Annotated in this window: 88 protein-coding genes and 1 pseudogene; 43 read left to right on the top strand and 46 right to left on the bottom strand. The window is 60.3% G+C overall.

Going from position 1 to position 99879, the window contains the following annotated elements:
• Positions 1-122: 122 nt before the first annotated feature.
• From C7378_RS05110 to C7378_RS05100, 3 genes are all read right to left on the bottom strand, one after another.
• On the bottom strand, positions 123-1226 hold the full coding sequence (locus C7378_RS05110) for an acyltransferase family protein (RefSeq protein ID WP_131992574.1): 1104 nt from the start codon (positions 1224-1226) through the stop codon (positions 123-125).
• 385 nt (positions 1227-1611) lie between these two features.
• A complete protein-coding gene (locus C7378_RS05105) occupies positions 1612-1767 on the bottom strand; it encodes a DUF3309 domain-containing protein (protein WP_131992572.1) in 156 nt (51 codons plus the stop codon).
• A 73-nt stretch (positions 1768-1840) separates the two neighbouring features.
• Complete coding sequence (locus tag C7378_RS05100; protein ID WP_424221158.1) at positions 1841-2545, bottom strand: uracil-DNA glycosylase; 705 nt, start codon at positions 2543-2545, stop codon at positions 1841-1843.
• Between the two features lie 104 nt (positions 2546-2649).
• On the opposite strand from C7378_RS05100, the gene C7378_RS05095 reads away from it, so the two are divergent.
• A complete protein-coding gene (locus tag C7378_RS05095; RefSeq protein ID WP_243648075.1) occupies positions 2650-3855 on the top strand; it encodes an aldose 1-epimerase in 1206 nt (401 codons plus the stop codon).
• 50 nt (positions 3856-3905) lie between these two features.
• Here C7378_RS05095 and C7378_RS05090 read toward each other — a convergent pair whose 3' ends face one another.
• Positions 3906-6476 carry a glucosidase family protein gene (locus tag C7378_RS05090; RefSeq protein WP_131992566.1) on the bottom strand — a complete coding sequence of 857 codons (2571 nt, stop codon included), beginning with the start codon at positions 6474-6476 and terminating at the stop codon, positions 3906-3908.
• 106 nt (positions 6477-6582) lie between these two features.
• Between C7378_RS05090 and C7378_RS05085 the strand changes: the two genes are divergently transcribed.
• From C7378_RS05085 to C7378_RS05075, 3 genes are all read left to right on the top strand, one after another.
• On the top strand, positions 6583-8622 hold the full coding sequence (locus C7378_RS05085; RefSeq protein WP_131992563.1) for a RecQ family ATP-dependent DNA helicase: 2040 nt from the start codon (positions 6583-6585) through the stop codon (positions 8620-8622).
• A 115-nt stretch (positions 8623-8737) separates the two neighbouring features.
• Positions 8738-9358 carry a nitroreductase family protein gene (locus tag C7378_RS05080; RefSeq protein ID WP_207901343.1) on the top strand — a complete coding sequence of 207 codons (621 nt, stop codon included), beginning with the start codon at positions 8738-8740 and terminating at the stop codon, positions 9356-9358.
• A 186-nt stretch (positions 9359-9544) separates the two neighbouring features.
• On the top strand, positions 9545-10975 hold the full coding sequence (locus C7378_RS05075) for a glutamine synthetase family protein (RefSeq protein ID WP_131992557.1): 1431 nt from the start codon (positions 9545-9547) through the stop codon (positions 10973-10975).
• Positions 10976-11016: 41 nt separating this feature from the next.
• On the opposite strand, the gene C7378_RS05070 is transcribed toward C7378_RS05075, so the two are convergent.
• Positions 11017-11895, bottom strand: a complete 879-nt coding sequence (locus C7378_RS05070; RefSeq protein ID WP_131992554.1) for a LysR family transcriptional regulator — start codon at positions 11893-11895, stop codon at positions 11017-11019.
• Between the two features lie 106 nt (positions 11896-12001).
• Between C7378_RS05070 and C7378_RS05065 the strand changes: the two genes are divergently transcribed.
• On the top strand, positions 12002-13474 hold the full coding sequence (locus tag C7378_RS05065) for a catalase (protein ID WP_131992551.1): 1473 nt from the start codon (positions 12002-12004) through the stop codon (positions 13472-13474).
• Positions 13475-13543: 69 nt separating this feature from the next.
• Here the strand turns inward: C7378_RS05065 and C7378_RS05060 are convergent, their stop codons facing one another.
• From C7378_RS05060 to C7378_RS05035, 6 genes are all read right to left on the bottom strand, one after another.
• Positions 13544-14521, bottom strand: coding sequence for an aldo/keto reductase (locus C7378_RS05060; protein ID WP_131992548.1), 978 nt, complete (start codon positions 14519-14521; stop codon positions 13544-13546).
• Positions 14522-14557: 36 nt separating this feature from the next.
• Positions 14558-15604 carry an aminopeptidase gene (locus C7378_RS05055; RefSeq protein WP_131992545.1) on the bottom strand — a complete coding sequence of 349 codons (1047 nt, stop codon included), beginning with the start codon at positions 15602-15604 and terminating at the stop codon, positions 14558-14560.
• 85 nt (positions 15605-15689) lie between these two features.
• The gene (trxA, locus tag C7378_RS05050) at positions 15690-16022 is read right to left on the bottom strand and encodes a thioredoxin (RefSeq protein WP_131992542.1); all 333 of its coding nucleotides are present in this window, start codon (positions 16020-16022) and stop codon (positions 15690-15692) included.
• A gap of 288 nt (positions 16023-16310) precedes the next feature.
• Entirely contained in the window at positions 16311-16889 is a 579-nt protein-coding gene (locus C7378_RS05045; RefSeq protein WP_131992540.1) for a LemA family protein, read from the bottom strand.
• A gap of 33 nt (positions 16890-16922) precedes the next feature.
• On the bottom strand, positions 16923-17714 hold the full coding sequence (locus C7378_RS05040) for a TPM domain-containing protein (protein ID WP_131992538.1): 792 nt from the start codon (positions 17712-17714) through the stop codon (positions 16923-16925).
• 82 nt (positions 17715-17796) lie between these two features.
• Positions 17797-18489, bottom strand: a complete 693-nt coding sequence (locus C7378_RS05035) for a DUF4142 domain-containing protein (protein WP_131992536.1) — start codon at positions 18487-18489, stop codon at positions 17797-17799.
• A gap of 84 nt (positions 18490-18573) precedes the next feature.
• On the opposite strand from C7378_RS05035, the gene C7378_RS05030 reads away from it, so the two are divergent.
• From C7378_RS05030 to C7378_RS05020, 3 genes are all read left to right on the top strand, one after another.
• Entirely contained in the window at positions 18574-19257 is a 684-nt protein-coding gene (locus C7378_RS05030) for an ABC transporter ATP-binding protein (RefSeq protein ID WP_243648074.1), read from the top strand.
• Between the two features lie 145 nt (positions 19258-19402).
• Positions 19403-20464: a 3-deoxy-7-phosphoheptulonate synthase gene (gene aroF, locus C7378_RS05025; RefSeq protein WP_131992532.1), complete on the top strand. Its 1062-nt coding sequence runs from the start codon at positions 19403-19405 to the stop codon at positions 20462-20464.
• Positions 20465-20613: 149 nt separating this feature from the next.
• Positions 20614-21840 carry a YncE family protein gene (locus C7378_RS05020; RefSeq protein ID WP_243648073.1) on the top strand — a complete coding sequence of 409 codons (1227 nt, stop codon included), beginning with the start codon at positions 20614-20616 and terminating at the stop codon, positions 21838-21840.
• A 23-nt stretch (positions 21841-21863) separates the two neighbouring features.
• Here the strand turns inward: C7378_RS05020 and C7378_RS05015 are convergent, their stop codons facing one another.
• Complete coding sequence (locus tag C7378_RS05015) at positions 21864-22634, bottom strand: CAP domain-containing protein (protein ID WP_131992529.1); 771 nt, start codon at positions 22632-22634, stop codon at positions 21864-21866.
• A 115-nt stretch (positions 22635-22749) separates the two neighbouring features.
• Here C7378_RS05015 and C7378_RS05010 point away from each other — a divergent pair, with 115 nt between their 5' ends.
• Positions 22750-23055 carry a putative quinol monooxygenase gene (locus tag C7378_RS05010; RefSeq protein ID WP_131992526.1) on the top strand — a complete coding sequence of 102 codons (306 nt, stop codon included), beginning with the start codon at positions 22750-22752 and terminating at the stop codon, positions 23053-23055.
• 46 nt (positions 23056-23101) lie between these two features.
• Here C7378_RS05010 and C7378_RS05005 read toward each other — a convergent pair whose 3' ends face one another.
• The 5 genes from C7378_RS05005 to C7378_RS04985 all read right to left on the bottom strand — a co-directional run bounded on the left by C7378_RS05005 (position 23102) and on the right by C7378_RS04985 (position 28587).
• Positions 23102-23518, bottom strand: a complete 417-nt coding sequence (locus C7378_RS05005; RefSeq protein ID WP_131992523.1) for an RNA-binding protein — start codon at positions 23516-23518, stop codon at positions 23102-23104.
• The gene (hpnH, locus tag C7378_RS05000; RefSeq protein WP_131992520.1) at positions 23515-24642 is read right to left on the bottom strand and encodes an adenosyl-hopene transferase HpnH; all 1128 of its coding nucleotides are present in this window, start codon (positions 24640-24642) and stop codon (positions 23515-23517) included. Before hpnH ends, C7378_RS05005 begins: the two co-directional genes overlap by 4 nt.
• A 58-nt stretch (positions 24643-24700) precedes the next feature.
• A complete protein-coding gene (shc, locus tag C7378_RS04995; protein ID WP_131992517.1) occupies positions 24701-26704 on the bottom strand; it encodes a squalene--hopene cyclase in 2004 nt (667 codons plus the stop codon).
• Positions 26705-26719: 15 nt separating this feature from the next.
• Positions 26720-27745 (bottom strand): 4-hydroxy-3-methylbut-2-enyl diphosphate reductase, encoded by a 1026-nt coding sequence (locus C7378_RS04990; RefSeq protein WP_424221153.1) that lies wholly within the window; start codon positions 27743-27745, stop codon positions 26720-26722.
• Positions 27746-27849: 104 nt separating this feature from the next.
• Positions 27850-28587 (bottom strand): HAD family hydrolase, encoded by a 738-nt coding sequence (locus C7378_RS04985; RefSeq protein ID WP_243648072.1) that lies wholly within the window; start codon positions 28585-28587, stop codon positions 27850-27852.
• A 164-nt stretch (positions 28588-28751) separates the two neighbouring features.
• Between C7378_RS04985 and C7378_RS04980 the strand changes: the two genes are divergently transcribed.
• Together C7378_RS04980 and C7378_RS04975 are read left to right on the top strand one after the other, a co-directional pair.
• Positions 28752-29657 (top strand): tyrosine recombinase, encoded by a 906-nt coding sequence (locus tag C7378_RS04980; protein ID WP_131992508.1) that lies wholly within the window; start codon positions 28752-28754, stop codon positions 29655-29657.
• Positions 29654-30565, top strand: a complete 912-nt coding sequence (locus tag C7378_RS04975; protein ID WP_131992505.1) for a tyrosine recombinase XerC — start codon at positions 29654-29656, stop codon at positions 30563-30565. Before C7378_RS04980 ends, C7378_RS04975 begins: the two co-directional genes overlap by 4 nt.
• 32 nt (positions 30566-30597) lie before the next feature.
• Here the strand turns inward: C7378_RS04975 and C7378_RS04970 are convergent, their stop codons facing one another.
• Entirely contained in the window at positions 30598-31584 is a 987-nt protein-coding gene (locus C7378_RS04970; RefSeq protein ID WP_131992891.1) for a glycosyltransferase family 2 protein, read from the bottom strand.
• Between the two features lie 286 nt (positions 31585-31870).
• Between C7378_RS04970 and C7378_RS04965 the strand changes: the two genes are divergently transcribed.
• The gene (locus C7378_RS04965; RefSeq protein WP_243648071.1) at positions 31871-33322 is read left to right on the top strand and encodes a carbohydrate porin; all 1452 of its coding nucleotides are present in this window, start codon (positions 31871-31873) and stop codon (positions 33320-33322) included.
• On the opposite strand, the gene C7378_RS04960 is transcribed toward C7378_RS04965, so the two are convergent.
• The 3 genes from C7378_RS04960 to C7378_RS04950 form a co-directional block, all read right to left on the bottom strand.
• On the bottom strand, positions 33319-33795 hold the full coding sequence (locus C7378_RS04960; RefSeq protein ID WP_131992499.1) for a MarR family winged helix-turn-helix transcriptional regulator: 477 nt from the start codon (positions 33793-33795) through the stop codon (positions 33319-33321). The two genes, C7378_RS04965 and C7378_RS04960, sit on opposite strands and share 4 nt — an antisense overlap.
• A gap of 11 nt (positions 33796-33806) precedes the next feature.
• The gene (locus tag C7378_RS04955; RefSeq protein ID WP_131992496.1) at positions 33807-34415 is read right to left on the bottom strand and encodes a YceI family protein; all 609 of its coding nucleotides are present in this window, start codon (positions 34413-34415) and stop codon (positions 33807-33809) included.
• A gap of 187 nt (positions 34416-34602) precedes the next feature.
• Positions 34603-35826, bottom strand: a complete 1224-nt coding sequence (locus C7378_RS04950; protein ID WP_131992493.1) for a tetratricopeptide repeat protein — start codon at positions 35824-35826, stop codon at positions 34603-34605.
• Positions 35827-36009: 183 nt separating this feature from the next.
• Between C7378_RS04950 and C7378_RS04945 the strand changes: the two genes are divergently transcribed.
• The 15 genes from C7378_RS04945 (at position 36010) to C7378_RS04875 (ending at position 49383) form a co-directional block, all read left to right on the top strand.
• Entirely contained in the window at positions 36010-36408 is a 399-nt protein-coding gene (locus C7378_RS04945; RefSeq protein ID WP_243648070.1) for a hypothetical protein, read from the top strand.
• Between the two features lie 198 nt (positions 36409-36606).
• The gene (locus C7378_RS04940; RefSeq protein ID WP_131992490.1) at positions 36607-37875 is read left to right on the top strand and encodes a hypothetical protein; all 1269 of its coding nucleotides are present in this window, start codon (positions 36607-36609) and stop codon (positions 37873-37875) included.
• 101 nt (positions 37876-37976) lie between these two features.
• Positions 37977-38498 (top strand): type IV pilin protein, encoded by a 522-nt coding sequence (locus C7378_RS04935; RefSeq protein ID WP_131992487.1) that lies wholly within the window; start codon positions 37977-37979, stop codon positions 38496-38498.
• Positions 38495-39145: a LolA family protein gene (locus C7378_RS04930; protein ID WP_243648069.1), complete on the top strand. Its 651-nt coding sequence runs from the start codon at positions 38495-38497 to the stop codon at positions 39143-39145. Before C7378_RS04935 ends, C7378_RS04930 begins: the two co-directional genes overlap by 4 nt.
• A gap of 50 nt (positions 39146-39195) precedes the next feature.
• Positions 39196-40257 (top strand): beta propeller repeat protein, encoded by a 1062-nt coding sequence (locus tag C7378_RS04925; RefSeq protein WP_131992484.1) that lies wholly within the window; start codon positions 39196-39198, stop codon positions 40255-40257.
• Between the two features lie 85 nt (positions 40258-40342).
• A complete protein-coding gene (locus tag C7378_RS04920; RefSeq protein WP_131992481.1) occupies positions 40343-41539 on the top strand; it encodes a type II secretion system F family protein in 1197 nt (398 codons plus the stop codon).
• A gap of 18 nt (positions 41540-41557) precedes the next feature.
• Entirely contained in the window at positions 41558-43186 is a 1629-nt protein-coding gene (locus C7378_RS04915) for a GspE/PulE family protein (protein ID WP_131992478.1), read from the top strand.
• Positions 43186-44073: a type IV pilus biogenesis protein PilM gene (locus C7378_RS04910; RefSeq protein ID WP_131992475.1), complete on the top strand. Its 888-nt coding sequence runs from the start codon at positions 43186-43188 to the stop codon at positions 44071-44073. The genes C7378_RS04915 and C7378_RS04910 overlap by 1 nt, the downstream gene beginning before the upstream one ends.
• Entirely contained in the window at positions 44073-44780 is a 708-nt protein-coding gene (locus C7378_RS04905) for a fimbrial assembly protein (RefSeq protein WP_131992472.1), read from the top strand. Before C7378_RS04910 ends, C7378_RS04905 begins: the two co-directional genes overlap by 1 nt.
• Complete coding sequence (locus C7378_RS04900; RefSeq protein WP_131992469.1) at positions 44777-45385, top strand: hypothetical protein; 609 nt, start codon at positions 44777-44779, stop codon at positions 45383-45385. Before C7378_RS04905 ends, C7378_RS04900 begins: the two co-directional genes overlap by 4 nt.
• Positions 45385-45981, top strand: coding sequence for a hypothetical protein (locus tag C7378_RS04895; protein ID WP_131992466.1), 597 nt, complete (start codon positions 45385-45387; stop codon positions 45979-45981). The genes C7378_RS04900 and C7378_RS04895 overlap by 1 nt, the downstream gene beginning before the upstream one ends.
• Positions 45982-47181, top strand: a complete 1200-nt coding sequence (locus C7378_RS04890; protein WP_131992463.1) for a hypothetical protein — start codon at positions 45982-45984, stop codon at positions 47179-47181.
• A 53-nt stretch (positions 47182-47234) separates the two neighbouring features.
• The gene (locus C7378_RS04885; protein ID WP_165876663.1) at positions 47235-47573 is read left to right on the top strand and encodes a PadR family transcriptional regulator; all 339 of its coding nucleotides are present in this window, start codon (positions 47235-47237) and stop codon (positions 47571-47573) included.
• A 14-nt stretch (positions 47574-47587) separates the two neighbouring features.
• Complete coding sequence (locus C7378_RS04880) at positions 47588-49138, top strand: ABC transporter permease (RefSeq protein WP_131992460.1); 1551 nt, start codon at positions 47588-47590, stop codon at positions 49136-49138.
• Positions 49123-49383 (top strand): hypothetical protein, encoded by a 261-nt coding sequence (locus C7378_RS04875; protein ID WP_131992457.1) that lies wholly within the window; start codon positions 49123-49125, stop codon positions 49381-49383. The genes C7378_RS04880 and C7378_RS04875 overlap by 16 nt, the downstream gene beginning before the upstream one ends.
• Before the next feature lie 7 nt (positions 49384-49390).
• On the opposite strand, the gene C7378_RS04870 is transcribed toward C7378_RS04875, so the two are convergent.
• From C7378_RS04870 to C7378_RS04860, 4 genes and pseudogenes are all read right to left on the bottom strand, one after another.
• Positions 49391-49663, bottom strand: coding sequence for a hypothetical protein (locus C7378_RS04870; protein WP_131992454.1), 273 nt, complete (start codon positions 49661-49663; stop codon positions 49391-49393).
• 433 nt (positions 49664-50096) lie between these two features.
• A complete protein-coding gene (locus C7378_RS04865) occupies positions 50097-50891 on the bottom strand; it encodes a DDE-type integrase/transposase/recombinase (protein ID WP_207901342.1) in 795 nt (264 codons plus the stop codon).
• 60 nt (positions 50892-50951) lie between these two features.
• Positions 50952-51041: pseudogene (locus C7378_RS18180) on the bottom strand (transposase-like zinc-binding domain-containing protein); the annotation flags it as partial.
• A gap of 133 nt (positions 51042-51174) precedes the next feature.
• Entirely contained in the window at positions 51175-51654 is a 480-nt protein-coding gene (locus C7378_RS04860) for a hypothetical protein (protein ID WP_131992448.1), read from the bottom strand.
• A gap of 367 nt (positions 51655-52021) precedes the next feature.
• On the opposite strand from C7378_RS04860, the gene C7378_RS04855 reads away from it, so the two are divergent.
• A complete protein-coding gene (locus C7378_RS04855; protein WP_207901341.1) occupies positions 52022-52891 on the top strand; it encodes an FtsX-like permease family protein in 870 nt (289 codons plus the stop codon).
• 72 nt (positions 52892-52963) lie between these two features.
• On the opposite strand, the gene C7378_RS04850 is transcribed toward C7378_RS04855, so the two are convergent.
• Both C7378_RS04850 and C7378_RS04845 read right to left on the bottom strand, forming a co-directional pair.
• Positions 52964-53359: a HesB/IscA family protein gene (locus tag C7378_RS04850; RefSeq protein ID WP_243648068.1), complete on the bottom strand. Its 396-nt coding sequence runs from the start codon at positions 53357-53359 to the stop codon at positions 52964-52966.
• A gap of 80 nt (positions 53360-53439) precedes the next feature.
• On the bottom strand, positions 53440-53928 hold the full coding sequence (locus C7378_RS04845) for a ComEA family DNA-binding protein (RefSeq protein WP_131992442.1): 489 nt from the start codon (positions 53926-53928) through the stop codon (positions 53440-53442).
• Positions 53929-54120: 192 nt separating this feature from the next.
• Between C7378_RS04845 and C7378_RS04840 the strand changes: the two genes are divergently transcribed.
• Positions 54121-54396, top strand: coding sequence for a hypothetical protein (locus C7378_RS04840; RefSeq protein ID WP_131992439.1), 276 nt, complete (start codon positions 54121-54123; stop codon positions 54394-54396).
• A gap of 77 nt (positions 54397-54473) precedes the next feature.
• Here C7378_RS04840 and C7378_RS04835 read toward each other — a convergent pair whose 3' ends face one another.
• The 9 genes from C7378_RS04835 to C7378_RS04795 all read right to left on the bottom strand — a co-directional run bounded on the left by C7378_RS04835 (position 54474) and on the right by C7378_RS04795 (position 65481).
• The gene (locus C7378_RS04835; RefSeq protein ID WP_131992436.1) at positions 54474-55076 is read right to left on the bottom strand and encodes a YceI family protein; all 603 of its coding nucleotides are present in this window, start codon (positions 55074-55076) and stop codon (positions 54474-54476) included.
• Between the two features lie 23 nt (positions 55077-55099).
• Entirely contained in the window at positions 55100-56227 is a 1128-nt protein-coding gene (locus tag C7378_RS04830; RefSeq protein ID WP_165876661.1) for an NAD(P)/FAD-dependent oxidoreductase, read from the bottom strand.
• A gap of 2 nt (positions 56228-56229) precedes the next feature.
• A complete protein-coding gene (locus C7378_RS04825) occupies positions 56230-57279 on the bottom strand; it encodes a type III polyketide synthase (protein WP_131992430.1) in 1050 nt (349 codons plus the stop codon).
• 104 nt (positions 57280-57383) lie between these two features.
• Complete coding sequence (locus C7378_RS04820; protein ID WP_131992427.1) at positions 57384-58856, bottom strand: ATP-binding protein; 1473 nt, start codon at positions 58854-58856, stop codon at positions 57384-57386.
• Complete coding sequence (locus tag C7378_RS04815; protein ID WP_131992424.1) at positions 58840-59514, bottom strand: winged helix-turn-helix domain-containing protein; 675 nt, start codon at positions 59512-59514, stop codon at positions 58840-58842. The genes C7378_RS04820 and C7378_RS04815 overlap by 17 nt, the downstream gene beginning before the upstream one ends.
• Positions 59515-59528: 14 nt before the next feature.
• Entirely contained in the window at positions 59529-60902 is a 1374-nt protein-coding gene (locus tag C7378_RS04810; protein WP_131992421.1) for an aspartate aminotransferase family protein, read from the bottom strand.
• A gap of 283 nt (positions 60903-61185) precedes the next feature.
• Positions 61186-62556, bottom strand: coding sequence for an APC family permease (locus C7378_RS04805; RefSeq protein WP_243648067.1), 1371 nt, complete (start codon positions 62554-62556; stop codon positions 61186-61188).
• A 116-nt stretch (positions 62557-62672) separates the two neighbouring features.
• Positions 62673-64259: an ArnT family glycosyltransferase gene (locus C7378_RS04800; RefSeq protein ID WP_131992415.1), complete on the bottom strand. Its 1587-nt coding sequence runs from the start codon at positions 64257-64259 to the stop codon at positions 62673-62675.
• Positions 64260-64320: 61 nt separating this feature from the next.
• Positions 64321-65481 (bottom strand): pyridoxal phosphate-dependent aminotransferase, encoded by a 1161-nt coding sequence (locus C7378_RS04795; protein ID WP_131992412.1) that lies wholly within the window; start codon positions 65479-65481, stop codon positions 64321-64323.
• A 61-nt stretch (positions 65482-65542) separates the two neighbouring features.
• Here C7378_RS04795 and C7378_RS04790 point away from each other — a divergent pair, with 61 nt between their 5' ends.
• The 4 genes from C7378_RS04790 (at position 65543) to C7378_RS04775 (ending at position 69959) form a co-directional block, all read left to right on the top strand.
• The gene (locus C7378_RS04790) at positions 65543-66229 is read left to right on the top strand and encodes an HAD family hydrolase (RefSeq protein WP_243648066.1); all 687 of its coding nucleotides are present in this window, start codon (positions 65543-65545) and stop codon (positions 66227-66229) included.
• 5 nt (positions 66230-66234) lie between these two features.
• Complete coding sequence (locus tag C7378_RS04785; RefSeq protein WP_131992409.1) at positions 66235-67014, top strand: ABC transporter permease; 780 nt, start codon at positions 66235-66237, stop codon at positions 67012-67014.
• Between the two features lie 84 nt (positions 67015-67098).
• Entirely contained in the window at positions 67099-69156 is a 2058-nt protein-coding gene (locus tag C7378_RS04780) for a S9 family peptidase (protein ID WP_341539121.1), read from the top strand.
• A 347-nt stretch (positions 69157-69503) separates the two neighbouring features.
• Positions 69504-69959 carry a VOC family protein gene (locus C7378_RS04775; RefSeq protein WP_131992403.1) on the top strand — a complete coding sequence of 152 codons (456 nt, stop codon included), beginning with the start codon at positions 69504-69506 and terminating at the stop codon, positions 69957-69959.
• 13 nt (positions 69960-69972) lie between these two features.
• Here the strand turns inward: C7378_RS04775 and C7378_RS04770 are convergent, their stop codons facing one another.
• The 5 genes from C7378_RS04770 to C7378_RS04750 form a co-directional block, all read right to left on the bottom strand.
• Positions 69973-72441, bottom strand: a complete 2469-nt coding sequence (locus tag C7378_RS04770) for a serine/threonine-protein kinase (protein WP_131992400.1) — start codon at positions 72439-72441, stop codon at positions 69973-69975.
• 367 nt (positions 72442-72808) lie between these two features.
• Entirely contained in the window at positions 72809-73069 is a 261-nt protein-coding gene (locus C7378_RS04765) for a hypothetical protein (RefSeq protein WP_131992398.1), read from the bottom strand.
• Between the two features lie 12 nt (positions 73070-73081).
• Positions 73082-74899 (bottom strand): sodium:solute symporter family protein, encoded by a 1818-nt coding sequence (locus tag C7378_RS04760; protein ID WP_207901340.1) that lies wholly within the window; start codon positions 74897-74899, stop codon positions 73082-73084.
• A gap of 170 nt (positions 74900-75069) precedes the next feature.
• Positions 75070-76512, bottom strand: a complete 1443-nt coding sequence (locus tag C7378_RS04755) for a sigma-54-dependent transcriptional regulator (protein ID WP_131992395.1) — start codon at positions 76510-76512, stop codon at positions 75070-75072.
• Positions 76505-79345 (bottom strand): ATP-binding protein, encoded by a 2841-nt coding sequence (locus C7378_RS04750; protein ID WP_131992392.1) that lies wholly within the window; start codon positions 79343-79345, stop codon positions 76505-76507. The genes C7378_RS04755 and C7378_RS04750 overlap by 8 nt, the downstream gene beginning before the upstream one ends.
• A gap of 461 nt (positions 79346-79806) precedes the next feature.
• Here C7378_RS04750 and dnaX point away from each other — a divergent pair, with 461 nt between their 5' ends.
• The 7 genes from dnaX to C7378_RS04720 all read left to right on the top strand — a co-directional run bounded on the left by dnaX (position 79807) and on the right by C7378_RS04720 (position 87284).
• A complete protein-coding gene (gene dnaX / locus C7378_RS04745; protein WP_131992389.1) occupies positions 79807-81810 on the top strand; it encodes a DNA polymerase III subunit gamma/tau in 2004 nt (667 codons plus the stop codon).
• Positions 81811-81833: 23 nt separating this feature from the next.
• Positions 81834-82103 carry a YbaB/EbfC family nucleoid-associated protein gene (locus tag C7378_RS04740; RefSeq protein ID WP_341539118.1) on the top strand — a complete coding sequence of 90 codons (270 nt, stop codon included), beginning with the start codon at positions 81834-81836 and terminating at the stop codon, positions 82101-82103.
• 25 nt (positions 82104-82128) lie between these two features.
• Positions 82129-82188, top strand: a complete 60-nt coding sequence (locus C7378_RS18175) for a hypothetical protein (RefSeq protein WP_424221170.1) — start codon at positions 82129-82131, stop codon at positions 82186-82188.
• Between the two features lie 30 nt (positions 82189-82218).
• The gene (locus C7378_RS04735) at positions 82219-83265 is read left to right on the top strand and encodes an MBL fold metallo-hydrolase (RefSeq protein ID WP_165876660.1); all 1047 of its coding nucleotides are present in this window, start codon (positions 82219-82221) and stop codon (positions 83263-83265) included.
• A gap of 200 nt (positions 83266-83465) precedes the next feature.
• Positions 83466-83777, top strand: a complete 312-nt coding sequence (locus C7378_RS04730) for a co-chaperone GroES (protein ID WP_131992383.1) — start codon at positions 83466-83468, stop codon at positions 83775-83777.
• 87 nt (positions 83778-83864) lie between these two features.
• Positions 83865-85532, top strand: coding sequence for a chaperonin GroEL (gene groL / locus C7378_RS04725; RefSeq protein ID WP_131992380.1), 1668 nt, complete (start codon positions 83865-83867; stop codon positions 85530-85532).
• 312 nt (positions 85533-85844) lie between these two features.
• Positions 85845-87284, top strand: coding sequence for a PAS domain-containing protein (locus tag C7378_RS04720; RefSeq protein ID WP_131992377.1), 1440 nt, complete (start codon positions 85845-85847; stop codon positions 87282-87284).
• An 18-nt stretch (positions 87285-87302) separates the two neighbouring features.
• On the opposite strand, the gene C7378_RS04715 is transcribed toward C7378_RS04720, so the two are convergent.
• The gene (locus C7378_RS04715; RefSeq protein ID WP_131992374.1) at positions 87303-87683 is read right to left on the bottom strand and encodes a DUF302 domain-containing protein; all 381 of its coding nucleotides are present in this window, start codon (positions 87681-87683) and stop codon (positions 87303-87305) included.
• 120 nt (positions 87684-87803) lie between these two features.
• Between C7378_RS04715 and lptG the strand changes: the two genes are divergently transcribed.
• Positions 87804-90125: an LPS export ABC transporter permease LptG gene (gene lptG / locus C7378_RS04710; protein WP_131992371.1), complete on the top strand. Its 2322-nt coding sequence runs from the start codon at positions 87804-87806 to the stop codon at positions 90123-90125.
• Between the two features lie 27 nt (positions 90126-90152).
• Here the strand turns inward: lptG and smc are convergent, their stop codons facing one another.
• Together smc and C7378_RS04700 are read right to left on the bottom strand one after the other, a co-directional pair.
• Positions 90153-93983 (bottom strand): chromosome segregation protein SMC, encoded by a 3831-nt coding sequence (smc, locus tag C7378_RS04705; protein WP_131992368.1) that lies wholly within the window; start codon positions 93981-93983, stop codon positions 90153-90155.
• Between the two features lie 289 nt (positions 93984-94272).
• Positions 94273-94755 carry an AI-2E family transporter gene (locus C7378_RS04700; RefSeq protein ID WP_131992365.1) on the bottom strand — a complete coding sequence of 161 codons (483 nt, stop codon included), beginning with the start codon at positions 94753-94755 and terminating at the stop codon, positions 94273-94275.
• 296 nt (positions 94756-95051) lie between these two features.
• Between C7378_RS04700 and C7378_RS04695 the strand changes: the two genes are divergently transcribed.
• Both C7378_RS04695 and C7378_RS04690 read left to right on the top strand, forming a co-directional pair.
• Complete coding sequence (locus C7378_RS04695) at positions 95052-95834, top strand: ABC transporter ATP-binding protein (protein WP_243648065.1); 783 nt, start codon at positions 95052-95054, stop codon at positions 95832-95834.
• Positions 95835-96103: 269 nt separating this feature from the next.
• On the top strand, positions 96104-98563 hold the full coding sequence (locus C7378_RS04690; RefSeq protein ID WP_131992359.1) for an ATP-dependent Clp protease ATP-binding subunit: 2460 nt from the start codon (positions 96104-96106) through the stop codon (positions 98561-98563).
• A gap of 94 nt (positions 98564-98657) precedes the next feature.
• On the opposite strand, the gene C7378_RS04685 is transcribed toward C7378_RS04690, so the two are convergent.
• Together C7378_RS04685 and C7378_RS04680 are read right to left on the bottom strand one after the other, a co-directional pair.
• Positions 98658-98924, bottom strand: a complete 267-nt coding sequence (locus tag C7378_RS04685) for a YtxH domain-containing protein (protein ID WP_131992356.1) — start codon at positions 98922-98924, stop codon at positions 98658-98660.
• A gap of 128 nt (positions 98925-99052) precedes the next feature.
• Complete coding sequence (locus tag C7378_RS04680; RefSeq protein WP_131992353.1) at positions 99053-99871, bottom strand: hypothetical protein; 819 nt, start codon at positions 99869-99871, stop codon at positions 99053-99055.
• Positions 99872-99879: the final 8 nt, after the last annotated feature.

The following is a 99879-nucleotide window of genomic DNA, read 5'->3' as shown; positions in this document are numbered from 1 at the left end:
GAGAGAGGATCTCCACTCAAAGGCCGAATACATTGCCGCAGACTTGTCTTCTCGCCCACGCTTTCCCCTTGCAGTCGCGCGGCGGACCATACATTATCTTTTAGATCGCAAAGATTCTAGCTTCAGGTAGTTACTGTACATCCCGTATATGTGCCTACATCTAAAGCCTTCTTGGCTTTGCCTTTAAATGCTAGACACGGTTTCTCTATGAAATGCCATGAAAGAATGGCGAGAAATAACGCGGATGGATAGGCTACAGCGAAAAGACTAAGCGCGCTGCTCGTATGTAACACTAAGACTTGCTGTAGTGGCCATCCGGTGATGTATAGCCCGTAGGAATAGTCCCCGAAGTGATGAAAACTGCGAACATGGACTGCCGGATGGTAGCCAAAAGTTATTATCAAATAACAGAGCGCCAAGGGAAATAGTTCCGCTCCCAAATGGCGAGAAAAATGTCTGATAATTAAGAGATCCGCACCCATTATTCCCAAGGCCACCGGCAACGACAATAGAACCTTCTTCCGTGCCAGATAACAGATTGCACCTACAAAAAAGCACGCGATCCACCTCCATGCGGATGCCCACGGAAGTGTCTGCATTTGAACAGTCAACAACAGCGCAGCAATGAGAAATAACCAGGAGCTAAGACTAAAGCTTCCAGCTAACGACTTCCTTCTTGCGACAAGACACGCCAGAAGAGTCACAATGTATAGAGTCCATTCGGCTGGAAGTGTCCATATAGAAACATTGACGATATTTTGGACCGGATGGTTACGAAATACTCCGGGCAAAGAATCTTGGGTATGATGAAGGATTGCATCACCTAAGAAAGCCCAGGTACCTGAACTGCTGAAGTACTGGCCGATATAGTCGGTGGATACAATTGGGCCGAGTACAAACGCGCAAAGCATAATCGTCACCGCGAGGGCAGGAAAAATCCTCAGTGCTCGCGCTGCGAGGTACGACTCAGCCGTCTCAGCGCGAAGAGCACTTTTAAGAATGAGAAAGCCGCTAATAAAGAAGAAGCCAAAAACAGCAGTGCCGCCAAGATCACCCCAGTTCAGAAGAAGATGCATCGGATCATGGGAAAATTCTCGTCGAACAGCATAGGAGTGAGACAGAATCACTGAGGTTGCAAAAAGAAAACGAATGAGATTGAGGTTATTCTCTCTGCCCTTTTCAACCGTACTCAGACGCACCGTATGTAAAATTTTGATGATTTGCATGCGAACCCCGATCGAACCCTTTCTGCACCTAAACCCAGTTGGAGGCAATATTCAAAACGGCAACAGAAAATCGAACGTCCGTTCGTCAATCTGGTCTTAATCTCTATTTGTAGGCTGAGCTTACTCGAAGGATACCATGAGAATAATCACGGGCTGTATCAGATCATCAGAACCCAGTAGCCTTGAGAAGGCTAAACAGAAACTGGTCCGAGCGAAAAGGCTATAAGCGGAAAATTAAATCCGGAGAACTAAAGCAACAATATAGAGACGCTAAGGCGACTTGCGACACATACCACATTGTCCTGTGGATGGCCCTTCCAGCTTCTAAGCACATCAAAGCTGGAAGGGATGGATCAAATTTCCTTTCCAATGCAACCCGCCCACCTCAAAAGACCCGTAGTAGCAGCAATATCACCACGATTATCAGCACCAGCCCAATCCCTCCGCTAGGGTAATAGCCCCAATTGCGGCTATGCGGCCATGCGGGAAAAGCTCCGATCAACATCAACAACAGAATTACGACGATCACATCGACTAGCATTGGCCTTCCTCCTCAATACACTTGCCAGAGATGCGCCACATCGATTGCCGAGATGCCCGCCGCCTCAAACGCCTCAGTCGCTTAGCCCAGCCAGTTCCCTGGCGCGAGTGAAAACCCGCAGCATCATCGGCGCCGTTAACTTGCCGGTATTCGTATTCTGCAGCGATGGGTGATAGCAGCCCAGCAACCAGCGACCGTCAGATAACTGATATTCCACGCCATGTCCGAAGAGTAGCTCCCTGCGTTTCGTTATCTGCCCCGTTCGCACCAGGTGAGCGACGAAACCGTCAAAGGCCACTCGACCCAGGCAGACAATGACCCGTAGCCGTCTCATGGCCGCGACCTCCGCGTCCAGATAAGGAGCGCAGTTTGCCAACTCATCCAGCAGCGGCTTGTTGCCCGGCGGAGCGCAGCGTACTACTGAGGTGATCCGTACATCGACCAGCCGCATACCATCTTCTCGCGATACAGCGGCAGGCTGCGATGCGAATCCCGCCTCGTAGAGCAATGGGTAGAGAAACCCGCCCGACCCATCGCCGGTAAACGGCCGTCCTGTTCGGTTGGAGCCATGTGCGCCCGGCGCAAGGCCAAGCAGCAAAACACGTGCGCCGGCAGGACCAAACGATGGCACCGGCTTCGCCCAGTACTCCCAGCCAAGGTAAGCGCGGCGCTTCTTTTCGCCGATCTCTCGGCAATACTCGCGCAGCCTGGCACAGCGCTCGCACGAGACAACCTGCTCGTTGAGCACCGCCAACTCTGACTCTGACAAATCCTTCACACCCACGCAGCGATTTTACAGCGTAGAATGGGCTCGCCCGCATCCTAGCGATGCAGGCGCGAAACCGTTTTCTACCATTTCCAGCGCATGAGGTTCGATAGTCAATGATGTCTCACTCTTCAAGAAGCCTGCTGCTGGCTGCAGCTGCTGCAACACTTGTCGCCACTGGCTGCGGCAAGCACGCGCCGACCCCGGCTAACGTACCACCGCAACCCAGCGCACACACCGCGCAAATTGGCGGTGAAGATGTTGTGCGCCTCGAGCGTACGCCCGGCACGGATAGCACCAAGCCGGAATTCGTCTCCGCGACTGTGCTCCCGGGAAGAGGCATGAACGTCTTCCAGATCACGGCCAACATCCCCGGCAAGGGTGAAGTGCAGCTTCTCGCATCGCCTACATTGGAGCAGGCGGCAACCAAGCTCAACGGCGGCCCTGATGACCTGAATGGCAATGCCAGCTTCTCCTTCGGCGGCGCGTTCCTCGTGCCTTATCCGAACCGTATCCTTGGCAAGCTCTCGCCTGACGGCAAAACCATCACTACGCAGTGGCATGGCAAAACTCTGACTCTGCCGGCCAACTGGAAGGGCAAGAAGCCAGGCGCTCCGCCTCATGCCATGCACGGTCTGATTCTCGCAGACCAGACGCAGGATGTTCACACTGAAAAGACTGCTGACGGAGAAACGGTCACCGGCGTCATTCACGCTGGCAACTTCGGCGGACATTGGCTCTCACAGACAGATCTGAACTTTTCCATCGCGTTGACTGGCAGTGCAGTTGAAGCCACCATCACAGCCAAAAACGTCGGTACTGAAGACGAACCGCTCTCCATCGGTTGGCATCCGTACTTCGCCATCCCCAGCGGAGATCGCCATCAGGCCATGATCCACATTCCCGCCGCGCAAATGGCGCAAGTCAATAACTACGATGACGTCTTCCCCACTGGCAAACTGCTGCCTGTCAAGGGAACAAAGTTTGACTTCAATGCACCCGAGGGCAAACCACTCGGTGACATGTTCCTCGACGATAATTTCTCAAAGCTTAACCGCACCGACGGCTCCGTCGTAGTCAATCTCACGGACCCCGCTTTTGGTTATGGTCTACACATCGAGGGTGAATCGCCCGAGATCAAGACAGTGCAAGTTTACGCTCCACCCGAGAAGTCCTTCACCGCCATTGAGGAGCAGTTCAACTTCGGCGATCCTTTCGGCAAAGAGTGGCACGGCATGGATACGGGAATGGTCACCCTCAAACCCGGCCAGTCCGTTACCTGGAAGTGCAAGCTGGCCCTCTTTACCCCAACCAAAAAGTAGCCTCTTTCAGCTGGCCCCATATCTATCACGGGATATGGGACCAGCTGAAATCATCGCAGCAGCTCCAGCCGGGCATGCACTCTCGCATATCCCAGTGCATCCACCGCTTGCTCTTTTCCCTGCAGGATCAGTTCATATCTACCGCTTGAAACCGATCTCAGCTCTCCACCTTCCACCCTGCCGATCCGCAACTTCGTATCGATCTCAAGAGAAGAATTCGCTGGCGCTGCGGAAGGGACATCGGCATCGATAGTCAGTACATTGCCGCTTTCTTTGACCCCAACAATCTTCACGCCGTGGCTCGCCTCACCCACCAGCGTCCGAACAGGAGCAGCCATCACATCCACGCCGCCACGGTATCGCAGGTGAATCACTTCAGTTCCGTGCTGCATCGTGAACTCCATACGCGCATGCTCATCCTGCTCATTCCGCTGCGGTGTCACCTCGACTGATCGATTTCCTGCTTTCGCACCCAGCACCTGCGCTCCGATCGGGATTGTAGGATCGAAAACAAGGTCCACAGCGCTACCATCGTTTACAACTGCCAGATCCATGCCGTTCGCTGATCGCGTCATCTTGAGAGAGAGGCGGCCATGGGGCAGCATTATGTTTTTCACCGTCACCCCATTCCAGCTTCCTGGCAGGTGTGGAGCAAAGAGGATGCGGTTCGACATCGACTCCACCTGCAAGCCGAGCAGCCCATGTACAGCCGCATCGAGAAAGCCAGCAGAGGACCACGTCTGCTCCGGCACGGATTCCGTCTGTTGGTGAAAATAGTCTCCCGCGAGCACCTCGTGCATATGTCCTGGCGCATCCAGTGAATTCCACGACAGTAGCGCGCTCCATATCTGAAAGGCTGTAGCCGGACGATGTTCCTGCCAGAACGCCATCGCAAGCGATGCCGTACCCAGCGCAGACACACTCCCCGACGAGTACGAGTCCGGGTCGTAGTGGTCCGAGGCTGCGGACATGCCACGCGATCCCCAATCCGTCTGGTAAGCGTCCGAGGCCAACTGATCCAGCAGTTCATCGTCCTGCTGAGCTGTGAAAACATGCCGGTGGATCAACTCCGCAGGGCGGCTTCGCAGGTCGACTACTTCCCTACCGGAGACAGCGTGGCCGCCAATCCAGAAGCGCTGCGCATTATCCCAGTACCGTGCCGCCATCTCCTTACCGGCCTTCTCGCTCACGGCCTCTGCGCGCTCCGCCTCCTGCGGATGTCCCGTCCACTGCGCCAGCTGCGAATAGGCTGAGGAGGCGCCAAGCCATGCGGCGGACAGATCGATATCATCCTTCATCCGATTCTGCTCATCGCTTCCCTCCTTGCCTTCCGGAATCTGCGGCAGCCCAGTAGAAGCACTGACCGTCGACAGGCAATATTGATAGGCCTTCTCAATCGCAGGCCAGTGATGCCGTGCAAAATCGACATCCCTGCTCGCCGCTACATAATTAGCAAGAGAACTCAGAAATTGAAACGTAATATCCACGTGGACATACATGTATGGATATTTGCTCCAATCCATGAGCCCTGCGCTCTGCGAAAGCTCATGCCAGATCATCCCTGTCTTCAGTTCCCGATACTGCAGGATGAACGCCAGCTCCCGTTGTGCGCGCGCATACTCCCCTGCCGCCACAAGCGCATCCGTCGCCACCAGGCCGTCTCCTGCAAAAAACCACGCGTACTGCGGACGCCGCGCGTCCCGCGAAGGCCCATATCCGGCAACGATGCCACATCCCAGCTGCGGATTGCAGACCCATGCCTGCTCCAGTGCCACCTCAGCCCATGCCAGGGCACGATTCACATCCGCGTCCAGAGTCTCAATCTGTAGCGCATCGGCAGCCACCTTCGCATAGCGCCCTTCCGCCTGCGCCTCCAGTGTTCCCATGTCGCTCTTCAACATCTTCTCCGCCGTTGCTGGATTGGAAGCCACCAGCACAACAGCCCTCATTGGCGCCCCTGGATTCGACCGTGGTCGAAGAGTGAACGATAAGCCGCTCCTGGCGCGCACCGTACTATTCACCGTCTCATCGTGAGCAATAATCTGCGGCGAAGCTATCACCGCTGAAAATCTGCCTGTAGGTTCGGAAATCAAATAACCCGAGACAGCATCGCTCCACTGCGTATTCTGGCCCCCTATCGCTCCGGGCCACATCAGGTTCAGCACTGGCTTGAAGTGAACGTTGATGTCAACAGCCCCGCGCCCTTCGACCTCGTAGCTCACCAGGGCGCCCTCAGCATCAAGCGGGATGAACAGCTTTTCTCTCACCACGAAATCAGGCCCGACATAGATCCGCGTCACCTCATGCGGCCGATACTCGATGCGCCTTAACAGCAGTGTTCCATCGACATCGCTGGTCGCTCCTCTTGGCTTGAAACTGACGCGATACTCGCTCACGAGCTGCAGCGGATACGCCCAGAACTCCAGCCCAGTTGCCGGATACCCCATCACCAGCGCATGTTGCCCATGCACAGCAACAAAGCGCGCTGCTACTGCGTCGGTACTCACGGTCAAAGAAGCGGGGCTGCTTACCTCATTCGTCTGTGCCTGAGCCAGTCGCACAAAGCCAGTGACCAGGCAGAACAGCAAGCCCATAAGGATGTTCTTGAAACAAAGCTTCATAAGGAAATCTTCACCACTCAGCTGCTTTGCAAAGTGTATCGTTCGCTCGCCGCATCAAGCTGGAGCGCCACAACAGGCACATAGTCGATAATGAACCATATCCACCATGGGCCTTCTTGATACTCCCGCCGCCAGTCTGGCTGACCTGTTGCACCGCGTCTTTGGCCATCGCGACTTCCGCGCCAACCAGGAGGAGGTCTGCCGCGCCGCAGTCTCCGGGCGAGACGTACTGCTTGTGATGCCAACGGGCGCCGGAAAGTCCCTCTGCTACCAGCTGCCCGCCATCGCTCGTGGCGGCACCGCGCTCGTCATCAGCCCACTCATTGCGCTCATGGAGGATCAGGCCTCGAAGCTGACGCAGCTTGGCCTTCGCGTAGCTCGCGTCCACTCCGGCCTCAGCCGCGAAGAGTCGCGCCAGGCCTGCCGCGAATATCTCGACGGCGCGCTGCAATTTCTTTTCATTGCCCCCGAGCGACTGCGCGTTCCCGGCTTTGCCGAGATGCTTGCCAGGCGTAAGCCCTCAATGGTCGCTATTGACGAAGCCCATTGCATCTCGCAATGGGGCCATGACTTCCGTCCCGACTACCGCATGCTTGGCCAGCAACTGCCCATGCTGCGGCCAGCCGCGGTCATCGCGCTCACCGCCACCGCCACGCCGCGCGTCCAGCGCGACATCGCTGAGCAGCTCAACCTCAATCAGGCCGAGTGCTTCATCCATGGCTTTCGCCGGGACAATCTCGCTATCGAAGTTGTGGAAATCTCTAAGCCGCGACGCCCGGCTCTTGTGTGCGAGCTGCTGAAGGACCCGGCGCGCCGTCCCGCCATCGTCTACGCGCCGTCCCGCAAAGAGGCCGAATCACTCGCTAATGACCTCGGCACGCTTTTCCCCGCCGAGGCTTATCATGCTGGCCTGGAGCCGGCTCGCCGTGGCCGCGTCCAACGGGCCTTCCTCAACGGTGAACTTGAAGCCGTCGTTGCCACCATTGCCTTCGGCATGGGCATCGACAAAGCGGATGTACGTACCGTCATTCACACAGCGCTCCCCGCCAGCCTTGAGGCCTATTATCAGGAGATTGGACGCGCTGGCCGCGACGGCATGCTCAGCCGAACCGTGCTCCTGCATTCTTTCGCCGATATGCGGATGCACGAATTCTTCACCGACCGCGACTATCCCCCCATTGCCGATCTGGACCCCATCTTCAAGAAGCTGACCCGCCAGCCGCAGCCACGCGAAAGCATCCGCCTTTCACTGCAGATGCCGCAGGACATCTTCGACAAGGCCCTCGACAAGCTCATGACCTACGGCGGAGCGGTCCTCGATTACGAGGGCAATGCCACGGCAGGCCAGCAGACTTGGCGCAAGGCCTACATGGCGCAGGCAAGCCAGCGCCGTGAACAGGTTGCGCTCGCCGTACGCTATGCCGCCTCGACCGAGTGCCGCATGGCCGCCCTCGTGCGCCATTTCGGCGATACGGCTGACGGCGAACGCATGTGCGGCCAGTGCGACTTCTGCTCGCCCGAGCGAGCCATCGCCGTCCAGACCCGCCCCGCCACCCGCGCCGAAGAGCGCATCGCCCACACCCTGCTGCGTCAGCTTCGCTCCATGTCAGGGCGCTCCCTAGGCCGTCTCTGGCACGAACTTTGTCCCACAGGCGACCTCGACCGCAACCAGTTTGAGGAGCTGGCTGCAGCCATGGCGCGTGCCGGCCTGCTATCCCTGGAAGACGACGCCTTTGAGAAGGATGGCCGTACCATCTCCTATCGCAAAGCTTCTCTCACCGAATATGGAGAGTCGATCAGCCAGCACAGCACCCTCGACCTTCAGCTCCGCGGCGAACCCGCGTCAGAGCCCAGAGGCAGAACCACAACTCGCTCCTCATCCCCCAGACCGAAGCCATCGCCAGCCGATCCGCCTCCGCTCACCGCAGGCCAGAGCGCCCTCGCCGACCGCCTCCGCACCTGGCGTGCCACTGAGGCGAAGAAGATGGGCAAGCCTGCCTTCGTCATCTTCAGCGACCGAACCCTTCACCTGCTGGCCGCAGAGCAACCGGTCACGATAGAAGACCTGCTTGCCATACCCGGCTTCGGCGAGGCAAAAGCGACTAAATTCGGGGAGGCTATCTGCAGCATCTGCGCAAGTATGTAACCATGAACAGGTTACAATTGTCATTCAGGGTAACCTAGACAAGTAATCATTCATGGCCAGCTCCGCTCTCTCATTTCGATCTATCAATTACCCGGTGCTCGACGAGCAGGAGAGATTGCAGCGCATAGTTCAGTTTGCACGCGTCATCGCCACTCGGCGCTCGGTTCGCGAATTCTCTGCTGAGCCGGTTCCTTTTGAACTCATCGATCAAGCCATCGCCATTGCCAATACTGCGCCCTCGGGCGCCAACAAGCAGCCGTGGCGTTTCGTCGTGGTCGAGAATGTTGAACTCAAGCGCCGTCTTCGTATCGCAGCCGAGAAGGAAGAGTGGGAGTTCTACCACAACAGGGCTACTCCCGAGTGGCTGGCTGATATTCTGCCGCTCGGCACCAGCTGGCAGAAGCCCTACATGGAGTCTGCACCCTATCTCATCATTGTCTTTCGTCAGGACTATGAACTGCGGCTTGGTCCCGACGGCACGCCGTGCCAGCACAGCAATTACCAAGTCAACGAATCGGTCGGCATCGCCGTAGGCTTTCTGCTCGCAGCGCTCCATGTGGCGGGTCTGGCAACGCTCGTTCACACGCCCAGCCCGATGGGCTTTCTCGTCAAAGAACTGGGGCGGCCTGCCAATGAACGTCCCTTTGCCATCATTCCTGTTGGCTATCCTGCGGAAAATGCACAGGCTCCTGACCTGGTAAAGAAGTCACTCGAGGATGTTCGGCTACGGCTTTGAGAATGGCTATCGTATCCGTGGCCGACAATAAGTTTTTTCTATTTACAGGATCACTTTTTTTGATATCTCGTCTTCTTTACAGTCACCGCGATAGGCTTAAAGTCAGGTAAATCAGCCATCCTCTGACACGCCCGCAAGCGGGCTGGCTACGGCTTAGATTCCCTACCCCAATCTTTGAGGAGATTCATGTCGAACGAACTTCGCAATTTCCTGTCGCTTTCCTACGGAGAGCTGGAAGAGTACAACCTGAAAGCCAAGGAACAGCGCACGAAGCGCGTCGCTCCCGACAAGATTCAGGAAGAACGTCTCAAGTACCTGACGGACGAAAAAGGCATCAAGGCCGTCACCGTCCTCTTCAGCGACCTTGAAGGCCGCCTGCACATGTTGGACTACGACAAGAAGTTCCTGATCAAGAGCTACGACAACCTCACCTTCGATGGCTCCTCGATTCGCGGCTTTACCGCGCAGCGCGAGAGCGATCTTCGCCTCGGCATCGACTGGAGCGCCTTCTACTGGGCGCCGTCCGATGTCTTCGGCACAGGCAAAGTGCTGGTCTTCGGAGAAGTCATCGACAAGCAGGGTACCCCTTACAGCGGCGATATGCGCGGCGTGCTCAAGGCCTATGCCAACGAGCTTTACGCAAAGGAGGGATACACCCTCAACGCAGCGAACGAGATTGAAGGCTTTCTCTTTGCAGGCATGGATGCAGAGCGCCGCTTCCCCGAGACAGGCCGCTTCGATTATGTAAATACTGGCGGCTACTACCACTCCCTGCCCGGCGACCCTCTGCGCAGCTTCATCGATACCGCCGCTGAAGTGCAGCGCGCAATGGGCTTTGAAAATGAGAAGGACCACCCAGAGGTTGCCCCTTCACAATTCGAGATCAACTACAGCTACGGCGAGGTCGTCGCTGCTGCAGATCAGATCCAGATCTACAAGCTCATCTGCCGCCAGGTCGCGACCCGCATGGGCATGACCGCATCGTTCCTGCCCAAGCCCGTTGTGGGCGTCAATGGCAGCGGCATGCACACCAACATCTCCATCACCAAGGGCGGCAAGAATCTTTTCTGGGATCCCGCCGGCGAAGAGAAGCTGGCTGCTTTCGGATGGGATTTCGTCGACCGTATCCTGACGCACGGCAACGACATCTGTCTGCTGCTCAACTCCAGCGTGAACGCCTACCGCCGTCTCGATCCGCACTTTGAAGCCCCGAACCAGATCAAGGCCTCGGCTGTCGATCGCGGCTCCATGGTCCGCATCCCCATCGGCAATGAGAAGTCTTCGCGGGTTGAGGTTCGCTCCGTCGCACCCGACGCAAATCCTTACCTCGTGCTCTACTCCCTCTTTAAGTCTGGCCTCGACGGCGAGACCGCAAAGATTGCCAATCTCCGTCAGGCAGAGCGCTATCTGCCCGACAACATCTATACCGCGCTTGAGAACTTCCGGAACTCCACCTGGACGACCAAGCTGCTTGGCGAGGACGTCAAGGCACGCTTCGGAGACCTCAAGCAGGCCTCAGCAGATCGCTGCCCGCGCCTGCTCGGGAGCTTCGTCAAGGCTCCGGAGGTTCAGTTCCATCACGAGGTTTATAACCAGTTCCTCTGGAACCAGTTCTAGCCTCATCTCAACACCAGACAGAAACCCCAGCCTGGCTTCTACTAGGCTGGGGTTTTTCTTTGCAGGTGCGTCAGAAACTCCCTCTGCACCCGGTTCAGGGTCCGCCCGCGCATCACTGCGCAGGCCACCGTTCGCGATGCCTTCTGATCCGCGATCTTCACAAACGTACATCCTGAGCTCTTCTCGACCGCCATCGCAGGCACCACTGAAACTCCTATCCCCGCCGCCACCATCCCCAGCAGACTGCTGAACTGACCGCTTTCAAATGCCACCTGCGGGTTCACCTTTGCCCGATGGCACGCCTCTACTGAGATTTCGTGGAAGCAATGACTGTCGCGCAGCAGCACAAAGGGCTCATGACGCAGATCACCCAGAGAGAGCGATGTGCGCTTCGCCAGTGAATGATCCTTCGGCAGTGCCGCATAGAGATGCTCCTTGTGTAAGGGAAAAACATCGAACTCCCGGTGCCGCAACGGCAGCGACATCACCGCCATATCGACGGTGAGCGAGCGCAGCGCCTCCACCAGCACAGGCGTAGTATCCTCCACAATCTTCAGCGTCGCATCGGGAAACTGCCGGGTAAACGCCGCTACCCGCGACGGCATGTAATACGGCGCAATCGTAGGAATGACCCCTACGGCGACGCTGCCACGTCCATCGCTGCGTCTGGTGTCCACCTCGTTGCGTGCCGCTTCCAGCTCCTGCAGCACCAGTCTTGCTCGCGGCAGAAATGTTTTGCCTGCATCGGTCAGTCTGATTTTGCGGCCCATCCGGTCAAAGAGGCGTGAGCCCAGTTCCTCCTCAAGCTTTGAAACCTGTTGCGAAAGGGACGGTTGCGCCACATGACACAACTCCGCCGCCCGGCTGAAGCTGCCTGATTCTGCGACAGCGCATACATACCGCAGCTGGTTCACTTCCATAGTCACCGCCTATCCCAAGTATACGAATTAGATATTGGCCCTATCTGCAGCTCCGGGTGTACTGTTCTCCTGTGTGGCGGGTAACTCCTGCTACCGGAGGATTTCTATGCCAGAAGAAACTCACAAGACGATGACCACCGACGCAGGTCGTCCGGTAGGGGACAATCAGAACTCACTCACCGTTGGTCCACGCGGCCCAATTGTGTACGAAGATTTCCTGCTGTTTGAAAAGATGGCCCACTTTAACCGTGAACGAATCCCGGAGCGTGTTGTCCACGCCAAGGGGTCGGGAGCCCATGGACATTTCGTCTGCAACAACCCAGAGATGGCAAAGTGGACGTCTGCCAAAATGTTTGAGAAGGTCGGCAAGTCCACTCCCATGTTCATCCGTTGCTCGACCGTGGGTGGTGAAAAGGGCTCCGCGGATACGGAGCGTGACCCGCGCGGCTTCGCCGTCAAGTTCTATACCGAAGAGGGCAACTGGGACATGACCGGCAACAACACCCCAGTCTTCTTCATCCGTGATCCGCTGAAGTTTGGTGACTTCATTCACACGCAGAAGCGCGACCCGCAGACCAACCTCAAATCTCCCACTATGATGTGGGACTTCTGGTCGCTTTCTCCCGAGTCGCTCCACCAGGTCACCATCCTCTTCAGCGACCGCGGCACTCCCGATGGTTATCGCCACATGAATGGCTACTCCAGCCACACCTTCTCGCTCATCAATGCCAAAAACGAACTCTTCTATGTAAAGTGGCACTTCAAGACCAAGCAGGGCATCAAGAATCTCCATGGCGATCAGGCGAGCGAGATGCGCGGCATCGATCCCGATTATGCGCAGCGCGATCTCTTCACTGCCATAGAAAAAGGTGACTTCCCCAAATGGCGCGTCTGCATCCAGATCATGCCTGAGCATGAAGCCGAAACCTACCACATCAACCCGTTCGACCTCACCAAGGTCTGGCCCCACAAGGACTATCCGCTGGTTGACGTAGGGGAGATGACTCTCGATCGGAACCCCGAGAACTACTTTGCCGAGGTCGAGCAAGCCGCATTCGAGCCCCGCAACGTACCGCCCGGCATGGGGTACTCACCGGACAAGATGTTGCAGGCACGCCTGATTTCTTATCCTGATGCGCATCGCTATCGCATCGGCGCCAACTACGACTCGCTGCCCATCAACAAGCCGCAGTGCCCCTTCGCCACCTACAACCGCGATGGTGCAATGCGCTTCGATGGCAACGGCGGCAGTTCGCCTAACTATGAGCCGAACAGTTTTGGCGGCCCGACTGAGAATCCTGCCTACAAGGAACGCCCGAAACAGGTCAGCGGCACGGTAGCTCGACACAACCACCGCGATGACAGCGACTACTACAGCCAGCCCGGCAACCTCTTCCGCCTGATGCCTGCAGATGAGAAGCAGCGGCTGATCGAGAACATCGTCGGCAGCCTCGGCCAGACGCCTCGCAACATTCAGGAGCGCCAGGTGGAGCACTTCTACAAAGCGGATCCTGCCTACGGAGAAGGCGTCGCCAAGGGCCTGGGGTTGAGCGTAGGAGAAGCAGTCGGAGCAAAGTAAAGCCAACCAGCACTAAAAAAGCCTGCGAGGAATTGCTCCTCGCAGGCTTTCCTTTTTCTCTTCTCAATCCTACTGATTCGCCTGCAGGAACTGGCCGATCCGGTTGAACTCCTCTTCGCTTAACCGGAAAGTTGCCGCGGGCATGATTCCGTCCACCTGATCCGGCCGCCGTGCGCCGACAATCGCCGCTGTGACAGCAGGATGATGGAGTGTCCACGCAATCGCAACAACTCCCGGCTGCACATCGTGCTCCTTGCCGATTTCCTTCAGCAACTCCACCAGCTTCAGATTGCGCGAAAGTTTCGGCTCCTTGAAATTAGGTGACCGCTTCCGCCAATCGTCTTCTGGCATCTGGGCAATTCGCTCTGCAGACATCTTGCCCGTCAACAGACCGGAAGCCATTGGTGAGTAGTTGATAACACCTATATTGTTTTCTTTGCAGAAGGGCAGAATCTCATTTTCGACTGCCGGGTTCACCAGCGAATACGGGGGCTGCAGAGAAGTGATCGGAGCAATTTTCTGCACGCGCTTCATCTGCTCTACATTGAAGTTCGATACGCCAATGTAGCGTACCTTCCCTGCCTCCTTAAGCTTCGCCAGCGCCTCCCATCCTTCTTCGATCTCACCTTCAGGGTTAGGCCAGTGAATCTGGTAGAGATCGATCGTATCGACATGCAGCCGCTTCAGTGAATTTTCGATCTCTTCCTGCACGGAGGAAGCCTTCAGTGAGCGATAGATCGTGCGATCCGAATGCCACCGCATCGAGCACTTCGTGAAGATGTAGGGCTTCTTGCCGGAGTTCTTCAGCGCCCGCGCAACCACTTCTTCCGAATGACCGAGGCCATAGATAGCCGCCGTATCGATCCAGTTGATGCCTTCCTCCAGCGCGCGTTCAATCGTCTTCACTGACTCGTCATCGTCCTGGCTGCCCCAGGCAAATTCCCAGTTGCCGCCGCCAATAGCCCAGGCGCCGTAGCCGATCGGCGTCAGATGAAGGTCAGAGTTGCCAAGCTGCTTGGTTTCAAAAGAAGTCGCAAAAGTATTCATTGTCACCATCTTTCCTGAGTGTTGCTGTTTGCTCGCTTAGGGCTCAATCAGAAACTGCCCATCGCGCATCACCTGTTCGTCTTCGACCCAGATATTGAAGCGCAGTCCAACCACATCGATATGTGTGCCCGAGGTCCACTGCGCCCCCGTGTGCTCTCCATACGGATTCCCAAACGCAATATGAATCCCTGGAAACTTCTCGTCCTGCAGAATATTGCCGATTACATGCTTCACGCCGATATTCGTACCGATCGCAAACTCACCTACCCGGTCCGAGTTTTCGTCTGTGTGCGTGTACTCCCAGAAGTCGTCGCGCAGCCTTTTGTTCTCTGACTCGCAGCTCACAATCCGATTGCCCGCTATCTTGATCGTCAGCGGGGTGGCATTCAGCAAGCCATACCGCGCGCAAAGATAGTCCCCGACCACACCATCCACAACAAAGGTGCCGTTCACCTCAAGCGGCGTCGTAAAAATCTCCCCGCCCGGCAGGTTTCCCCACTTTTCCGGCGAAATAATCCCCGAAGTCTTCAGCCATTTCAGCTCCGTGCTGAACTCCGCTCGAATATCGGTTCCGGCCTCCGTCGTAGCCTTTATGTACTTCGCCTTACGCACCTTCTCGATCAGCTTTTGCGACAACCTGTCCACCGCGTAAAAATCAGCGCGCATCCCTTCGCACATAATCTGCGGAGTGATATTGACCATGTGGGCATGGCGCATCCGCCTGCGGTTGACCACATCCGTCATCTGCATGCGCGAGCGCAGTTCATGCTGCTGCACCTGCACCGCAAAGATGCTCACATCTGAGGTGGACATATCTTCGAGCACGGCCGCCGGCATCTCCGTGAGCGGCCGAGTGGACAGATCCTCGAGCACAAACGAGTTCCAGCTGCAGCCATTCGCCGCCAGTTCGGCGGCCAGCGACGCAGCGATCTCGCGCGTCGCAGCATCGGTGATCAGCGTGACCTTTTCCGACGGCCGAATCCGCAGGCACGTCTCGATGGCTGTCTTTGCTCCCTGTTCATAGGCGGCAGGAAAAGCTGTTTGCAGCAGCAACTGGGATTGCGGCGTTAGGGTGTGAGTCATCGTTCCTGGTCAACTCTCCGTCCCGCTAAGACTACACAACAATGAAAAAGCCTGGCCGAAGCCAGGCCCTTCACTCAACAGAAACTTAGGCAATCACCTTCGAGAGGCTGCGCGTGATCGTCTCTTTGGGCACATAGCCAACAATCTGATCCGCTACCTTGCCGCCCTTGAAAATCAGCAGCGCGGGGATTCCCCGTATTCCGTAGCGCATAGGGGTCGCGGAGTTGCGATCCACATCCATCTTCATCACCTTCAGCTTGCCGGTGAACTCTGCCGCAACTTCATCGACAATCGGTCCCAGCGCCTTGCACGGCCCACACCAGGCAGCCCAGAAATCTACGAGAACGGGCTCGTTCGACTGCAGCACCTCCGATTCGAAGGTTGCATCATTCACTTCCAATACTGCCTGACCTGCCATGTTCCTCCTTCAGCTTAATCGCTTTTTTACCACCTCAATTTTATATGAGGGGTCACTATAGAAGATGCTGGATCACCAGGAAAGGTCGCAGTACCGTGCCCCGGAATAGCTGATTGCGAACCTAAAAAAGCGCCTGGACTACAAAGAGTCACAGGCGCTAGAGCAGCCCTCCCCCAGAACTGCCCACATGCTGAAAGTAGAGCCTTTATAGCATTTCTGTAAACAAAACTTAAGTAACACCACAGTAACATCCGTCCCAATTCCGGACTGTACCCAGGTAACTTTCGCTTAGAACTTCACCTGTGGAGCGTTTCGCGAGCCCGGACTGGCTTCAAAATAGGCATTATTCGGCTGGAAGCCTGCCATATTGGCCCAGATACTGTTGGGAAATTGCCGGATGAAGGTGTTGTAGTCACGGAGCGTCTCGTTGTAGCGGCGCCGCTCCACGGCGATCCGGTTTTCAGAGCCTTCAAGCTGGTCCTGCAGCGCCAGGAAGTTCTGGTTCGACTTCAGGTCAGGATAGTTTTCCGTCAGCATCAACAGGCGGCCCAGTGCCGAATCCAGCTGTCCGTTCGCCTGAATCTTGCTTTGCGGATCGCGGGCATTCAGCAGCCCGGCGCGCGCATTGGCAATGTCCCCAAAGACCGTCTCTTCGTGCTTGGCGTAGCCCTTCACCGTGGCAACCAGGTTTGGGATCAGGTCAGCGCGCCGCTGTAGAACTATGTCCACCTGAGACCATGACTCATGCACCGCCTCCTGCTTGGCGACCATCTGGTTTTTCGCGCTGATATAGCTGCCAAAGACCAGCAGTCCGGCAAGCGCGATGACCACTAGAAAACCGACCGCTACCCACAATCCCTTTTTCATAAATCTGCGTTCTCCTTCTTCGCCGTTGCCATACTACCAATCGCCGCCAGCTCCACCGCCGCCGGTCGAGCCGCCACCGAATCCGCCAAAGCCACCGCCACCACCATCACCGCCGCCACCACCCCATCCGCCGCGGCCACCACGACCCCCACCGCCGAGAAACATCCCCAGCAGGAAGCCCAGCAGGCCACCGCCCCCCGCTCTCATCAGGAAGATAATTACGAGGAAGGCGCCCAGCGCGAGAAAAATTATCTGTCCAAGGCTTAACTGCACCGCCTGGGGCGGAGCCCGTCTCTGCATGGACCGCAGCGATACATTCGCATCCGTCGCAATCGTCTGGGCGATCTGGTTCACCGCCAGACTCACCGCAGAGTCATAGTCGGCCTTCTGCAGATAGGGCACCATCTGCCGTCCGATCACGCCGACCTTGCTATCCGGCAGAATGCCCTCAAGTCCATAGCCGGTGGAAATAAACCGCTTTCGGTCTTTCACCGCAAGCAGCACAATCACGCCACGATCGCTGCCCTTGGGCCCGACCTTCCATGCATCTTCGAGCTGCACTGCATAGTCGCCAATCTCCTGCCCCGCGGTAGTCTCTACCGTCACCACGGCAATCTGCGCTTTCGCCTGGTGATCGACTTCAGCGCAGAGCTGATCCAGTTGCTGCGTGACCGCAGGCGAGAGCACATGAGCGAAGTCGCTCACGTAGTTTGTGGGGGAAGGCAGATCCTTGACCGCCTGCGCAAAGACTGCCACAGACAGAGAGGCCAAAACAACAAGCAGCACTCCTGCACGGAACAGCTGTTTCGGCGCGATGGTTTTCATACTCACTACAGCTATTCTAATGAAACGCAAAAATGGCGCCGGAAGTTCCCCGGCGCCCCTCCTTCAATCCAGCCCTTTCTCGCTACTCGCCCGACTTCATCTTCGCCTTTCCATCTTCCGGCAGGTTGTGTGCCTGAGCCAGCTGCTGAGCCAGTTGCAGGTGCTGCTGGATCATCTGAGCGCCCTGATTTGCAAACTGCTTCAGGGAAGGATTCTGCCCATTCTCCGCTTCGCTCTTGAACTCTTTCAGCGCCTCTTTGTGATCCTTGATCATAGCTTCGATATACATCTCGTCGAACTGCTGCCCCGACGATGTCTGCAGCTTCTTTACCAGTGACTTGTCCTTGCCATCCAGTTTGTCTGAGGGCTTGATGTGGAGTTGCTGTGCCGCTTGATTCAGAATGCTCGACATCTTGGTATGGTCCTGAACCATCTTGGCTGCATACTGTTTCACATCATCGCTCGACGCCTTCTGCTGTGCCAACTGTCCCAGTTGCAGCTGTGCCATGCCACCCTGTATCTCCTTTTTGACGAACATGTCATCCATCATCATTTGCGGACTATTCGGCGCGCCGGGCATCATTCCTGGCTGGGCGCCGGGTTGTTGAGCCCCCGGCTGCTGCCCTGCAGGTGCTTGCGGAGAGGACTGTTGCATGCCGCCACCTCCTCCTGCCATCTGGGCGGTTGCAGGGAGAGCGCAAAAGAGGACGGCTGCAGAGAGGGTGATTGCGCCCATTCTTATCCGTGTCGTAAGGTCATTCGTTTTGATCGTCATAGGGGAGTTCCTCGTCTCTTGAATTGAGGTTGAGCCTCGCGGACTTAATTGCCTACACTGTGTCCTGTGGGTCAATCGCCGCCATTGTTTCCTCTAATTGAGTGCTTAGATCTTGGCCGGGAGTTGCCTCCGCCGTCGGAGCGATTTCTTTTATCCAACATCAACTTCCGGGTCGAACGCGGCGAAGTCCTTGGCATTGTTGGACCTAGCGGCGCAGGCAAGAGCTCCCTCCTGCGCCTCATCAATCGCCTCGATGAGCCGACCTCAGGCAAGGTCCTCCTCGACGGTGCCGACACCCGCACCATCCTCCCCCGGGAGCTTCGCCGCCGCATTGGCATGGTCATGCAGCGCGCCTATCTCTTCCCCGGCACTGTCGGAGAAAACATCGCCTTCGGCCCTCGGCAGCATGGCGAGAGTGTTTCCCAGGACCAGATCGAAGCAGCACTGGCTCAGGTGGGGCTAGCCGGCTACGCCAGTCGCTCCCCGGCCACCCTCTCCGGCGGAGAAGGACAGCGTGTGGCGATCACTCGCGCCCTCATGAACCAACCCGAGGTTCTTCTGCTCGACGAGCCAACCTCTGCCCTCGATGAAGACGCCAAGCGCGGCATCGAAGACCTGCTCGCCTCCCTGATTCGCGAGCGGGGGCTCACCTGCCTCTGGGTCACTCACGACCTTGCGCAGGCCCGCGCCCACGCCGACAATCTGCTCGTCATCAAGGCCGGCGAAGTCGTGGCCCACGGCAAACCGGAGAGCGTCCTCGATCTATGACCGAAACCACGCGCCTCGTCTCAGATAGTCCCTTTTGCGACTATCGCGCCCCCACGTTTGGAAGCAAAGTCCATGGAACTTTGGCGGCGGGTTTGTGCTCGTTCGCGATACACTTAAGGCTCATAAGGAAAGGTGTGCACACCACATGCTAGTCGTCATGAAGGCGCAGGCGACGCCCGAAGAAATTCAGGTTGTCTGCGAACACATTGAGCAGTTAGGTTTCCGTCCTCACCCCATGCCCGGCGCGCAGCGCACTGCCATCGGCATCACCGGCAACCAGGGACAGATTGATCAGGGCAATATCGAGGAACTCTCCGGCGTCGCCGAGGTGATTCGCGTTTCCAAGCCCTACAAACTCGTCAGCCGCGACGTGAAAGACGAAGACACCATCATCCGCTTCCCGGGCACGAATGCCTCGATCGGTGGACGCGACCTGGCAGTCATCGCTGGCCCCTGTTCCATCGAGACGCGGGAGCAGGCTTTCGCGGTCGCCGAGCAGGTTGCTGCAGCCGGTGCACAGTTCTTCCGCGGTGGCGCCTACAAGCCCCGCACCTCGCCTTATGCGTTCCAGGGCCTTGGCGAAGAAGCGCTCAAAATCATGGCTGAGATTCGCGACAAGTACGGCCTGCGCATCGTCACGGAGGCCATCGATACTGAAGCCCTCGAACTCGTCAACGACTACGCAGACATCATCCAGATCGGCGCCCGCAACATGCAGAACTATTCCCTTCTGCGCGCAGCCGGCAAAAAGCGCAAGCCCGTTCTGTTGAAGCGCGGCATGGCCGCGACCCTTGAGGAGTTCCTCATGGCCGCCGAGTACATCATGAGCGAAGGCAACTACGAGGTCATCCTCTGCGAACGCGGCGTGCGCACCTTCGCAGAACATACCCGCTTCACCCTCGACCTCAGCGTCGTTCCCGCTGTCCAGCGTCTCAGCCATCTGCCCATCGTGGTCGATCCCAGCCACGGCACCGGCAAGCGCAACAAGGTCATCGCGCTCAGCCGTGCAGCTGTCGCCGTTGGAGCGGACGGGCTCATCGTCGAAGTCCACCACCAGCCGGACAAGGCGCTCTCCGATGGCGCCCAGTCCATCTACCCCGAGCAGTTCACGCAGCTCATGGATGAGGCCGGTCAGATCGCTCAGGTCCTGCACCGGAACCTGCCTCGCAGCATCGAGGTCTCCGAGCACGCCAGCGCGACTCGCTAGCTTCTGCTTCTTGGCTCGGGAGATGGGCGGCACTGCGCTATTCAGTGCCGCCCATCTCCGCCAGGGTCTTGTTATCATCCAGAGCGAATCGGGTTGAGAAACCAGAGATTCCCACCCCACGGCTGCCATGCCGACCGGAGCGAAGCGAAGTGGAGGAACATGCAGTTTCCAATTCTTCCATCCAAACACCAGCGCCGCGGTACACCCGCGTAAGCGCCTGTTTTTCCCTGCTGCTCGTAGCGCTTCTCCCGCTGGCTGCCTGTCGCAAGAGCAGCTTTCCACGCTATCCAGCCAACTATCGCGAATATGCCTACGTGACCATCGGCGGCAACAACACAGTTGCCGTCCTCGATCTCGTCAACCTGCGGCCTGACCGGGTGCTCAACGTAGGAGCGGACCCCACCGGCATCACTGCGAATCCTCGCCGGAATGAAGTCTACGCCGTCAACAGCCGCAGCGGCACAATTAGCGTGATCGATACAGTTGTCAATAAAGTTGCGGCCACCATCCCAGTCCATCGCCAGCCCTATTTCATCGATGTAAGCGCTGACGGAACACGCGCCTTCGTAGCCAATGCAGGCTCGAACAATGTCTCGGTGATCGACCTGAACCGCCGCCGTGAAATCGCCGCCATCGGAGTCGGCGAGGGTCCTGGGCTCGCCCGCATCTCGCGCGATGCAACCAGCCTGGTCGTCACTAACCGTGTAAGCGGCAGCATCACCATCATCGACGCCGCTACGCTGAAGGTTCGCAGCGTCTTTTCCGGCTGTCCCGGAGCCACGGATGCGGTCATCCTGCCGGATTCCTCCAAGGCATTCATCGCCTGCTCCGGCGGCCATCAGGTCATGGTGATCGCCCTCGCGCGCGCAGCCACTCCTGCTACCGCAGGCCAGCCCGATCGTGAACTGGCCCTGCTCGATGTCGGCCACACCCCAGTCCAGCTCGCGCTCAAGCCGGATGGCGGCGAAATCTTCGTCTCCAACTTCAACAGCGATACCATCTCGGAGATCGCCACAGACACGAACGAGGTCGGCGGCGCCTATCTCATCGGCGCTCACCCCGCCTTCGGCATCGTCAGCGCCGACAACTCAACCCTCTGGGTCAGCAACTTCAACGCCGACACAGTGGAGGTTTACTCCATCGACGACGGCAAGCGCATCAACTCCGTCCACGTCGGCGACGGCCCCGACGCACTCGCATTTTCAAGCGCCGGAAACCTTCTGCTCTCGGTTAACACCCGCTCCGGTGATCTGGCCGTCGTGCGCACCATGAGCTATACGCTCTCCGGGCAGACGCAGCCGGGGGCACTCTTCACCATGCTGCCGGCGGGCAAAAATCCGCATGCGATCGCCGTCAAGTCCTTCCGTCTGCGCTAGCTGTTACTCAACTGCGACTGTCGTCAGTAGAGCAGCACCGCAACCCGATAGGTGGTGAACCCCTGGTTAGGCCGGCTCGTGCTGGAGCATGCGCCTACCGCTGCTGTCTTCAACTTCCCATTGCCCAGCTGCTGAATCAGTTGCGGCGGCAGCGCATTGATGTTGGAGCTCTCCCATCGCATGATGGAAAGCGGGTGCGAGGGCCCTGCGCTCCCGCTTTCCATCGCGCAGTCCTTACGAGCCTCCGCGGTAGGCCCTGACGGCTCGATGCCGCGCTCCCGCAGCAGTCCTCCGACTCGCTGTTCCACCTCGGACGGACTCAGAGACGCCACGGCGCTCGAAAAATCCTCAACAGCGTACAGCTGTCCGTCCCGCGCGGCGATCGCAACTCCCAGATGATTCATCTGCGGATCGAGAATATTGGTCCGATGCGGCGTCGAATGCATCCACTCCTGCTCAATCGCCGCCGGGGTCGGCCCCTCCGCCACGTTCTCGGCAACTGCGCTGAAGTGGGCTCCTGCCTGCCCCGCTCGCACGACAAGCGCAGGCTCGCCCGGATATTGGTGAGAAAGCTGTCCATACTGCACCATGATCTGAACATGCTTGCGGGCAGCCTCCGCGAGCGAGCTATCCCAGGCAAGCGGGGTAAGCCCCTGCGCCGCTCGATCGCGATTCGTCAGATCGAGAATCTGCTTTTCCTGCGGCGGAGGAGAGATCTGCGCCAGCGCCGCCACGTTTACCAACAAAGCCGTGATACCCAGAACTGCAATGGTAAGTACTCGTCTTGCATTCATACCTTAGCCTTGGACACGCAAATGAAGTCCTTTGTTGCTCTGACAAAAAATGGGGATCCTGCTCGCGAAACCTCCTTCACCAGAAGGCATCACAACTTATGGAGGAAATAGGCAAATGGATAAATACGCACTGTGGGCACAGATGGAAGCCAAGCCCGGCAAGGAAAAAGAGGTGGAAGAGTTTCTAAAGTCTGCACAGCCGCTGGCTGTCAAAGAGGAGGGCACCACGACATGGTACGCCGTCAAAATGGGGAACAATCGCTACGGGATCTTCGATACTTTCGCTGACGAGAAATCCCGGGACGCACACATCCATGGTGAAATCGCCAAGGCACTCTTCGCCAGGGCCGAAGATCTTTTCGTCAAAGCACCGGAGATCGACCGGCCCGAAATCCTCGCCGCGAAGGCTCCCGGCGCTTAGTACTACGCCCACCCGCAGGTGGATAACCTGCGGGTGAACCTGATGTTTAGTCGAGCGCTTCCGGATGGATAGCTATATTTTTCTCTCCGGCGGCCTTCTTTTCCTTGTACTTCTTCACCCAGGCCTCGAAGGTCTTGCCTGCGGCCGTGTCCCGCCCCGTAAACGCCAGCGCCGCAATGTCGGAGTAAGGAATCGTGAGCTTGGTCCGTTCATTGGCAGGAATGACCCTCACCGCTGAATCAGCCAGCGTAGACCCGCTCCTCCTGTCGAAGACGTAGCCGTTGATGCTGCGTCCGTCCTTCAGCGTCAGCGTCACGTCCCCACGATAGTCGAACGCCTGCTCGAACGCGGCCCGGATCTCTTCTTCCGTAGCCAGGGACGGAATGGAGCCTTCGAGTTGCTCCCGTTCCCGCCCTGCCGCTACTTCCTGATCGTCCGGATTTACAGCAACCGACCCGCTCATACCGTTGTCTCCTCGGTCTCACGAACGTGGGTCGTCGCCGTATGAATCTGCACCAGAGGCGCGTGTGGCTTGGCCGGCTCGTTCAGCAGATCGAGCGCGCCCTTATCTGGATAGACGCTTGAAAAGGTCGCCTTCGCCGTCTCCCAGAGACCTTTCAGCGAACCAAACGTATAGTTGACGCCCGACGCCTCATACCCTGAATGCACCATGCAGTTGGCGCACTTCGGATTTCCTGATTCCGTACCGTAATTCGCCCACTCCGTCGCCTCCATCAGCTCCTTAAAGGTATCGGCATAGCCGTCCTGGAGCAGATAGCAGGGCTTCTGCCATCCAAAGATCGAGTAGGTCGGCATGCCCCACGGCGTGCAACGAAAATCGCGCTTCCCCATCAGAAACTCAAGGTAGAGAGGATTCGCGTTGAACCGCCAGCCCTTCTTGCGGTTCGACAGAATCGAGCGGAAAAGCCGCCGTGAACGTGCCCGTCCCAGGAAATGCTTCTGGTCGGGAGCCTTTTCATAGGTGTAGCCGGGCGCCACCATCATGCTTTCCACGCCCACTTCCATCATTTCGTCAAAGAACGCCCGGACCGAATTAGGATCAGCCCCGTCGAAGAGCGTCGTGTTGGTGGTCACCCGGAAGCCCTTGGCCAGCGCCGCACGAATGCCTTCAACCGCTATGTCGTAGCCACCCTCGCGGCACACGGAGAAGTCGTGATGCTCACGCTGACCGTCCACGTGGACGGAGAAAGAGAAGTATTTACTCGGCTTGAATAGGTGAAGTTTTTCTTTAAGAAGCAGCGCGTTGGTGCACATATAGACATACTTCTTGCGCGCCACTAATCCTTCGATAATCTCGCCGATGCGCGGATGCAGCAGCGGCTCGCCTCCAGGAATGGCAACCATGGGCGTGCCCGCTTCCTCCACGGCCCGGAAGCATTCTTCCGGCGATAGTTCCTGCTTCAGGATGTGCGCCGGATACTGAATCTTGCCGCAGCCTGCGCATGCAAGATTGCAGCGGTAGAGCGGCTCCAGCATCGTCACCAGCGGATACCGCTTGCGGCCCTTCATCTTCTGCCCAAGGACGTAGGTTGCTACTGTCCATGCCTGGGAAATGGGTACGGCCATTGTCCTCCTTCGCGGGCTCGGCTCAAGCCCTGTAACTCAATTGGATGATCCAGCCGGTCTAATTGGTGCGATCCATGGCGCGACGATAGTTCGTGAGCGCCAGCAGTGGAAAGTAGTCCCGGTAAAGATGATAGGCGAGATAGAAGACCCGCGGGAACCCGGTTCCGGTGTAGATTGCCTGACGGGTAATCCCCTCGCCAACGCTCTCATCCCACGAACCATCCGCCCGCTGGTGCGTCAGCAGCCAGCGAATCCCCTTGGCTACAGAGTCGCTCCGCGTGTCGCCTGCGGCCAGCAGCCCGAGAATCCCCCACGCAGTCTGCGAAGGAGTGCTTGGCCCGATGCCCCGCGTCGTCGGATCATCGTAGCTGCCGCAGCTCTCGCCCCAGCCTCCATCCGCGTTCTGCACGGAGCGGATCCACTCGGCTGCCTGCTGGATCTGCGGCTCATGGTTCCAGACACCCATCGCCTCCAGCCCGCGCAGCACGAGGAACGTTCCATAGAGATAGTTCACTCCCCAGCGGCCAAACCAGCTTCCGTCCGGCTCCTGTTCGCTATAGATGAACTTGATAGCCTTCTCGACCCGCTTATCCTTGCTGGTGTAGCCATAGATCGCCAGCGTCTCCAGCACGCGGCCGGTAATATCTACCGTCGGCGGATCGAGCATGGCATTGTGATCGGCAAACGGGATGTACTGGAAAATCATCTTCGTATTGTCTTTGTCGAAGCTGGCCCAGCCACCGTTCTTGCACTGCATCGAGAAGATCCAGTCGATCGCCCTCTTCGTGACGTCGTATTGATACCGCTCGCGGGGATTGTCTACCTTATTCAAGGCAAGCAGAACCTGCGCAGAATCATCGACATCCGGATAGAACTCATTGTTAAACTCGAAGTACCAGCCACCCGGCTGCATCTTCGGATTCTTGACCGACCAGTCACCCTTGTGACGAACTTCCTTGGCCAGCATCCAGTCCGCCCCCTTGAGCATGCGCGGATCAGTACGCGATACGCCAGCTTCACCCAGCGCATAAATCGCCTGCGCAGTATCCCAGACCGGTGACATGCAAGGCTGCATCCGGAACGTCGGCACCGGATAATCGGGCGTGCCTTCCGGCTCGTCTATACCCAGTTTTTCGAACTCGTCCAGCGCACGGATGACCTGCGGATCGTCGATTGAGTATCCCAGGCAGCGCAACGCGATAATTGCATTCAACATGGCCGGATAGATAGCGCCGAGCCCGTCGGACATCTCGAAGCGCTCGAGCATCCACTTCTCCGCCTTCTTGAGCGCGATTTTGCGGAGCGGGCGTATGTGAACACGTTCTGCCCAGTGCACGATACGATCGAGCACCAGGAAGAAATTGCGCCAGCTTATCTTCTTGTCCTTGTTCCAGCGCAGGTGCAGCTTGGCATTCTCGCGACCACCAACGAAGAGCTCATCGATTCCCTGCTCATGCGGAATCTTCTTGAAGGGCTTCTTCGCATACGCAATCGAAAGCGGCACCAGAATGGCGCGCGACCAGGAGGAAATCTCGTAGATATTGAAATAAAACCACTTCGGCGCCAGCACAATCTCAGGAGGAATCGCTGGAACCGCATCATACTCGTACTGCCCTAGGCAGCAGAGATAGATTTTAGTGAAAGTATTACATTCAACTACGCCGCCATTTGCAAGAATCCACTTGCGCGCCTTGGCCAGCACTGGATGATCGGCTGACATCCCCATCAGCTTGCCCGCAAAGTAGCACTTCACCGCAAGGCTGATATTGGAGGGGCCGCCTGGATAGAGCGACCAGCCGCCGTCTTCATTCTGATAGCGCAGGATCTCGTTCATCGCGCGCTGCATCTTGCTCGGGTCGCCGGTGCCAAGCACGACATGAACAAAGATGTAGTCGGCCTCGAGCATAGCATCTGCTTCGAGTTCGCCGCACCAGAACCCTTCCGGGCTCTGCATGGAAAATACGTGGTCCCGGGCCCTGGCCGCAGCTGCGTCAACCTCTTCAAGGCCGGCGTCGATCCGTCCATACTTCGGCCTGCTGGGCTCTGCTTGAAATGTACTCATGCGTGAGTGAAAACCTTAAACTGCAGCCGGGCTCGCAGCCGGAGCTGAGGAAATGGCCTGTACGATCTCAGGTGGCAATCCGAAGCGAACATTCTCCGGCATCACCTCTACTTCTTCGACGCTCGTAAATCCCTTTTGATGCAGGTATTTCACAACATCCTCCACCAGCACCTCAGGGGCAGAGGCGCCTGCCGTAACCGCAACGGTGGAAACGCCTTCGAGCCACGCCGGGTTGATGGCAGCCGAGTTATCGATCAGATAGCTGCGGGTGCTCAGATTCTGTGAGACCTCAACCAGCCGGTTCGAGTTCGAACTATTGGTAGACCCCACCACCAGCACCAGGTCCGCGCTGTGGGCGACATTCTTCACCGCGATCTGGCGGTTTTCCGTCGCATAGCAGATGTCCTGCGAATGCGGCCCGACGATCTTTGGAAACTTGATCTTGAGAGCCTGGATGATATCCCGCGCCTCATCGAGCGAGAGCGTCGTCTGGGTCAGGTAGGCGACCCGCTCCGGATCGGGAACCTCGAGTGACTGCACCTCTTCGGCCGTCGAAACGACCTGCGTCACATCGGGAGCCTCTCCCAGCGTACCTTCAATCTCGTCGTGATCGCGATGCCCGATCAGCACCAGCGAATACCCCTGCTTGGCAAACTTGACCGCCTCGACGTGAACCTTGGTCACCAACGGACAGGTAGCGTCGATCACCTTGAGCTTGCGATCCTTGCTGTGCTGCCGCACTGCCGGCGATACGCCGTGCGCGGAATAAATCACACGCTGCCCCTCTGGCACCTGGTCGATATCCTCGACAAAGATCGCACCCTTCTCGGCCAGCTCGTTCACCACGAAGCTGTTGTGCACAATCTCCTTGCGGACATAGATCGGAGCGCCAAAGGTATCGAGCGCAATCTTCACGATGTCGATGGCGCGAACCACACCGGCACAGAAGCCTCGCGGCTTCAGCAGCAGCACTCGTTTATCGGTTGCGGATTGGCCCGTTTCAGGACCGGCATGGAGGGTGTCGATAGTGGTCGCAGTCACATCTACTAGTATACAGCGCGACAGCTCCACAGGCACGCTTCTTCGCCGCGGGAGCCACTGGCAGACGCCCTTCCACATTCAGCTCTGACTCGCGTGCCGCAGCCCTACTGCTTGGGGTCCTGCAGCACTGACTCGGGATAGAAAACCGTCCAGCCGCGACTCGCCGCCAGCGCTTCCAGCGCAGGCGTCGGATTCACCGGGAAGGCATGCCGGGCAATCTCCAGCATGGCCGCATCGTGGATCGAGTTGCCGAAGACCGCATCCGGATGTGGCACTCCTGCCCTCACCAGCGCCTTGGCCTTAGCCTCATCTGTCGGCACATCAAGCAGTTCGCTCGTAGCAACCCCGTCCTTTACCAGCGCACGCGCCGCTAGCACCCGGGACGCAGGAATGTTGAAGCGCTTCACACCCTCTTCCACCACCCAGTTGTTCGTCGAGCTCACAGCCCAAATCTCCACTCCATCCGCATTCAGCCGCTCCAGCAGCCGGCGAATCTCCGGGAAGATATTCATCTCAATATGGCCGCGAAAATACTCCGCGGCAGCATGGCGCATCTCGTCCTCGCGCAGCCCGTCATAGATCTGCACCATCTCGGCGCACATCTCCGCCTCCGAGACTTCTCCCGCGCGGTAGAGACGATACTGCGAGTCGATCCAGTCGCTTGCGTTGCGCGAAACCAGCCCCGCCTCCATCGACCAGACCATGAAGCCATATCCGGCGTCGCCGCTCCACATCGTGCCGTCGCAGTCAAAGACCGCAATCTTCGGCTTCGTCGCCAGCACTGCCTTCTCGAACTCCGCGGCGCCGTAACGGCCCGCTGCCACTGTCTGCGTAGTTACCACTTGTATTGCTCCTGACAATTGAAGCCCTGCAACTCCGGCCTCATACTCCATTCTCAATGATGCGGCGCTACTTTGCACCCCGTCCAATGTAAAGTACTGATGAAGTTGGTTCCCCGGTGCAGTTCCTGCGCGACCGGGCAGCAGGCTACCGGATAATAATAACCATGGAAGCCACCGCGCTGCTTGAGGAGTACGCTGCCTATCTCCGCATCGAGAAAGGCCTCCGGCCTCTCACCTGCGAAGCCTACAAGCGCGACCTGCTGCAATACGCCGAGTTCCTCGAGGGCCGCGCGACCCTGCCAGCCGCCACCCGTCAGGATGTATCTGATTTTCTCGCGCACCTCGCCACTCATGCCGTAGAGGCCCGCTCCCAGGCGCGCAAGCTCTCCTGCCTGCGCGGCTTCTATCGCTGGCTATTGCTCGACAAGCGCATCCATCACGATCCCACGCTCAACCTGGACTCGCCCGCCACCTGGAAAGTGCTGCCCAAATCGCTCGCCGAGAGCGAAGTCGGCGCCATGCTCCAGCGTGCCGCGCACGCCGCCGACCATCCGCAGGCCGATGCCATCGCGCTACGCGACCGCGCCATTCTCGAACTGCTCTACGCCAGTGGCCTGCGCGTCTCTGAGCTCACCGCCCTCCGCGTCGCCGATCTCGCGCTCGACGCAGGCCGCGCCCTCGTCCGCGGCAAAGGGGACAAGGAGAGATTCGTTCCTCTCGGTGCGCCTGCCGTCCAGGCCATCAGCGCCTATCTTTCGCGCGGACGAAGCCTGCTGGCCAGACAGAGCACTGCGACCGAGCTTTTCCTCTCCTCGCGCGGGCACGCGCTCAGCCGCGAGTGGGTCTGGCGGCTCGTCAAGCAGAGCGACAGCCACGCCAGCCCTCATAAGCTTCGCCACAGCTGCGCCACCCACATGGTGGAACACGGAGCCGACCTCCGCTCCGTCCAGACCATCCTTGGCCACGCGGATATCGCCACCACGCAGGTATACACTCATCTCGCGCTCGGCCGGCTCAAGGCAGTCCACCGCCAGCACCACCCGCGCGCCACGCAGAAGCAGCAGCCATGACGCAGGCTCCCGGCGAACTCGCTGCCGAGTATCTCACCTCGCTCGCGCACGAGCGCAACGCCTCACCGCACACCCTGCGCGCCTACGAGCGCGAGCTCACCGCTTTCGCATCTTCGCTGAAACAGACCAGCATCCGCGACGTAGAGCATCAGCATGTCCGCGCCTATCTGGCCACGCTTTACGCGCGCGGCTTGTCCAAAGCATCGGTAGCGCGCTCGCTCGCAGCCATCCGCTCCTGGTTCCGCTGGCTGGCGCGTCACGGCCATGTCGAGCAGTCTCCAGCCGCACTGGTCGCAACGCCCAAACTTCCTAAGCATCTCCCTCGCGTACCCACCCTGGAGGAGATGAATCGCAGCGTCGACCGCGCCGCGGAAGCGGAAACAGCCGCATGGCCCGAACGCGATTGCGTCATTTTTGAACTGCTTTACGGCTGCGGCATCCGCAACGCGGAACTCGTCGGTCTTGATCTCGCAGATATTCAGTGGGCGAACGAAGCCATCCTCATTCGTGGAAAGGGCCGGAAGGAACGGCTGGTGCCTTTAGGTGACGCCGCGGCCGCGGCCATTCGCAGCTACCTGCCCGTCCGCGCCGCCAGGCTTGCCGCCGCAAAAAAGGAGAGTCCCGCCCTGCTGCTGAGCATGAAACTGCGCGGCGATGGCCGCCTCACCACCCGTAGCGTCGGGCGCATCGTCAAACAGATCGCCATCGCCAGCGGGCTGTCCAGCGATGTGCATCCGCACACCCTGCGGCACGCCTTCGGCACCCACATGCTTGAGGAGGGCGCTGACCTTCGCGCCATTCAGGAGATGCTCGGCCACGAGCGGCTTTCGACTACCCAGCGTTACACGCAGCTCACCAGCAGCCATATTGAAGCGGTCTACGATCGCACCCATCCGCGCGCCAAATAGCTAGTCGGAGTGTACGTGGATCAATCCTCTGATCAGTCTTCGTGCAGGATGCTCGCCTCGCCCGGTGCGCGCATCCGCACCAGACGATCCACTGCGTAAGGAGCCCGGTGGGTCGCGGTGTGATAGTGCCGCACCTGCAGCTCTCCCAGCAGCCCGATCGCCAGCATCTGGATGCCCGCCAGGATCAGCACTCCGGCAATCACAAACAGGGGCCCATGCTCATCCATCACATGCTGATGGGTAAAGATCTTCAACGCAGCCAGCAGCAAGGAAACAGCTCCGCCCAGCAGCATGCTCAGCGCGCCCATGCCACCGAAGAAGTGCATCGGGCGGGTCATGTACTTGAGCAGAAAGCGAATCGTCATCAGGTCAAAGAAGACGCGGAACGTACGGCTGATGCCATAGTGCGACTTGCCTTTTTCCCTGTGTACATTCTTGATCGGAATCTCGCAGATGCTTGCCCCGTACCACGAAGCCAGCGCCGGGATAAAGCGATGCATCTCGCCGTAGAGCGGGATGTTGTGAATCACCTCGCGGCGATAGGCCTTATAGGTCGTGCCAAAATCATGGATGTCGACGCCTGAAAGTTTCGCCATCAGCCAGTTCGCGCAACGCGAAGGGATGCGTCGCATCACGAAGTTATCGATGCGCTCCTTGCGCCAGCCGCTCACAACGTCGTAGCCCTCTTCGAGCTTTTCAAGGAACAGCGGAATCTCGTCGGGATCATGCTGCAGGTCGCCATCCATCGCCAGGATGAAATCCCCCTGCGCGTGATCGAAGCCGGCGGCCAGCGCCGACGTCTGCCCGAAGTTACGGCGCAGCTTCACCACCAGCACGCGGCTGTCTACTGCTGCAATCTCCTCCAGCAGCTTGTAGGTGCGGTCGCGCGAACCGTCGTCCACAAAAACCAGTTCGAAGCTGTCGCCTACGCCTTCCATTACAGCCTTCAGGCGGTCATAGAGTGCGGTGACGCTATCTTCTTCATTGTGAAAGGGAACGACGATTGAGTATTTCGACATAGATAAAGTATAGACGCGCCAGACGCCCAGCGGCTTCACCTCTCTGTTTTCCACTCTGATGCGGGTCCCACCGCCACGCGGAATTTTAACTGCCTTTCATTCTTCCCGGCGCGCCTCAAAAGTGTAATAAAGTCAGAGGGTTGCAATTAGGACTATTCTTGTCGTATTTTGAGGAAGGCAGATGTTCCAGTACGACCCCTCCGGTCTATGGACCTCATATTTCAATCAAGAGAGTGATCAGATTTTGTTCAAATTTCCCAAATCCCGGAGAGATCTGTGCGCGCTCGTGTTCCTGGTCCTTGGCGTTGTTCCGGCGGGCTCCGGGCAGACTGCGCCTGCTGAGCCGCTGCTTCACCCCATTGATTTTTCCGCGCTTCTCTTTGCCCCGCAGAACAAAGGCTCCGACAGTTCCGGCGCTTCTCCAGAGGCGATCGAAGAGCCTCACGCTGCGGATCTGACCCTCTTTCCGCATAGCGACAGTGCGCCCTGGCTCATCCAGGGACAGAGCAATATCATCTTTCAATCTCACCCGGGCTTTCATTCGCCCTATCAGGGAACGAACAGCTTTCACGGCGGCGGCGAGTACAAGACTTCCCTGCTGGGCACGCTCTTCCTCGCTTACTCCCCCACGCACAGCGTTCGCTATCACACGGACTTAATCGTGGATTTTGAGAGCGCAGGAGGACGCGGCCTGAGCGAAGCGCTGGGTCTCGCCGGATTTACCAATCTCGATGTGGTGCGCAATCCCAATCTCGGTTCAACGCCGTATCTTGCCCGCGGTGAAATTCGTCAGGTGATCGGGCTCACGGACGAAACGGTACACGCCCCACGCGGCCCATTTTCACTGGCTGCTGACCTGCCCGTGCGCCGCTTTGAATTTCGCATCGGCAAGTTCTCCCTGCCCGACGTCTTCGACATCAATGAGGTCGGCAGTGACAGCCATCTGCAGTTCATGGATTGGACCGTGGACAATGACGGAGCGTGGGACTATGCGGCGGATACGCGCGGCTACACTGTCGGCGGAGTGGCAGAGTACGATGATCGCAACTGGAGCTTTCGTTATGGCTTCTTCGCGATGCCCACGGTTGCCAACGGCATCAGCCTGGATTGGGCCTTCTCCAGGGCGCGCGGTCAGAACTGGGAATATGAGTGGCGGCATTCGCTCCTCCATGGACGCGAAGGAGCAATCCGCATTCTCGCCTATCGCAACAACGCCCACATGGGCAACTATCGCGAGGCGGTGCGCGCGTTTGTCGCCGGCATTGATCCAGTACCGGACATTACTGCGCATGAGCGCCTGGGCGCCGTGAAGTATGGATTCGGCTGGAACAGCGAGCAGGAAATCACGCCGGAGCTTCGCCTCTTTTCACGCGTCGGGTGGAACGAGGGACAGCATGAATCCTTCGCCTATACCGAGGTCGATCAGACCGTCGAGTTCGGCGGCGACTACGCCGGCAATCAATGGGGGCGCCCCTTCGACAAGATAGGCATTGCCTATGATTCGAACGCCATCAAGAAAGATCACCAGAATTATCTGAAGGATGGTGGACTCGGATTTATTCTCGGCGACGGCAGGCTCAACTATAGCCGCGAGAATATTCTCGAGAGCTACTACAACCTGCATACGTGGAAGGGCGTTTACTATGCGCTGGGAATGACGCATCTCGATCACCCCGGCTACAACCGCGATCGCGGCCCGGTGTGGGTCGAGTCCGTGCGCATGCATGTAGATTTCTAAGAGTCGCTGGGATTGGCGCGCGCCTCTTCGAGCAGGTCGATCAACAACGAGAGGCGTTCGTCGCCCATGTGTCCCAGCTGATCCTTGATGGCAGGACCAATCAGCGGGTCCAGTGCGGCCAGTTTCTCGAGTCCTTCTTCAGTAATGTAGTTGTGCACCACGCGGCGATCCTGCGGATCGCGTTTGCGGCGCACCAGCTTCAGGCGCTGCAGGCGATCGATCAGCCGCGTGATGTCAGGTTCGCGGCTGATCTGCCTCTCACTGATCTCTGCGCAGCGCAAGCCCGTCTGTGCCGCGCCGCGCAGGATACGCAGCACGTTGTACTGCGTGGGAGTAATGCCAAAGGGCTTGATGAGCTTGGCAAACGTTCGCTGCAGGTCGTCCGCTGTTCGTTGAATATTCAGAGCCGCCTCTTGTTCAAGACTTGAAAAAGGGCGGCCCTGCTTGATTTCATGTTGCAGCTTGTTTGCCATGAGCGGCCCCGCTACTGCTTGATGACTTCGATGTCCAGTTCTACTTTGACGTCGTCTCCGATGACAGTGTCGCCCGACTTCAGATTTCCGTTCCAGAGCAGTCCAAAATCCTGGCGATGGATGGTTGTCGTTGCGGAAAATGCGCGGCGCGTTTTGCCGTATGGATCGAGCTGCTCTTTGCTTGGGCCTTCTACCGCTAGGGTTACGGGCTTGGTGACGCCGTGGAGAGTGAGGTTGCCGGTCATCTTCAGTTCCCCGTCAACTTTGGTGATGCCGGTGCTCTCGAAGGTCATCTGCGGATACTTGGCGACGTCGAAAAAGTCTGCGCTCTTGAGGTGAGTATCGCGCTGCGCGACGCCGGTGTCGACGGTGGCTGTCTGGATCGTGGCCTTTACCTGCGACTGCGTGATGTCCTTATCGTTCAAGGTCACGGCGCCGGTGATGTTGCCGAGACGCCCGTGAACATTGGAGATGCCCATGTGCTTCACGCTGAAGTCCGCTTCACTGTGAGCCGGATCGATGGACCAGGTAGTTGACTGCGCCTGCGCTACACCGGCGGCTGCGATGAGAATACCTGCTGCTGCGAGGGAGAAAAGCGACTTTCGTTTGCTGAGAATCATGCGGATTTCCGCTCCTTGAAAATGGTGGTGTTCTTCAGATGTGCGGGAACAATATTTGTTGCAACAATTATTTTTCACAAAGTGCATTTTTAGCGCATTTCAGGGGCCAAAGCGGCTCGTTTTGGCCCGACGAGGATAATTGTTATTACCTGATAACGATTATCGCTGTCGGCCCGATTCCGGGGCTCTAGTGGTTCGAATAGGGCGTCTTCAGGAACTTTTTCGCCTGGTCGCCCTGGACGGTATTGGCTCCGTTGGCGAGCACGGCCTGATACTCGACGCGGGCTTCGGTGTGGTCATGCATCAGGTCATAGGTCTGGCCTGCGGCGAGCAGGCAGCGACGCTTGAGTTCCGGGCTGGTGGTCGGTTGCTGGGAGCCGGCGAGAAAGGCCTTGGCGGCATCGCCGTACATGTTCTGTCCGCGCAGGGTGTCCCCGAGGCCGAAGTAAGCCAGCTCGAGGTGCGGATTGTAGAAGAAGCCGGGCTTCTTCGCATCGAGAAGGATCGCCTGATAAGAGCCGATCGCTTTGAGTCCCTGGCCGGCATCCTTCTCAAGGTTCGCGTCTTCGAGCAGGAAGAGAAAATCGTGGGGATACTGGGTGGAGAGATCGCGGGCCATCTGCTGTGCCTGAGGATACTTCGCCTCGCGGCGCAGGAAGAGCATCATGGCGGTCCGCGCTTCGACGGAGGTAAGGACGGCATGATTGGCGGCATCCTGCAGCAGCTCCATGCCCTTGGTCTTGGAGCCGGTGATGCCGGCGAAGCCGACCAGCAGCTTGAAGCCGAAGGGCAGAGCCCCGATCACATACTGATAGATTCCGACAACCATCTTGGCGTCGTCGTAGCGGGGATCCAGCTGGAGCACCTTGTCGTGGTCGCTGCGGGCGCCAAGAGCCATGCGAAGAGCAGGGCCGAAGTTGCGCTCGACCATGGCGAGGTAGACAGCATCGAGGCTGCGCGCCCATCCGCGAGCAAAGAGCGCATCAATATTGTTGGAGTTGTTCTTGAGCAACGCGTTGGCCTCATTGACGGACTGGTCAGAGAGCGCCTTGATCTCATCGCGAACCTTAGGGTCTTCCACTACGGTGTGCTTGCCGGTTAGGAAGCCGTCGTTGGCGTAAAAGGTCGTATCGAGAAGGTCAAGCCGGTAGAGTTCGCGAAAGAGCCTGGCGTGCAGCACGTAGGCAGTGGCGAGAGGGTCACCGGGATGGGCAGCGCGGATATTTTCAAACCTGGCAACAGCGCCGTCATAGTCCAGCAGGTAAAACCGGGCAAAGGCTTCCCGGACTTCAGGGGTTCGGTTGAGGGGGTCGGTATCGACCGTATCCGCGCGGAGAGACATCGACTGCAAGGGGAGCAGAAACAGGGCAAACAACAGGAACCGGCGGAGATACGGGGCTTTGCTCGACATTCGCTTCTTCGATGATAGACGTTCGAGGATGCCATTTTGGACCCTGCGGCGGAGAATTCCCTGCTATTCCTGTTACTACCGCCGCCATTAGGCTCAAAGGGCGGTTATTATTGGCTGTTCCTGTAAAGCTGCTAAATCTGCAGTTAGGCGAGCGTGATAATGACTCGAAGAGAAGTTCTTACCATGTTGATTCTTAGGGCCAGGTCCAACGGATTTGAATTTAGAAAGTGGTATCAGACGCATATCGAGCCGGAGTGGAAGGATTTCGAAACTGCAGTGGCGGTTCTGGACCTCGGCCATAGATATTACGCTCTGATCTTCTCTCATGTTTTCGCGCGGAAATTCTGGAAGGAGGGGGAGCAGTTGACCTTCCTCGTGCCGGCAACCAGCTACACCCGTAACGACGGCAACGGCAACGTGATTACAGTTACACGCAAGGCCTTTACCCGGCGCAGCCTGAAGGCGGACGTGTGGCGCTACCATCTGCGGGAGATGGCAACCCACGAGGAGCCGCTGCGCTACATCCGGCGTTTTCTGCTGACCAAGGAAGAGATGCAGCGGGTAAACAAGACTGCCCGCTGATCCGATTTTCCTTTATGCTTTAGTTACGAGGCATCTACGAGCGGGTGGTCCAGGCAGATCGCCCCGCCATATGCTCCAGGTAAGCTTTCCGCGGCCAGTATTTGATCTCAGGTTCGATCCCAGATTTTCAATTTCCAAGAAGAGAGACCCATTGGAGCTTACCCTTTCTTCCTTTACCCGTCTCAGGGAAGATGCGCAGTGGCAGATTTCCGAGGTGAGGCGATGAGCTGGAGAATTTTTCTCCTGGCAACCTTTTCCCTCGCCGCCAGCGCGTTGGCGCAGACGAGCCAGATTCCAGCAGACGTGCCGCTGCGCGTGGAACTGGATCACAGTTACAAACTGAAGCCCGGCACGCCGGTGACGGGGCACCTGATCGCGCCTGTCTACCTGGTGGACCACGAAGTTCTCCCGGTGAATACGAAGGTTAGCGGGATGATTACGGGCAGGCACCCGGTAAAGCGCTCGGTGCGCACCGAGGCGCTGCTGGACGGGGACTTTACGCCGCTCAAGGAAGCCGATGTGACCTTTAACCGGCTGACGCTGCCGAATGGGGCGGAGACGGAGATCCACACGGTGGTGAAACACCGCGATGCGGGCGTAGTGAAGATGGGCGGGACGAAGAAGCGATCGCTGCGGCAACAGGCGATGGACCAGCTGCGGCAGCGGCGGGAGGAAGCGCTGGACGTGATCCGCAAGCCGGGCAAGGGCGACCGACTGAGGCGCTTCCTATATGCGCAGATGCCGTACCACCCGCAGGACGTGTGGGCAGGAACGGAGTACGACGCCAAGCTTACGGAGCCGGTAGACCTGCCGCCCACCGACTCCCAACCTATGCCGCAGGCGCCGCCTGGAACCAAGCCGCCTGTCGGCCTGATCGAGGCGCGACTGGTGGAACACCTGAACTCGGCCACGTCAAAGAAAGGCGAGCCTGCGGAGGCGATTTTGACCGCGCCGCTGCTGACCGCCGATAAGAAGGAAGTGATCCTGCCGGAGGGGACGAAGCTGGAAGGAAGCGTGGTGGTAGCGCGACCGGCGAGGTCGTTCTCCCGGACGGGGCAACTGCGCTTCACCTTTAAGAAACTCGTCCTGCCGGAGGGCACGAAGGCCCGCGAGATCCACGGGCAACTGGCAGCAGCCGAGGCTGCACCGGGGAGCGCCGTAACCATTGACCAGGAGGGCGGCGCCAAGGCCGGGCAGAAGAACAAGCTGCTGGCTCCCCTGACGCTGGGCCTGATGGCGATGGCATCAACGGACGGCGACGGAGGGTTGACCCAGCAGGGCGTGACCAGCAACGGCTTCGGTATCGTGGCACGCATCCTGGCGGTGACGGTGGCTGACCATAATATGACGATGGGATTCGCGTTTTATGCGCTGGGAAAATCTGTAACGCAGCGGTGGATCATGAAAGGCCACGAGGTGGATTTCCCCACGGACACGCGGTTGGCGATCCAGCTGAACCCGCGATAGGAGTGAGCGTGCCGCTGGCTTCATGCGTCTGTCTCATTTAGGATTTTGTCGATAGCAGGACTTGGCCGCAGGGCCAACCCGGGAAGATTTCTGGAACACATATGATACGTAAGCTTTGCCGCAAGTACCGCAGCCGCCGCCACGAGGCGGGATTTACCCTGATGGAGCTGCTGATCGTTATCTCGATCATGCTGATCCTGATGCTGATCGCCATTCCCAACATGCTCAACCTGCGCAGCCAGGCGAATGAGACCTCGGCTATCCAGTCTCTGCGAGCGATTTATCAGGCGGAGATCCAGTACCAGACGAACTATCCGGCCAATGGATTTGCATGCTCCCTGCAGGTGCTGGGCGGCGAGTCGGGAGCCACTCCGCCTAGCGCCCAGAACGCGCAGTTGCTGCAGCATGACCTTACGGTTGGCCAGAAGGCCGGGTATACCTTCAACATCGTCAACTGCACGAAGACGACGGTGAACAACCAGGACATGTACACGAGCTACGAGGCGACGGCTGTGCCGCAGGCGGTGGGCAAGACGGGACATCGCGGCTTCTGCATCGACATGGCGGGCGAGATCAAGGCTGACCCTGCAGGCGGCACGAACTGCACCAATCCTATCCAGTGATCCGCGGGCTGCTGCTCCTGCTGCTGTTGACTGCTGTGCCGGCACTTCCGGCGCAGCAGCCAGCTCCGCCGAGCGCCAAGGTCATTGCCGCCCGCGTGGATCACCACTACAACGCGCTTCATTCGCTGAAGGTCGGGTTTACGCAGGACTACTCCGGCATGGGGATGAACGTGAAGGAGCGCGGGACGCTGCTGCTGAAGAAGCCGGGCAGAATGCGCTGGGATTACGCGCAGCCGGCGGGCAAGCTCTTTCTGCTGGATGGGCATAATGGATACTTCTATGCGCCGGGACAGAGCGAGGCGCAGAAGGTTCCGGCAAAGAAGCTGGACGATATCCGGTCGCCGCTGAGCCTGCTGCTGGGCCACACCAACCTTGAAAAGGAACTTACCGGGCTGACGATGGCCGAGGTAAATGGCCAGTACTTGCTGCGCGGCGTGCCGCGCGGGATGGAGAACCGCGTCAGGGTGCTGGAGATTACGGCGGCGGCGGATGGGGCGATCCTGAGGATGCGCATCGAGGAAACGGATGGCGCGGTGAACAGCTTTGTGTTCCAGGGCGAGCAGCCGAATGCCCCGGCGCCGGATGCGGCCTTTGTGTTTCACGCGCCTGACGGAGTGAATGTAGTGGACGGGATGCCGCCGGTTTAAGGGGCGAGTTCCTGCTTCCCTGTGCGGGGCAAACGGCTAGAATCGTGACCATGCGACTGCGCCCATTTGTGCTCCTTCTTACTACCCTTCCAGCCTTGTTAGCAGCACAGAGCCACGGACCGTGGGTAATGCAGGAGAGCGGAAGCTCAGCCAGCCTGCGCGGGATTGCGGCTGTGAACAGCAGCGTGGCCTGGGCGAGCGGAACGGAGGGGACGGTCCTGCGGACTGAGGACGGCGGCGCGCACTGGCGGAAATGCGCTGTGCCGCCGGGGGCGGAGAAGCTGGACTTCAGGGGTGTGCAGGCCTGGGACCGGGAGACGGCGGTCCTGATGGGCAGCGGGCCCGGGGAGCTGTCGCGCATCTACCGGACAACGGATGGCTGCGCGCACTGGACGCTGGTGCTGCGCAATCCGGACAAGGACGGCTTTTTCGATGGGCTGCTGTTTCTGGACCGGAGGAAGGGGCTGGTGATCGGCGACCCGGTGGGCGGGGAGATTGCCCTGCAGGCTACCCACGACGGCGGGCAGAGCTGGTCCCGCGTGAAGGACGCAAAAGAGCTGCGGGCGCTGGAGGGCGAGGCGTTTTTTGCGGCCAGTAACGCTTCCATGGCTGCGGCGGGGCAGTGGCTGTGGATTGCGACCAGCAAGGGGCGAGTGCTGCGGCACCGGCTGCCCGCCGACGGTACGGACTTGATCGGGAGTGCGGGCTTCCGGAGCGCGCAGGCGCCGATGGCCGGCGGGAATGCGGCGGCGGGGATCTTCGCCATTGCGTTCCGGGACGAGCGGCATGGGGTGGCGGTCGGCGGGGACTATACGAAGCCGGACGGGGCGAGCGGCACAGCGGCCTGGACTGCGGATGGCGGCGAGCACTGGACGGCGGCGGCGGCTGGTCCGCCGGGGTATCGCTCGACGGTGGCGTGGGATAAGGCGGCGCGGGCGTGGATCGCGGCGGGCACGAACGGATCAGATGTTAGCTATGACGGGGGCAGGACGTGGCGGCCGCTGGATGGGCCGGAGGGCGGCGGGTGGAACGCGATCAGCCTGCCGTGGATTGTCGGGCCACAGGGCCGGGTGGCGAAGCTGGACCAAAAGCGGACGCCGCACGGGAAGTAAGTGGCCGGATGAGCGTTTCAGGCCACGGGAACGTCTCCTCAGTGCATAAACTGATACCCTTGAAACAGGTCTAAGAGACGGCGGCATGGCGGAATTTGTTGTAAAAATGGGCGACGAGCGCGGCCACGTGCTGGAGCAGGTGCAGTCGGCGTCCTCGGCGGAGGAGATACGCACGCGCTTTACGGCGGCGGGCTACTACGTCTACTCGGTGAAGCCGAAGGGGCTGGGATCGAACCGGCGGAAGGCGAAGCTGGAGACCTTTCTCATCTTCAACCAGCAGTTTCTGACCCTGATTCGCGCGGGGTTGCCTATTCTGAATTCGCTGGACATGCTGGCGAAGGGGCAGAAGAATGCGAACTTTGCGGCGCAGCTGGAAAACGTAACGGCGCGGGTGAGGACGGGCGAGTCGATCTCGTCGGCCTTTGAGGCGCAGGGCGGCTTTCCGCTGATTTACACGACGACGCTGCAGGCGGGCGAACGAAGCGGCAACCTCGAAGAGGTGCTGGGGCGCTACCTGTCCTTCCAGCGAATCTCGCTGACGTTTCGCAAGAAGCTGCAGGCGTCGCTGATTTACCCCGCGATGTTGATCTCGCTGGTGTTTGCGCTGTTCATCTTCCTGATCACGTTTGTGGTGCCGCGCTTTGCGCTGCTCTATGATCAGATCGGGTCGAAGCTGCCGGCGCTGACGCTCTACCTGCTGGCCATCGGCAAGGGCGCGCAGCACTATGGGCTCTACGTCGTGCCGGCGCTGATCGCGATCGGCTACTTTATCTATCGCTGGAGCCGGACGGAAGCGGGCGCGAACTTTGTCGACAGCCTGCGCATCAAGCTGCCGGTCTTTGGAACGATCTGGCTGAAGTACCAGGTGGCGCTGTTTGCCCGGACGCTGTCAACGCTGCTGACGGGCGGGTTGCCGCTGGTGCCTTCGCTCGAAACGGCGGCGCGGTCGATCTCAAGCAAACGGATCGCGCAGGCGGTGTTCTCTTCAGTCACGAGCGTTCGCGAGGGACAGGGGCTGTCGCATAGCCTGGAAGGGACGAAGATCTTCCCTCCCCTGTCGATTGAAATGATCGAAGTCGGCGAATCGACGGGCGCGCTGCCGCAGATGCTCAACTCGGTCGCGGAATTTTTTGAGGAAGATGTACAGACGGCGCTGACAGCTTCGCTGGCCCTGATTGAACCGGCGATTCTGATTGTGATGGGCGTCGTCGTCGTCATCATCCTGATTGCGCTTTATCTGCCGATCTTCTCACTCAGCCAGACCAGCCAGTTTCAGCACTAGATTTCCGGAGTAGTTTTCATGGCAGAAGCCCCCATCCTTACGTTACCGACCGAACAGGACGAAACCGCGCGGGCGCAGACGCTGGCGCGTCGCTATCGCTGCGAGTTCGTCAACCTGAAGAATTTCCGCATCCAGCATGAGTTGTTTCGCAGCGTGCCGGTGGACATGATGTTCCGCTACAACTTCGTGCCGCTGGAGCAGCACGAGGACCGGCTGGTAATTGCGGTGAGCGACCCGAGCCGCCTGATGATGCTGGACGAAATCTCAAGCCTGCTGGGGCAGCGGGTGGTCACGCGGGTGGCCACGCTCTCACAGATCACGGACCTGCTGAAGAAGACGGAACAGTCGCAGCGCGTGCTGGATGAAGCGTCAGAGGGTCTGACATTTGACGTGATCTCGTCGGAAGACAATCCGGACGAGAACATCTCCATCGAGAAACTGACCTCAGAGGAAGACATCAGCCCGATTATCCGGCTGGTGGACACGACAATTTTCACCTCGCTCGAACGGCGCGCCTCCGATATTCACATCGAGACCTATGACGACTGCCTGGTGGTGAAGTATCGCATCGACGGCGTGCTGCAGGCGGCGATGGCTCCGATTGCGCGCGAACACCACTCGACTATTCTGTCGCGCATCAAGGTCATGAGCGAACTGGATATCGCGGAGCGGCGCGTGCCGCAGGATGGACGCTTCCGGGTTCGCTACAAAGGCAGGCTGATCGATTTCCGCGTCTCCATCATGCCGACGGTCCACGGCGAGAACGCCGTGCTGCGCGTGCTCGACAAGGAGTCAATGAGCGAGAAGTTCCAGAAGCTAACGCTGGATGTGGTTGGCTTCCACGAAGACGATGTGCGGCGCTTCCGGCGCTATATTCGCGAACCGTACGGCATGGTGCTGGTGACGGGGCCGACGGGCTCGGGCAAGACGACGACGCTCTATGCGGCGCTGAACGAGATCAAGAGCGACGAAGACAAGATCATCACTATCGAAGACCCGGTCGAGTACCAGATCCGCGGCATTACGCAGATTCCGGTGAACGAGAAAAAGGGCCTGACCTTTGCGCGCGGACTGCGTTCGATTCTGCGCCACGATCCGGACAAGATCCTGGTGGGCGAAATCCGCGATCAGGAAACGGCACAGATTGCCATCAACTCAGCGCTGACGGGCCACCTGGTCTTCACGACGGTGCACGCGAATAATGTCGTGGACGTGCTGGGCCGCTTTCTGAACATGGGCGTCGAGGCCTACAACTTCGTTTCAGCGCTGAACTGCATCCTGGCGCAGCGGCTGGTGCGTACGATCTGCGAGTACTGCATCCGCTCGGTGAGGTATGACGATGAGATGCTGATTGCCAGCGGCCTCAATCCGGCGGAGTGGCGCGACTTCGACTTCAAGGAAGGTGCGGGCTGCATTGAATGCGGGGGCACGGGATTCCGCGGAAGAACGGCGATTCACGAACTGCTCGACCTGACGGACCCGATCCGCGAGATTATTCTCGAAAAGAAGCCCGCCTCAGAGGTGAGAAAGCTGGCGCAGCAGGAGGGAATGACCTTTCTGCGCGAGTCGGCCATCGATCGAGTGAAGCGGGGAATGACAACCCTCAAAGAGATCAATAAAGTGACGTTTATCGAGGCATCACGCTAGTGCCGGCCACTATACGCATCTTTACTCCGAACACGCACAAGCGACCGCAGCTGGCATGCGACATAACGCCGCATGGAGTGCTGGCGGCGCGCCAGAGCGGCGAGCAGGAGGCGGAAACATCCTTTGCGGAGCTGCCCGCCGGGCTGATGATGCCGGGGGTGAAGACTCCCAACTTCCTCGATCTGGAAAGCGTGGCCGCGACGGTTCGCAAGGCGGTGGAGGCGGTGGCCGGACGCGAGCGGCAGCTGACGGTGGTGGTACCGGACGCTACGTCGCGGGTGCTGATTCTCGACTTCGAGACGCTGCCGGCGAAGCGCAAGGAAGCGCTGCCGATTGTGCGCTTCAGACTGCGGCGGCTGGTGCCCTTTGACACCGACGATGCGGCGGTGAGCTACCAGGTGCTGAGCCAGAGCGGCGGAACGGTGCGCGTGCTGGCGACGGTGATGCCGGGCGCGGTGCGCGCGGAATACGAGGCCGTGGTGCGGAAGGCGGGTTTTGAGCCGGGAGTGATCCTGCCGAGCACGCTGGCCTGCCTGGCGGCGCTGAACACGGCGGAACCGGCGCTGGTGATCAATCGCAACGGCAACTTCATTACCACGGCCATTACGCGGAGCGATGAGCTGCTGCTGTATCGCACGCTGGAACTGTCAACCGTGGCGGGCAACGAAGATACCGATCTGCAGGAGGCGGTCGCAATTGCGCTGGCCTACTTTGAAGACAACCTGGCGACGGTGCCAAGGTACATCTACTACGCAGGGCGCGGCGGCGCTGAAGTGCTGCAGCGGGCGCTCGGGGATAACACGGTGCAGGTGAAAGATCTGATCGAGGCAACTTCCCCGGCAACCAAGGGGCTGATGGCGCCGGTTGCGGGAGCGCTGACGAGCTAATGAAAATTACTGTCAATCTCGCTTCCCGCCCGTATGTGGAGCTTCGCCCTGTCTATACGCAGCTGCGTATATGGATCGGCGTTCTCGCGCTGGCTGCGATTCCGCTGTGGCTGCTGCTGCATACGGAGCAGAAGAAGGCTGCCGTGGCCGTGGCGCGCGTGAGCCGCGTGGAGACGGCCGTTAATACGCTAGAAAAGCGCCAGCAGAGCTATCAGGCGCTGATGAAGCAGCCGAAGAATGCCGCGGTACTGACGCAGTCGAGTTTTCTGAATGGACTCTTCCGGCGAAAGGCCTTCTCCTGGACGGCAACGATGACCGACCTCGAGACCGTGCTGCCGGGAGGAGTGCAGGTGCTGAGCATCGATCCGGTGATCGCCAAGGATGGCCATGTGACGATCCGGATGAGGGTGAGCGGGCAGCGGGACCGGGCGCTGGACCTGATAAGGAACCTGGAGAAGTCGAAGCACTTCGCCTCACCGCGACTGGCGGGCGAATCGCTGGCCAGCTCCGGCGAAGGCACCAATGGCCGCGGGACCGTGGAGCCGGTGGCGAGCGGACTGGTCAACATGGATATACTGGCGGACTACAAGCCGCTCTCCTACGCGGATAAACAGACGCCTGCCGGCCTGCGCAAAGAGGCGCTTCCCTCCCCTGCGGAGATGCTGCGGCAGATGAAGAAGCCTGCGCCGAAGCGGAGGAAGAAATGAAGAATCTCCGCAACCTGCTTACGATTTTCAATCTTCATATTGCGGTGCTGCTGGCGCTGGTGATCTTCAACCTGGTACTGGTGACGCGGCTGCTGCTGGCCTGGCACGCCTCCGGCGAAGACCAGTCGGCAACCTATGAGCAGGCACAGGTGACCTATGGCCAGCTGAAGGCCCAGATGGGCCACCTGACCAACCTGCCGGCGAAGGTGGGGGCAGCCCGCACCGACGCGGATGATTTCTACAGCGAACGCATTGCACCCAACTACTCGACGGTCGCCTCGGAGCTGGATGGCGTGGCGACGAGCGAGGGGGTCCGGCTGAGCCGAGCGCAGTACACGCCGTCGCCGGCAATCGACGGGCTGGCAGAGGTCCGGATCGATGCGAGCCTGAGCGGGGAGTATGCGCCGCTGATGCGCTTTATCAATGGACTGGAGCGGGACAAGAACCATGTCTTCTTTATCGTGGACGGGCTGGCACTGAGCGGGCAGCAGGGCGGGCTGGTGAACCTGCGGCTGAGGCTGACGACCTATCTGCGCTCCGATGCGCCGGACCTGCAGAGAGTGAGCGCGCCCGAGGCGAAGACGGCGAGCGAGGGGACACGCTGATGGCGCTGAAGATCGGCTCAGAAGACAAGAAAAAAGTTGCCATCGCCGGGGTGCTGACGGTGATCGTGATCGCACTGGGATGGAATGTGTTCAGCAGTTATTTTGGCGGAGAGACAACGCCGCCGCCGGAGGCTCCGGCGCAGGTGGTTTCGACGACAGGTGCGCCCTCGCATGAGGCAGCGGTGAAGACGGGCGCTTCCATGGCTTCGCTGGACCCGACGCTGCACCCGGAGTGGATGGCTGCAGCCGAGTCGCTGCGGTACACGGGTGCGGGACGGAATATCTTCTCGATGTCCTCGGCTCCGGAACAGATGGAACAGGCGAAGGGGCCGGTACGCCCAAGCGCCGCCGCGGCAGCCGCAATGCAACCGCAGGGGCCGCCGCCTCCGCCGCCGATCGACCTGAAGTTCTTCGGATATGAATCGAAGCAGGGGGTAAAGCGGGCTTTCCTGCTGCATGGCGACGATGTGTATATCGCATCAGAAGGCGACGTGGTGGATCATCGCTACAAGGTGGTCTCGATCCAGCCGTTTTCCATCCAAATCAATGACCTGCCGTTTAACAACACGCAGAGTCTGCCTCTGATTCAGAACTAAATGATGATCCAGCGCAGCCAATCCGAACAGAAGCAAGAGAGCGAAGCGGGATTCATCCTGCTGGCCGTCATCTTCATGGCTGTGCTGCTGCTGGTGGCGCTGGCGGTGGCGGCGCCGATCATCGCGACGCAGCTGCGACGGGAGAAGGAAGACGAGCTGGCGCATCGCGGGGAGCAGTACAAACGCGCCGTCCAGCTCTACTACAGGAAGTTCGGCAGCTATCCGGCAACGATGGACCAGCTGGTCGAGACGAACCAGATGCGCTTTCTGCGCAAGAAATATAAAGACCCTTTCACGAACAAGGATGACTGGCGGCTGGTCCATGTGGGCGAGGCCCATGTGATGGTCATGGGCTTCTTTAACCAGCCGATCAGTACGACTCCTGCGGGATCGAGCCCGATGGGCGGCGGCGGTATGCCGGGAACAATGCCCGGCGGAATGCCCGGGGGTATGCCGGGTGGAATGGCGGGCGGGATGGCTACCAACTCCAGCCTGGGCGCGGGAATGGGATCTCCCATGGGCGGCGCGACGGGATCGAGTTCGCCCTTTGGGTCAAGTTCCGGGTCGGGATTCGGCAGCAGCAGCGGGTCGTCGGATTCAGGGTCTGGGTTCGGCGGCTCGGCCTTCGGGAGTTCGGATAGCGGGTCGAGTGGCAGTACGGGAAGCGACGCTGCGGGTAACAGCAGTACGGGTAGTAGCAGTACGGGTTCGGGGACGGACGGCACCGCGGCCGCAGGCGCTGCGGGAACGCCAGCGAATGGTACCCCTGCATCGGCCCTTGCGAGCGGGATCGGCGGCAGCACGACACTCGCCGGAGCTCCGATTGTGGGCGTGGCGATCAAGGACACCCATAAGTCGCTGCGGATTTATAAGCGCCAGAAGACTTATAACCTGTGGGAGTTTGTCTACGATCCGATGGAAGACATGCAGAACCAGGGCGGGAGCCTGCTGGGGGGCGGCACGACGGTCGACTCCGGCTCCAGCATAGGCGCGGGCGGCGCAACGGGAATACCGGGCGCGCCGGGAACGAGCACGGGCGGATCGGGATTCGGCTCGAGCGGGTCTTCCGGGTTCGGCAGCAGCGGGTCTGGGTTTGGATCAAGCGGGTCTTCCGGGTTTGGGAGCAGCGGGTCCGGATTTGGATCTTCGCCTACCTCTCCGACGAGCGGCAGCACTCCTCCGCCGCAACAGCCTCAGTAAATTTTCTTGACAATGCATTGAGGGTTCTCCTATCTTCTTCCCCTAAGGTGGTTATGGGAAAAGAGCCTATCGAAGGTGAATTGGTGCAGGGCACGCTGGAGCTGCTGGTGCTGAAGGCGCTGGCGCGTGGCGCGCTGCATGGTTACGGCGTTGCCGAATGGATCCATCAGACTTCGCAACAGCTACTGAAGGTGGAGGAGGGTGCACTCTACCCTGCCCTGCATCGGCTGGAGCTGCGCGGACTGCTGTCCTCGCAGTGGGGATTATCAGAAAACAACCGCCGCGCGAAGTATTACCAGTTGACGGCTGAGGGACGGAAGCGGCTGGCGAGCGAATCGCAGCGGTGGTCGCGGCTCTCCGCGGCCATCGCGTTTGTGATGCAGGCTCCCTAATCAAGGAGGGCGTTATGGCTGGATGGCTTCACGAATTTCGCCTGCGCCTGGCGGCGCTGGCTCGCAAGCGCAGGCTCGCCGCCGAGATGGAGGAGGAGCTGGCCCTCCATCAGTCGCTTATGCGAGAGAAGCTGATGGCGGAGGGTGCACAACCGGCAGAAGCAGAGCGGGAGGTACGGCGCCGCTTTGGAAACGCGGGACGCTGGCGGGAGCGCTGCGCTGAGCTTTGGCAGTTTCGCCTGGTGGAAGAGCTCTGGCGGGACGGCTGTTTCTCAATGCGCATGCTGCGAAAGTCACCGGGATTTACCGCCGTGGCGATGCTCACGCTGGCGCTGGGCATCGGCGCGAATACAGCGATTTTCAGCGTGATGGATGCCCTGCTGCTGCGCCCGCTGCCTGTACCGGCCGCGAATGAGCTAACCCTGCTCTCGCTGCGCGGGGGTAGCTCGAAGAATATTTCCTTCTGCGCACCACTGTTGAGGACGCTCGAAAAGCGTCACGATATCTTCGCAAACGTCTTCGGATATTTCGACCGCAAGTTTCAGACGCGGGAAGGCGGAAATACGGTCGAAGTATCAGGCTCGCTGGTAAGCGGGCAATACTTCGATGCGCTGGGGGTAAAGCCCGCGCTGGGCCGCTCCTTAACCCCCTCCGACGATGTGGCCGGGGGCAATCCAGCGGGACTGGGCGTCGTGATCAGCGACCACTTCTGGAAGATGCACTTCCAGCGGGCGCCTGACATCCTGGGGCGCAAGCTGATTCTCGATCGTGTGGCTTTTACGGTGGTCGGTGTGATGCCGAAGGATTTCATCGGAGCGAGCACGACGGAGCGGCCTCAACTGTTTGTGCCCGTGGCACTGGAGCCGCTGGTGGATGCGCCCATCAACATGACTGCAGGCGGCTACCAATTCTGGTGGCTGCAGATGGGAGCGCGCATGAAGCCCGGCTGGACCCTGGAGCAGACGAACGCCGCCCTGCACACTGGATCGCAGGCCATGCTGAACGAGGCGATCCCAGATAGGAAGTGGAGTTTCGGCGACTCAAAACGCAGCCAGGATTACTTCGACGCTGAACCCGGGGCGAGCGGATATTCGTGGCTCGGCCAGCAGTTACGGAAACCGCTGCTGGCGGTGTTGACGCTCTGCGGTGCACTGCTGCTGCTCTCCTGCCTGAACCTGGCAAGCCTGCTGATGGCACGTTCGGCAGCCCGTGAGCGCGAAATTGCGACCAGGGTCGCACTGGGAGCCACGCGACGCCGCGTCGTGCAGCAGCTGATGATGGAAAGCCTCGTTCTCTCGGCACTGGGAACCGCGGCGGGGCTGCTGGCTGCTCCGTGGATGGCACGGCTGCTCGCTACAATGCTGGGCGGCAAGGATTTCCAGGTCGAGACAGGCCCGGACTTGCGGGTGCTGCTCTTTACAGGCGGGGTGGCGCTGCTGAGCGGGTTGGCGATCGGTTTCGCGCCTGCCCTGCAGTCAACTTCCAGCGGCATCATGGAACAGATCAAGAATGGCAGCCGGACTGCGGCAGGGGGCATCGCCGGAGCACCATGCCGCGCGTGCTGATGACGATCGAGGTGGGCCTCGCGCTGGTGCTGGTGGTCGGCGCAGGACTGCTCAGCACAACCCTGTTTCACCTGCGGACTGTGGGCCTAGGCTTCAATGCGCAAAATCTCCTTTTTGCGGGTTTGAGCATGGGCAAGCAGCCAGCCGAGGGAGCGGCGCTGATGCGGATTTACGCGGATATAGCCACGGAGCTTTCGCACCAGCCCGGAGTGGAGCGCGTTGCCTATGCCCAGATCGTGCGGTAGTGTCCTATTAGCGCGTTGCCGCCCCTGATTCCCGCGATCCCTGTTCCCGCTGTTCTCGCTCCGCCAAGAATTGCCGAGTGCGTTCCTTTTGCCGCTTCACGGCGTCGAAGTGCGGCGGGAGCGGCGAGGAAGGCTCGTCTACTTTGAGCTTTTTTATCTTACCCTCCAACTCATCGACCCGGTCTTTGAGTCCCCTAATCCTGCTGGAAAGCACCTCAAGCCCGATGGCTGCGAACACGTAGGGGAGCCAGTCTGCGATGGTTGTGGATAGGGAATTCATAGACTCTCCGCATCAATGGCAGTATAGTAGCGCAGACAGGAAAGCCGCCCGGCCAGGGGCGGCTCATTGGTGTGGTGCATCTCCAGCGACATCATCGCATGGAGTGTGTGCTAATGCAAGAACAGCGTGAGCAAGTTTGTTCCCTCGCACTGCAGGTAGCAGGTCTGTTGGCTGGGAAACCTCGACACATTGCAGTCGATGCAATCGACGTTGCAAGATTGCTGTTCCGTCCTGCCGTCATTTCTAAGAATCTGGAAAGTCCCAGGGAGGCCGATTACGAGGATCCAATTGCTCCTCCAGTTCTTTGATTTTTAATTGAAGGTTGCGAATGGAGTCGTAAACCCATCGATCAAAGCCTGTTAAATCCCTTGGATTGAAACCCAAGTGCTCTTTCGGTGGAACCATATCTATCTCCTTCCCCTTTGAGGGACCATCATATTCCCACCAGTTCCCCTACCGTCCACACATTATCCGTCAATCCCTGCTCCATCGCCGGGGTGACTCTCAATGTCTGGTGGCGACGGCAGAAGTTGTAATAGGCGAACCACAACGCATAAGCCGCCTCCAGATTCTCCCACTTCTTGCTAAACCCGTTGGTCAGCCTGGTCATCCGTCGCATTCCCATCCTGATGCTCAGATTCTGTCGCTCTACATGGCTGGTGCAGATGCGGTCCCTGTCAGGGTTGCCGCTCACGATGCTAGGGACAGCATCCACTACCTCAGCCGGCGAACACCGCTGCTCCCCTTCTCGACTCGCCCCGTACACCTTGACCAACTGCGCGAAATGGACCCTGCTCCCCAAGTAAATCTGCACGGCCCGAACATAAGCCTTCCAGCCGTCCGTGGTGAGCTGATAACGTCCTTGCCCGGTCGCCAGTGCCAGCTTGTAGATGAACTTGTCGGTTGACGGCACGTCGCGCTTGCCAATGTGATAGGCCAGGATCAGCTTGGTTTCGCGCTCAATCGCTGCGTAGCACCAGCAATCCCCAATCTGCTGCACAGTCTTTTCGTGCTCCCACTTGTGCCCCTCTTTTTTGTAAACGTAGCCCCAGATTTCATCCGCCTGCACGTCCCGAACCTCAATCTCCTTGATCCGCTCGTGCATTAGCCGCTGGCAGCGTTCACCAGCCAGCGTCAGCAGCCGCAGGATGGTATCGCGGTGTATGCCGGTCACTCTCTCAACCGACCGAACCGACATCCCCTCCAGCAGCAGTTGCAGTACGTTCACGGCGCGATTCACCGGCAGCCGCATCTCGTCCAGCGGCTTTTCATGTTCTTCTGTGAAAGTCTTTTTGCATTGTCTGCAACGGAATCGTTGCAGGCCGTTTCTGTGCCGCCCGAAACGCTTGCAGGCAGACTGGCAGTTGTGGCACGTCATCGAATTTGCCTTGACCTTTCGGTTGGGGCAAGCCGATAATCGAGATTGCGAGGCTGCGATTACGGCTTGCCGTGGTTGTAGTTTCAAGGCCGCTGGGAAGTTGACGCTTCCTAGCGGCTTTCTTTATTTGCGGTCAGTTGGTGGGGGCGGTTTCATTCCGCTCCTTTCCGGTGTCCCATCCTTCCGGCCACCCGAGTTCGATGAGAGTGTCTCGGAAGTCGGGAGACATTTTGAAATACCGTGTCTTTCCTTTTCCCTTCCACACAACATCCACACTATAGACGCTGGCCGAGTTGGTAGAGAGTTTTTTGAGTTGCTTTGACAGACCGCTGATTACGCCTGCCAAGGCGATCTCGGACTCAAGGCCGATTGTTTCGATCAGCGTGCTACTGCTGAGACTGGCTTCAGTTGTCAGCGCGGCTAGGAATTTCTTCTGTAACTCGCCGGCGTTGTTTAACAGATCCAGTACCAGATCGGCAGTCCAAATACGCGGTCTATTTTCTGGTAGACCGAACAAGTCGTCGTAGCTCCTCAGTTTTGTCTGAAGATCGAAGGCTTCCTGTGCGGTATCCGCGCGAAATTTCATGCCTCTGTGCTCAAATTCGATGGCCATTAGTGAGCACCTTTCTTTCCTTAAGGAAATATATAAATTCCTTAAGGAACTGTCAAGAGCGTTTTTGTTCCAGGGCGTTTCCATTGTCTTTTCTCCATTTCTACTAAGGCGTTTTTGTGTGGGATCACATTACGGATTGAGTAAGCGAGATGAGCGGAAGCGTTTTAGCCAAGTTCTCCACGAACATCTTTGTCTGTCTCAGCACGTCCTTAGCTTCCTCTAGCGTGCAAGCATCCTTTGGGTGCATAGCCTCGTTGTGCCAGACCGCGTCATTCATGCTGCACCTTCCTTTCTTCCGTAGCAACGCGCTGTTAGGACAGTACCGATCGTGCCGATGGGAGGTAACTCCTGGCAGAACACTCTTCATGTGCCAGGACATGAAATCAAGAATGTCTGGATGAACGCGACGAGCTCCGGCTATTTTGCGACGATGAGTATCCCGGTGCTCGCCGGCCGCGACTTCAATGAGCGAGATACGCCCGTCAGCGGAAGAAAAATTGTGCTGAACCAATCCGCGGCACGGATGCTGTTTGGAAAAAGGAACCCTGTCGGGCAACAGCTCAAGTCTTTCGGAGACAAGGACACCTATACCTACGAGGTGATTGGCCTCGTTCGAGACGCTAAATACCGGGATGTACGCGAGGCAGACCCGCCAGGTGGCTATGTCGCGGTATCTCAGGAGGATATCGACAAAAAGCCGGATTACAGCCTGCTGATACGGATACACGGGCCCGCCGGACCGGTTGCGGCGGCGCTACGGGATATCGTGCACCGGGTAGCTCCGGATGTGCCGGCCCCAGCGATTACGAGCATGGATGCCCTGATCAGCCGAGACCTTATTTCCGAACGGATGATGACGATGCTGGCGGTGTTCTTTGCGGGCTGCGCGCTGCTGGTGACGGGGATTGGACTCTATGGAACGCTTGCCTACTCCACTGCGCGGCGGACGAGCGAGATAGGCATACGCATCGCGCTGGGGGCGCAACGCCTGCAGGTGGTGCGGATGGTGCTCAAGGAGAACCTGTGGATCGCGTCGGCAGGAGTGGTGGTGGGACTGGTGGTTGCGGTGATGACGTCGAAGCTGCTGGCGAGCTTTCTCTATGCGACGTCGCCACATAGTCCGGGGGTGATGGCGCTGGCGGCGGCGGTGCTGGCGGTGGTGGCAGGATCGGCGTCGGCTATTCCCGCGGCGCGGGCGGCGATGATCGATCCGGCTGCTGCGATCCGGAGCGAATAGCTGCGGCGGCGGCAAAGCAGAAAAGCCCTGCCGTATGGCAGGGCTTTTCTACGAGAAGCTGTTCAGCAGGGTTTATACGCTGAAGGAGGAGCCACAGCCGCAGGTGCTCTTCGTGTTCGGGTTTTCGAACTTGAAGCCTGCTGCTTCGAGGGTCTCGACATAATCCACGACGCAGCCGTTGAGGTACATGAGCGAGGTGGCATCGACGAAGACCTTGAGTCCATCGAAGTTGAAGACTTTGTCCATCATGCCGGACTGGTTTTCGAATGACATGGAGTACTGGAAGCCGGAGCAGCCGCCGCCTACGACGCCGATCCGCAAGCCAGCCGGAATCGGGTCCTGCGTGGCCATGATCTCGCGAACCTTGCCAATGGCGGGCTCGGTGAGAATGACGGGCGTAGTTTTCGCGGACGTTCCGAGGACGGGTGCAGCGGTTTCGTTAATCGGGGTTGTGGTGGTGGTTGCCATAGTGTCTCCTCCAGTTAGTGTAGCTTTACCGGTCTCTTTCCTCAAGCATTGGATGATCGCAGGAGGCTGCTCGATTCAACCTAGTCGGTGGTAACGCGAGAGGAGATGCGGTCGTACTGCTCCTGCGTGAGGATGTGCTTGCGGACCAGTTCGCGGGAAGTACCGTAGGGCCGGGCGGCGATGATGCGCTCGGCGGTGCGAACCGAGATGCCGGGCAGGCGGACGAGCTGGACTCGGTCAGCGGAGTTGATGTTGATGCGGCCGGCAGCGGGCTTGCCTTCCTTCCAGCCCTGCTTGACGCCGGAGGCCATGATGTTGAGCTTGCGCTCGGCGTCAGCGGCGGCGACGCGGGCGCGGGCGCCGATGAGCTCCGCATTTTTGCGGGCGGCGGCGGTGGCGTCGGCGGTCTGCTGCTTGAGCTTCGCGTCGCGCTCGGCCTGCGTGGGGTGGTGGAACGAACAGCCAGCGAGGCCGAGGCCGAGAAGGGCGACGGCAAGGGCAGCTGTGCGCGTGCGATGGATGGCGTGCATGGGAATCTCCCGATCCTGGTGAAAACGTACAAGGATCACAGTGGTTGAATGCTTTGATTTAGAAAGGGTTGCCAAGGAGGGCACCTGGGCGCAAAAAACAGGCTGTGCAGCAGAGTAGAAGAAGGACTATAGTAGTGGCCGAACGGCCCCTCCTACCCCCCGAGCCCGGCTGATGAGGCCTGGACCCGCTCGGTATCTGGAGCCGGCTCTAATTCGATCATGAGGTGCTCTATGAGCATCATGCCTGTTTTGTGGATCGTCTGGGCCGGAGTCACAGCAGTTCTGTTGGCACTTCTGGCCTATCGTGGAACCATCACTCGCTACGAGGAAGACCAACTCTTCCTCGATGATGACTCCTCCGTGCTCCAGCACAAGGAGCAGGACCTCATTCAAAAGCGTATCGCGCGCATCCGTCCTTTCGTAAGCGTCATGACAGGCGTCACCGGCCTGCTGACGGCTACGATTATCGGCGCCTATGTATGGGATGCGGTGAAACAGTTCCGTTAACCCTCACACCATTCGCGGAGGAAATTTGCCTTCCGCGAATGGCTTGAGCGCCCGACGGGATGCCTGCGCTTTGAGAGTTATTTGAGGCCAGTGACGGTGCCGTGCGCGGTGACGTCAATGGGAACGCTCTTCTCGACACGCAGCATGAGCGTGCTCGGGTCCTTCATGCCCCAGGCCACATATGGCACATCGAAGTGGGTGGTCATGGTGAGCTGATCGCCGGCAGGCACCACATGAACATGGAGCGTGAGCGGATGATCCGCGCCATGGATGGTGAAGGTGCCGACTACATCGACATCCTGCGGGCCACCGCCGGGCTTGAGCGTTCCGACAACCTTGGCGGGATGGAAGATGATCTGCGGATACTTCTGGCTCTGCAGAATATCGTGCTGCATTTTGCCGTCGCGCATTTTGCTGCCGCTCTGGCCGCTGGCAGCGTCTACCAGTACTTCTCCCTGAGCCTCGCCGGTGGCGGGGTTGAAGGTGACCATGCCGCCCTTGAGCTGAAAGGTGCCGTGGACGGTATGGAGCACATCGACGAGCGTCCAGTTGATCTGCGTCTGGGCGGGATCGAGATGGACGGAGACGGCGGCCGGAGTTTGTGCTCCGCAAAGAAGCGCGACAGCAGAGGTGGCGGCGTAGAACGCAATGGAGCGCAAAGCGAGTTTCGGTCGGATCATTCTATTTTCCATTTCGCAGTTATTCAGGAAGCCGGGGAGACGAGCAGCCGCCATCCCATTTCAAGTCCGTGGCGTGCTACGAAGTGCGACATCTGCTCCTCGCCGAGATGGACGTTGAGCATTTTTTGAAAGAGAACAGGGCGTGCGGCGAGCATCTGGAGCGCGCGGTCACGTAGAAAGCTGGAACGATCCATGAGGAGCATGGCGCGGGACATGGACTGAGGCAGGCGCAGGATGCCAGCGTGGCCCGCGGCGTAGTGGCGCAGGTTGCCTGCTGCAATGGACTGCGAGAGCAGAGCCGCCTGACGGAAGCCCATGGCGAGCCCTTCGCCGGTGATGGCGTCGGCGGAGCCGGAAGCGTCCCCTACCAGAGCAACGTTGCCCTTGATGACGCGGCGCAGGCTGCGGGTGGTGGTGATGGCGCCGCGCTGGCGGGTGTGCGAATCGACGGCGGAGAGCCGCCTGGCAAGGAACGGAATGCCGGAGATGACCTGGTCGAAGTGGACGCGCGGGTGGCGGGTGATGACGGCGACGCAGATCTCGGATTCACCAACGGGGGTGATGTAGGCCTGGCCGAGGTCGCCCCAGTGAACCTCCACACTGCGGCTCCAGGGAGCGATGGCGTAGTGGCGACGGAAGCCGAAGCGGCGGCTGATGAGGCGGCCTTCTTCAAGACCGGCCCAGCGGCGCACGCGTGAGGACTGGCCGTCGGCGCCGATGAGGTAGTTGTAGCGATATTGCTCATCGTTGATGGTGGGCGCTGCGCCGTCGCTGAGGTTGACCCGCGTCTGCCAGAGAAGGCGGACGCCGAGTTGCTCGGCACGGTCGATGAGCAGCGCGTGCAGCTTGAGACGGCGGACGCCGAGGGCTTCACCATACTGAAAGCGGGCAGCAACCTGGTGGCCGGTGGCGGCGCCTGCAAAGAGGGTGCCCTCAAACGGCGCGCCCATGCTGCGGTCAAGCTCGACGCCGAGAGCGGCGAGGTCGCGGCGGGAGTCAGGCATGATGCCTTCGCCGCAGGCCTTGTCGATAGGGGGCGCAAGCGCCTCCGCTACTACTACATCTGCTCCCTGAAGGCGCAGCGCTATGGCTGCGCTGAGTCCTGCAGGGCCACCACCAACTACTAAAACATCGCAACAACGAGGGTTCAAAATTACCACTCCAGCAAAAGCATTTCCGCGCAGAAACCGGGGCCCATGGCGGCCAGGATGCTGCGCGTTCCCGGTGCGGGGCGGTGATACTTCATGACGTCGTCGAGGACGACGAGGACAGAGGCAGACGACAGATTGCCGACGCGATCGAGCGCCTGCCAGGAGAGATCGAGTTCGCCATTTTTGAGCCCGAGCGCCTCAGCACTGGCCTCAAGCACCTTGGGGCCGCCGGTGTGCATGATCCACGAACCGATGTCTGCGCGGGTGAGGCCCTGGGTGGCGAGAAAGTTATCCACATCGCCGCCGAGGTTCTCGCGGACGACCTTGGGAACATCAGGTGAGAGGACGATCTTGAAGCCCTTCTCGGAGATTTTCCAGCCCATGACGTCGTGCGTATTGGGATAGAAGACCTGGGTGTTGGCGACGATGCGCGGCCCGGGAAGAGCAATCTTGTCACCGGCGACGAGGACGGCGGCTGCGCCATCGCCGAATAGGCCGGAGGAGATGAAGTTGGCCACCGAGAGGTCGTCGCGCTGCCAGGTGAGAGAGCAGAGCTCGACCGAGAGCAGGACGGCAAACTGGTCAGGATAAGCGCGGACATAATCGGCGCAGCGAGCGAGGCCGGCCGCACCGGCTACACAGCCGAGGCCGAAGATGGGGTTGCGCTTGATGCTGCGGGAGAGGCCCATGCGGTTGACCAGGCGGGCATCGATGGACGGGCTGCAGACGCCGGTGACGGAGACGAAGTAGATGGCGCCAATTTGATCGACGCCAATGCCAGCCTGCTGGGCAACAGAGCTGATGGCGCGCTCGCCGAGCTCCTCGGCAACCTCAATCCAGACATCGTTGGCCTTGCCCCAGGTGTCGAGGGCGCGGTACTGATCGAGGGGACGGGCGAAGTGACGGAGGCCGACACCGGTGCGGGCCAGCAGGCGCTCGAGAACAGCGGCATTCTCCATGCCCTGCTCCCAGTAGGACTTCAATGCTTCCAGAACTTGATGCTGCGAGAACTGATGCGGGGGGAATGCCGTGGTTGTACTGACGATCTTCATTCGACTCCGGGGTACTTTAATCAGGATAGGAGAAGCCGCTAAATAAGGCTTCGCGAAAGCATGACGATTGTGTCATGGCTTTCACTGGGCAGAAAACAAAATGTTTATCCGAATGCCTCTTGAAATGCTGCAGGAGCAGATTCGCCAGCGTGGTTGAGCGGTGAGTAGCGAAGCGGGATCTCGACCACTATCTGCGCTCCGTTGTTATTCCTGGCAGTGGCGCTGCCCTGGTGAGCCTGGGCCACAGCGCTGACAAAGGCCATGCCGAGCCCGTGCCCCTGGGACTCGCTACCGCGCGCGAACCGCTGAAAGAGATTGCCGAGCAAAGTGGGTGGAAATCCGGGACCGTTGTCACTGACGCAGAGGCGAACGCGAGTGTCATCGGCATCGAGAGTCACCCTGATGCAGGCTGCCTCACCGGCATAGCGAAGCTCATTCTCCATGAGATTGGTGAGCAGGCGAGTATAAAGGCGCAGATCGACCTCGGCACGCACGACGGGGGCGACGGAGACCTCAAAAGACTGGCCGCGCTCGGTAAAGGCGGGCGCGTAAAGCTCAAAGACGCGACTGGATAGCTCGGCCAGATCAATCATTTCGACGTGAAGACGCAACGCGCCGCCCTCGGCCTCGGCGAGATCGAGAGAGGTAGTGATGACATTGGAAAGCCGGTCGAGGTTTTCAATGGCGCTGGCGACGAGCTCGCGGGAGAAGTTCTCGTCCTCGGCGGAGAGAGCTACTTCAAGAGTGCCGCGAACGGAGGTGATGGGGCTCTTGAGATCGTGCGCGACCGAGTCAGTGAGAGTGCGGAGCTGATTCACAGATGCTGAGATGCGGTCCAGCATGTTGTTGAAGGTACGCGCGAGGCGGGCTACTTCGTCGTTCTGGGTTCCAGCGGCAACACGGCTGCTGAGGTCACCGGTGCCGATATTGGCTGCGGCAGTGGTGATGGCATCAACACGATGCAACATGCGGCGCAGGCCAAGAAGGGCGATAAAGAAGCCGATGCCCACCATTGCCAGCCAGCCGAGGATGAAGCGCAGCAGGAGACGAGAGAGCAGGGTCGTGGCCTGCGAGTCATGCAGCCCGAGATAAACGCGGCTGCCGGGCGACATATCGGCGGCAACGACGCGGAAGGGGAAGCTCCACCCGGCGACCTTGAGCGAAACAGGAGTGCGCTCCTGCAGGTGCTGACGGTCGAGCGCTTCAAGGAAATCGGCGCTGTCTCCGGGGCCAACCCAGAGAGGCGGCTGGTGCGCCGAGGTCTGGACGAAGAAGACGATGTTGTTGCTGGATTTGTGGCCTGCGGCGTCGTAGCCTACTTCCTGCGTAGCGAGCTCGGCCACCTCTTCGACGATGCGGTCGTGGAGAGAATCTTCAGGAGTGGAGAGAGTGACCTGCTTGAGAGTTTCACTCTCGCCGATGAGCCAGGAGTCGCTGCGCTCGCGAACGGCCTGGGCCACGAGCACGAACATGACGGCGAAGACGGCCGCGCTGCCGGCGGCGAAAACGATGGTGCTGCGAAGGGTGAGCCGCCAGGCAGCTGTTCTGTAAAAGGACCCGCTAATCCTTGAGAACATATCCAACTCCCCGCATAGTGCGGATGAGAGGCCGCACGGCTTCGCGGTCTACCTTGTTGCGTAAGCGATGGATGTGCACATCGACGATGTTGGTGGAGGTATCGATGCGCATCTTCCATACGTGGTCGAGCACCATGGCGCGGGTGACGACACGGCCGGCGTTGCGGCAGAGGTACTCGAGCAGGGCAAACTCCTGCTGGGTAAGAACGAGCTCAAGATCGCCGCGGCGCGCCTCGCGGCGGATGAGGTCGAGTTCAAGATCGGCGACGCGGAGGCGGGTGGTCTCAGGCTGATGGGCGCTGCTGCGGCGCAGCAGGGCTCGGAGGCGAGCGAGGAGCTCCGCTACGGCAAAGGGCTTGGTGAGATAGTCATCGCCTCCGCTCTCAAGGCCAAGGACCCGCTCATCGACGGAACGGCGCGCGGAGAGGATGAGTACGGGAGCCGTGACTCCCTGAGCGCGCAGGCGTTGGATGAGCTGCAGGCCGTCGAGGTCAGGCAGCGTGAGGTCAATGATCATGGCGTCGTGGACGCCTTCTACGGCGAGGGCCTCAGCCTCAGAGGCAAGCGCGCATGCGTCAATGCGAAAGCCTGACTCGCTGAGAGCACGGGTGAGAAAGTCGCGAATCGTATCGTCGTCTTCAACAACAAGCAGGCGCATGCAGCGTCCTCTTTCTATATCCTAACGGCCCGAGCAGCAAGCTGCAGGGCATCCTGCCAGAAGCGCTTGGAGGAGTGCACCGCATCCATGACCGCAGCGAGGGATTGCACGAAGTGATCCAGGCTCTCTTCACTCGCGTTGAGCGGAGGCGCAGCCTTGAGAACCATGAAATTGTTGCCGCAGATCTGGGTGAGAATGTTGTGGTCACGATAAAGACGCATGACCAGCATCTGGCCGAACATCGCCGGGTGAACGCGGTGGAAGGCCTCGAACGACAGCCTGAGACCAAGCGAGCGGGGGCTGCGGAATTCTATGCCGGTGAAGAAGCCCATGCCGCGGACCTGGGCGACCATTTCAAACTCAGACAAAGCGTCCTGGAGCCGCTCGCGGAAGGCCTCGCCCATGGCCAGAGCGCGGGGGCCAAGCTGTTCGTTCTCAAGCACCTCGAGGGTGGCCAGGCCGGCGCGCATGGCGAGGGAGTTCTCACTGTAAGTGGAGGTATGGACGATGGCGCGGCGTAGCGATCCGTAGACGCTGTCGTAAATGCCGTCGGTCATGAGGACGGCTCCAACGGGGACGAGGCCGCCGCTGAGCGCCTTGGCAAGGATCACCATATCGGGATCGAGATCGTAGTGATGTGCGGCCAGGAAGCGGCCGGTGCGGTGCAGGCCGGTCTGCACTTCGTCCAGGACGAAGAGGGTTCCATATTTCCGGCAGAGGGCCTGCGCTTTGGCGAGGTAATCCTGCTCCGGGATAAGGATGCCGCCCTCGCCCTGCATGGGCTCGAGAATCAGGGCGGCGAATTTTTTAGTCGCCAGCTGGCGTTCCAGAGCTGAGAGGTCGCCGAAGTCGACGAACTCAACGCCGGGAATGAGCGGGCCGAAGCCCTCCGACCAGAAGCGATGATCCATGAGGGCGAGCGCGCCGCAGGTGAGGCCGTGGAAGGCTCCGCGGGCCGCGAGGAGGCCGTCGCGGCCAGTGAAGGCCCGGGAGAACTTGATGGCGGTCTCGACGCCTTCACTGCCTGAGCTGCAGAAGTAGACCTTGCTGAGGCGGCCACCAGCCTTTTCACAGAGACGGCCGGCCAGTTCCCCGGCGAGCGTGGCTACGTGGCTCTGGAGCATGGAGGGGGCGTTGAGGGTGAGCTCGTCGCGCAGGGCCTCGACAATGAACGGGTGATTATGACCGGCGTTGTAGACACAGTAGCCAGAGAGAAAGTCGAGGATGGTGCGGCCGTCGGTGGTATGGAGACGCTCTGCAGAGCAGTTTGTATACTGAGCGTTCATCTCCAGGAGATCAAGCAAGCGGACCCATTGCGGATTCACATGGTCGGCGTAAAGCTTTACCCCTTCATTTTGTTCGACTTTGAGATGTTCCGCTGCTGGCATCGTCTGCAACCCCTGATTACAAGCTAGTGTGGCGTAATTTCCATACTATGACCGCATAATTACAACGCATTCATGTACCCGGCTTCAGTTTGATTACGTCATTGGACTGAACTGCCCTGGAAGGGTTAGCGCAGAGCGGGCTGCTGTGCTTTCTCGGGCGGGATGCGACTTCCCTTCCCCCGGCACAGAGGACGAGCCGTGCGGCAGAAGGAAGCGAGGCTACCCCGGCCACCTCTGGAGGGAGCGTCGGGAGTAGAAACAGTCTGGCACGACGGAAACGGGTTCAGTCGGGTGGGATGGCATAGTGTTTGCGGATAACGGCAAACAAGGGGACTCCGAGAAGGATGATGGCAGAGCCTAAGAGCGAGTTACGGAAATTCTCAGCATAGCTGTAAAAGAGCAGCACGGCGGCAGCCAGAACGAACAGCGCGGGCAGGACGGGATAGCCCCAGACGCGGTAAGGGCGGTCGAGATCGGGCATGCGCCTGCGGTAGACGAAGACGGTGGTGGCGGTGACCATGTAGAAGAGCCACTCGGCGAAGATGGCCAGTTCGAAGAGCTGCTGAAAGCGGCCCACGGCGAGCAGTAGCAGAGTGGTGAGCGCGGCCTGCACGACGAGCGAGGTGGAAGGGCTCTCAAAGCGCGGATGGATGTGCGCCATGCGAGTGAAGAAGAGGCGATCGCGCGCGGCGGCGAAGGGCACGCGAGCTCCGGACATAATTGTGCCATTGAGCGTTACAAATATGCTTAGCGCCATGACCGCCGAGACAAGCGACGCTCCCCAGGGGCCGGTGACGATGCCCAGCGCAGCGACGGCGGGACGGGGCGAGGCGGCGATGGTGGCGGCGGGGAGGATGTACTGGATGGCGGCGTTGGTGGCCATGTAGAGGCCGCCGACGATGAAGAGTCCACCGATGAGGGCGAGGGGCAGGCTGCGCTGGGGATGACGCACTTCTCCGGCAACCATGTTGAGATCGTTCCAGCCGTCATAGGCCCAGAGGGCGGCGATCATGGCGATCATGAAGCCGCCGAAGCCGCCGGTTGCGCCGTGGAAGCTGGTCTGGAAGTTGAAGAGCGAACCCTGGCGCGAGGTGAAGCAGAAGCCGACGATGACGAGGATCATCAGGCCTTTGAGCCAGGTGAAGACGAGCTGGAAGTCGCCAGCCTTCTTGATGCCGAGGTAGTTGAGGCCGGTGATGAGCCAGGTGGCTCCGATGGCGAAGATCTGCGCCCAGGTGATGGCGAAGAGGGCGGTGCGGTCAAGCCAGGAGAAGGCGGGAAAGATGGCGAGAGTGCGCGCGAGGCCCGTGGTGACGCTGGCGATCGAGGCGGGCTTGGCGACGGCGAACCATGTCCACATGTAGAGGAAGGCGGTGAGGTCGCCGTAGGCTCCGCGAAGGTAGACGTATTCGCCGCCTGCGTAGGGCATCATGGCGCCGAGCTCGGCGTAGGTCATGGCGCCGAAGAGGGAGAGCAGACCGCCGACGATCCAGGCCAGATAGACAAGGCCGGAGGAGCCGACGGCGCGCATCATCTCCTGGGGGACGAGAAAGATGCCGCTGCCGATGATGGTTCCGACGACGATGGCGGTGGCGTGCGAAGCGTTGAGGACGCGAGGGAGATTGGGCTGCTGGGACGGGCTTGTGGTCGGCAAGTTGCGGTCTCCGCGCGAAGGGTGTTGTTGCATTGTCGCAGATGACGCGGAGGCAGGCGGACTTTTGGGACAGGCGGCAGAAATGGGGCACCTGAAACAGCGTGCCCCGGCTGTCGTCAATGCCAGTTTTTTACCGCGGGCCATACGGTAGCGAGGGGTTTGCGGAGGCCGCGACAGAGGTAGATGTGGACGTGTTCGTAGGGCATGGCGTAGGGATTTTCGACGTGTGCCATGTCGGTGACTGAGGCGAATTCCTGATCGAGATCGCTGCGGGAGCGCTGGACGACGAGCAGCACGTCGCCGGTGTAGCCACGCGGGCCCCAGAAGTAGAAGTTCTGATGGCCGCTGATGGCCTGGGGCAGGTGATGCTTTGCGCCGAGGATGTCGACTGCGCCGGCTTCGCCATAGTTGTTGCAGAAGATGCCGGCGCGGGCTTTGTCGGCGGCGGGAAGCGAGTTGTAGACGCGGGCGATCTCATCAGCCATCTGCTGCCAGCCGAACATGTCGGCGTAGAACTGAGGCAGCGGGCTGGCGGCGTGGTTTTCGGTGTCGCCGGGAGCGAAGTGGACAACGCGCTCATAGGCGAGGAATTGCTGAGGCGGCAGCACGGGAATTGAAAACGGGACGAAGACAAAGAAGCCGGTGATGAGCAGGACGGCATAGGCGGCGATAGCGCCGAGGCGAAGGCGGGAGTTGGCGCGCGCAGCGGCCCAGGAGAGCCATGCAACGGCTCCGGCAGCAAAGAAGACAGGATAGGCGGGCGCGAGGTAGTAGTCCTTGGCATGGAGCAGGATCATGAACGGCAGAAAGACCAGATAGAAGACGCCGAGAAAGCGGAACTGCCCTGCCTGGCGGCCGAAAAGGAGCCACGCTACGCCGCTGATCCAGAGCAGCGCGGTGAGCGGGTTGAGCATGATGAGCTGCGCCTTGATGAAGGCGAGCGGGGGGAGATCGACATTTTTGCCGCTGACCTGCACGTTGTGCAGCCACTCCAGCGTGGGGAAATGGTGGGCGACCTGCCAGAGGAAGTTGGGCATGGCGATGGCCACGATCAGCAGAACGGAGACTGCAAACCAGCGACTGGCGAGGATGCGGCGGGTGGGCGTGAACAGGATCGCAACCAGCATGGCGATGAGGTAGAAGGCTACGGAATCCTTGTTTTGAAAGGCGAGGCCGGCGCTGACGCCGAAGACGATCCACCAGTTGCGGACCTGCGCGGACGACTGCGACTGAACGATGCGGATGAGGGCCAGCGCGCAGAGCATCCAGAAGACGGGATCCAAGGAGTTCATGGAGAGGATTCCGTCGATGCCGAGGTAGACGCCGGTGACCAGCACGCCGAGCATGGCGAGGGCGGCAGCGCGGCGGTCTCCGCCAAGCGCCCAGGCGAGGATGCCCGTGAGGAAGACCTTGGCTCCGCCAGCGAGGGCGGAGAGCAGGCGCAGCGACCAGAGATGCTCGTGACCGAAGAGCGTCTCTGAGATGCGTGCCTGAAGGGCGACGAGCGGCGGCTGATCCACATAGCCGAAGGCAAGATGGCGACCGCAGACGAGGTAGTAAAGCTCGTCGCGGAAGATGCCGTAGCCTGCGTGCTGCGCGAGGATGTTGCCAAGGACCTGAATGAGGACCTTGAGGCAGGCGAAGGCCAGACTGAGCCTGAGGATAGCGTGGAGCGGCTTGAGCGTGGGCTGAGTGGATTCCATAGGCTTTGTTCCTCACTGAGTACGAACAGGGGCCCGGGTAAGTTCCTGCAACGATGCGCGACTACCGATAGTAGCGGAGGATGGCGCTGATTCCCTGCTCAAACTCCTGCGTGGGAGTGAGCAGGCTGAGGACGAGCCAGCCCTCACCACGGAAGCCGAAGAAGCTGCCCGGATGCACGTAGACTCCGTGGGCCTGGAGCATGGCGAGGGCAGTTTCCTCTCCGCTGCCAAGAGCCGGGATGCGGAGGGTGGCGTACCAGCCTGCCTCCGACGGGAGGCGGGTGAGGAGGGTCTGGGCAGCAAGGAGCTGGTCGAGGGCTGCAAGGTTGGCGCGGGTGCGTGCGGCGATCTGCTGCTGAAGGGCGGCGCGGCCGGCGAGCCAGTGAGGCAGGGCGTGCTGGACGGGGGCGTTCATCGACAGGAAGGTATCGGCGATGACTTCGAGGCGGTCGCATGCTTCGTGGGACTGGGGACCAAAGACGGCGATCCATGCGGCCTTCATCTGAGGGAGCGCGGCGATCTTGCTGATGCCGCTGAGGACGAAGGTGAGAACAGGATGCGGGCCAGTGGCGAAGCTGGGCTGCGGAGCGGCTTCAAGCGGGTAGTCGAGGAAGACTTCATCGACGATGAGCGCGAGGGAGTGTTCACGGCAGATAGCCTCCAGCTCGGCGCGCTCAGAGGGCTTGAGGAAGTGGCCGGTGGGGTTGTTGGGATGGACGAGAGCGATGGCGCGGGTGCGCGGAGTGATGCGCTCGCGGAGCGAGGACGGGTCAAGATGCCAGCCGTGATCATGGAAGAGCGGATAGGGCACGAGGGTGACGTCATCGAGGACCGCGAGGAAATCAAAGAGCGGATAGCTGGGCTGCGCGATGAGCACCTGATCGCCGGGATTGGCCAGCAGGCGGAAGAGGAAGCTGTAGGCCTCACTGGTGCTGGTGGTGAGGAAGAGCTGCTGCGGGTCTAAGGCTGCTCCGTGGTCGCGATAGTAGCCGCAGACGGCCTGACGCGCGCTGGGCAGACCGCGCGGATCTGCTTCATAATCGAGCGCCTGGGGAGTCGCGAGAGGCGCGAGCAGCGCCTGCGGATCATAAGCGAAGCCGCAATGGGTGGGGTTCGAAGCGGTAAGGTCGTAGACGGGCAGACCGGCGAGTCGGCGCTGACGCAGAGCGCGGGCGAGATCGGACTCTTCCGTGTTCCAGGCGGTGCGGGAGGAGAAATGCACGCTTCATCTTTTCACATGCCGGGCGGTCGCCGGGTCACGCATAATGGATGGCAGAGGATTGATGTCCTCAAAGGTTTTCCAAGGGGTATTCATGGCGATTCGCGCGGTGATTTTCGATTACGGCATGGTCCTGAGCACGGCACAGGAGCCGGCGGCGCACAGCAACCTGCTGGCGATTACAGGGCTGGAGCACGCTGCGTTTGAGCAGCACTACTGGCGGCACCGGCACGAGTACGACCTGGGCGTGCTGAACGGCAACAGCTACTGGGAGACTTTTTCGCGGGAAGCGGAGTTGGAGTTTACCCCGGCGCAGATCGAGCGGCTGATCGAGAACGATGTGCTGATGTGGAGCACACTGAACGAGGGCATGCTGGCGTGGGTGGAAGCGGTGCGCGAGTCGGGGATGAAGACGGGGATCCTCTCCAACATGGGCGAGGAGCTGCTGCGCTACATGCGGCAGGAGTTCGGCTGGCTGCGCGAGTTTGACCATCACACGTGGTCGTGCGAGCTGGGAATTGCGAAGCCCGATCCGGCGATCTATACGCACACCTGCGAGAAGCTGGAAGTTGCGCCGCAGGAGGCTGTCTTTCTGGATGACAAGCCGGAGAATATCGCGGCGGCGAACTCGGTGGGCATCCACGCGATTCTCTTCACCAATATCGAACAGCTGCAGAAAGACCTGAAGGCGCGGGGACTGATCGGCGAGCTGCCGGATCCTCTGCATCCTGCAAAGGCCGCGCGGGCCTGAGCGGGATGCTCGAACACTTCTTCCATACGCAGCTTTCGCTGGGGCTGGCGGAGTGTGTGGTGGCGGCACTGACGGCGCTGAGCGTGATGCTGCTGGCGAGCAGACGCGCGCCGGGACTGTTCCGCGAGCTGCCGATTGCGCAGCTGCGCGGCGTGGTGCAGATCGTCGCGGTGGGCGCGGGGCTGGCCTTTCTGCTGCATGGGCCGCAATGGACCTCGCTGCTGGTGCTGGCGGGGATGATGCTCGCGGCGGCGAGCATCGTGCGCAAGCGGGCGCGGGGGATTCCGCGAGCCTACCTGCTGGCGCTGACGGCAATCGCATGCGGCGCAGGCGCGGTGCTGGCGGTGATGATCGTGTTCGGCGTGATTCCGCTGAAGATCACGATGCTGGTGCCGGTGGGCAGCATGGTAATTGCCAACACGATGAATACGCAGTCGCTCTTCCTGGACCGGCTGCGCGGCGAGGTCTCTTCGCATACGGGGGAGATCGAGTCGGCGCTGGCGCTGGGCGCAGCATCGGAGACGGCGCTGCTGCCGTATCTGAGGGCAGCCTTCAGGGCGAGCCTGATTCCGTCGATGGACAATATCCGGTCGCTGGGGATTGTGTGGATACCGGGGATCATGGCTGGAATGGTGCTGTCAGGAGCCTCGCCGGTGTATGCGGCGCTGTACCAGTTTGTGGTGCTGTCGGTGATCTTCTCTGCGGCGGCGCTGACCTGCTATGTGGCGAGCCAGATGGTGACGCGACGAATTTTCAATGAGCAGGAACAATTAGTTCTGCGATAAGCGGTCGGTGCATCAGACAAGGTAAGCGTCTGCAGGTTTTGAGACGACGGGCTATTCTGAAACCTTATGAGCACATCGGCAGCAATGACCCCTCCAAAAGCGCGCGCGGAGCGCAAGACCACGACACTTCACGGTCATACCCTGATCGACGACTACGCATGGCTCCGGGAGAGGACCAACCCGGAAGTCGTCGAATATCTCGAAGCGGAAAATGCGTATTGCGGCGAGGCGATGGAACCGACGCACGACCTGGCAAAGACGCTGTATAGCGAGATGCTGAGCCATATCAAGGAAACGGATATCTCAGTGCCGTTTCGCGAGGGCGGCTACTGGTACTATTCGCGGACGGCTGAGGGGCTGCAGTATCCCGTCTATTGCCGCAAGCGCGGCTCGCTCGATGCGGCAGAGGAGATGGTGCTGGACGTCAACGAGCTGGCGCGGGATGAGTCGTTCATGGCGATCGGCGCCTTCACCGTGTCGGATGACGGGGCGATGCTGGCCTACTCGGTGGACAACCGCGGATTTCGCCAGTACACGCTGCAGGTGAAGGACCTGCGAACGGGCAAGCTGCTGGCGGAGCGCGTGGAGCGAGTGGGGTCAGTGACCTGGGCGGCGGATGGAGAGACCATCTTCTACACGGTCGAGGACGAGGAACAGAAGCGCCAGTTCCAGCTGTATCGGCACAGGCTGGGGACGCCGCACAGCGAGGATGTGCTGATCTATGAAGAAGCCGACGAACGCTTCAACATCGGCGCAGGAAGAACGCGCGACCGGAAGTATGTGGTGCTCGAGAGCGCGAGCCACACGACCAGCGAAGAGCGCTTCCTGCCGGCGGATGCGCCGGGGGGCGAGTTTACGCTGATCGAGCCCCGGCGCGACGAGATTGAATATTATGCGGATCATCGCAACGGGCAGTTCTATATCCGCGTGAACGATGCAGGGCGGAATTTCCGGCTGGTGACGGCGCCAGTCTCTTCGCCGGGACGCGAGCACTGGCGGGAGATGCTGCCGCATCGCGACGATGTGATGCTCGAAGATGTGGACCTCTTTGCGCGGTTCTACGTGGCGTGCGAACGGCGCGATGGGCTGCAGCACCTGCGCGTCTGCCGCTTTGCCGGGGAAGGCGCGGAGACGCTGGATTCGCGGGAGGTGATCTTTCCCGAGCCGGTGTACAGCGCCCACCCGCACATCAACCGGGTTTTCGATACGGACAAGTTCCGGTATGCCTATCAGTCGTTTGTGACGCCGAGCTCGGTCTACGAATACGACCTTGCGACGGGCGAAGAAACGCTGCTGAAGCAGCTCGAAGTGCCGGGGGGCTTTGACCGCGAGCTCTATGCCTCAGAGCGGCTGATGGCGCGGGCAGAGGACGGCGTCGAGGTGCCGGTGTCGCTGGTGTATCGCAAGGACATGCGCGAGGAGGGAAAGAATCCGCTCTACATCTACGGCTACGGATCGTATGGCTATGCGCTGCCGATCGGATTCAACCCGAACCGGCTGAGCCTGCTCGATCGCGGCTTTGTGATGGCGTATGCGCACATACGCGGCGGAGGCGACCTGGGCAAGCCGTGGCACGATGCGGGGCGGCTGATGGTGAAGCGGAATACCTTCACCGACTTTATCGCCGTGACCGAGCAACTGATCGAGAAGGGCTATGGCGATCCGGAGCGCGTGGCGATCGAAGGCGGCAGCGCGGGCGGGCTGCTGATGGGCGCGGTGGTGAATATGCGGCCGGATCTCTACCGGGCCGTGGTCTCCCATGTGCCGTTCGTGGATGTGATGAATACGATGCTGGACGCTTCTCTGCCCCTGACGGTGCCGGAATATGAGGAGTGGGGCAATCCGAATGAGAGGGAGGCGTTCGAGTACATGCTGAGCTACTCGCCCTATGACAACATCGAGGCGAAGGCGTATCCGGCGATGCTGATCAAGACGTCGCTGTACGACAGCCAGGTGATGTACTGGGAGCCGGCGAAGTATGTCGCGAAGCTGCGAACGCTGAAGACGGACGGACATGTTCTGCTGCTGCATACGAACATGACGGCCGGACACGGCGGGGCCTCAGGGCGGTACGACTACCTGAAGGAAATTGCAACGGATTACGCGTTTATTCTTCGAGAGTTGCATTACTTAAGTTTTTGAGACTTATGCAACTAAATGCGCAGCTAATTCGTTCTTAGTGTGTGAGCATATGCAGCCCGGTGCGCTGTGCACCGCGTTTCTACGATTTTCCTGCCGGGAAAGGGCTGCGCTCGCACCTTGGGAATTAACTACGAATAAGGTTGGCTTCCATGCACGATCTTGCTGTAGGTCTTATTTTCATTGCCCTGGTTCTCACGCCGTGTATCGTCGCCTCGCGCGCGGGAGTGGTGCCTAAGGATTGACGATCCGGCATTCTCCACTACAGTTGTTAATTTCCTGAGATTTTCTATAAACAGACATTTTTGTGCAGCCGTAGCATACTACCTTGCATGAAGGAGGGTAGACCTATGGCTGCAGTTCCGTTTGTTCCCAGCGGGTATCACACTGTTCAGCCCTATCTGGTCGTTCGCGGCGCGGGAGAGGCTATCGAGTTTTACAAGAAGGCTTTCGGAGCGAACGAGCGGATGCGGATGGCGCAGAAGGATGGGCGCATTGCCCATGCCGAGATCGAGATCGACGGGTCGGTGGTGATGATGGCTGACGAGTCTCCCGAGATGGATGCGTATAGCCCGAAACACTACGGCGGCTCAAGCGTAAGCCTGATGTGCTACGTCGAAGACTGCGACGGCGCGTACAACCGTGCCCTGGCCGCAGGCGCGACGAGCGTTCGTGAGCCGGCGGACCAGTTCTATGGCGACCGAATGGCAGGAGTGCTCGATCCCTTCGGCTACCACTGGTTCCTCTCCACGCATGTGAAGGACGTCTCGGTGGAGGAGATGCAGGCGCACATGGGTGCGGAGTGACTGCCGGGGCTGGCTATGCCTTGGGAACCTGCTCCAGCAGGCGCTTCCAGTTCTTCTGATTGCGGCGGTAGCTCTTCTTGAGGTCTTCAAGGATGCGGTCGAAGTCGGCGTGTTCGTGAAGACGGTTCCAGGCGGGATTCTTCGCGAACCAGGGATAGTTTTCATTGCCGAGATAGATGGCGCGGCGCAGCCAGTGGAGAGCCTCGCTCTCGTCGCCCTCGACGGCGAAATAGGTGGCGAGGCGATAGGCCATCTCGCTGTCGGCTTCGGCTGCGGCGAGCGAATCTTCCTCAATCAGCGCGGCGCCGCGGGCGCGTTCGCCGACCTGCACGTAGCACATGGCGAGAGTGGGATAGGCGATGCGCATGCTGTCGTCGTCGCGGATGACATTCTCGAGCATGCCGATGGCCTGACGCAGTTCCCCCTGACGCATGTGCTGATAGGCGAGCGAGGTGCGCAGGAGCGGGTGCCTGGGCTCAAGGGTGAGCCCCTTCTGCAATTCGTCGGCGGCTAGCTCGAGCTGGTTCTGATACTGATAGACGCGGGCGCGGTGGTTGTAGATGATGGGCGCGTTGGAAGGATTGAGCCGGAGCGACTGGTTGAAGTGTTCGAGGGCCTGCTCGTACATGCCGTCGAGGCGGAGCGTGATGCCGGTGACCATGTGAACATTCCAGTCATTGCCGGCGGTACGCAGAAGGTGTTCGATGCCGTGGCGGGCGCTCTCCTTTTCTCCGCGGGAAAGCAGCATGTAGATGCGGTAGAGGTTGGCCTCGGCGGAGCCGGGATCGAGATCGAGAGCCTGGTCGAAGGCGCGGCGCGCGGCGAGGACGTGCATGTGTCCGCCGAAGCCGTGACGCGTGTACTGGAGGTGGGTGATGCCGAGGCCGCTCCAGGCTGCGGCAAAGGATGCATCCTGCTGGGTAACGCGCTCGAAGAGCTCCCGGGCGCGGTCGAGATCGCTGCGGCTGCCGGTGCGCTGCATGAAGGACGAGAGCATGGCGCGGGCCTGCAGATAGTCCTCGGAGACGGCCTCGCCGAGCGGAGCGCTGCGGACCCCGTTGCTGCCATGGTTGCGCTCGGGCTGGTTCTGGAGCTGCCGGCCACCCTGCAGGGAGGCGAAGACCTCATTGCATATCTCGGTCTGGACGGCTACGAGATCGAAGGACGCAACGTTGATGGCGCCGCCTGTCTTGACGCTCTGGCGGGAGACGTCAAGGAGCTGCCAGTTGAGATCGAAGCCCTTCTCAGAGCGCAGGAAGTTGCCGGTGAGCACCCATTGCGCGAGGAGCTTTTGCCCGACGGCGAGGGGGTCCATCTGCGCCAGGGGAAGGTGCATAAGCGCGCTGGACGGACGGACAATGAGCGACGGCATGCGGGCCAGGCGCGCGGCGATGGCATCGGCCAGGGCGGAGCCGTAGAGCAGCGGGACGTCGGCGGCGCCGAAGTTTTTGAAGGGCAGCACGAGGACCGTGTTCTGGCGCAGCTGCGTGTCGGCGGATTCGCGGAAACGCTCGGCAAGCATGGAGAGCAGGCCGGTGGTGCGCTTTTCGCTTTCGGCGCTGGAGACGGGGAGATTGGCGGCGGCCTCGCCGGGGATGATGCCAGTCTCAAGCTGAAGCGCCTTCATGACGGTCTTGAGCGACTCGCGAACCTCGGCGGCGCTGGAGGTGCGCTCGGCGGGGGTCTTCTGCAGGCAGCAGAGGATAACGCTGGACAACTCCGGGGGCACGTGGGCGCAGCACTCGCTGAGTGAGGGCGGATCGACGAACTGGATGGCGCGGATGCTCTGAAACTCATCGGCATCGGGGCGGGCGAAGGGATGGCGGCCGCTGACGAGCTCGTAGAGGATGACGCCGAGCGCCCAGAGATCGCTCTGCACGCTGCTCTGGCCGGTGACGAACTGCTCGGGGGCCATGTAGGCGATGGTGCCGCCGCGCGCGGTGTATGTGGCAGCGACGGGACCGGGCTTACGCGGGGCGGTCTTCGCGGGGTCGAACTCGGCTTCCTCGGGAGTGAGACGGCGGGCGAGGCCGAAGTCGAGGATCTTGGCGAGACCTCCGTCGGTGAGCATGACGTTGGCGGGCTTGAGATCACGGTGAAAGATGCCGAGGGAGTGCGCGGCGCTGAGTCCATCGGCGATCTGGATGCCCACCGAGAGCACGAGCTGCACGCTGGCAGGCCCGCGGGCGATGAGCTTGTCGAGAGACTGGCCGGGGACATATTGCATGACGATGAAGGCCTCTTCGCCTTCTTCCCCCACCTCGTAGATGGCGCAGACGTTGGGGTGCTCGATGGCCGAGGCCATGCGGGCTTCGCGGAGCACGGTGGTGCGCATCTGCTCGAGTGTGAGGGAGCCGCGCTTGAGAATCTTGAGCACTACGGGCCTCATCAAGCGGGTGTCGTTGGCCAGATAGACGACCCCGCTGCCGCCCGCGCCGAGACGCCGGGTGAGTTCATAGTGCTCAATGATGCGATGTTTCATGCTGCTCTCAGTTTACCGTTTGCCGCTTGTTGAAAAGCAGAGCGGCGCACGAGGGCTATTCGTGCATCCTACCTATCGGCGCCGGTGAGGAAGATATTCAGCCGGCAAGGAGAGATTCGAATGGCGGATACAAAGAAGTGCGCACACGCAGCCTGCAATTGTCAGGTAACCGGAAAGAAGTATTGCAGCGAGTGGTGCGAGGACGCAAAGCATGTGACGGAGATTACCTGCCAATGCAGCCATCCCAGCTGCCAGGGTGAAGCGCTGAAGGCTTAAGGCAAACCGGCACGGATAAAAAACGCAGGGAAGGCCGTCTCGAGACAAGAGACGGCCTTCCCTGTTTGCTTTTCAGCGTGGCATTCCAGGTTTAGTGATGGCCGTGGCCGCCCCTGAGGGGCTGGTTCGTTCCCTCGACGGGCTTGCCCTTGGCGCGCTTGTCGCCGGCGCGGCCCAGGAAAAACATGATCGCGCCGAAGACGAACATGACCAGACCCCAGATGAGGTTGATGTCCAGTCCGTTGGAGTGGACGTAGATGGCGCTGCCGCGAGTGAGCGCGCCGAAGACGGTAAGGATGGCGCCGACGATCAGGAAGAGCAGGCCCATGGGGATGCGAAGGTCGAGGTTCATGGAAACGGGCTCCTATTTGAAGATCAGGTTGAGCGCTACAAGCATCGCGATGAGGCCGACGGCGATGACCTTGGGACGCGCGTACCAGGCCATGTGGTGCTCGACCGGTTTGGGCGTGAGCGAGTAGACGAGGCCGACGAGTTCACTCTCCTCGCGCGGCTTGGTCATGAGGCTGATGACCACTGTGACGATGAAGTTGACGGAGAAGGCCCAGATGGCGGTCCAGAAATTCTGCGCCATCTCGCTGGGATAAAGATGGACAACCGCGATCCAGCCGCCATGCATGCCGGGATGCGCGTCGGTAGGCAGCGTGAGACCGTGGTGAACGATAGCGGCCAGTGTGCCGCTGACGAGGCCCGTAAAGGCTCCGTGACCGGTGGTGCGCTTCCAGAACATGCCGAGCAGGAAGGTCGCGAAGAGCGGCGCATTCACGAACGAGAAGACCAGCTGCAGGGTGTCCATGATGTTGTTGAAGCCCATGGCGGCATAGGCGGTGGCCATGGAGAGCAGGATGCCGCCGACGGTAGCCCAGCGGCCCATCCTGAGGTAGTGGGCGTCGCTGGCGTTCTTGTGGATGTAGGACTGGTAGAGATCGTAGGTCCAGACAGTGTTGAAGGCGGTGACGTTGCCTGCCATGCCGGACATGAAGCTCGCGAGGAGAGCCGTGAGGCCGAGGCCAAGGATGCCGGTCGGGAAATAGTAGAGCAGCATGTTGGGGATGGCGAGGTCGTAGTCGAGCAGCGGCTGGCCGCGCTCATCGGTCATGATCTTTCCGCTGACCGGATCCACCTTGGCGGGGATGAGTCCCTTGCCGTACTTTGCCGGGTCATTGGCGGCGCCAGCGGCTGCGGAGCCGTGCATGGCGGTCCGGGCCATGGCGTGGGCGGTCAGCGCGGGCGTGGCAATCGCGATGAGGCCGGGCAGGATGACGAGGAAGGGGAAGAACATCTTCGGAATGGCGGCGATGAGCGGCACGCGACGCGCGGACTCCTCTGAGTCAGAGGCCATGGCCGTCTGAATGACGAGGAAGTCGGTGCACCAGTAGCCGAAGGAGAGCACGAAGGCGAGGCCGAAGCTGAGGCCAAACCACTCGACACCGAGAGGATTGTGGTGAGGGTTGGTCATGCCGCGCCAGGAGTGGGTGTAGGCCACGGGCAGCGAGGCCTTGAGGCCGTTCCAGCCGCCGACGTTGCGAAGGCCGACCCAGACGAGCGGCGCGAAGCCGGCAACGATGAGGAAGAACTGGAGGACTTCGTTATAGATGGCGCTGGTGAGGCCGCCTAGAAAGATGTAGCCGAGAACGATGAGGGCGGAGAGAAGAATCGAGAAGTGAAAGATCCACCCGAGGGGCAGGTGGAAGTAGACGAACGCGGAGTCGAAGACGTGGAGCGTCTGGATGAGCCGCGCCATGGCGTACATGGAGATGCCGGAGGAGAAGACCGTCATGACCGCGAAGGAACAGGCGTTGTAGGCGCGGGTCTTCTCATCAAAGCGCAGACGCAGAAACTCGGGAACGGAGCGCGCCTTGGAGCCGTAGTAGAACGGCATCATGAAGACGCCAACGAAGATCATCGCGGGGATGGCGCCGATCCAGTAGAAGTGGCTGGTGGCGATGCCGTACTTGGCGCCGGAAGCGCCCATGCCGATGACTTCCTGCGCACCGAGGTTGGCGGAGATGAAGGCCAGCCCGCAGATCCACGCGGGCAGCGAACGGCCGGCCTGGAAGAAGTCCTTGCTGGTGCGCATGAAGCGCTTGAGGGCAAAGCCGATGCCCAGCACAAAGACGAAGTACAACAGCATGATGACCCAGTCGATGGTGGTCAGGTTCACGGGGCTTTGTGGTTCCTTTCTGGAGGTTCGCTGGTCACTTTAGCGGTTGCGCGAGCGTCTGGCAATGGGCCGAAGGCAGGAGTAGCTTGCTTCGTCCTTGGACAATGTACCCGTTTTCACAAACATCGTCTATTGGAACTTTCAAAAAAAAATGAGCAGGCGGACCGGGGTCAGCTCTCCTTGATCCGCTTGCGTATCTCTACATTGAGGCGCTTGATCTTCTGGTTGAGGGTCGAGAGCGGGATGCGGAACTGCTCGGCGGCCTCGGTCTGGTTCCAGTTGCAGCGCTCCAGCTTGTCGACGATGATGCGCCGCTCGATGTTCTCGAGGATTTCAAAGAGCGAAGCCTCGGGGTTGTGTTCGAGGAGGCTGGAGGAGTAGTTGCGGCCGGTGAGATGGCCGGGGAGCAGCTCGATGCCGACATGCGGCGTGGAAGAGAGCACGACGCTGCGCTCGATCACATTCTCAAGCTCGCGCACATTACCCGGCCAGTCGTACTCGACGAGGGCACGGAGCGCCTCGGGACCGAGGACGCGCAACGGGAGGTCGTTCTCCTCGCTGTAGCGCTTGAGGAAGTGAGCGGCGAGCAGCGGGATATCTTCACGACGGGCGCGCAGCGGCGGAAGATCGACGGTGATGACGTTGAGGCGGTAGTAAAGATCCTCGCGGAACTTCCCTTCCCTGACGGCCTGGCGGAGATCGACGTTGGTGGCGGTGACGATGCGGACATCGACCTGGATCTCGGCGACTCCGCCGAGCTGCATGAAGCGGCGGTCCTGAAGCACGCGGAGGATCTTGGCCTGGGTGTCCATGCTCATCGTGCCGATTTCATCGAGGAAGAGGGTGCCGCCGTTGGCAAGCTCGAAGTAGCCCTTTTTCGCGGCGATGGCGGAGGTGAAGGCTCCCTTGGTGTGGCCGAAGAGTGTCGACTCCAAGAGGTCAGTGGGGACGGCGCCGGTGTTCACGGGGATGAAGGGCTTGTCGCGGCGGGGCGAGTTGGCGTGGAGGGCCTTGGCGATGAGCTCCTTGCCGGTTCCACTCTCACCCTGGATGAGGACGGTGGAGCGGCTGGGAGCCACCTGGGCCACGAGGTCGAAGATGCGGAGCATCAGCTCGCTCTTGCCGATGATGTTTGAGAAGTTGTAGCGCTGCTTGAGGGCGCGCTTCAACTGGACGTTCTCTTCCTCGGCGTGGCGGCGGGCGATGGCGGCGCGGATATCGGCGAGGAGCTTTTCGTTGTCCCAGGGCTTCTGGACGAAGTTTTGTGCGCCGGCGCGGATGGCGTCGACGACATTCTCCACCTTGCCGTAGGCGGTGATCATGATGACGGGCAGATCGGGCTGGCGCTCGCGGATGAGCGGCAGCAGTTCAAGACCGCTCCTGCCGGGCAGGGCGAGATCGAGAAGAACAAGATCGTAGTTCTGCTGCTCGATGCGGACGAGACCGGCCTCGCCATTGATCGCCATTTCGACGGCGTAGCCTTCGAGCACGAGGAGGGTTTCGAGCGACTCACGGATGGCAGCCTCGTCATCAATGATGAGGATGCGGTACTGCACTTCCTGTACGGGGAGCTGGGAGACGCCGCTTGGGACGGCCACGGGGGCTTCAGACATGCGCGGGTTTCCTTAACATGGGGAATTCAAGGTGAAAGGTGGTGCCGGCGCCGACCTGGCTCTCTACACGGATTTTGCCGGCGTGTTCCTGGATGATGCCGTAGCTGACGGCTAGACCGAGGCCGGTGCCACGGCGCTGCCCTTCCTGAGGGCTGGCCTTAGTGGTGAAGAACGGATCGTAGATGCGCTGCAGGTGCTCGGGCGCGATGCCGGCGCCGGTGTCAGTGATGGAAACGCTGACGTGGCCGTTGACCGCGGTGGTGATGCGGAGCGTGCCTCCGCTGTTCATCGCATCCTTGGCGTTGAGGAAGAGGTTGAGGAAGACCTGCTGCAGCTTGCCGGTGTTGCCGAGAATCAGCGGAAGGTCCTGGGCGAGCGCGGGCTCGATGGCCACCTGGGCGGTCTTGAACTGGTGCTCGATGAGCGTGAGGGTGTCGCGGATGATGGCGTTGAGGTCGGTCTCGCGGAACTCGGTGGTGCTGGTACGGGAGAAGTTGAGCAGACCGTTGACGATCTCAGAGGCGCGGAAGGTCTGCTGGGTGATCTTCTCCAGCAGCGGAGAGAGCTTCTCATCGCCGCGCGCCTGCTTGGTGAGCATCTGCGTGTAAGAGGAGATGACGGCGAGCGGGGTGTTGACCTCATGGGCAACGCCGGCGGCGAGCAGCCCTATCGAGGAGAGCTTCTCTGCCTGCGCGAGCTGCGCCTCAAGCTCGGTGCGGCCGGTGATGTCGTCGATGAGGAGAATGCGACCGACGGTTTTGAATTCGCGGGAGACCAGGGGCGCGATGGCGATGTTGACCATGCGCTTTTCACGGTTGAGCATCTCCAGGCGGAACTTGTAGAGATTGTGCACGCCGGGCTCGTCCTTGACGCGGCGGAACTCGGCCATGAGGCTCTCAGGAAAGATAACGGAGAGATGCTGGCCGACGGCCTGGACGCGGGGCAGCGCGTACATGACCTCCATCTGCGAGTTCCAGCTCTCGATGCGCTCTTCAAGGTCGACGGCGAGGATGCCGACGTTGATCGACTCGACTATGTTCTCGTTGAACTCCTTGAGGCGTTCGTATTCGGTGATCTTCTCTTCAAGGCTGGCGTAGAGGCGCGCGTTTTGAATGGCGATGCCGATGTAGTCGGCGAGGGACTCGAGCAGCTCCACGTCTTCACTGGAGAGGAAATCGCCGCCGGTGGTACGGCCGAGGCCGATGACGGCGATGGTGCGCTCGGCACCGCGCTCCTGAATGCTGCAGGGCAGATAGTAGTTCAGGTCAAGGGCGGCGGCGGTGCGGCGCTCGCGCTCGTTGAGGTGAAGCGCCTGCTGCGGGTTCTCAAGGAAGATGTGCGAACCGGCGCCGGGCTGGTCGAAGTCGAGGAAGCCGAGGTCGATGAAATCCTCTGCGTTGTAGAGAGACGACGGCAGACCATGACCGGCGGCGAGGCGGTAGACGCCGGGCGACTCGGAGAGGAAGACGGCTACGCGCGCGACGAGGAGCGTGCGGGGCAGGCGGTCCACGATGGAGTTGAGCAGGGCGCGCAGCTCGGTCTGTGAGTTGAGGCCGCGGCCGAACTCGATGAGGGTCTTGCGGTAGTCGTAGCGGCGGCGGTCAAAGACGCGATCGACGCGGCCCTGGATGCTGCGCTTGAGCGGCTCGACCAACTGCGCAGTGACGATGATGGCGACGATGAGACCCCATGCGCCAGCGCTGGGCAGGTGCTTATGGACAAGTTCGCCGGCCACGGCCACGAAGGCGAAGTAGAGGCCGACCAGGGCGGCGGTGGCGAGGGTGTAGGTGACGCCGCGCTTGAAGATGAGATCGACGTCCATCAGCCGATAGCGGATGATGGCCCAGCTGAATGTCAGCGGCAGGAAGATGAGCGAGATGCCTGCCAGGTTGCGGACGAAGTCCGGCGTGGGGACATCAAGGAGAAACGGCAGCACATAAAGCAGCGTGAAGGGGATGATGGCGACGAGGGTGCCGCGCGTCAGCCACTTGAGCTGCTGGCGGCGCAGGGGAACCTTGCTGCGCTTGTAGCGCACATAAAAGATGGTCGCCGCGATCCCATAGTAGACAGCGAGGTAGGCGGTCGCCGTCTGGTCAAGGCGATGGGCAAGGATGCCGGTGGCGGACCACTGGGTGATGGCCAGCACCTGCAGTCCCACAACAACGCACGCGGGCACATAGGTGAGCGGGATGAGCCAGCGGTGCAGGACGCGGCGTTCGTCAGAGAAGGCAAGCGCGAAATGCACGAAGAGCGCCGGCTGCAGAGAGCTGGCAAGGATGCCGCCCCAGTAGATGATCCAGTCGAACTGATTCAGCTTGCCGGTGTAGTTGAACGAATAGAAGACAAACGACACCAGGCAGAAGATGTAGAAGTGGGTGGAGTGCGGCGCGGTCCAGCGGCGGAAGAGCACATAAAAGCCGATGCCGAGATAGATGAGCGCGATCAGCCGCAGACCCTGGTACATGCTGCGGTCGGTGGCATTGAGAATGACAGGAATGGTGAGGCGGATGCCGCGGCGGAGAACGGTATAGTTCAGCGAGCCGTAGACCTTGGTGCGGACCATCTGCCGTGCGAGAGAAGCCCAGCGTGGGGTAGAAGCATCCCCGGCTAAGACCAGCAGATCACCCTGCCGGATGCCGGCATGCTGCCCGGGACCGTCCTTGATGACTCGCTGGGCGAGAAGACCGCCAGGCGCCTCGACCCAGACGACACCGTCGTAAGGCTGCTGGAACCTGCTCTCCTGCACATAGTTGAAGGCTGCAAGCACCACCGCGGATGCTGTGAAGAGTGCCAGCAGAACAACGGTGATACGAGTTTGCAGTGACCTTTCCATGGAGGACGACACGCGCTGGAGCGCTGATACTTCACAACCCTAGCAGCAACTGAAGTGCCAGCCGAGCCATGGCTTACTCCCGGAACCAGTTTAATCCGTATACCTCTTATTTTCAAAGAGATATAACGGAGCCCCTGGTAACCGACGGAGCGGCCTGGCAAATGGTGGGAGTAATTCCTCCATAAACTTCATAGCAATGATCTATGAAAAACCATAGATCGCAGGATGAGGCCACCGAATTGCTTAGTGGGAGTGGTGTTCATCCTTGGGACGTCGAGTGGCCCAGAGAATAGCTACGGTAAAAACACCGATGAAGCTGCCAATTACGAGAAAAACCACGAGCGCTCTCCCTTGCAGAAAAATTCTTAACCAGCATACTCCAGAAGCGAAATGCGGGCGGGCGCGGGCCGAGTTTCTCTGGAAATCGAGGCAGACTCTCTGGCGATACAATCAGAGAGTTCATGGCATACCAGGTTCTCGCCCGCAAGTACCGTCCGCAACGCTTCTCCGATGTCGCCGGTCAGGAGCATGTAACCCGCACGCTGCTGAATGCGCTGGCCCAGGGCCGGATTGCGCATGGCTACATCTTCAGCGGACATCGCGGCATCGGCAAAACGACCATCGCACGCATTCTGGCAATGGCGCTGAACTGCCGGACAGCGATCGGAACGGAACAGCGCCCGACGCCGGAGCCCTGCGGGGTATGCGAGTCGTGCACGGAGATTCGCGCAGGCAACGCAGTGGACGTGATCGAGATCGACGCCGCGACCAATCGCGGCATCGATGAGATCCGCGAGTTGCGAGATGCGGCGCGGTATAGTCCGGCGCGCGACCGGTACAAGATTTATATCCTCGACGAGGCGCACCAGATTACCGATGCCGCCTTCAATGCCCTGCTGAAGACGCTCGAGGAGCCACCGGATCATGTCATCTTTATGATGGCGACGACGCAGCCGGAGGACTTCCCGCAGACGATTCGCTCGCGGTGCCAGCACTTCAGCTTTCATGCTGTGCGCTTCGAAGAGATTCTTACGCAGCTGCGCACGATTGCAGTCGAAGAGGACGTGATCGCGGAGGACGCGGCGCTGGCGCTGCTGGCTGAGGCGGGCGATGGGTCGATGCGCGATGCGCTCTCGATCATGGACCAGGCGATCGCTTCGGCGCCGCTCGATAATGGCAAGGCTCGCCTGGATGCGGAGCAGATACGCGAATTGATGGGCTCGGTGCCGAATACGGTCTTCGAGCGGCTGATGGAGGCGATCAGCGAGAACCAGAGCGCGCCGGTCATTGAGGAAATCAACCGTCTGATCAATGCCGGGAACAGCCCCTCGCAGCTTGCGCGGCAGTTTGTCCGCTACCTGAGAAATGCGCTGATGGCGCGGATCGCGGGCGAGAATTCAGAGCTGCTGCAGATTTCTCCCGATGAGCGGGCGCGGGCAGCACGCTCGGCGATGCTGTTTTCAGAGGAAGACCTGACGCGCTTTCTGCAGGTGATGCTGCGGACCTTCGATGAGTTGAACTATCGGCAGGAGCAGCGCTTTCACCTTGAACTGGGGCTGCTGAAGCTGGTGCACCTGCAGCGCCTGCTGCCGGTGGAAGAGCTGCTCAGCCAGCTGCCCGCGCCCACTGCAGGCAAGGGTTCGCTGGGCGGCGGCCCGCTGCCGGGCACACTGCCGCGGTTGCAGGCGGCTCCAGCGCCCGCGCGTCCGGCTGCCCCGGCGCAATCGCCTGCACGGCCGGCGGCTCCGGCGCGAACTGAAGCGCCGATCGCGGAACCGACACGGCCTGCCTTTTCCCCTTTTGAAGCAGACCGCGACCGCAAGATCACCAGCGAAGCGACCACACCGGCAGCGGCCTCGGCTGCTCCGCCTGCGCCGCAGGCGCTGACACCGATTGAGACGGCGGCGAGAGCAGCGGAGACCAGAGCGACGGAGGCGACGAGAACCACGGAGACGCGAGCCACGGAGAAGATGCAGCCTGCGGCAGTGGTGGGAGTGGCGGAGCCGATTGCTGAGGGGGCGCTGGCGCTGGCGGCGGAAGCGGACACTGCACCCGAAGCTGCTGCCGGCGGGAGTTTGGACCTCGACAGGATTCGGGAAGCGATCTGCGCGGCGCTGGAGCGCGAGGGCCACAATACGGCCACTGCCCTGCTGGATGCCGGGGACTGGAAACAGTCCAATGGCGCGATTGAGGTCACTCTGGCCATCAAAAAGACCATGCTCGCGCTGACGATGAATGCCGAAGCGGACAAGATCTGCCGGAATACGCTGAAGCAGCTGGGCGTGGGGGAGAAGCTGGTCTTCCTCCCCGGGGAAGCCTCCTCAGCTGCGGCTGCGGCCCGGCCGAGGGCAGCGGCAAGCGGCAGCGTGCAGGCAGCGGCGATGGAGAATCCGCTGGTGCGGCAGGCCCAGGAACTGTTCCGCGCCGAGGTGCGGACGGTGCTGGACCTGAGAGATAGAAAGTAGAAGTAAGGCAGGAGGAAAAGACGATGAACCCGCTGAAAATGCAGGAGATGCTTTCCCAAGCGAAGCAGATGCAGGAGCAGATGCAGCAGAAGCTGAGCCAGACGGTGGTCGAGGCGTCCTCCGGCGGAGGCGCAGTGACGGTGAAGATGAATGGCCAGAAGCAGGTGCTGAAGCTGACGATCGATCCGGCGGCGGTTGCGAGCCTGAGCAGCAACACGGGCGACCTGGAGATGCTGGAGGACCTGATCACGGCAGCCTTCGCTGGAGGACCTGATCACGGCAGCCTTCAATGAAGCCGGACGCCGGGCAGATGAGGCGATGAAAACGAATGTCTCGGGATTGCTGGGTGGACTGAATCTGCCTGAAGGGCTTCTATAAGCTTGTAGGTAAAACCGGGAGAGGGTGGCCTTGAGAGACGCAACGCGGCGGGATTTTCTTAGACAGGCAGGAGCAGCAGGCGCGGCGCTTGCTTTCAGTGGAGTTCTCCGCGGGCAGACGACGGGACAAACTCCGGCGCAGCAGCAGACCGCCCCGCCACCAGCCCAGTCCCCTGCCCTGCCCGCTGCGCAGACTGGTCCGCCCGGCACGCCCGCTGCTCCTCCGCCGCCTAACCTGGTGCAGCAACTGCGAGCGGCGGGGCCGACGACGCCGGTGAAGGTGACGAAGCTGCGCGACACCCTGTTCCTGCTGCAAGGAGTGGGCGGTAACATGGTGGCCCAGACGGGGCCGGACGGCAAGTTGCTGATCGACGCGAGTGTGGACACGGCGGCGCACCAGGTGAAGCAGGCGCTGGACTCGCTGGGCAGCCAGCCGCTCAAGCTGCTGATCAACACTCACTGGCACTTCGACCACACCTCAGGCAATGCGGCGATGCACGATGCCGGAGCCTTCATCATCGCGCAGGAGAACACGCGTCTGCGCCTCTCGACGCCGCAGCAGATCCGCTTCTATGGCCTGAGCTTTCCACCGGCAGCGACCAGCGCTCTGCCCCAGGCGGTTTTTCCTGAAGAAGAGAAGGTCTTCTTCGACAACGATGAGCTGGACCTGACCCATGCGCCGGCGGCCCATACCGACTCCGACATCTATATTCATTTCGTCAACGGAAATGTGATCCACACCGGCGATCTGTGGTTCAACGGCTTCTATCCGCTGATCGACGACGGCACGGGGGGAACGATCAACGGGATGATCCGCGGGGTGGACGCGTGCCTGGAGCTGGCCGATGACCGCACCAAGATCGTGCCCGGACATGGAGCGCTGGGCGACAAGGCGGCGCTGAAGACCTATCGCGACATGCTGACGACCATCGCCAATCGCGTCGAGAAGCTGAAGCTGGCGGGAGAGACGCTGCAGCAGGCGGTTGCCGCGAAGCCGACGGCGGACCTTGATCCTATCTGGGGCAAGGGAAACATTGCGCCGGACAGTTTTGTAACACTGGTCTACAACACTCTGTAACCGCTCAGATTTATATGAGTGAGATTCACTAACATTTCATCAGTTCCTCCCTTGACAACCGTCATCGTGACCACCTACATTAGCACTCGTAGGGTGACAGTGCTAAGCGCGCGCTGCTCTCCGCAAGGTCTTTGCAAGCATCACTCAAAATTCCATTCATCAAACGCAGGGCTGAATCCCTGCGCGAAGGAGAACTAAGCATGGCAACTGCAACCGTAACAACTACCTTCACTCCGCTGCACGATCGCATTCTTGTCCGCCGCGTAGAAGAGGGCGAGACCGTTCGTGGTGGCATCATCATCCCCGACAGCGCCAAAGAGAAGCCCCAGGAGGGTGAAGTGATCTCCGTTGGCAAGGGCAAGTCGAATGACGAAGGCAAGGTATTCCCGCTGGACGTCAAGGCTGGTGATCGTGTGCTGTTCGGCAAGTACTCTGGCACCGAGATCAAGATCGACGGCGAAGAGTTCCTCATTATGCGTGAGGAAGAAGTCCTCGGCATTCTCAAGAAGTAGGACTGGCCATTGAGGCAGGCGCTTAACGGCGCAAAGACATTTGAAACGCGACACAACACCTTTTAAGAAAGCACTAGGAGAAACACAATGGCAAAACAGATTCTGCATGGAGAAGATTCCCGCCAGGCCATCCTGCGCGGCGTGAACACTCTGGCTGATGCAGTCAAGGTCACTCTTGGCCCCAAAGGCCGCAATGTGGTCATCGAGAAGAAGTTCGGTTCGCCGACGATCACCAAGGACGGCGTGACTGTCGCCAAGGAAATCGAGCTGAAGGATTCCCTCGAGAACATGGGCGCACAGATGGTCCGCGAAGTTGCCTCGAAGACCTCGGATGTGGCCGGTGACGGCACCACGACCGCGACGGTTCTGGCGCAGGCGATCTACCGCGAAGGCGTGAAGACTGTCGCCGCCGGTGCAAACCCGATGGCGCTGAAGCGCGGCATCGACAAGGCTGTTGAGACCATTGTCGGCAAGCGCGACGAGCACGGGGAGGTACACGGCGGAGCGCTGTCGAAGTTCTCGAAGCCGGTGACCGGCGAGATGATCGCCCAGGTGGGCACGATCTCCGCGAACTCCGACTCGACGATCGGCACCATCATTGCCGAGGCGATGAAGAAGGTCGGCAAGGACGGCGTGATCACGGTCGAAGAGTCGAAGACGCTCGAGACGCAGCTGGAAGTGGTCGAAGGTATGCAGTTTGACCGCGGCTACCTGAGCCCCTACTTCGTCACCGATCCGGACCGTATGGAAGCTTCGCTCGAAGAGCCGTACATCCTAATCCACGAGAAGAAGATCAGCTCCATGAAGGACCTGCTGCCGCTGCTCGAGCAGGTTGCCCGCAATGGCAAGCCGCTGGTCATCATCGCGGAAGACGTAGACGGCGAAGCGCTGGCGACCCTGGTGGTCAACAAGCTGCGCGGTACGCTGAATGTCGCTGCAGTGAAGGCTCCGGGCTTCGGCGATCGCCGCAAGGCCATGCTGGAAGATATTGCCAAGCTGACCGGCGGACGCGCCATCACCGAGGACCTGGGCATCAAGCTCGAGAACGTGAAGATCGAGGACCTGGGCCGCGCGAAGCGCGTCAGCATCGACAAGGACAACACCACGATCGTAGAAGGCCGTGGCGAGCAGTCCGCCATTGCCGGCCGCGTGAAGGAGATCCGCAACCAGATCGACAAGACCACCTCCGACTATGACCGCGAGAAGCTGCAGGAGCGCCTTGCGAAGCTGGTCGGCGGCGTCGCCGTCATCAAGGTCGGTGCAGCCACCGAGACCGAGATGAAGGAGAAGAAGGCACGTGTCGAGGACGCAATGCACGCGACCCGCGCTGCGGTAGAGGAAGGTATCGTCCCGGGCGGCGGTGTTGCCCTGGTTCGCTGCACTCCTGACGTCGAAGCGCTGATCAAGACACTGGAAGGCGACGAGAAGATCGGTGCACAGATCATCCGCCGCGCCATCGAGGAGCCGCTGCGCCAGATCGTCGGCAATGCCGGCGAAGAGGGCGCCGTGGTTGTGGGCAAGATCCACGAGTCCAAGGAAGCGCACTTCGGCTACAACGCCGGAACGGGCGTCTTCGAGGACCTGGTGAAGGCTGGCGTCATCGATCCGACCAAGGTCACCCGCACTGCGCTGCAGAATGCTGCTTCCATCGCCGGCCTGATGCTGACGACGGAAGCCATGGTTGCCGACATCCCCGAGCCGAAGGCAGCAGCCCCGGCCGGTGGACACGGCGGCGGTATGGAAGGCATGTACTAAGGAAAAATCTGCCCACAGGCAGACGCGGTACCCAGAAAGCCCGGCTTTGCGCCGGGCTTTCTGCTGTTTGCGGCTCGGACAGCATCCAATGCAGGAAGGTTGTCTCCGGCACTTGCATTGAAGCAGCACTGCTGGCTACCTTTACAAATAATTTTTGACGCCGGATCGTAGTGGATTCGCGTGTGCTGCTTTGGCCGCCAGCTGCAAATGGCGGCGCCGGACGTGCTGCTGGTCAGAACGCAGAAAGGGATATTGTCATTGCCGAACGCCCCCTCGTACCCCAATCCAGACAATGATCATTTACGCAGGCAGATGGCGAGGTTTTTTGATGCGACGACAGACGCCATCGCATTTCTAGATCGCAGCTATAACTTTGCCTATCTCAACCGGCGGGCGCGGGAGCTGTTTTTAGTGGACGGCGAGCTGGTGGGGGCCAATCTCTTCGAGAGTTTTCCGCCGGCTCTCTATGAGAGCTCGTCGCTCGCCGAGAACTATCGCCGCAGCATGGAGCAGGGACAGCGCGGCGAGTTTGAGGTGTACTACCCGGAACCGCTCAACCTCTGGCTCCAGGTCCAATGCTATCCGACCGAGGATGGCATCATGATCTACTTTCGGGACTTTACCAAGGAAAAGCAGGCGCAGGAGGCACTGCACCGCAAAAGTGTGGAAGCCGAGCGTCAACTGGCGGAGATCGAGTCCGTGTATCGCACCGCTCCCATTAGGCTGGCGCTTTTCGATACGCAGGACTTCCGTTATCTGCGGCTGAATGATCGGCAGGCGGCTTTCTTCGGGCTAAAGCCGGAGCAGGTGGTGGGGCGAACCCTGACGGAGATGGCGCCCATCGCAGGCCTCAGAGAGCTGTTTGAACAGGTGATGCGGGGAGTGCCGGTGGTGAACTTTCCTCTGGAGGGAACGCTGGTCACCGACCCGAAGGATTATCGCTACTGGACGGTGAGCTATTTTCCGGTCTTCGGGCCGGATGGGACGATCGTGGCGATCACCGCCGCTTCCCTGGAGATCACCCAACAGAAGAAGGCGGAACTGGCGCTGATCCAGAGCGAGAAGCTGGCGGTGCTGGGCCGCATGGCGAGCTCGATTGCGCACGAGATCAACAATCCGCTGGAGGCTGTCACCAATCTCCTCTACCTGGCGCGGCACAGCAACGACGTTTCTGTGGTGAAGGAATACCTGGAACTGGCGGAAGTGCAGCTGCGCAGAGTGGGGGCAATCACCAGCCAGACGCTGCGCTTTCACAAGCAGGCGACGAATCCGCAGGCTGTGACCGCCGAACAAATCATCGAAAGTGTCCTCTCTATTTATCAGGGCAGAATCGCAAACTCAGCCGTGCTGATCAGCCGGCGGATCCGCGCGCATGAACCGATCCAATGCTTTGATGGAGAGATCCGTCAGGTGATCAGCAACCTGATCAGCAATGCGCTGGATGCGATGAGCACCCACGGAGGATGCCTCTACCTGCGAAGCCGGGTGGCGACCAACTGGAGGACCGGGGAAAGAGGGGTCACCATCACGGTGGCGGACACGGGAACCGGAATGAGCGCAGAGACGCGGGCCAAGCTCTTCAATCCCTTCTTTACCACGAAAAGTATCACCGGGACCGGTCTGGGACTCTGGGTGAGCAAGGAGATCGTCGATCGCCATAGGGGCGCGCTGCGGGCGCGGAGCAGCCAATCAGGCGGCTATCACGGTGCAGTGTTCAATGTATTCCTGCCCTTCGATGCGGTTGTGCGCTAAGCCGCGCAGGAGGCAGACTCAGGCTGCCTCATCGATGATGGCGAGAAGCTCACGCTCCACTTCAGCAGGAAGAGATGGATCGCCCTGCAGGTCTGCTGCCTGAAACAGAGATGTAGGCTTGACGGTGGCGATCACGGAGCCTGCCTCAGCACTAAAGATGGAGATGCGGCACGGGAGAATCGCCGATAGTCTCATGTCGCCGTGGAGAGCCTTATAGGCGGCCTGAGGATTGCAGACATCATAGACCTTGCACTCGGAGCCGAGTTGAATGCCCTTGGAATCGAGCGTCTGCCTGAGATCGTGGATGTGGAGAATGCCGAATTTGTGGGCGGCCACTGCGGCCGTCAGCCGTGTTTCGACTTCTTCAGGAGATCGCGAGGAGTGCTTTGTGTAGGTCATGGATTCCCTTCCTGCCTCGATTTTATTCCTCCTGTCTCGCGCGAGAGCGGCGGGGTGCGCGCGTGACTGGGCGGCTGCCGAGCTACACTGAGAACACAGGAACACGAACACAGGAACGCCGTGCGGATTTTCACTCGTTACATCCTTAAGGAAGTGCTCTCCCATGCGCTGATTGGCGGCGCGCTCTTCACTTTTGTGCTCTTCATTGGGAATCTGCGGCAGCTACTTGAACTGGCGGTGCGGAACAGCAGTTCGCTGGGTGCGGTGGTCAAGATTGTGCTCTTCCTGCTGCCGAACATATTTACAGTCAGCATCCCGATGGCGGTATTGGTCGGGATTCTGCTGGGGTTGAGCCGTCTGGCGGCGGACAGCGAGATCACGGCGATGCGCGCGTCGGGGATGGGCGTGGGCAGCTTCGTGTCGATCGTGTCGATCATCGCGGTGGCGGCATGGGGACTGGGGCTGGCGAATACGCTCTACTTTGCGCCGAAGGCCGCGCAGGGGATGCTGCACATCGAGGAGTACCTGAAGAATACGCAGGCCTCTTACCAGATTGAGCCGCGGGTCTTCTACGAAGACTTCAAGAACTATGTGCTCTATGTGCAGGATGTGCGCTCCGGCGCGGGCGCAGCGAACTGGCACGAGGTTTTCCTGGCGGACATGAGCGACCCGACCTCGCCCAAGGTGACGACGGCAGAAGAGGCAACGGTCGTGAATACCGACGCGCAGACGGTGACGATGCGCCTGCGCGATGGGACGCAGCACGAGACCGAGGCGGCGAAGCCGGGCGAGTATAACGTCGCGACCTTTGCCCAGACCGACTTGCCGCTGCAGACGACCACGCAGGACGAGGACATGCGAGTCGGCAAGGCGAATGTTCCGGTGCTGGCGATGTCAAACGCAGAGCTGATGGCGCGCTCGCGGCAGCGATACGGCAAATGGTTCCTGATCGAGCTGCAGAAGCGGTTTGCCTATCCCGCGGCATGCCTGGTGCTGATGCTGGTTGGGGTTCCGCTGGGACTTTCTTCAAAGCGCGGCGGCAAGAGCGCGGGCTTTGTGCTGACGATCATTCTGGTGTTCGTCTACTACTTCCTCTCTTCGACGGGAGTTGCGCTGGCGCGGCAGGGGAAGGTGCCGGTGACGGTGGGCGTGTGGGGAGCGAACGTTATCTTTGCGCTGTGCGGGATTGTGCTGCTGCGGCAGATGATCACGGGCGGAGCTGCACTGGCGGCGGTGGTCTCAGCGGGATCGTGGCTGAAGCTGAGGACGCGCCGAGGAACGGCGGGGCATACAGAGACGATCCTGACGCCACGGCCACGGCAGGCGCGCGGACACTTTCCGCTGATTCTCGACGACTATGTGCTGCGGGAGTTTCTGCAGACATTCGTGATGGTGCTGGTCACCTTTGTGATGCTGATGCTGGTCTTCACCTTCTTCGAACTGCTGGGAGACATCATCCGCAACAAGACTCCGCTGGTGACGGTGGGCGAATACCTTATCAACCTGACGCCGAGCATGGTCTATCTGATTACGCCGCTGAGTGTGCTGATTGCGGTGCTGGTGACGTTTGGAGTGATGAGCCGCTCGAACGAACTGACGGCGATGAAGGCCACAGGCATCAGCATCTATCGCATGATTGTGCCGGTGCTGGTGATCGCGAGCGTACTGGCGGTATCGCTGTTTGTCTTCGATGAGCTCTACCTGCCGAATGCGAACCGGAGGCAGGAAGCGCTGCGCAGCGTGATCAAGGGCAAGCCGGCGCAAACCTTTGAGCGGCCCGACCAGAAGTGGATTGTCGGCAAACATACGCCGGGGCAGCCGGAACGCATTTTCTATTACGAGTTCTTCGATCCGGACCATGATCGCTTTGCGAACATCACGGTCTTCGAGTTTGACCCGCAAAACTTTTCGCTATCGAGACGCATCTTTGCAGCGAGTGCGCACTGGGAGCCGGAGCTGCACAAGTGGGTCTTCGAGCATGGCTGGGTTCGCTCGTTCAGCGGGGACGAGATCAGCAAATATCAGCAGTTCGAGGTACACACGTTTTCGTCAGTCAACGAAGAGCCGCAGTACTTCAAGAAAGAGACGCGGCAGTCCTCGGAGATGAGCTTCAGCGAGTTGAGCCGTTACATTCACGATCTGCAGCAGAGCGGCTTCGACACGATGCGGCTGCGCGTCCAGCTGAACCACAAGCTGGCATATCCGCTGATCACGCTGGTGATGGCGGTGCTGGCGATTCCCTTCGCGCTGTCCATGGGCAAGCGTGGATCACTGGCGGGCATTGCGGTGGCGATCGGACTGGCGATCGCATACTTTGTGGTGTCGGGAATGTTCGAGGCGATGGGCGACGTGAACATGCTGCCTGCGCTGCTGGCGGCGTGGTCACCGGACCTGCTGTTCGCACTCGCGGGCGGATATCTGCTGCTGCGGACACCGACGTAGTTTCCTACGCCGGTGCCCGCGCGGCGATTACGCGGTTGCGCGGCGCTGCTGTTCTGTCTGGCCGCCGAGACGTACGCTGACCAGCTTCGACACGCCGGGCTCCTGCATCGTGACGCCGTAGATCATGTCACCTGCGCTCATCATGCGCTTGGAATGGGTGACCATGACGAACTGAGTATCCACAGCCATGGAGCGCAGCATGTTTGCGAGGCGTCCTACGTTGGTTTCGTCGAGCGGCGCATCCACTTCGTCAAGCACGCAGAAGGGGCTCGGCTGATAGCGGAAGATGCCCATGAGGAGCGAGAGCGCGGTGAGCGCCTTTTCGCCGCCTGAGAGCAGGAAGACGTTCTGCAGCTTCTTGCCCGGCGGCTGCGCGACGATATCGATGCCGCTGTCGGCAGAGTTCTCCTCGTCGGTAAGCCGCAGGAAGGCCTGACCACCGCCGAAGAGCTGACCGAAGGTGACGCTGAAGTGCTCGTTGATGCGGGCGAAGGCTTCGTCGAACTTGATGCGCGAGATCTGATCGATTTCACGGATGGTTGACTGCGTGTTCTCGATGGAGTCGAGCAGATCTTTACGCTGCGTCTCAAGGAACTGGTGGCGCTGCTCGGTTTCCTTGTACTCCTCGAGAGCCATCATGTTGACGGGGCCCATCGCCTCAAGCTTCTGCTTGAGGCCGCGGCAGGCTTCGTCTTCTTCGCCGAGCGCGTCGCCTTCCAACCGCACGAGTTCCGTATCCTGACGCAGGACGACGGCCTCGATGCCGAGGTCGCTGACGCAGAGCTCCTCAATGTGCTTGAGTTCGGCGGCCAGCGTGGCAGCCGCGGAGCTGCGATGGCTGCGCGTCTCCTGCATAGCGTCCTTCTCGGCGCGCAGGGTCTTGAGCTGCTGCTCGCCTTCGGCAAGGCGGGCGCGCAGGGCCTGGGCGGTCTCAGTGAGACGCGCGACCTCAGTGGTGGCCTGCTCGCGGATGGCGATGAGCTCCTCGCGGCGGATGGAGAGGCTTTCGTTCTCCTGGGTGCGCTGCTGCTGCTCGGCGCGGGCCGCGGTGAGCTGCTGCTCGATCTGGGCGACGCGGCGCTCGAGGTCGGCATACATGCGGTCGATGCGAGCGAAGTTGCCCTCGGCGTTGCGGCGACGCTCTTCCAGCCCGGCGAGCTCGGCGGAGACCTGCGCGGCCTGCTGCTGGGCTGTCTCGCGGGCCTGACGCAGGTCCTCCATGGAGCGCTGCAGCTCCTGCAGCCCTGCTTCAGCGGCCTGATGCTGCGACTCAAGGCGGAGCACTTCTTCGCGCTTCTGCTCGATGAGCGCCTGCTTGGCAGCGAGTGCATCCTTGTTGCGTTCGCCCTGGAGAGTCCAGTCCTGCAGGCGGCGCTCGACGCGTTGCACCTCTGCATCCATCTGGCGCAGGGCAGCGCTCTGGTTGGCGCTTTCGCGCTCAACGTTGCGGCGCTCTTCACTCTTGTGGTCGAGCTGCCGGGTGAGCTCGGCGAGAGACTTTGCGAGCGATGCTGCGGCGATCTCGGCCTGGCCGAGGTCGGCGGTAACCTTGTCGAGCTTCTGCTGGGTCTCGCGGAGCTCACGCTTGAGGGCAAGCGGCCCGGCGGCGCGAGGCTTGCCACCGGTCACGGTGACGTTGTGGAAACACTCCCCCGAAGGCGAAAGGAAGAAGGCGTCAGGATTCTCAAGGGCGAGGCCGCGTGCGGTCTCCGAATCCGGAGTGACGTAGCCGTCGCGCAGCTTGGGCAGCACAACCTCAAGCGAGCGGCCAAAGCCGTCGAGGACACGAACGCAGTCCTTGAGCGCGATGACGCCGCGCTGCTCTCCATATTGCGTCTGGCTGCCGTCGGCGGCGAAGGAAAACTTCGCCTGGGAATCGTCGGGATGGACGAGGAAAGTGGCGCGGCCATCGACATCGCCCTTGAGCAGGCGCATGCCTTCGTCGGCGGCGTCCCAGCTCTTGACGACGATGTAGTTCAGCTCGTCGCGCAGGAATTCATCGACAACATTTTCATACTGGCCGTTGACCTCAAGGAAGTCAGCGAGGGTGCCGACGGGCTTGAGTCCGCCGCCGAGCGAGTTCGCACGGAAGAGCTTCTTGACGGTATCGGTGGAGTAGCTGTGGTCGCGGATGAGCGCGTCGAGAGAGTTGCGGCGGCCGGTGAGAGTCGCCTGCTCGGCGCGCAGCTGGTCGCCCAGGCGCCGGGCCTCGGACTCCTCTGTGCGGCGGGCGGCGATGCCGCTGCGCAGCTCAGCAATTTCAGCTTCGAGGCGATGGAGGGTCTCAGTGATCGACTCAAAGGTCATTGAGACCTGGCCGCGTTCAGCGCCGAGTGCTTCAAGATCGCGGCGAGCGGCGGTCATCTCTGCGGCGAGGCGTTCGGCTTCGCGGTTGAGGGAGACGAGCGACTCCTCGGCCTGCGCGGACTGGTTGCGGACGCTGCCGACCTGCGAGAGCAGCTGCATGGTCTGGCGGCGCTGCGCCTCGGCACGCTGCTCGGCTGCGCTGACGGCCTGGACGGCCTCGCGGGCCTGCTGCTGCCGGGCTTGCGCCTCCTCGCGGAAGCTGGCAGCCTCAGTCGCCGCAGAAGCGAGGAAGGCGCGCTGCGATTCGCGTTCCACCTTCAAAGACTCAAGCTGCTGCCTGCCCTGCTCCAGCTCGGCGGCACCGGCGCTGAGACGCGACTCAAGCTCTGCGACCCGCTCCTGATTAGCGGCCAGGCGGGTGGCGGCACGCTCCAGCTCAACGGCACTCTGGCTGGCCTGCGAGGAGGATTCCTTGGAGGCGGCATCAAGCTCATAGCCGCGGGAAACATCGGTGGAGTGCTCAGCCTCCAGGGTCTCCAGCTTGCCTGCGCGCTCGTCGATCTCAACGGTGAGGGCGGCAATCTCCGCTTCGAGGGCGGCATGGGCGGCATCCATCTGCGCCACCTTGCTGGCGAGGACGATGCGAAGACGGGCCCGGAGCTCATCGCGGAGTGCGCCGTATCGCTCGGCCTTGGCGGCCTGGCGCTTGAGCGAGCCCATCTGGCGGGTGACTTCTTCGAAAATGTCGTTGACGCGGGCGAGGTTCTGCCTGGCCTGTTCAAGGCGGAGCTCGGCGAGACGCTTCTTGGTCTTAAAGCGGGTGATGCCGGCGGCCTCTTCAATAATGGCGCGGCGGTCGTGGGGCTTGGAGCTGAGCAGCTGGCCGATACGCTCCTGCCCGATGATCGCGTAGGACTCAGGCCCGAGGCCAGTGCCCATGAAGATGTCCTGAATATCGCGGAGACGGCAGAGCTTGCCGTTGAGCAGGTATTCGCTCTCGCCGGTGCGGAAGAGGCGGCGGGTGACGACGATTTCGCCCTGCTGCGGGGTCTTCTGGAACTTGCGGCGGCGAATCTTGAGGACGACGGCGCCCTCGGGGAAAACACCCTCCGCTGCTTCCTGCTGCTCGCCCTCGATCACCTGACCCGGTTGCGATTCGGCGATGATCTCCTCGACCTCGGCGGCGCGTTCGGCGCGTATTTTGTCCTCGTCCCAGTCGTTATCCGAGTCGCTGATGACGATTTCAGGCCCCTCGGGCAGCAGCGGACCACCTATATAGGTCTCCGGATCGATGAGGGTGATCGAGACCTCGGCCATGCCGAGCGGCTTGCGGTCGCGGGTGCCGGCGAAGATGACATCTTCCATCTTGCCGCCGCGCAGGGTCTTGGCGCTCTGCTCACCGAGTACCCAGGTGACGCCATCGAGAATGTTTGACTTGCCGCAGCCGTTGGGGCCGACGACAACCGCGATTCCCTGTCCGGGCAGCACGACTTCCGTCCGGTCGCAAAAGGATTTGAATCCGAGGATCTGGATTTTCTTAAGCTTTAACATGCAATCCTGCTCCTTCGAGAGGCGGCAAGGTGGTCTGAAGGGGTCATCTGCTATAAAACTCTAGCGGCGCAGAGAGGCAGGGTCAACCGCATACCCCCAACATGTTGTGGATAAGGCGTACCTAAATCCACATTAGTAAGGCACCCTGTCCCGAAATGGTCCTTTATCGCCAGCGGGCTGCGAAGAATGGAGCCAGAGGAGTCCAGAGTAGCGCAGAAGAAGAGGCTTGCGGCGTAAAAATCGGCGCGCGAACCAGACCCGTCTCCCCTGCAAGGCTGGCAGGCGGGCGTCAGGCGCGGGGTTCTAGGGTCGTCCGCGGTCTACGGAATGCGTAAAAGACGGCCAGCAAAGGCGGCGCCAGAAGAACTCCCCAGAAAGGAATGATGATGCCGAGTGCGATAGGCACGATGATGGAAGCCCAGATGGGCACGCGGGAGACGCGCTTGAGCAGCAAGGGCTGAACCAGGAGCTGGTCGACGATAACGATGGCAGCGTAAAGGCCCAGAACAAGGCCGAGACGATAGACATCGTGCCACTGGACAAGGACGCTGAAGACCGGGCCAATGAGGGCAATGACGCCGCCGATGTTGGGGATGAAGGTCATGAGGCCCCCGATGAGCGCCCAAATGGGCGCGAGGGGAACATGCAGCAGCAACAGGCCGACGAGCCACATGGCGGCGACGCAGAGCGCTTCAATAGAGACGGCGCGCCACCAGTTGACGAGCGCTGTGCCGGCGGTACGGCCAGTGGACTTCAGATCAAAACTGCCCATCGAGCTCCTTAGATGCGCTGATCTGCCCGGAGGATTAAGTACGAATCCCGAGACAGCGGAGCGGGGAGATGCCGCATCCATACTACTCGTGAGCGCTGAAGCATGGCGCTCTGCCGCTGCGACTGCACAGGCGTGGCGGCAAAAGTAAGTGGCGTGATGAGGGGGAACGGGTTTTCGCGATTTCCTCCGCTTGCCGCCGGTGTAGGAGAATCGCGCCAGCCGGTGGACCCCTTGTCCGTCAGTTATGTACTCCCTGCTTCCTCGAGCACATCTTTGCTTCCCTTTTCGGGTTGAGGATGTTAGAGGTAGATATGGAGTTCCACGCCGCCGCTTCGGGTACCACCAGTGCAGCGCCCGCTGCCACCCTGAATCGTAGCGGAGAGGTTGCGCATCCATTACTCAAGGTCAGTAATCTGCGGAAAGAGTATGTGACCGGCCGTGGGCGACTGGTGCTGTTTGACGGTCTCAGCTTCACGGTAAGCGAGGGTGAAATGCTCGCGATCGTAGGCGAGTCAGGTGCGGGCAAGAGCACATTGCTGCATATCCTCGGTGCTCTTGATGGCGCAACAAGTGGTGACGTATACTGCGCCACAACTCACTTGAATACTCTCACCACGAACCAGGCGGCGTCGTTTCGTAATCGCGAAGTCGGCTATGTCTGGCAGTTCCACTACCTGCTGCCTGAGTTTACGGCGGAGGAGAATGTGGCGATGCCGCTGCTGGCACGAGGAGAGGCCAGGAGCACCGCTTTTGTGAAGGCGCGGAAATGGCTGACCGAGGTCGAACTGGCGGACCGCGGCGATCATCGTGCAGGCGAACTTTCCGGCGGGGAGCAGCAGCGTGTCTCCCTGGCGCGTGCCCTGGTGACAGAGCCCAAGCTGCTGCTGGCAGACGAGCCTACAGGCGACCTGGATGGGCGGACGGCGGAGGTCGTCTTCAAGCTGGTAGAAAAACTGCATAGCGAACACCGGCTGACATCCGTCCTGGTGACGCACAATCTTAATCTTGCCCGGCGATGCAGCCGGGTTTTGCGCCTTACGAAAGGCCATATGGAAGAATTGGCCCCCGCAAGCGTCTAATGAAAGATAGAAGTTAGCAGTGTACGACCGGAGGCAGCAGTCAGGCCCCTGGGAAAGCGGGATAAATCGGAAGAAATGGTTTATCTCTCAATAGCCGTTTTAACCCGGAGGTGGGATTGGCTCCGGACGGCAGTTTCCTGAAGATGGATCAGGGAACGATTGGCACGAGGATATCCGCAGTTTGCGCGCGAAGCCCTCATCTGCAGGGCGTTTCAGACCGAAGAGGTCTCTAACGGGCGACATCGGCGGCTGTCTTCCTGAGGGGGAACATGTTCGAACGGTATACAGAAAAGGCACGGCGGGTAATCTTCTTTGCGCGGTATGAGGCGAGCCAGTTCGGCTCTCCCTATATCGAGACCGAACACCTGCTGCTGGGGCTGCTGCGTGAGGATAAGGCGCTGACCAATCGCTTTCTCCGGTCGCATGCTTCAGTAGAATCCATCCGCAAGCAGATTGAGGGACACACGACGATTCGGGAGAAGGTTTCGACTTCAGTCGATCTGCCGCTCTCAAACGAATGCAAGCGAGTACTGGCTTACGCGGCGGAAGAGGCCGAGCGGCTTTCCCACAAACATATCGGGACGGAGCACCTGCTGCTGGGACTGCTGCGCGAGGAGAAGTGCTTCGCGGCGGAGATCCTGCATGAGCGGGGGCTGAAGCTGCTGGCGATCCGCGAGGAGCTGGCCCGCTCCACGCAGGAGAAGGCCCCGGCTGCACAGCGGAGCCGCGAATCGAGCCTGCTGACCGAGTTCTCCCGAGACCTGACGCAGGCGGCGCTCGATAACCAGCTTGACCCGCTGGTGGGCCGCGACAGCGAGGTTGAGCGGGTGGTGCAGATTCTGTGCCGCAGGACGAAGAATAACCCGGTGCTGATCGGTGAACCAGGCGTAGGCAAAACAGCCATTGTCGAAGGGCTTGCGCAGCGAATCTCGGACGGGGATGTGCCCAGCTTCCTGGCAGACAAGAAGGTGCTGGCGCTGGATCTTTCCCTGATCGTAGCGGGTACAAAGTATCGCGGGCAGTTTGAAGAGCGCCTGAAAACCATCATGAAAGAACTGATGGAGAACCAGAACTGCATCATCTTTATCGACGAGCTGCATACGCTGGTCGGCGCCGGGTCGGCGGAGGGTTCGCTCGATGCAGCGAATATCCTGAAGCCTGCGCTGTCACGCGGAGAGATTCAGTGCATCGGCGCAACCACGCCGGCTGAATATCGCAAGTCGATTGAGAAGGATCGCTCGCTGGAACGGCGCTTTCAGGCGGTCAAAGTGCCACCCCCGAACGAAGAGGATGCGATCAAGATCATCATGGGCATCCGCGACCGGTATGAGAAGTTCCATGCGGTCAGCTATACGGACGACTCGATCAACTTCGCGGTTTCGCACTCCAACCGCTACATTCCGGATCGCTTCCTGCCAGACAAGGCTATCGATCTGATCGATGAGGCGGGTGCGAGAGTGAAGCTGCGGCAGACTTCCCTGCCCCAGGAGATTCTCGAGGTTCAGAAGCGGATCAAGTTCATCGTGCACCGGATGGATAACGCAGTCTCAAACCATGAGTTCGAGAAGGCGCGCTTCTACTCCGATGAAGAACGCAAGGAGCGCGACAACCTGCGCGCCCTGCGGGACAAGTATCACCTCGACGACTCGACGGCTTCCATTGTGACGCGGGAGGATATCGAGGACGTGGTGAGCCGCTGGACGGGCGTTCCCATTACGTCGATCAAGGAAGAAGAGACGCAGAAGCTGCTGCGGGTGGAAGAAGAGCTGCATAAGCGGGTGATCTCGCAGGAGAAGGCCATCTCGGCTCTCGCCCGCGCTATCCGCCGCTCGCGCGCGGGACTGAAGTCGCCGAACCGGCCTATCGGCTCGTTCCTCTTCCTGGGACCGACGGGCGTGGGCAAGACGGAGATGGCGCGCACCCTGGCGCAGTTCCTCTTCGGGTCAGAGAAATCGCTGATCCGGTTCGACATGTCGGAGTTCATGGAGAAGCACTCGGTCTCGAAACTGATCGGTTCGCCTCCGGGATATGTGGGATACGAGGAGGGCGGCCAGCTTACGGAACGCGTGAAGCGCTCGCCTTATTCGGTTGTGCTGCTCGATGAAATCGAGAAGGCGCATCCCGATGTCTTCAACATCCTGCTGCAGGTGTTCGAGGACGGCCATCTTACCGATGGACTGGGCAACACGGTCGACTTCAAGAACACGATCCTGATCATGACCTCGAATATCGGGGCGCGGCACCTGCAACGCAAGCAGGGACTCGGCTTCCAGAGCGACCGCGAAGACATGGTGATGGACAAGATCGAAGAACTGGTGAAGAACGAGGTGAAACGCACCTTCAACCCCGAGTTCCTGAACCGCCTGGACGAGGTCATTATCTTCCAGTCGCTCTCGGACGCGGACCTTATCCAGATTCTCGAACTGCTGGTGCAGCAGCTCAACGCAAACCTGGCGCAGAAGGCGATCACAATCTCGGTCGCCGAAGATGCCAAGAAGTGGATTATCGAGAAGACACTGATCGACCGCAGCTATGGAGCGCGCCCGCTGCGCCGCGCCCTGCAGCGCTATGTGGAAGATCCGCTGTCGGAAGCGCTGATTGCCGGAGGCATCTCCGAACGGCCAGCCTTCCTCGAGGTCTACCTTGCGAACAACCAGCTCTTCTATCGTCCGGTCGGCAGCACGGAAGGCGAAGAAAAGCTGGAGGGAGTGCTGCTCTACAGCGCATAAAACAACTGGCGGAAAAGCCAGAAAGGCCCTGTCCAAACCTGGACAGGGCCTTTTCTTTCTATTCGGTTGCTCACCTGCCGGTGAGCAGGATGGGCTAGCTGACGGCCTGCCTGGCCTTCTTGGCTACGGAGCCGGCGGTATCCATCGCATCTTCATAGACTTCCTTACCGCGCTTGATGGCTTTCTCTGCGTGATCGCCGAGGGTATCGGCCGCATCCTTGATGTAGTCGCTCGCATCTTCAAAATTCCGTTTGAGCTGACGGCGGGTCTTGTCACCAGCCTGCGGTGCGTAGATCAAAGCTACTGATGCTCCCGCTACTACTCCAACCGTGAAAACCGCCCAGAACTTAACTGTATTCATCCGTGTCGTTCTCCTAACGTCATGATAGCGGGACTGCCCGGCAATCTCAGTGGTGGGTGCGCCTGACAAATTGTCCCTGTACTAGTTCTTCTATGAGATACGTTCGGGGTCTGCGGGGTTGCAGCCGGTCAGTGGCAATGTAGACCCAGTTCCCGATGGTAGAGCTGGTTGTGGGGGAATTCCGTGGCCAAGCCGTGCAGCAGGGTGCAGGCGCCACCGGTATTTTTATCCCGGAGGTCCGCTACGGCTAGCATGACCCGCGCAAAGGGGGCCAGCAGGTTGCCGTGCTCGGCGGTCAGGGTGAGGTCGTGAATGCCCTGAGCCTTGTCCGTCTGGACGCCGCCCATCTGCAGAAACCAGCGAACAGGAGCGGGTTTGATGCCGCTGAGGTAGTTTTCAACGCCGACGGCAAGGTAGGCGTCGTAGGCCGTGGGGCGCTCCTTGAGGAGCTGTTCTGCGAGGGTGCGGCCCTGCTTGGTGTAGCTGAGCGCGGCGAGGTCACGCTTCTCAATGAGGGCGGCATAGTCCGAACGCAGGCCGAGCGAGAGCACCTTGGCAAACTGGGCGGTGGCGTCTGCGGGATCCTTGCCTAGCGCAGCGTTGGCAAGCTGGTCGGCCTTGTTCAGGGCGGTGTCGATCTTCTGCTTGACGGCGGGGTCGGGAACAAGTTTCTTGCGATCCTCGAAGCTGTTGTCGTCGACGAAGAGCTGAGTCTCAAGCACGCCGAGGCGGGCGAACTCGCCGAAGAGATAGCCTGCCGCCTCAGAGACGGGACCGAGAGGGTTGGCGGGCTGCTGTGCCTCGAACTGGCTGAAATGCTGCTGGGCCATGGAGAAGTTGAGGTCATACATATCGCGAAAGCCCTGCTCAATGAGGGGCGGATCTGAGGCATGGGCCACCGATGCGAAGCTGACGACAATCACGATGAAGAAGATAAGGCGGCGCATGTTCAATG

Source organism: Acidipila rosea (genome assembly GCF_004339725.1).
Classification (GTDB): Bacteria; Acidobacteriota; Terriglobia; order Terriglobales; family Acidobacteriaceae; genus Acidipila; species Acidipila rosea.
This window is presented reverse-complemented; position numbering and strand designations above follow the sequence as displayed.

Excerpts from the sequence above, each read along its gene's own strand:
- C7378_RS05110 (WP_131992574.1), bottom strand. The coding sequence starts at position 1,226 with ATGCAAATCATCAAAATTTTACATACGGTGCGTCTGAGTACGGTTGAA.
- C7378_RS05105 (WP_131992572.1), bottom strand. The coding sequence starts at position 1,767 with ATGCTAGTCGATGTGATCGTCGTAATTCTGTTGTTGATGTTGATCGGA.
- C7378_RS05095 (WP_243648075.1), top strand. The coding sequence starts at position 2,650 with ATGATGTCTCACTCTTCAAGAAGCCTGCTGCTGGCTGCAGCTGCTGCA.
- C7378_RS05090 (WP_131992566.1), bottom strand. The coding sequence starts at position 6,476 with ATGAAGCTTTGTTTCAAGAACATCCTTATGGGCTTGCTGTTCTGCCTG.
- C7378_RS05085 (WP_131992563.1), top strand. The coding sequence starts at position 6,583 with ATGGGCCTTCTTGATACTCCCGCCGCCAGTCTGGCTGACCTGTTGCAC.
- C7378_RS05075 (WP_131992557.1), top strand. The coding sequence starts at position 9,545 with ATGTCGAACGAACTTCGCAATTTCCTGTCGCTTTCCTACGGAGAGCTG.
- C7378_RS05070 (WP_131992554.1), bottom strand. The coding sequence starts at position 11,895 with ATGGAAGTGAACCAGCTGCGGTATGTATGCGCTGTCGCAGAATCAGGC.
- C7378_RS05065 (WP_131992551.1), top strand. The coding sequence starts at position 12,002 with ATGCCAGAAGAAACTCACAAGACGATGACCACCGACGCAGGTCGTCCG.
- C7378_RS05060 (WP_131992548.1), bottom strand. The coding sequence starts at position 14,521 with ATGAATACTTTTGCGACTTCTTTTGAAACCAAGCAGCTTGGCAACTCT.
- C7378_RS05055 (WP_131992545.1), bottom strand. The coding sequence starts at position 15,604 with ATGACTCACACCCTAACGCCGCAATCCCAGTTGCTGCTGCAAACAGCT.
- trxA (WP_131992542.1), bottom strand. The coding sequence starts at position 16,022 with ATGGCAGGTCAGGCAGTATTGGAAGTGAATGATGCAACCTTCGAATCG.
- C7378_RS05045 (WP_131992540.1), bottom strand. The coding sequence starts at position 16,889 with ATGAAAAAGGGATTGTGGGTAGCGGTCGGTTTTCTAGTGGTCATCGCG.
- C7378_RS05040 (WP_131992538.1), bottom strand. The coding sequence starts at position 17,714 with ATGAAAACCATCGCGCCGAAACAGCTGTTCCGTGCAGGAGTGCTGCTT.
- C7378_RS05035 (WP_131992536.1), bottom strand. The coding sequence starts at position 18,489 with ATGACGATCAAAACGAATGACCTTACGACACGGATAAGAATGGGCGCA.
- aroF (WP_131992532.1), top strand. The coding sequence starts at position 19,403 with ATGCTAGTCGTCATGAAGGCGCAGGCGACGCCCGAAGAAATTCAGGTT.
- C7378_RS05015 (WP_131992529.1), bottom strand. The coding sequence starts at position 22,634 with ATGAATGCAAGACGAGTACTTACCATTGCAGTTCTGGGTATCACGGCT.
- C7378_RS05010 (WP_131992526.1), top strand. The coding sequence starts at position 22,750 with ATGGATAAATACGCACTGTGGGCACAGATGGAAGCCAAGCCCGGCAAG.
- C7378_RS05005 (WP_131992523.1), bottom strand. The coding sequence starts at position 23,518 with ATGAGCGGGTCGGTTGCTGTAAATCCGGACGATCAGGAAGTAGCGGCA.
- hpnH (WP_131992520.1), bottom strand. The coding sequence starts at position 24,642 with ATGGCCGTACCCATTTCCCAGGCATGGACAGTAGCAACCTACGTCCTT.
- shc (WP_131992517.1), bottom strand. The coding sequence starts at position 26,704 with ATGAGTACATTTCAAGCAGAGCCCAGCAGGCCGAAGTATGGACGGATC.
- C7378_RS04980 (WP_131992508.1), top strand. The coding sequence starts at position 28,752 with ATGGAAGCCACCGCGCTGCTTGAGGAGTACGCTGCCTATCTCCGCATC.
- C7378_RS04975 (WP_131992505.1), top strand. The coding sequence starts at position 29,654 with ATGACGCAGGCTCCCGGCGAACTCGCTGCCGAGTATCTCACCTCGCTC.
- C7378_RS04970 (WP_131992891.1), bottom strand. The coding sequence starts at position 31,584 with ATGTCGAAATACTCAATCGTCGTTCCCTTTCACAATGAAGAAGATAGC.
- C7378_RS04960 (WP_131992499.1), bottom strand. The coding sequence starts at position 33,795 with ATGGCAAACAAGCTGCAACATGAAATCAAGCAGGGCCGCCCTTTTTCA.
- C7378_RS04955 (WP_131992496.1), bottom strand. The coding sequence starts at position 34,415 with ATGATTCTCAGCAAACGAAAGTCGCTTTTCTCCCTCGCAGCAGCAGGT.
- C7378_RS04950 (WP_131992493.1), bottom strand. The coding sequence starts at position 35,826 with ATGTCGAGCAAAGCCCCGTATCTCCGCCGGTTCCTGTTGTTTGCCCTG.
- C7378_RS04945 (WP_243648070.1), top strand. The coding sequence starts at position 36,010 with ATGTTGATTCTTAGGGCCAGGTCCAACGGATTTGAATTTAGAAAGTGG.
- C7378_RS04935 (WP_131992487.1), top strand. The coding sequence starts at position 37,977 with ATGATACGTAAGCTTTGCCGCAAGTACCGCAGCCGCCGCCACGAGGCG.
- C7378_RS04925 (WP_131992484.1), top strand. The coding sequence starts at position 39,196 with ATGCGACTGCGCCCATTTGTGCTCCTTCTTACTACCCTTCCAGCCTTG.
- C7378_RS04920 (WP_131992481.1), top strand. The coding sequence starts at position 40,343 with ATGGCGGAATTTGTTGTAAAAATGGGCGACGAGCGCGGCCACGTGCTG.
- C7378_RS04915 (WP_131992478.1), top strand. The coding sequence starts at position 41,558 with ATGGCAGAAGCCCCCATCCTTACGTTACCGACCGAACAGGACGAAACC.
- C7378_RS04905 (WP_131992472.1), top strand. The coding sequence starts at position 44,073 with ATGAAAATTACTGTCAATCTCGCTTCCCGCCCGTATGTGGAGCTTCGC.
- C7378_RS04900 (WP_131992469.1), top strand. The coding sequence starts at position 44,777 with ATGAAGAATCTCCGCAACCTGCTTACGATTTTCAATCTTCATATTGCG.
- C7378_RS04895 (WP_131992466.1), top strand. The coding sequence starts at position 45,385 with ATGGCGCTGAAGATCGGCTCAGAAGACAAGAAAAAAGTTGCCATCGCC.
- C7378_RS04890 (WP_131992463.1), top strand. The coding sequence starts at position 45,982 with ATGATGATCCAGCGCAGCCAATCCGAACAGAAGCAAGAGAGCGAAGCG.
- C7378_RS04885 (WP_165876663.1), top strand. The coding sequence starts at position 47,235 with ATGGGAAAAGAGCCTATCGAAGGTGAATTGGTGCAGGGCACGCTGGAG.
- C7378_RS04880 (WP_131992460.1), top strand. The coding sequence starts at position 47,588 with ATGGCTGGATGGCTTCACGAATTTCGCCTGCGCCTGGCGGCGCTGGCT.
- C7378_RS04875 (WP_131992457.1), top strand. The coding sequence starts at position 49,123 with ATGCCGCGCGTGCTGATGACGATCGAGGTGGGCCTCGCGCTGGTGCTG.
- C7378_RS04870 (WP_131992454.1), bottom strand. The coding sequence starts at position 49,663 with ATGAATTCCCTATCCACAACCATCGCAGACTGGCTCCCCTACGTGTTC.
- C7378_RS04860 (WP_131992448.1), bottom strand. The coding sequence starts at position 51,654 with ATGGCCATCGAATTTGAGCACAGAGGCATGAAATTTCGCGCGGATACC.
- C7378_RS04850 (WP_243648068.1), bottom strand. The coding sequence starts at position 53,359 with ATGGCAACCACCACCACAACCCCGATTAACGAAACCGCTGCACCCGTC.
- C7378_RS04840 (WP_131992439.1), top strand. The coding sequence starts at position 54,121 with ATGAGCATCATGCCTGTTTTGTGGATCGTCTGGGCCGGAGTCACAGCA.
- C7378_RS04835 (WP_131992436.1), bottom strand. The coding sequence starts at position 55,076 with ATGATCCGACCGAAACTCGCTTTGCGCTCCATTGCGTTCTACGCCGCC.
- C7378_RS04825 (WP_131992430.1), bottom strand. The coding sequence starts at position 57,279 with ATGAAGATCGTCAGTACAACCACGGCATTCCCCCCGCATCAGTTCTCG.
- C7378_RS04820 (WP_131992427.1), bottom strand. The coding sequence starts at position 58,856 with ATGTTCTCAAGGATTAGCGGGTCCTTTTACAGAACAGCTGCCTGGCGG.
- C7378_RS04815 (WP_131992424.1), bottom strand. The coding sequence starts at position 59,514 with ATGCGCCTGCTTGTTGTTGAAGACGACGATACGATTCGCGACTTTCTC.
- C7378_RS04810 (WP_131992421.1), bottom strand. The coding sequence starts at position 60,902 with ATGCCAGCAGCGGAACATCTCAAAGTCGAACAAAATGAAGGGGTAAAG.
- C7378_RS04800 (WP_131992415.1), bottom strand. The coding sequence starts at position 64,259 with ATGGAATCCACTCAGCCCACGCTCAAGCCGCTCCACGCTATCCTCAGG.
- C7378_RS04790 (WP_243648066.1), top strand. The coding sequence starts at position 65,543 with ATGTCCTCAAAGGTTTTCCAAGGGGTATTCATGGCGATTCGCGCGGTG.
- C7378_RS04785 (WP_131992409.1), top strand. The coding sequence starts at position 66,235 with ATGCTCGAACACTTCTTCCATACGCAGCTTTCGCTGGGGCTGGCGGAG.
- C7378_RS04780 (WP_341539121.1), top strand. The coding sequence starts at position 67,099 with ATGACCCCTCCAAAAGCGCGCGCGGAGCGCAAGACCACGACACTTCAC.
- C7378_RS04775 (WP_131992403.1), top strand. The coding sequence starts at position 69,504 with ATGGCTGCAGTTCCGTTTGTTCCCAGCGGGTATCACACTGTTCAGCCC.
- C7378_RS04770 (WP_131992400.1), bottom strand. The coding sequence starts at position 72,441 with ATGAAACATCGCATCATTGAGCACTATGAACTCACCCGGCGTCTCGGC.
- C7378_RS04765 (WP_131992398.1), bottom strand. The coding sequence starts at position 73,069 with ATGAACCTCGACCTTCGCATCCCCATGGGCCTGCTCTTCCTGATCGTC.
- C7378_RS04755 (WP_131992395.1), bottom strand. The coding sequence starts at position 76,512 with ATGTCTGAAGCCCCCGTGGCCGTCCCAAGCGGCGTCTCCCAGCTCCCC.
- C7378_RS04750 (WP_131992392.1), bottom strand. The coding sequence starts at position 79,345 with ATGGAAAGGTCACTGCAAACTCGTATCACCGTTGTTCTGCTGGCACTC.
- dnaX (WP_131992389.1), top strand. The coding sequence starts at position 79,807 with ATGGCATACCAGGTTCTCGCCCGCAAGTACCGTCCGCAACGCTTCTCC.
- C7378_RS04740 (WP_341539118.1), top strand. The coding sequence starts at position 81,834 with ATGAACCCGCTGAAAATGCAGGAGATGCTTTCCCAAGCGAAGCAGATG.
- C7378_RS04730 (WP_131992383.1), top strand. The coding sequence starts at position 83,466 with ATGGCAACTGCAACCGTAACAACTACCTTCACTCCGCTGCACGATCGC.
- groL (WP_131992380.1), top strand. The coding sequence starts at position 83,865 with ATGGCAAAACAGATTCTGCATGGAGAAGATTCCCGCCAGGCCATCCTG.
- C7378_RS04720 (WP_131992377.1), top strand. The coding sequence starts at position 85,845 with ATGGCGAGGTTTTTTGATGCGACGACAGACGCCATCGCATTTCTAGAT.
- C7378_RS04715 (WP_131992374.1), bottom strand. The coding sequence starts at position 87,683 with ATGACCTACACAAAGCACTCCTCGCGATCTCCTGAAGAAGTCGAAACA.
- smc (WP_131992368.1), bottom strand. The coding sequence starts at position 93,983 with ATGTTAAAGCTTAAGAAAATCCAGATCCTCGGATTCAAATCCTTTTGC.
- C7378_RS04700 (WP_131992365.1), bottom strand. The coding sequence starts at position 94,755 with ATGGGCAGTTTTGATCTGAAGTCCACTGGCCGTACCGCCGGCACAGCG.
- C7378_RS04695 (WP_243648065.1), top strand. The coding sequence starts at position 95,052 with ATGTTAGAGGTAGATATGGAGTTCCACGCCGCCGCTTCGGGTACCACC.
- C7378_RS04690 (WP_131992359.1), top strand. The coding sequence starts at position 96,104 with ATGTTCGAACGGTATACAGAAAAGGCACGGCGGGTAATCTTCTTTGCG.
- C7378_RS04685 (WP_131992356.1), bottom strand. The coding sequence starts at position 98,924 with ATGAATACAGTTAAGTTCTGGGCGGTTTTCACGGTTGGAGTAGTAGCG.
- C7378_RS04680 (WP_131992353.1), bottom strand. The coding sequence starts at position 99,871 with ATGCGCCGCCTTATCTTCTTCATCGTGATTGTCGTCAGCTTCGCATCG.